The sequence below is a fragment of the Deltaproteobacteria bacterium genome (assembly GCA_020848905.1).
GTDB lineage: Bacteria > Myxococcota_A > Polyangia.
On record JADLHG010000043.1, the window covers coordinates 1 to 110,759 of the forward strand.

Sequence of the window (110,759 nt, forward strand, 5' to 3'; positions counted from 1 at the left end):
GAGCAGCTGACCCTTACGATTCCGCCCAAATAGCGAGGAGGTGCAGTGTGAAGCGTTCTTCAGTACGTAGGCGAGGGCTGCGCGCACCTCACTCGGTGTGCGCAGGATGTGCTGATGGTAGCGGTCCCGAAAGACCTGCCCCTTGCGGCCCGCCGTGCGGTTGAGCGCGTGCGCGAGGCGGATCGCCAGCGCGCGGAGGCCTCGCATGAGCACCTCCCGGTCCTTGGCCTCCGTCACGAGGTGCAGGTGGTTCTTCTGGATCGAGTAGTGCGCGAGGTTCAGGCCGAACCGCCCCGCCGACTTCACAAAGGCCTTCTCGATCGCCCGGAGCTGCTTCTTGCTCCGCAGGTTCGGCAGCCCCTCCACCACCTTCATCGTGACGTGCACCGGGAATCGGCTCGCGAGGAGCGGTCGCGCCCGATGCGGCAAGCCGCTCCCCGGCTGCTTCTTCCGCCCCGCACCCGTACGCTTCCCACCCCACCCCTTCGCCTCCCGCATAGGCAACGGAAGCTGCTGCACAGAACCCGCCGGCGAACGTGTGCCCGAAGACCGGTCACCTCCCGAGGAGGATTCGTGTTTGCGTGCCATCATGAATAAGGCCAATACTAGCAGAACGCTGGTTTGACGTCAAGAGATGTCCTTGCACGAACACACAAACACAACAAACAAACGCCCCCCTCCCCGCGGCACCGATCCACCTCCACCGCCCGCGTGTGCTCCCGGGCGCTCGCGCTCGCCGCGGCCTGGAGACGCGCCGCCGTGCGCCTCACCCTCTACGGAACGGCCAAGAGCACCCTCTGGGTGGCCGACTTCCTGGACTGAATCGGGTCACCTGGGCCACGATCGCTCGCGTCTAGCTTCGCTGCGCGGCTCCAACGACTGCGTGCCGCCCATTCGACGCGCAAGGAGGACGACCTTGAACCAGTATCCTCGAGCGCGCTCTCTAGTCCTCGCCGGCTGCTTGGCGTGGCTGTCGAGCTGCGACGATCCCCAGATTTTTCCCGTCGACGGAGGCCAGCCGGCGAAGTCGGACGCGACTGCTCGCGCCGACGGCGGCGCGCCAGCCCCGGGGGCGTGGGTCGCGACAGTGAACCCGACCGACTACCACGATTCGAGCGGAGTGGCGCTCGTGCGCGATCGGTCGGGGGACCTGTTCGTGGCCGGCACGTTCTACGGCGAGGCGCGCCTCGGTGACCGCCAGCTCAAGGCGGTCGGGGAGCAGGACATCTTTCTCGCGCGCTACGCCGCCGACGGGAAGCTCCGCTGGGTCAAGACCTGGGGGGGATCGGACCACGACACCGTGGTGTCAATGGTGCTCGGGACGGCCGGCGAGCTCTACCTCGGCGGCGCGATCTCGACGCAGGTGGACTTCGATGGGCAGCCTGCGCGCTCGCTCTCCGGCCAGAACGCGTTCGTGGCGCGGCTCGACGCGAGCGACGGCCGTGTGCGGTGGGTGCGCGTGGGGGCGAGCGCGGTGGACTCGAGCGTGACGCGGCTCGCGGTCGGTCTGCGGGGAGGTGTCTACGCGGCCGGGACCTCCGAGACCGAGCTTGGATTCGCCGAGGCGCCCCCGCGGCGGCGTCCTCGTCCCGCGCCCACGGCGTCATCCCGCGTCTTCGTCGTGCGGCTCGGTGCCGACGGCAAGCAGGAGAGTCTGCACCGTCCGGTAGAGAACACGCGCTGCGAGGGTTTCGTGGTGGACGGGGACGGAGCCTCCTATCTCGCCTGCGCCTTCATCGGCGAGGTCCGGATCGACGGCGCGGTGCTCAAGAGTCAGGGCGGCTCGAGCGCTACGATAGATGAGGGCGACGGGCTTCTGCTCAAGATGGCGGCCGACGGGCGCCTGCTCTGGCACCGCGTGCTCACCGGTCCCAGGGACGACCGCTTCACCGACCTCGCCCGCGACGTCTCGGGAGAGGTATGGGCCGTCGGTCGGTTCGTCGGCCCGGCGACCTTCGCGGGTCAGTCGCTCGCGGCGCAGGGAACGCGGGGCGACCTCCTGCTCGCGCGTCTCTCGAGCGACGGTGTGCTCGTCGGAGCGCGCACCGACGGCGCGCCGGAGGTGGACCCCTTGCCGCTCAAGGTCACGCCCGACGGTCGAGGCGGGGTGCTCGTGGCCGGTCGGTTCGGTGGCTCGAGCTGGCGCCTCGGGCCGGTGACGGCGAGAGGTGCGCCAGAGGGGGGCGCGCTCTTCGTCACGCGCTACGACGGCAAGGCCGAGCCGGTCTGGGTCACCACCGCCGTCGCGACGGATCGGGGTGTGGTCACCGCCCGAGACGTGCTCGGTAGCGCTGGCCAGGTCATGACCGTGACCGGCTCCTACCTCGGGGAGACGACCTTCGACGGCGTGAAGACCCCGGTGGGTCCCTCCCTGCCGCGCCAGGGCTTCGTCTGGCAGACGGTGGCGCCGTGAGCCGGCCCGCGGACGTGGGGCGCTGGTCGTGCTGGCCGCGCCTCGTCGCGGCGAGGCCGCCCAGGCGCTGAATCAGCGCGGGGTGATCGCGCAGGCCCCGTCGAAGATCGCGGCCACGCGAGTCCTACGCGCCTGGGCCTTCAGCGCTTGATAGACCCTGCAGGTCGATCTGGAGCCGCGGGGGAGCTGTCGATGGTCCGGCGGTCCGTGGCCAGCGCACCGTCAGCCTGGCCGCCGTCCTCGTGCGCCGGTTTCGCACTGCAGCTACCGAGCAGGAGCAGCGCGAGGCCCGTGGTGAGCCGTACCATTAGATGATGCAGTCATGCGACGAATGTAGCGGTAGATGACGCCGGCCGAGACGCGACCGCAGCTCCGTCGAGGCGGCGAGGTCCGTGCGTGCCGGACTCGCGGCATCATCCGACCCGGCGGGTGCCGTGCTGCCGCACGCCGTGAGGAGGGGGAGCGCGAGCACCCAGAAGCCCCGGGGTGCGACCCGAAGGACGTTCAGCGCGCTCAGTACCATGCGCGGACGTATAGCATGCCGTCCAGGCCGCTCGTGACCTTGGTGGTGCCGCCGCCTCCGCTCCGCCGCCAGCGCACCTCGCCCGTGAGTGAAAGGCCGGGGAGCGCAATCCAGTCGCCGCCCCAGCTCACGCGGTGGACCTGGTCCCCGGCCACGCGCAGATCGGGGTCCGAGAGATCGTACTTCACCCGCAGGTTGAGCCCGTTGAAGGGCAGGTAGTCGAGCTCCTGGTAGAGCGCGAGCTGCGCCGCGTGGCTGTCCGAGAGCTCGCGCTGGTGCGAGCCGAAGGCCAGCTCCCCGAGGTACGTGAGCGGCACGCGGTCCGAGAAGTACCAGGGGTTGAAGCCCCACTGCAGGCTCAGGCTCCGCGTGTCGCCGCCGTCGAGGGAGCTGCGCTCGCGCACCATGCCGCTCACGCCGAGCTGCCAGCCGAGGTCGCGCCAGCCCGCGCTCGCCGCCAGGCCCCAGCCCTTCACCCCGACGAAAGGCGGCATCCCCGTCTCGTCGACGGCGCTCGTCGGGACGTGCTCCTTCGGCCCCGGTCGAAAGACCGCCAGATGAAAGTAGGGGTAGTTCGGCGCGAAGCCGACCTCCACCCCCGTCACGCGGCTCTCCAGGATCCCGAGGTCGAGCTCGAAGTCGCGCCGGATGGGCGAGGTGTGGTCGTCGAGGTGCGTGCCGAAGGGGGGCAGAAAGCGCCCCACGCGCACGTAGCTCCGGAAGGGGAGCTCGTGCAGCATCAGGAAGACGTCCTTGACCATGAAGGGCACGTGCTCGGCGAAGGTCGCGGCGAAGCTCTTCGACTTGGCCAGCACGCCGGCCGTCACCGAGGCGGTCAGGTGCTCCACCGGGTGCAGCGCGAGGTGCGTGTCGAGCTGCATGGGAAAGACGTTCACCTTCTCTTCGACGAACCAGCTCGCGAGACGGAGGTCGAGGCCGAGGAGCAGCAGCGGATCCGCGCGGAGGCCGGCGTAGCGGTCCTGATCGAAGGCCATCTTCGAGCGCTTGCCGAGCGGCCGCCCCCACGCCAGGTCGGGGAGGCGGTTTCGCCGCACCTGCTCGCGGTTCAGGAACTTCAAGAGGTGCCGGTTCCAGTCCTTGTAGCCGCGGTGCGAGGCGTAGAGCATGGGCAAGGTGCTCTGGCCGAAGAAGCGGCCCGAGACGGTGCGCAGCCCGCCGCCGGTCGGATTCACGTGGCAGGTCATGCAGGAGAGGTTGCACTTGCGCTCGCGCAGGCGCGGGTTCTTCCAGGCGTTCGGAACCGTGTGGCAGTTGTCGCAGGTGCGGCCCTCGCGCGCTCCGTAGAGCGGCAGAGCCTCGGCGCGGGGGACGAGGTCGACCGCGCGCCTGGTGGGCCGATTCACCGCGAGGAGCAGCGCCGCCAGCGCGACCGGCACCGCCACGGCGAAGCGCGCCCCGACTCGCCGCCAACGCGCACGCGCGAGCCTCATGGGGGATACCCCACCTTGCTCCAGCGTACGAGCACCGCCTTCTCCCAGCTCGTGACCCGGCGCGCGGCCCCGGGGGGCATCTTGTCCTTCTTGAGGACGTTGGTCTCGATGCCGTGGTAGCCCGCCACGGTGCCCTCGTAGGTGGTGTAGTTCTGATCGCTCTCCTCGCCGCGCTTGCCGGGTCGGGTCGTCTCCGAGTGGCAGGGCACGCAGTAGTGGCTGACGATCGGCTGGATGTGCACCGCGTAGGTCGGGACGGCCGGGATACTCTCGGGGGCCACGTCCTCGAGCGCGAGGTCTCCGCAGCCGGTGGCGAGGAGCCCAGCGAGGAGAACCCGGACGCGAAGCCGATCGAAGGACATGCGTCCGAGAAGCCTATCGCGGAGGCCCGGCGGGCTCAAGGCGCGAGCGCCGCACTGTCACGGCTCAGCGGATGGCGAAGTGCTTACGCCAGAAGCGCGGGATGCGCATCGTCGGCAGGTAGTTCCAGGTGTGGCCGGTGAGGAGCGCGGAGCGATCGATGCGCGGGTCGAACCACGCGAGCTCCGTCGGGCGGCCCACCTGCCGGAGGATCTCCTCGGCGGCGCGCCACCCGGCGTAGACCGCGCTCTCCATCGACGCGGGGAAGTTCGTGCGTACCCAGTCCCCCGCCAGCAAGAGGTCCGCGATGGAGGTGCGCACGGGGAGGCGCAGCTTCTCGCTCCCCGGATGCGGGCAGTGGATGGCCATCGGGATGCGATGCACGACCGCGTGAAGCAGCTTGGCCTGCTTTACCTCGGGCAGGTACTCGCTCATCTCGCGGATCACCGACGCGATCACCTCGTCGTCGGTCATGGCCGGCAGCCGCCGCGTGTTGATGATGTTGGTCCCGATGAAGGAGGGACGGTCGCGCCACCCGCGGTAGATGTTCGAGAAGTCGTAGAAGTCGCAGTTGATGCTGCGCGGAGAGCGATAGCGGGCCCAGAAGGGACGCCGCGTGAGCTTGCGATCGAACCAGAGGTACGGGCTGATGTACGGGCAGGGCTCGAGCTGGCTCAGCGCCTCGAACTCGGGCAGCCGCGCGCGCCATTCGGCAGGCAGCAGCGCGTGGAGCGCCTGGGGCGGCACCGCGCCGACGGTGAGGCGCGCCTCGATCGCCCGTCCGTCGGCGAGGGTCACCCCCGTGACGCGGCCGGGGGTGCCGCGGAAGGCGCGCGCCGGGCAGGAGAGCCAGACCTCGCCCCCGTCGCGCTCGATGGCGGCCTTCGCCGCGGGAGCGAAGAGGTCACCGAGGCCTCCGTCGGAGAAGCCGATGCCGAGCGAGCGATGCCCGGTGAGGTGCTTGTGAAAGCGCAGGAGCGCCGCGGCGGAGCATTGCTCGAGGGGCACGTTCAAGATGGCGAGCGCGGTGAACTGCCAGAAGCGCTCGATGAAGGCCTCGGAGACGCCGAACTCGCGCAGCACGTCGATGGCCCGGCGGTCGTCGAAGGAGAGGATCTCGTCCTCGGTGGCTTGCAGCGCGAAGGCCGTGATGGGGATGGTGCTGAGCCGGTCCCAGGTGCTGAGCTCCCGGTCCACGTAGGCGCTCGGCATCTGGTGAAAGGGGGACGGCAGCGGCGCGGCGCGGATCGGCAGCTCCTTGGCGCCGTCGACGAGGAAGATGAACTCGCCGGCGGGCTGGAAGATCACCTTGTGGCTGGTCCCGAGGCGGTCGAGCAGCCGGAACATGTTCGGGTAGGGGTTCAGCAGGATGTGCGGGCCGATGTGGACCGGGTCGCCCGTGGTGGGCTCGGTCCAGCTCTGCGCGCGTCCGCCGAGCCGGCTGTCCTGCTCGATCACGGTCACCTTCAGGCCGCTGCCCCGCAGGCCCACCGCGCAGGTCAGGCCGGCCAGGCCGCCACCGACGATGAGCACGTCGGTCTTCACGGTCTTCGCCTGCTCGTCGGTCATCATGGCGCCTATATATAAGGAAAGCAGGCGCCTGGCCAGCGCGTCGCGTCATGAGGCGCCTTCGCCGGTTGAAGGGGTCAGGTCCGGTGTGTATGCTGCGCCGCGGTTCGGCCGGGCGCGTGGCCCGCGAGCCGCGCATCCGCGTGGAGGGAGGTCGATGAGCGTGACGAGCGTGACGAGCGCGCAGGGAGGTGCCGAGCAAGATCCGTGGCCCTTCTGCCACCAGATCCTCCCCGATGTGTCGCGCACCTTTGCGCTGACGATCCCCGTTTTGCCCCGTCGGCTCGCAGACAGCGTCTGCTGCGCCTATCTCATCTGCCGCATCGCGGACACGGTGGAGGACCGTCCGGACGTGACGGAGCCGCAGCGGCGGCACCTCTTCAAGCTGCTCGAGCGCCTGCTCGACGAGCCCGCGGACGCCCAGGCCCTCGCCGCGTTCGACGACGCCTGGCCCGACGATCCGGCGAGCCCGTACCAGACGCTGATGCGCGGCACGCGCACGGTGATGACGGCCTACGGCACGCTGCCCGCGTCGCATCGCGCGGCGGTGGCCGACTGCGCGCGCGAGATGATGCAGGGGATGGGGCAGATGATCCACCGCCCGGCCGTCGACGGGGTGGTCTACGTTTGCGCCGACCTGCCGGAGCTCGAGCGCTACTGTCACTTCGTCGCCGGGACGGTGGGGCTCATGCTCACGCGGCTCTTCGACGCGCACCTCGGGGCGGGCAACGGGTTTTCCGCCCCGGAGCGCGCCGAGGAGGGGAGACGCTTCGGCCTCGCGCTGCAGCTCACGAACATCCTCAAGGACCACGTGACGGACGTGGAGCGCGGGGTGAGCTTCCTCGCGCGCGAATGGCTGGCCGCGGGCGAGAAGGCGGGTCCGCTCTCTCCGGCCCACCTGGCGGAGCTCGTGCGCCATACGCTCGGGCACCTGGACACGGCGGAGGCCTACACCCTCGCCTTGCCGGCCTCCTCCGACGGGACGGGGATGCGGCTCTTCTGCCTCTGGGCCTTCTGGATGGCCGCGGCGACCTTGCGCGAGGTGGCGCGCGCCCGCGACGCCGTGCCGAAGATCGACCGTAACGAGGTGGCCGAGATCATCGAATACACGAAGGCCCACGTTCTCGACGACGCGGCGCTGCGTCGGCGTTACGACCGCTACCGTCAGGAGGCGCTCGCGGCCGCGGAGGCGGCGGGCGGAGCCGTCGGAGGCGTTTCCCTCGGGAGGTGATGATGAAAGTCGTGCTCGCGCGTCCCCGGGGGGTGTGCGCCGGCGTGGATCGCGCCGTGCGGATCGTGGAGCTGGCCCTCGAACGCTTCGGCCCGCCGGTCTACGTGCGCAAGGAGATCGTGCACAACCGCTTCATCGTCGAGGACCTGCGCAAGAAGGGCGCCGTCTTCGTCGAGGAGCTGGTCGAGGTGCCGCGCGGCGGGCTGGTGATCTTCTCGGCGCACGGCGTCTCCCCCGAGGTGCCGCGCCAGGCCCAGGAGATGGGGCTCCGCGCGATCGACGCCACCTGTCCGCTCGTGGCGAAGGTGCACCACGAGGTCTTGCGCTACGTGGGCAAGGACTACCACCTGGTGCTCATCGGGCATAAGGGGCACGACGAGGTGGTGGGGACGCTGGGGCACGCGCCCGAGGAGATCACGCTGGTCGAGAACGCGGCCGACGCCGAGCGCGTGGAGCTGCCGACCGACCGGCCGATGATGGTGCTGACGCAGACCACGCTCTCGATGGACGACGCGGCGGGCACCATGGCGGTCCTCAAGCGGCGCTTCCCGAACCTGGAGCTCCCGCCCTCGGACGACATCTGCTACGCGACGCAGAACCGGCAGAACGCGGTGAAGGAGGTCACCACCAAGGTGGACCTCGTGCTGGTCGTGGGCAGCCAGAACTCGTCGAACGCGAAGCGCCTGGTCGAGGTGGCGCAGGCGCGCGGCATCGCCGGGCAGCTCATCGACAGCGAGGCGGAGCTGCGGCCGGAGTGGCTCGCGGGGGTCTCGTCGGTGGGCGTCACGTCGGGGGCATCGACCCCCGAGGTGCTCGTGCAGCGGGTCATCGAGCGGCTGAAGGAGCTCGGCGCCACCGAGGTGGAGCTCTGCGACACGGTGGACGAGCACGTGGTCTTCACGCTGCCGGCGGAGCTCAGGGCCGCGCCGTCCCCGCTGGCGCCGACCGCCCCGTCGACGCCGACTCCACCGTCGGGGCTCTGAGGGGGGTGGTGGGCGCGATGCCGTTTGTCGAGGCCCCGGCCTCCACCGGACCGCTGGAGACTCTGGCCACCCGCCCCTGGGATTCGACCGCCTCGGCGACCGGCGGTATCGAGCGCAACCCTGTGACATCACGATCGGCGGCCGGACCTGCTAGCGTGGCCTGCAGCGTGCATATCCCTCATTGGACCATGATTACCCGTCGTCGTTTCGCCCGAGCCCTTGGGTCCTACGGGACCCGCGCGCTGGTCGTGTTGCTTTCGGGCCTGGCCGCCTGCGATGCGGGGCCCAGCCGGCGCCGAGGGGAAGCGGACGGCGCGGCGGTGGCCGAAGGCGATGGGGCTGCGAGCCAGGGCGGGCTCGACGGTGGCGTGGCGGGTGACGGGGGGTATCGCTTGCCCGTCGGAGACCTGGGCCGCGCGGCCGGCGACTCCCGCGCCAAGACCGACCAGGGTCCCGGCTGCACGCTCTCCCCCGCGGAGTACGAGGCCTCGCTCACGGCGGACTTCGCCTCGCGCGATCAACTGCCGCAGAGCCCCATCCCCAAGGCCGACTGGAACAAATACGAAGGCGGACCGTGGGCCGCGAAGTACCCCAAGCCCAAGATTCCCGCCTGCGTGGACCCCCTCCAGTGGCAGCGGGACCGCGCGGTGGCCGTGGCGAAGAAGTACGTCGGGAAAGTGCCGTACATGCACGCGCACATCCCGGCCTTCGGCGGGCTCGACTGCTCGAACTTCACCTCGTGGGTCTACAACTACGGGCTCGGCATCCAGTTCGATTCGGGGGTGGCGAACCAGGGGGAGACCGTGGGGCGCAAGCTCGGGGCCAAGGAGGCGCTGAAGGCCGGCGACCTGCTCTTCTTCTCCGCGACCGCCGGCGGCCCCTCCACGCACTCGGCGGTCTTCGTCGAGGGAGACAAGTTCATCCACTCGAATCCTACCCCGCAGAACGGCGTGCAGAACGGCACCCTGACCGACTGGTACAAGGACAAGTACACGCACGCGCGGCGGATCGTGGAGTAGCGCGAAGGTCCTTTCCGGCCAGGGGTGGCCGATCTGGTCGCCCCCCCTCCTCTCCGAAGGTCAGTCGGCTTTTCGTTCGCAGTCGGGTCCGTCGCAAGAGTATTTCCGGCGCGTTAGCTCATGGTCCGGAGCTTGCTCATCCGGCTTTCGGACCCGCTGGTCCGACAGTCGGAGATGACCATGACGATGCAACCTTCGCGCGGCCTGAGGCTCTGGGCCGCGCTGTTCCTCTTCGTCGCCGGTGGCGAAGGTTCGGCGGCGGCACGCCAGGGAGCCCGCGACCTCGGGCCGGCGGGGACCGAAACGCGGCCCCTCGAAGCGCAGACCTACTACCAGCTGAAGCGGCGGACCGTGGAGGAGGGCAAGCAGGGCGCGCTGAAGCGAGAGCGCCGGCGGCTCACGCCCCGCTTCGCCCACACCCCCTATCGGAAGCCCGAATGGGAGCAGCACCTCGTGCTGGACCGCAGCGGCGGGGCGGAGGGCTACCGCGTCGCAAAGGTCATCCCGACGGAGAATCTCACCGAGGAGCAGCAGGAGGTGCTGCGGCTGGTGAACCTCGCGCGTCGCAAGGGCTCCAAGGCCGACCAGCAGGCCGCTGATGGGATCCGCTTCCGCGAGCTCCCCTATCGGCTGGATCAGCGCTTCGAAGGAACCGACGTGCGTGCGGCGATCACCGCGGCGAAGGCCCTCGAGAAGCAGGGCGTACGTCTCACGCCGGCCGCCATTCAGACCGAGAACTCTTCGGCCTGGCTCTACCTCGTCACGCTTTCGAGGGCGTTCTCCCGCGTCGCGTTCTCCTACGCGAAGGACCCCGAAAAGCAGCTCCGCGGGGGCAGGCTGCACGAATACGCCGCCGCGACGCGCGCCGACGAGCGGGCCCTCGCCCCCTACGCGAAGAAGATCGCGTCGGCCTTCACGCCCCGGCAGTCTGTCGAGCTGCTCTATGCGCTCGTGGACAAGACCTACGATCCGTCGAGCTACTGGGAGCCGCTCACTGGCGACGTCACCGCCGTGGTGTCGACGCTCTTCAACGTGAACCAGCTCGCCGAGAGGCAGGCCCTGATCCTCGGCCACGTGCGGGGACGCCTGCGGACGGCGATCCGGACCATGGACGCCGCGCTCCTGCGCCAGGCGGCGCAGCCGCAGGCCGAGGGGATCGCCGCCGAGGTGACCCAGGCGCAGACCGCGCTCCTGCGGACCCTCTGGGTGGCGCGGAACACGGCCCGCGTGGCCGACGAAGTGCTGAGCAACCGGGGAGGGAACGGCGACGGGAAGTACTTCGAAGAGGCGTCCGACGCCTTCTACCAGCTCACCGAGAGGCTGCCGGGGTCTGTGCAAGCGCGCAGAGAGCGTCTCGACCGGCGGCAGGCCGGGCCGGGCGCGGCTGCCGGGGACCAGGTCGCAACCCCGACGGGTGCGCAGACGCTGGCCGCGGAGTACGCCCAGCTCCTCGCGCGGATCGCGCCGCGGCCGGCCGGCGACTGAGCCGTACGAATTCCAAACTAGCGGAGGCCATCCCGCGGTGCGGGCCCGGGCCTTGGAGGATCTCATGACCACCTATCGTTCGCGCGGCCTCGTGCTCTCGGCGGCGCTCCTCACCATCGCCACGCTGGGGCTCACCCCCGCCCTGGCCTTCAAGGGACACAAGCGGGTCACTTCCGACGGGCGTCGCCTGCGCGGCGACCTCGAGAAGCGCGCCGGAGACCGCGCGGTCGGTCGGGCCCTGATGCGCGAGCGCATCGCCGCGCGTCGAGGCAGCGTTGCACCCGAGGTCATCGCGCAGCTCGAGCCGAACCAGCTCTTCGACGCGACGGAGAAGCTGAAGGACGACGGGGCCGCGCGGGCCCGCCTCCAGCAGCGCCGTCGTCGTACCCCCGTGCTCGAGGGAGAGGCGTACGGCCAGGCAGAGTGGCAGAAGCATTTCGTGCTGGTCGAGAGCCTCGACGGGTATCGCGTGGCCAAGGCGATCCCGAAGACGGGCCTGAGCGCGGACCAGCAGGAGCTCGCCACGCTCGTGCAGCATGGGCGCAAGGGCCCCGACAACGTCCGCGCCGCGGCCGAGGGAGTGCGTTTCCGCCACCTGCCGTACCTCGTCGATCAGCGCTTCGTGGGGACCGAGGTGCGCGGGACGCTGAACGCGCTGAAGGCGCTCGAGGCGCAGGGCGTGCGGCTCACTCCGGAGGCAATCCAGACCGATCGCTCCCAGGCCTGGCTCTACCTGCACACCCTGGCTCAGGCCGTCTGGCCGATGGTCCATTCCACCGCGAAGGACCCCATGCGGCAGCTTCGCGGTGGGCACGCCTACGAGTACGTGCCCTTCACCAAAGCCGACGAGCGGGCGGTCGCGCCGTATCTGGCCAAGGTGGCGGAGGCCTTCGGTCCGCGGCAGACCACCGAGTACCTCTATCGCACCGTCGACGCGACGTACCGCTCCGGGAGCCACTGGGAGAGCGTGGACAACGACGTGGAGCGGGTGGTCACCAGCCTGCTCTGGGCCAACCGCGTGGGCGAGAAGCCGCAGGTCGTGATCGGAGCGATGCGCGAGCGGGTGGTCTCGGCGATCCAGGCGGTCGACGCGGCGCTCTCGCGCAAGGCGCGGCATCCGCGCCACGAAGGGATCGCGACCGAGGTGCAGCAGGCGATCACGAAGCTCGAGCGCACGCTCTGGGCGGCGCGCAACACCTTCCGCGTGGCAGACGAGCTCCTGACGCCGGGGGGCCGACAGGGCGACGGGAAGTACTTCCGTCGGCACAAGGAAGCGGTGCGGAGGCTCGAGGAGCTCTTGCCAGGAGCCGGTCGCGAGCGCGTGGCGCTCTTCGCCGCGAAGCCCGGCGAGGGCGGGACCCGCAACCAGGAGCAGCTCCGGGCGCTCCTGCCCGAGAAGACGCTCGTCGAGCAGGGCGCGAAGTTCCTGGAGGTCCTGTCGTCGCCAGCGGGTGGCCGGTAGACGAATATCGCGCGGAGCCGCAGCCGCAGCGGGCGGCCCGCCAGGTCTGAGGAGGACGGGATGCGTCGGAGAGCGAGCAGGTGGATTCGGGGCAGCATCGGACTCTCGTTCGGCGCGCTGCTGGCGAGCGTCGCGGGCGACGCAACGGCGGAGCAGAGGCCGGGTCACCCGGCGGCGGTGGGCGCGACCCCCGAGCTGCGCCGCGTCTTTCGCAACCCGTCGAGCGAGCAGATGCGAGGCCTGCTGACGCAGGTGCGCCGCGTGGCCGTGGTGGGGCTCTCCGACCGACCGGAACGGCCGAGCTTCCACGTGGCCGAGTACCTGCGCGCGCAGGGCTACGAGGTGATCCCCGTGAACCCGACGCTGCGCGAGTGGCAGGGGCTGCGCTGCTACGCCTCGCTGCGGGACGTTCCCGGGGCGATCGACCTCGTGAACGTCTTCCGCCGCAGCGCCGAGGTGGGGCCGATCGTGGAGGAGGCCATCGCCGTGGGGGCGCGCAGCTTGTGGATGCAGCTCGGCGTGGCCAATACCGAGGCGGCGCTCCGGGCGCAGGCCGCGGGGCTGACGGTGGTCGAGAACCGCTGCATCCTGGTCGAGCACCAGCGACACTTCGGGCCCCAATGATTGGTGCTTCCCCGCGGGCGAGGCTGGGCGCGCTGCTGCTCGGGGCGCTCGCGGCGTGCTCCCAGACGCCGAGCGTTCGCTCGACCGACGGTCCGGCCGGTGCGGGCGATCTCGCGAGCACCGAGCTCGGTTCGCGCCGCGACGGACCGGTTGCCGGGAGCGACGGGGCGGGAGGCGACGGGCCCCGCTCGGATGGGCCCCGGGGAGACAGCGCGACGAAAGACGGCGCGGGCCCGCGGGACGGGAGCGCGGGCAGCTCCAGCGCGGCGGCCCTGGCCAAGAAGCTCGGCCGACCGGCGCGGTTTCTCGTCGGCATGGGCAACGACCTGGACGCCGATCACAACAAGGACGGCGCCTACACCCTCGGCGTGACGCTCGACCTGCACTACTGCTACCTCACGGGGTTGAAGGGGCAGGGCGGGTGGCCCGACTGGAACGCGAACGGCGGCTTCGTGGACCTCATGGCCAGCACCGCCAGGGCCCACGGCGTGGTGCCCATGTTCTCGCTCTACGGCATGGCGGCCGCGGGGGAGGGGAACCTCTCCTCGCTCGCGAACGACGGCTACATGAAGGCCTACTGGGAGAGCGCGCGCCTGCTCTTCCAGCGGCTCGGCGCCTTCGGACAGCCGGCGGTCGTGCACTTCGAAGCGGACTTCTGGGGCTTCGCCCAGCAGAAGGCCCCGGGGGGCGATCCGACGAAGGTGGCGGCCAAGGTCGGGGCCTTCGCCTCGGAGTGCTCGGCGCTGCCGGCGACGCTCGTGGGCGTGGGCCGGTGTCTGGTGAAGCTCGCGCGCACCTACGCGCCGAAGACCGTCGTGGGCTTTCACGCCTCGCGCTGGGCCGGCACCGCGACGGCGATCGCGACCTTTCTGACGCAGGTGGGCGCGGGCGAAGCGGACCTGGTGGTGATCGAGACGCTGGACCGGGACGCGGGCTGCTTCGAGGCGCACGTGGACCCGAACTGCCAGCGCAACGACGGGCCCTGGTACTGGGACGCCACCAACAAGACGAGCCCCAACTTCGCCGAGCACCTGGCCTGGGCGAAGTCCATCTCGCAGGGGGTGGGCAAGCCGCTGCTCTGGTGGCAGATGCCCTTCGGCGTGCCGAGCGCGACCCCCGGCGGCAGCGCCGGGCGCTACCGGGACAACCGCGTGAAGTACCTGTTCGACCACGTGCCCGAGTTCGTGGCGGCGGGGGGCGTGGGGGCGACCTTCGGTGTGGGGGCGGGCAACCAGACCTACATCACCACCGACGGCGGCCAGTTCAAGGCGGCCGTGACCAAGTACTTCGCGGCCCCGACGCCCCTGCCGTAGCGGCGGCGCGAGGTCCGGAGCGGCTTGCGCGGCGCGCGGGGCCACAGTAAGCAAAGGCCATGCGCCACGTTCTGCCGCTTCTCGCGGTCTGCCTCGGGAGCTCGCTCACGACGTTCGGCTCGGGGTGCTCGTCACCGCCGGCGTCGTCGGTGGACGGCGCAGTCGCCGACGCCGCGTCCCCGATTTCGGACGGCCGCGTCGATGCGCCGCCTCCTTCGGCCGAGCTCGGGCCGCGCCTGGACGGAAGCGACCCGCTCGCGGCCTTCATCCAGCGGCTCACGCCCAGGCAGCGGGTGGGGCAGCTCCTCTTTGCCCGCTATGCCGCGAGCTGTGCGCAGATCGCCGAGCTTCAGCCGGGTGGCGTGGTCTACCACGGCAGCGACGTGACCACCGAGGGAGCGCTCCGTCAGGCCAACCTGGCGCTGCAGCGCTGCGCGCAGACGAACGGCCTGAGCGCGGCCGTCTTCGCCTCCACGAACCACGAAGGGGGGCGCGTGCATTACTTCGAGGCGCCGTCGCAGGTCACGCGCTTTCCCTCGGCCAAGCTGCAGTGCGATCGGGGGACGGATTACGTCTACCAGGTCTCGCGCGCGCAGGCGGAGGAGCTCCTCTATACGGGGATCGACGTGACGCTCGGGCCCGACGCCGACGTGCTCGTGGTGGGGAGCAACGTGATCGGGGACCGCGCCTACGCGTCCGATCCGAAGCGCGCCGCCGATTGCGTGACGGCGGCGTTGCGCGGCTACCACGAGGGGAAGGTCCTGACCACGCTCAAGCACTTCCCGGGGCACGGCGGAACGGCGTCGGACACGCACCTCGGCCTGGCCGTGGACCCGAGCAGCGTCGCGGCGCTCGAGCAGACGCACCTCGTGCCCTTCTGGCAGGGGCTCAGGCAGAGTCCCCAGGCGGCCTTCGTGATGGTGAGTCACGTGGTCTATCGAGCGATCGACCCGAGCTGGCCCGCGACGCTCTCGCCCGCGGTCGTCGCGCTGCTCCGGGGCCGGCAGGACCCGCGCTTCGCCGGGGTGACGGTCACCGACGATCTCAACATGCAGGCCATCACGCGCTACTGGCCGCTCGAGCAGGCCGCGGCGCTCTCGCTCCTCGCCGGGGCCGACATGCTGATGACGGGCACCGTCGTGGACGCGGTGAAGGCGCGCGACCTGCTCGTCAAGGCCTGGGACGGCGGGCTCGAGCTGAACGTGAAGGATCTGACGGGCGCGAGCCGCGTGGTCAAGGCCACGGCCCAGGAGGTGCAGACCCGCGTGAACGACGCGCTCGCGCGCATCCTGGCGGTGAAGCAGCGGGCGGGGCTCCTCGACCTGCCCGCGGCGATCCAGCGCCTCGAGCAGGCGCCCGTACCCGACTGGGCGGCGCACCGCAAGCTGGCGACGCAATAGATTTACCTTCGCGTCAGCGCGCCTCGCTGAGCGCGCGCACGAAGCGTTCCAGCTCTTCCTCCGTGTTGTAGTAGTGCACCGAGGCGCGCAGCAGGTCGGGCAGTCCCCGGGCCTGCATGTCGAGAAGCGTGGAGCTTCGTCGCGAGACCGAGACGTTGATCCCCTTCTGGCGCAAGCGTGCGCAGAGCGCGTCGGGGGACGACCCCGCGACGGTGAAGCTCACGAGGCCGCACGGCGCGCGCCCGAGGTCGTGCACGGCGACGTCGGGCAGCTCGGTCAGTCGTTCGCGGAGCGCCCGGCCGAGCACCGAGATCCGGGTCCAGATCGGCTCCGGGCCGAAGTCGAGGGCGTAGGCCAGCGCGGCTCCCAGCCCGAGTTTCGCACCCACGTTGCTCTCCCAGGTCTCGAAGCGCGTCGCGCCGGGGTTCACGTCGTAGCGCTCGGGGCTGACCCAGGTGGCGCCGTGGAGGTCGAGGAAGATCGGCTCGAGTCGCGCGCAGAGGGCGCGTTCGACGTAGAGCAGCCCCGTGCCCCGAGGGCCACGCAGGTACTTGCGCCCGGCTGCCACGAGGAGCTGGCACCCGAGCTCGCGCACGTCGAGGGGGAGCTGGCCCGCGGACTGGCACGCGTCGAGCAGCACGGTGGCGCCCACGCTTCGGGCGAGGCGTCCCACCTCGGCCGCCGGCTGCACCAGGCCCCCGTTCGTCGGGACGTGCGTGAGGGCCACGAGCTTGACCCGCTCGTCGAGCTGGCGCTCCAGGGCCGCGAGGTCGAGCTGGCCCGTCTCGTCGTCGGGGAGGACCTCGAGGGTCGCGCCGGTGCGCCGCGCGAGCTGCAGGAGGCCGATGTAGTTGCTCGCGTACTCGGAGCGCGCGGTGAGGATGCGATCCCCGGGGGCGAGCGGAAGGCTGTGCGCCGCGAGATCCCACGCGCGGGTGGCGCTGTCCAGCACCGCCACCTCGTCCGGCGCGCAGCCGAGGAGCCGCGCCGCGTGGTCGTAGACCTCCGCCAGCCGCGGGGCAGCCTCCGCCTCGGCCTCGTACCCGCCGACCTCGGCCTCGCGTCGAAGGTGGGCGCCGACCGCTTCGATCACGCACGACGGCATGAGCGAGGCACCGGCGTTGTTCAGGTGCAGGACGCGCTCGCAGCCGGGGGTCTCGGCTCGGGCGCGCCGTACGTCCAGCGGTGAGGGGCGCATCAGGTCAGCATACCGCAGGCGCTCCGCCGAGCGTGCCGAGCCGCGGCGCTTCGTCGGGGATCTCATCGTCGGGGGTTGGCCACCGCCCGCAGGCCCGCATAGAATACGCGGCACCGGGCCGGCGCCCGGGATGAGGGCGGCGAAGCCATGCAACACGACATCAGCCAGCGTTTCACGGCCGAGGAGACCTGCGCGCCGCTCGATCGGCAGCCCGAGGAGGCGGTGCTCGCGGAGCTCCGCGCGCTCGTGGCGGAGGTCCAGGGCCGGTCGCTCTTCCTCATCCATTACTACCAGCCCACCTGGATCAAGCGCCTCTTGCGCGAGGCCGGGGCGCAGCTCGTCGAGGCCGATTCGCAGGCGCTGGCGCGGGCGGGACGAGAGAGCGACCGGGAGCTGCTCGTCTGCATCACCGTGCCGTTCATGGCCGGGTCGTCGGCGATCCTCGCGCGGCCCGAGCAGCAGGTGGTGCTCGCCGACGTGGACGCGGGCTGCTCGCTCGAGGCCTCGGCCCCCGAGGACCTCGTGGTCGAGATGCTGGAGCGCACGGCCCTCCTCGCCCCGACGGTGCACGACGCGCGGACGCTGCAGCGGGGCCAGTTCATCCCCGTCTGCTACACCAACGTGAGCGCGCAGGTGAAGGCCGTGACGGGGGAGTTCGGTGGCATCATCTGCACCTCGTCGAACGCCACGAACGCGGTGCGCTGGGTGCTCGAGCGCGGAGGGTGTCCGGTCTTTCTGCCGGACCAGCATCTGGCGGCGAACGTGGCGGCGGAGCTCGGCCTCTCGCGGCTGGCCTTCTGGCGGCACACGGAGCGCGACGGCGGGCTGACCGACACCGAGCTCCGCGAGGCGGAGCTGGTGGTCTGGACCGGCGAGTGCAACGTGCACGTCAAGACCGAGGCCGAGGTGATCGAGGCCTTCGTGGCGCGCCACCCGCGAGGACATCTGCTACTCCATCCCGAGGTGCCGCACGCGCACGTTCGCGTGGCCCTCGCGCGAGCGGGGCGCGAGCACGTGGGAGTGGGGAGTACGCGCTTCATCCACCAGCGCCTGGCGCAGCTCGCCGAGGCGGAGCCGGGGGCGACGGTGGGGATCGCGACGGAGACGAACTTCGTCTCGGAGCTCCAGGAGGCCTACCGGGGCAAGCTCGAGGTGCAGAACCTGCTCCGCAACGTCTGCGCGTGCGTGCACATGCGCACGCGGCCCGAAGCGCTGCTCGGCGCGCTGCGGGCCATCACCTCGGGGGCGCTCGAGCGTTCGCGGCACCTGGTCCATCTGAGTTCCGACGTGCGGACGCTGGCCCTCGCCGCGCTCGAACGCTCTCTGATGCTCAAGGACGAGCCCTTCACCCTCAACTGGACGGCGTGAAATGAGACCAACGACGATCGTCGCGTGGGTGGGCCTCGGCCTGCTCGCCGCGGGGTGCGTACCCAAGCCCAAGCAGGACTACACCCTCGAGCAGATCCCGCAGATCCCGACGCTGAAGGAGCTGATGCACTTCCAAGCGCACACGGTCGATCCGTGGTTCGGCAAGCGCAAGCAGAAGAGCTTCAGCGCCGAGGAGCACGAGGCGCTCGTCGGCGTGGGCCAGAAGCTCGTGGCCACCGCCGCGCTCCTGCGGGACAAGTTCGCGCAGCAGAAGGCGCCGAGCTTCGCCACCTACGCCGGTCAGATGCACGGCGAGTCGGGCAAGCTCGTGACCGCCGCCCAGGCGAAGAACGCGAGCGGGGTCTCCGACGCTCTCGAGGGAGTGCGCAAGGCCTGCGCCGCCTGTCACACCGAGTACAAGTGAGTGGCGGCGGCCGCGCGCTCGTCGGGCTGAGCCTCGTCGGGCTCGCGTCCTTCGGGTGCGTGGCCGACGACGGCGTGCCCCCGACGCGCCTCGCGGTGCGCGATGGTTTTCTGCGCGACGCCGACGGGAGGGCCGTGATCCTGCGGGGGGTCAACCTCTCGGGCGAGCACAAGCGGACCTCTCGCTTCGCGTGGCACCGAGCCGAGGACTTCCGGCGGGTGCGAACGGACTGGGGGCTGAACGCGGTGCGCCTGCTCGTGGCGTGGGCGGCGGTGGAGCCCGAGCGTGGACGCATCGACCGCGACTACCTGGAGCGCCTGGCCGAGCGGGTGCGGTGGGCCGAGGAGGCCGGGCTCCTGGTCGTGCTCGATCTGCACCAGGACGTCTGGGGCGAGGGCTTCCCCGAGGGAAACGGCGCGCCGCGCTGGACCTGCCCCGAGGAGAACTACGCCCGGCACAAGGTGCCCGAGCTGTGGCTCCTGGCCTACGCCACGCCGGAGGTGACCGGCTGCTTCGACGGCTTCTGGCGGGACGGCGCGCTGCAGGAACGCTATGCGGAGGCCTGGGCCGCGGTCGCGCGGCGCTTGGCGGGCTCGCGCGCCGTGGTCGGCTTCGACGTGATGAACGAGCCGCACTGGGGGAGCCATCCGGTCTGGAGCTTCGAGGCCGCGCGGTTGCAGCCGTTCTACGAACGGGTCAGCGCGCGCGTGCAGGCCGAGGCCCCGCACTGGCTTCCTTTCCTGGAGCCCGCGGCGAGCCGCAACATGGGCCTCCCGACGGGGCTCCGGCCGATCGCGGGGCGACCCTTCGTGTACGCGCCGCACAGCTACGACGCGACGGCGGAGCAGGGGCTCGGTTTCTCCGAGGAGCGCAGGCAAGCCGTGGTCGATCACGTGGCGGCGCTGGCGGCGGACGCGCGGGCTCTCGGCGCACCGCTCTGGCTCGGCGAGTACGGGGGCGTCGCGGGTCATCCGGGGATCGCGGCCTACCTGGACGCGGAGTACGCGGCGGCCGGGGCCGTGGCGGCGGGGACGATGGTCTGGCACTACGGGAAGGACGCCGGGTACGGGCTGCTCGACGAGACGGGGCGTGAGAAACCGGAGCTCCTGGCGTCGCTCGTCCGGCCCTATCCGTCGCGCGTCGCAGGAAGACCGCGGCGCTACGGGTTCGAGCCGGGGGCGCGGCGCTTCGAGGTGGTCTTCGACCCGGACCCGGAGAGCGCGGCACCCACGGAGCTCGTCGTTCCGCCCCGCGTCTACCGGGCCGGGTATCGCGTGCTCTGCGACGGCTGCGTTCACGAGGTAGATGGGGACACGTTGCGCATCGGCCAGGCCCCGACCAGCCGACCGGCGCGCGTGGTGCTCGAGCCGCGGCAGTAGCGCCGGGCCCTGACCCCTCACCTCACGGGGCGAACCAGCGCGAGCGGAGCTGCAGCACGACGTTGATCGAGCTGCCGGCTATCGGGATGGCCGGGGTCTGGGTCGAGGTGACGGGATCTCCGACGGACGGGTCGGTGGAGGTGCCGATCGGCCCGCTCTCCTTCAGGAAGGCCCACAGATAGACGGGGTAGCCGGCGGGCACCTTGGAGAGGGTGAAGGGCACCGTCTGTCCGCCGCTCAGGTCGGCGTAGGGGAGCGAGCGGCCGGCGAGCAGCGAGAGCGTGTCGAAGGGGGGGAACGCGCGGCTGTAGACGCCGACGAAGAGCTCTCCCTTGCAGTCCTTGTCGGCAGCGCCCGAGCAGGTGAGCAGGCCGCTCGTCTTGAGCGAGAGGGTGCCGGTGATCTGGCCGAAGGGATTCGGCAGGGTCCCGACGTCGAAGGAGGGGATCTTGGCGTCCGCCGGCTGCAGTCCGAGGTCCACGGCCAGGAGCCGTTGATCTGGCGCGGTGGCCCCGCGGTCGGCACTCGAGGCGCCGCGATCTGCGATCGACGCCCCGCCCTCGCCGACGGAGGTCTTGCTGTCGCGCGCGCCGCCGCGGTCGGCTCGCGAGATGAGGCCGTCGGACCCGGGACCATCGGGCCGGGCGCCGTCGCCGTCGCCGGGCGTCCGCAGACCGTCCGTTCCGCCGGGAAGCGCGCCGTCGGTCAGCCCGAGGCTGCCGTCGGCCATCTGACCCGAGAAGCTCTCCGCGGCGAAGCCTCCCCGCACGCAGGCGGGGAGCGCGGCGCAGAGGAGGAGCGGCAGGGCGAGGGGGGCGCGCGCGCGGTGTGCAGAAAACCTGCACACTGTCCGGCCGGGGGGGAGAGCGCCGCGTCGCATCGTCGGTGAGGACCTCCCTTTCAGTCTATCACCGGTGCGCGCGCTGCTCGAATCGCGATCACGGCGGAGGTGGGTGCGTGTCGCAGCTCTGCCCCTCCGGGTCGCGCTTGCCGATCTCGTGGCGGTCGAGCTCCCGTCCGTCCTCGGCGAGGGCGCGCAAGACGAGGCGCGTGGGCTCGAGCTCGACCAGCACCAGATGAAAGCCCGTCGCCGCCGCGGGGCGTGCAGGGCTCGTCTTGCCGGGAAAGGGGACCGGGAAGGCGCCGCCGCCGGCGGAGGTCACGTAGACCGTTCCCCTCTCACCTGGGGCTACAGGGCAGGGGGACGGGCTCGCGCCGTTCGCGCAGCGGGAGGCGGCGAAGCGCTCGTACCAGTGGTTGTGCCCCGCGAGTACGAGGTCCACGCGGTGCTTGTTCAGGATGGGCACCAGCGCCGCGTTCTGGCCCGCCTCGTTCGGGGGATGGTTGATCGGCCAGATGCGGTGCGTGTAGATCGGTCGGTGCATGAAGACCACGCGCCAGCGGGCGGGGTTCCGCGCGAGAAAGCGGTCCAGCCAGCGGGCCTGCTCGGCGAACGGGCGCGCCCCGCCGCGGAAGGTCTCCGTCGAGAGCGCGACGATGACGGCGTTGCCGTAGCGGAAGCCGTAGTAGTCCTCGACGCCGTGACCGCCGAGGGCCCGTGCGGCGCGCGGCAGGAGCAGCAGGCGGTTGTAGTTCGCGCGTTCGCCTTCCCCGGGGCCGTCGTCGTGGTTCCCGAGCGCGTACATGATCGGCAGCCGCGCCGCCACGAGCTCGCTCGTGCGCACGTGGTGGGCCCATTGCACCGGCTTGCGGCCGTCGTGGACGATGTCTCCTCCGTGCAAGATCAGCGCAGCCCCCCGGGTGAGGGCCTGGGCGGCGAGGAGCGGCCAGCGCGCGCTCGCCCCGAAGCCCTTCTGCCAGCCCTCGGCGCGGGAGTCGGCCGCGTAGGCCAGCCGCACGTGGCCGCAGACGGGGTGCGGTGCGGGAGCGGTGCGGAAGCGGTACTCCGTCGAGAAGCCGCCCCGCGGTCCGCCCGCGCGATAGACGTAGGTCGCGCCCGGGGCGAGGCCCGTGAGGACTACCTCGCTCAGGGTCCCGAGAGGGCCGCCGAGCGGGCGCGTGACTCCGACCGTGCGCTGCCACGGGCGTGCCGCCGCGCCGTCGCCGCCGAGGCCTCGGGGCGGTACCGGCCGGTACTCGACCACCGCCTCCGGGGCGCCGTCGACGGTGTTCCAGGCCACTCCCATGGAGGTGTGGGCCGGTTCGACCACCGAGAGGCGCACTCCCTCGGGGCGGGCGCGAGCGACTCCGCTTCCGAGGAGAAAGACGCCGACTGCGGTAAGGGTGGCGCACACCATCCGACGCGTCATGGGCCGCGCATCTTGCCGCACGCGGATCCCCTCCCGCAAGGAGCGCGGGCGCCGCCCTTCCGACGGGCCGCCGACCGTCCGGCGTCGCGTCCTCGCTCTAGGCGTCCCCGCATTCTTGACCTGCATCAGCTTCGGCCCCTCCTCGGAGGCGTCCCGCTCGCGGAATGCGCCGCGATGTGTTAGATCCCCGCCATGCGATTCGAGCGTGAGGCGCGTCGCGGCGAGAGCAGTAGGCTCGCCGTAGGGCTCCGGCCCTGCGCGTCTGCGCCCGCCTCGCGCGTGCGTGCCGTATTGCCGATGGGAACCCAACAGGAGAAGAACCGATGCTGATCCTGATTTCGGATGCGTTCGATGCGTCGCTCCCCGGCCGATTGGCCAAGTTCGGGGAGGTCACCGAGGACAAGGCGCGCCTCGCCGAGGCGGAGGTCGTACTCGTGCGCAGCAAGACCAAGTGCACGCGCGAGTATATGGACTCGGCCCCCAAGCTGAAGCTGATCATTCGCGGCGGCGTGGGGCTCGATAACGTGGACGCCGAGGCCGCCAAGCAGAAGGGGATCCGCGTGGACAACACGCCGGAGGCCTCGACGGTGGCGGTGGCCGAGCTGGCCATGGCGCTGATGATCGCCGCGCCGAACCAGCTCACTACGGGGCACAGCGCGATGGTCGAGGGGAAGTGGCTGAAGAACGAGATCAAGCGCACCGAGCTCTACAAGAAGACCCTCGGCTTGATCGGCATCGGGCGCATCGGCTCGGCGGTAGCGCAGCGCGCGAAGGGCTTCGAGATGCGCGTGGTGGCCTACGACGCGTACGTCAAGAGCTCGCCGGCGGCGGAGCTCTGGCCGCTCGAGCGCGTGATCGCCGAGTCGGACTACCTCTCGCTGCACACGCCGCTCACGGCCGAGACGCGGCAGATGATCAACGCCGACACGCTCGGCAAGATGAAGAAGGGCGTGATCATCGTGAACACCGGCCGCGGCGAGTGCGTCGACGAGGCGGCGCTGGCGAAGGCCCTCGAGAGCGGGCACGTCGGCTGCTACGCCACGGACGTCTGGACCAGCGACCCGCCCCCGACCGATTGCCCGCTGCTCAAGGCGCCGCGCGTGATCATGATGCCGCACGTGGGGGGCAGCAGTAAGGAGAACCTCGGCCGCATCGGCGATCAGGTGGTCGAGAAGATCGGCGCGTACCTGAGCGAAAAGGAGAAGCGATCGTGACCAAGCGCGTGATGAACTTCAATCCGGGTCCAGCGGCCCTGCCCCTCTCGGTGCTCGAGGAGGTGAAGGCCGAATTCCTCGATTTCGCTGGCACGGGGATGTCGATCCTCGAGGCCAGCCACCGCGGCAAGGAGTACGAGGCGGTGCACAACGAGACGCAGGCGCTGCTCAAGGAGCTCCTGGGCCTCGGCGACGATACGCAGGTGCTCTTCATGGGCGGCGGCGCGACGACGCAGTTCGCGCTGGTGCCGATGAACTTCCTGGCCAAGGACAAGAGCGCGGACTACCTGGTAACGGGGGCCTGGTCGCAGAAGGCGGTGAAGGAGGCCAAGCACTTCGGCACGCCGAACATCGCCGCGAACACCGAGGAGAACAAGGTCTTCTTGCGCATCCCGCGCGCCGAGGAGTGCCGCTTCACCGACGGCGCGGCGTACGTGCACCTGACCTCGAACAACACGATCTTCGGCACGCAGTGGCAGTGGTGGCCCGAGACGCGGGCGCCGCTCGTCGCGGACATGTCCTCGGACATCCTCTCGCGGCCTTTCCCGGCGCAGCGCTTCGCGCTCATCTACGCCGGCGCGCAGAAGAACCTCGGGCCGGCCGGTGTGACGGTGATCGTGGTGAAGAAGGACTTCCTGGCGCAGGCGCGCGAGGACCTGCCCAGCCTGATGAGCTACAAGGCGGTGGCCAAGGAGAACTCGCTCCTCAACACGGCCCCCTGCTTCCCGATCTACGTGGTGGGCAAGACGCTCAAGTGGCTCAAGGGCAAGGGTGGGCTCGTGGCGATGGAGAAGGAGAACCAGGCCAAGGGGAGCCTGATCTACGGCGTGCTCGACGCGCACGCGGGCTTCTATCGCGCCCCCGTCGAGAAGGGGAGCCGCTCGCTGATGAACGTGGTCTTCCGGCTCCCGTCGGAGGAGCTCGAGGCCAAGTTCGTCTCCGAGGCCAAGGCCGCGGGGATGGTGGGCCTGAAGGGGCACCGCTCGGCGGGCGGGATCCGCGTCTCGACCTACAACGCCGTGCCGCTCGAGTGGGTCAAGGCGGTCTCGGACTTCATGGTCGAGTTCGCGCGGAAGAACGGATAGTCCCCGCCGCTCAGTAGACCCCGCCGGCCCGGCTCTCGGGGATCGTCTCGAGGAAGGGGGAGGTCGGCGGCTCGTTCGGGTCGGGCACCGCGGCGCGGATCTGGGCGCCGGGGGTGCCCGCGCCGAAATCCACCTGGATGCTGATCTCCTCGTACTCGTCGGTCTCGAAGTCCCCGCGCGGGATCTCGGGGGCGCTCGCCTCGCGTTCGGGTCGCGTCACCACGTCGTAGGGATCGAACGAGGGGTCGGCGAGCAGGCGACTCACGAGCGCCGAGAGCGGCCGGCGACCGGAGAGGGGCTGGGTGGCCCCCGCGGAGAGCTCGGCGCCCACCTGGCCGAGGTGCGGATAGCGGTCCTCGGGGGCGGGGCCGAGCAGGCGCGCCACCACCTTCACCAGCGGCGTGGGCCGGTCGCCGCCGAGCGAGCCCGTGGGGATGTCGCCTTCGCGCATCTTCTTCCAGGTGCCGCTCGTGTTGCCGCCGCGGAAGAGACGGCGACCCGTGAGGAGCTCCCAGAGCAAGATGCCGAGGCCGAACTGGTCGGCGCGCGCGTCGAGCGTCGTCGCGCCGCGGGCCTGCTCGGGGGACATGTAGCCCACCGTGCCGGCGATCTTCCCGCCGAGCGGGGGCGGGTCGTGCCCGTCGAGAAAGCGGGCGATGCCGAAGTCGATGAGCTTGGCCTGCCCGTCTCGCGTGAGCATCACGTTCTGGGGGCTCAGGTCCAGGTGCACGAGGGGGGTCGGGCACTCGCGATGCAGATAGTCGAGCACCGTGGCGAGCTGATAGGCGAGCGCGAGCACCGCCGACACGGTGAGCCGCACCTCGAGCTGCGCCAGCCGCCGCATGAGCGCCCGCAGCGTGCAGCCGTCGACGAGATCCAGGGTGAGGAAGGCGCTGCCGTCCACCACGCCCATCTCGTGGCACGCGCAGAGGCTGTCGTGCTCGAGGCGCGAGAGGAGCCCCGCCTCGCGCACCACGAGCTGCACGAAGGCGTCCTCGCCGATGAGCGCCGGGTTGACGCGCTTCAGCGCCACGGAGGGCGCGCGCGTGGCGCCGCGTCGGCCGACGCGGAAGACCTGCGAGAGGCGTCCGCCGCCGATGCGCTCCATCAGCCGGAACTTGCCGAAGTGGGCCGGCAGGTGCATTCGTCTACAAGTATACGACAGGCCCTGGCCCGTCCGAAAAGTTGCCCTGGTCAACGACAGACCACCGACGGTCGCGAGACCGTGGGCGGGTCCCTATCACGACCGCTCGCGAGGCGCTAGAGTGGCTGCGATGCCGTCCCGCTGGAAGAGCATCTCCTTCACCGCGCACTACACCGGACAGGTGTGGGTCCGGGCCGGAATCTCGGGCTCGGAGGCCTTCGACACCGCGCTCGGCCGGCTGCTTCGCGGCGCGAGCGTGCCGGTCTTCGCCCTGGGCCGCCGGCTCGGCTATCCGTCCCTCGAGGAGCTGATGCTCCAGCGGCACCGCATGATCGATGCGCTGGTCGAGGAGCTCGCACCGGCGCAGCTCGTGGAGCTCGCCGCGGGCCTCAGTCCGCGCGCCACCGCGCTGGCGGCGCGTCGAGGCATTCCGTGTCTGGAAGCCGACCTGCCCGACATGGTGGCGCTGAAGCGCGAGCTCCTCGGTGAGAGGCGTCCCGCGGGGCACCAGCTCGCGGCGCTCGACCTCTTGGCGAGCCGGGACTACGCCGCGGACCTCGGGACGGCGCTCGTGGCGCGCGCTCCCACGGTGGTCGTCACCGAGGGCCTCATCACCTACTTCTCGCTGGCGCAGCAGGAGGGCATCTTCGCCCGGGTGGCGGCGCTCCTCCGGCACTGTGGGGGAGGAACCTACCTGGCCGAGGCCTACCATCGAGAGCTCGAAGCGGGCCTCGGGGTGGCGGCGCGCGTGGTGCGCTGGGGGGTGCACACGCTCTCGCGTACCCCCGAGGCGACCCAGATCCCCAATTCAGCCACAGGGGTGGCCATGCTGCGGCGCGCGGGCTTCGACCGCGTGGCCCTGCATCGGCCTGCCGATTGGACCGCGCGGCTCGGGCTCCCCCCGCCGAGCGTGGAGGCGGGCCTCGTGGTCTACGCCGCCTCGGTGAGCTGAGGCACCGACCGGGGGAGCGCGTGGCAGCGCTCCGACCGCGGCGTGACTCAAGCGGGCCTCCACCCGGTCGATGATCCGAATGGGAGCCGGAGCATCATGTCGCAGCTCATCGAAAGCGGAGCCGCCGGGCCGGCGGAGGACGGAAGGGGGGCGGGGATGGGGCTCGCGCGCCGCCTGGGACGCTTCGCCGATGGGTTTGCGCCGCAGCGGGCCACGCCGACGCACGAGCTCGTGGTGCGCGTGCGCGTCATCGTGTTCTCCTGTTTCGGCATGGCGGCCGCGTCGCTCGCGCTGCTGCCGAAAGCGCTGCACATGCCCGAGCCCCATCACGCGACGGCATGGACCCTGGGCCTCGCGGGCCTCTTCGTGGGCGGGCTTCCCGTCCTCATGCGCTACCTCGGTTCCGCCCGGCTGGCGGCCACGCTGATGCTCGCCGCGCAGGTCGTGGCCATCGGCGCCATGACCTACCTCAACGGCGGGCTGGTCTCCGCGGCGCTGGCCTGGGCCTTGCCGGCCCCGCTCATGGCGGCTTTTCTCCTCGGCACGCGGGCCGGTGCGGTGGCCGCGACGGTGATGCTCGCCATGGTGAGCGCCTTCTTCGCGCTGCATCGCGTGGGCGTGACGTTTCCGCAGCCGAACTCCGTCTCGGAGCTCCAGTGGTGGCACTTCGCGGGCTTCTCGTCGGCGACGGCGTTCGTGCTGGCGGTGAGTCTCCTCTTTCTGCACGAGCGGCGGCGGGCGGAGGCGAAGCTCGAGGGCGAGGCGCGCTTCGCGGCCGAGAGCCCGAGTCCCGTGCTTCGCGTGGATCGCGAGGGCCTGATTCTCTACGCGAACCCCGCCGCCATTGAGCTTCTCCGGTGCTGGTCCCGGGGGGTCGGCGACCGCCTGCCCGAGGCGATGCTCAAGGAGGTCCGGCGCACCTGGGAGATGAGCCGCGTGCGCGTGGTGGAGTGCGCGTGCGACGGGCAGACCTACGAGGTGGCGATCCGCATTCTCGCCACCGAGGGCTACGCGAACCTCTACGGCACGAACGTGACCGTGCGCAAGGCCATGCAGGATCGCCTGGCCCTGTCGGACCGGCTGGCCTCGCTCGGGACGCTCGCCGCCGGCGTGGCGCACGAGGTGAACAACCCGCTGACCTACGTCGAGACCAACCTGTCCTTCGTGCGCGAGATGCTGGCCGGCGCCGCCCCGGAGCTGCCGATCGGAGACGCGACCGCGGCAGAGCTCGTGCAGGCGCTCGCCGAGGCGGGTCAGGGGGCCGAGCGCGTGCACCGCATCGCCCAGGACATGAAGCTCATGGCCCGCACCGACGACGTGGTTGAGGGGCAGGCCGACCTGCCCGCGCTCCTCGACAGCGCGTTGAACGTGGCCGGAAACGAGGTCAAGCACCGGGCGCGGGTCGTGAAGCGCTACGGCGAGACGCCGCCCGTGAAGGGGAGCCCGGCGCGGCTCGGCCAGGTGATGCTGCACCTCGTGCTCAACGCGGCGCAGGCCATCGAGGAGGGCGCCCCCGAGGACAACGAGATCACCCTCACGACGCGGGTGAGCGAGACCGGCCGCGTGGTGGTGGAGATCCAGGATACCGGGCGTGGGGTGCCCCCGGACGTGCTGAACCGCGTGTTCGACCCCTTCTTCACCACCAAGCCGCAGGGGCAGGGCCTCGGCCTCGGGCTCTCGGTCTGTCACGGCATCGTGACCCAGCTCGGGGGCGAGCTCTGGCTGGAGAGCGGTTCTGATCAGGGCACCCGGGCGGTGGTCATGCTCCCGGCGGCGTCGCCCGAGCCCGCCGAGCCCGCGACCGCCAGCGGGTCGCAAGCCGCCGCGTAGCTAGCTTCACCCACGTCAAACCCTGGAGTTTCCGCGCGTCGTCGGGCACACTCGGTCCCGTCGTCCAGTTACGTGGAAGTCGGAGCGGCACACGCGGTCGAGGGAGGAGATCTGTGAGCAAGACGGTTGCGCTTTACGAGTACGCGGAAAACGGCAGCATCGTGCGACAGCGTCAGCGGGGCGCGGGGGAGCGGCAGCCCTACGGCGCGCCGGCCTTCGCCGAGCAGAATCGCGTCACGCTGGACCTCACCTACCTGCTCGAGGCGCCGGGAGATCCGCACCCCGTCACGCGGGCGGAGCTCGACGCGATGGTGCCCGAGGTGCTGGCGGTGCACCGCGCCCTCACGGAGGGGCGCGGGAACTTCCGCGATGGTGACGTGCCGATGCTCGGGTGGCTCCATCTGCCGGAGCGGCTCAGCGCCGAGCACCTGGAGCACATCCAGAGCGTGGCGGCGGACCTCTCGTCGCGTATCGACGCCTACGTGTCGCTCGGCATCGGCGGGTCGTACCTCGGGGTCGAGGCCACCGTGCAGGCGCTCAGCCACACGCACTTCAACCGACTGAGCCGCGAGGAGCGGGGCAACGCGCCCGAGATTCACTTCCTCGGCCAGAACATGGACCCCGACCACTTCCGCGACACGCTGGATCTTCTTCGCGGCAAGCGCGTGGGCATCAACGTGATCTCCAAGTCGGGGACCACTACGGAGACCGCGCTGGCCTTCCGCGTCCTGCGGCGGCTGCTCGAGAACATCCACGGAGATCAGGCGCGGGACTTCATTCTCGTCACCACCGACGCGAAGAAGGGGGCCCTGCGCCTGCTGGCCGAGCAGAAGAAGTACGCGACCTTCGAGGTGCCCGACGACATCGGCGGTCGCTTCTCGATCCTGAGCGACGTGGGGCTGGTGGGCATCGCGCTCGCGGGCATCGACATCGGCGAGTTCGTGGCCGGCTTCGCCGTGATGAAGCAGCGTACCGACGTGGACGACTTCTGGGCCAACCCGGCGCTGGTTCACGCGGCCGCGCGCACCCTCTGCCACCGCAAGGGCAAGAAGGTGGAGGTGGTGGCGACGAACTCCACCGCGCTCTACCACGTGGCGCGCTTCATGGAGCAGCTCTTCCCCGAGAGCGAGGGGCACGACGGGCACGGGATGTGGGTCTCGCCGGCGCTCTACTCCGAGAAGCTGCACGCCAACGGTCAGATGGTGCAGCAGGGGGAGCGCAACATCCTCGAGACCTTCCTGCGCCTCGAGGAGCACAACTCGAGCGTGTCGATCCCGGTCGACCCGCAGGACCTCGACGGCTTCAACTTCCTGCCGGCGGCGGGGCACGACCTGGCGTACATCAACCAGCTCGTGGTCGACGGGCCGGCCTACGCGCACTACCTGGGCGGCACGCCGAACATGACGCTGAACGTTCCCCGGCGGAACGCCTACTGCCTGGGGCAGCTCTACTTCCTGCTCGAGCGCTCCGTCGCGGTGAGCGGCGCGCTGCTCGGCCACAACCCGTTCGTGCAGCCGGGGGTGGTGGCCTACAAGAACGCCATCTTCGCGCTGGCCGGCAAGCCGGGCCACGAGATGGAGGGGCAGGCCATTCGCGACGCGCTGGCCGCGAAGCCGCGCCTCGTCGTCGGGTAGCCGGCCCCTCGGGGCCGGGCGCGACGTTAGATCAGCTCCCGCCGAAGAGCAGGGCCGCCCCTGCGGGGTCGAACTCCGCCCGGGGGAGCATTTCGCCGTTCTGGAGCACGCTGCGGAAGACCTCCTCGCAGACGGCCTTGGTCGTGAGAGGCTGCCCGTCCTTGGCCACGATGCAGTTCGCGTAGCAGTCGCTGAAGGCGAGCCGCGTGAAGCGGCCCAGCACCACGGCGCCGTCGGTGAGGTCGAGCAGCAGGTAGCCCGTGGCCTGGATCGCGCTCCGATAGGCGCAGCTACCGAAGTCCAGGTTCGAGGCGTACGCCCCCTCGAAGAGCGCGAGCGCGCGCTTGCCGTCGGGGGAGAGCTCGAGGTCCTCCACGGTCAGGCTCTTCGGCACGGAGACCCAGTTGAGCAGTCCGTCGGGCGAGGTCGGGGTGGAGAGGCCGATGGTGATGCCGGGCGGAACGAAGGTCTTGCGCAGCGCGCGGAGCTCGTTCGCGCCGGGGAAGCCCGGGTGCGACAGGTCCACCACGACGGCTTGCCCGCGCAGCACCCGGTCGGCCTCGTCGGGGGCGCGGCCCATCGCCACCAGGCTGCTGTCGGTGATCGCCAGGTCGTACGGGGAGGGGACGGGGAGGACGGGCTCGAGCGCGCGGTCGCCGGTCACGCGCGAGATGGCTCCCTTGCACGGGCTCGCCACGAGGAGCGCGCCGTCGCGCGGATCCACGGCCACGTCGGCCAGGGCCTCGTCGAAGGAGAGCGCGGGAGGGATGGCGCCGTAGGGGCGCTCCGCGAGCTGGACGCGGACGAGGCGACTCGAGGCGGGGCTGGCGCAGCCCTTCCTCGGGTCGGTGCCGTCGAGGAGCACGTGGAGGGACCGGCCGTCGGGGGCGAAGGCCAGGCGCCGCGGAAGTCCCTCGCCCACGCCGACGGGGACGACCTCCACGGGGCTCTGACTCAGATCGACGAGGCTCAGGCTGCCGGCGGTGCCGTTCTGGTGGGCGACGGCCACGAAGCGACTGTCGGGGCTCACCGCTGCGGCGAGGCCCGGCAGGGGGAGCGTCGCCGCGGCCGGACCCGGGCTATGCGTCCCCGTCGGGATGAGGTGCAGCGTCCTGCCGGCCACGGCGGCGAGGAGTTTGCCGTTCGCCGTGCCGGCGATGCGCCCGACGCCGGGGAGAGGGAGCGTGCTGAGTTCGGTCGCGCCGCGCGCGAGCGCCGCGGTGTCCACCGCGCGGAGCTGGTCGCCGCCCGCCACGTAGGCCACGGGCTTGCGGAAGGCCAGCTTGTAGCTCGACTCGCCGGAGGCGGTGACGAGGACGTCGCGCTGCAGCCCGAGGCCGATCATCTGCCCGGTGGCGGCCTCGGCGGCGAGTCGTAGCTCGAAGGGCTCTCCGACGGGGACGTTGCCGACGGGGACCTCGGGGCCGGTGGCCAGCGCGGCGGTCTGGGTCGTGGTTCGGCCTCCGTGGGTCACGCGCAGCGCGAACCGGGAGAGGCGCGGGTCGAGCATGGGATTCAAGCTGGGCGTGCTCGAGAGCTCGAGCGAGATGAGCAGACGTCCCTCGCCGGCGCAGGCCGCGAGCGTCGGGAGGGCGAGGAGCAGGTGCCGGAAGGTTCGCACCATGGGTAGATCCTTGACCGCAACATAGCACGCGCGGAGGCGGTATAATCCTGGGCGCCCGTCCTCGCAGCGACGGGCTTTTCGAGGTTCTTCCGCTTGATGCGCGTCGCCTGGCCACTCTTTGTCCTCGCGCTTCTCCCCGGCCTCGCCGCCTGTCCCGGCGAGGGGGGCCAGCAGGAGACGGGCACGCAGTGCTTCGACGGCAAGGACAACGACGGCGACCAGAAGATCGACTGCGACGACGCGGACTGCGCGGCGCTCGCCTTCTGCAGTACCGGGCGCGACGGCGGGCCGAGCTGGCAGGATGGCGGACGGCAGGACCTCGGAGGAGCGGACAGCCGCGGCGACCGCGGGACCCGGCTCGACGGACGCGCACCCGACGTGGGGAAGCCCGACGGAGCTCTGCGGGACCAGGGCAGCACCTCGAGCTACGGGCAGCGCTGCACCTTCACCGGCAAGGTGGCGCCGTGCCCCGACGGCAAGACGCAGTGCATCCCCGCGCCCAAGGGGGGCGCGTACTGCAGCTATCCCTGCTCCGGCATCGGGGCGGTGTGCACCCAGCCGGGTCCGGCCGGCAGCTTCTCCGTCTGCATGCTCGAGATCTCGGGCAAGCCGTACTGCGCCTTCTACTGCCGGCTCCCCGACCGCACGCCGACGTGCCCCGACGACCTGCGGTGCTACACCGTGAGCTCGCTCGAGGCGCAGTGCTGGCCGTAAATGGACTGAGCGCATGAACGAGCAGCAGCCCGAGTCTGTCGCGAGCGCGGCGCCGTCGGCCACGGCGTGGCGGTCGCGGAACGTGGTCACCCTCGGCACGGCGAGCCTCTGCACCGACGTCGCCTCCGAGATGGTGATGCCGCTCCTGCCGACCTTCCTGCAGCGCGAGCTCGGCGGGGGACCCGCGGTGCTCGGGCGCATCGAGGGGACAGCGGACGCGGTGTCGAGCGTGCTCAAGCTCTTTGCCGGGCGCTGGGCGGACCGCCTCGGGCGCAACGTTCCGCTGATCGTGGCGGGGTATCTCATCGCGTCGGCGGCGCGGCCGCTGGTGGCGCTGGCGCGCGTGCCGTGGCACGTGCTGGCGGTACGCGTCGTGGACCGCGTCGGCAAGGGGATCCGCACGAGTCCCCGGGACGCCTTGATCGCGGCGTCGGTGCCCGCCGCCCAGCGGGGGCGCGCGTTCGGCTTCCACCGGGCCATGGATCATACGGGAGCGGTGATCGGGCCGCTCGTGGCGGCGGTGCTGCTCTCGCTCTGGTCGGCCGACCTGCGGAGGATCTTCGGCTGGGCTGCGCTTCCCGGGGGGCTAGCCGTGCTGGTGCTCCTCTTCGGCGCGCGAGAGGCGCCGGCGCCAAAGGCGAGCGGCGGGTCTGCGGGAACGGCGGACGAGCCTCTCGACGACCCTCCGGACGGGCTCGCGCTGGTGCGCCTGCTCGTGCCCATCGGGCTCTTTGGCCTCGGCAAGGCGAGCGACGTCTTCCTGCTGGTGAAGGCCAGCGCGACGCGGGCGCCGCTCCTCGAGCTGCCTTTGCTGTGGATGGTCTTTCACCTGGTGAAGGCGACGGTCTCGGTGCCGGGGGGGCAGCTCGCCGATCGGATCGGCGCGCGGGGGACCATCGTGCTCGGCTGGCTCGTGCACGCAACCGTGTTCGTGGCCTTCGCCTTCGCCGAGGCGCAGTGGATGATCTGGACCCTCTTCGTGGTGTACGGCGTGCACCACGGGCTCACCGAGGGGGCGGAGAAGGCGCTCGTGGCGAGCCTCGCCCGCACGCGGCGGGGCACGGCCTTCGGCTGGTATCACCTGACGGTGGGGTTGATCGCGCTGCCCGCGAGCGCGCTCTTCGGCCAGCTCTGGGACGGCTTCGGGCCGCGGGTGGCCTTCCTCGCGAGCGCGGGTCTGGCTGCGGCGGCCGTTCTCGCGCTCGTCACGCTGGTGCGGGTCCGGCGTCCTTGAGCCAGCTCGCGTGTTCCCGCGCGATGGTCACCACCGCATCGGCCCAGGCGTCGTGCGCGTTCAGCGACGAAACCAGCGTGAGCTCCTCGCCGCCGGCGGCGCGGAAAGTCTCGGCGCCGCGTAGGCCGAGCTCCTCGAGCGTCTCGAGGCAGTCGGCGACGAAGGCAGGGCTCAGCACGGCCAGGCGCCTCACCCCTTCCTTCGCGAGCGCGGTCAAGACCTCCTCGGTGTAGGGGCGGATCCAGACCTCGCGCCCGAGGCGGGACTGAAAGCTCACCACGCGCTGCTCGGGAGAAAGACCCAGTCGCTCGCCGAGGCGGGCCGCGGTGGCGAAGCACTGCGCGCGGTAGCAGCTCGCGTTTGCGGGGCCGAGCTCGGCGCAGCAGCGCGCGTCCTTCAGGCAGTGCGTGCCCGCGGGGTCGGCCTTGCGCAGGTGCCGTTCGGGCAGCCCGTGGAAGCTGAAGAGCACGCGTTCGGGTCGGGCGGCGTCGAGGACCGGGCGAGCCACGCCGGCGAAGGCCGAGATAAACGCGTCGTGGTCGTGGAAGGCCGGCACGACCTGTAGCGAGGGGATGGTCCACAGGCGGCCGAGGGCCTCGAAGACGGCCTGCAGCGAGGAGCCGGTGGTGGCCGAGGCGTGCTGCGGGTAGAGCGGAAAGACGACGATGCGGTCGATGCCGGACGCGGTGAGGCGCTCGAGGGCCGCCGGGATGGAGGGCTGCCCGTAGCGCATGGCGAGCTCCACCTGCACCGCCTCGCCGAGCCGCGCCTGCACCTTCGCGGCGAGATCCTGGCCGTGCACGAGGAGCGGCGAGCCACGTTCGGTCCAGATCGCGCGGTAGGCGTGGGCGGAGAGCTTCGGTCGGCGCGGCAGAATGAAGAGGTTCAGGATGAGCCAGCGCTTCCACGCGGGCAGGTCGAAGACGCGCGGGTCGGAGAGGAACTCCTTGAGATAGGCGCGGACGGCCGCGGGGTCGGGACGTTCCGGCGTGCCGAGGTTGACGAGCAGAAGGCCGACGCGAGGCATGGGGGGAGCGCTCCGGGTCAGGGGGCGGGTTTCGAAGGGGGCGGCGCGGTGTCCGACGGCGGGCCGGGCTCCAGGCGGTGGCCCGTGATGAGGCGCGCGCCGCGCTTGTAGGTCAGATAGGACCAGATCCAGGTGAAGAGCACGACCGCGCGATTGCGAAAGTCGACGAGAAAGAGGATGTGCACGAAGAGCCAGGTCAGCCAGGCCAGGAAGCCGCGCAGCTTGAGGCGCCCGACCTGCGCGACGGCGGCGCTGCGGCCGATGGTGGCCATGCTCCCCTTGTCCACGTAGCGGAAGTGCGGGCGCGGCTGCCCCTCGAGCGCGGCCAGGAGCGCGCGGGCCACGAAGCGGCCCTGCTGCAGCGCGACGGGAGCGAGACCCGGCAGCGGTGCGCCGTCCTGATGCAGGAAGGCGGCCATGTCGCCGATGGCGAAGACCTCCGGGTGTCCGGGGAGCGAGCAGTCGGGCTCCACGACCACGCGCTGGGCGCGGTCGAGCGGGACGCCGAGCTGGGCCACGAGCGGCGTCCCCGAGACGCCGGCGGCCCAGAGCACGGTGGCCGCGGGGAGGTGCTCGAGGTCGAGGTAGACGCCCGTCGCGTCGACCTCGCGGACGAGCGCGCCGGTGCGCACCTTCACGCCCAGGCGGTCGAGCTGCTCCACCGCGGCGTCCGCCAGTTCCTCGTCGAAGCTGGGCAGGATGCGCGGCCCGCCCTCGAGGAGGAGCACCTGCGCGGTCGTCGGGTCGACGCGGCGGAAGTCGCGGGCCAGCACGAAGCGGGCGAGCTCGCCGAGGGCGCCGGCGAGCTCCACCCCCGTCGGGCCGCCGCCGATCACGATGAAGGTCATGAGCTGGGCGCGGCGCGCGGGCTCCGGCTCGCGCTCGGCGGCCTCGAAGGCCAGGAGCACGCGGCGGCGGATCTCGACCGCGTCGTCGAGGTCCTTCAGCCCGAGGGCGAAGCGGCTCCACTCCGCGTGACCGAAGTAGTTGGTCTGCGCCCCGGTGGCGAGCACCAGATAGTCGTAGGGCAGGCTCCCCTGGGTCAGCCGCACGCGGCGCGCAAAGAGGTCCACGCCGCGCACCTCGTCGAGCAGCACGCGCGCGTTCTCCTGGCGCCGGAGCACGGAACGAATGGGGTAGCTGATATCGGCCGGCGAGATGCCCGCCATGGCCACCTGGTAGAGCAGCGGCTGGAAGAGGTGGTGGTTCGTGCGGTCGATGACCGTCACCTCCACGGGACGCCCCGCGAGCTCGCGCGCGGCGGTCAGCCCACCGAAGCCGCCGCCCACGATGACGACGCGGGGGAGTCGAGCGAGCGTCGGGCCGTGCGGGGGAGCGTGTGTCATGGAGCTGGCGCGACTGTAGCGCCGGAGCAGGCGCGAGTCGATCATGCGGCGTGGCCCGGTCATGCGGCGTGGCGCCGGGGAAGGGCATGGACCCCGACGGAAACCCGTGCCAGAGTCAGGTTACCCCCGAGCCGTAGCGCGCGCGGCGGGACCGAGCGATGCACGAGCACCACGGCCACGATCACGGTCACCATCACGAACCCGACGAGGAGCGGCACGATCCGAGCTGCCCGTCGGAGCAGCGGTGTGGGCACCTGCACGAGTCGGCGGGCGAGCCGCTCTTCGGCTGCGAGGGGCTGATCGTCGGGTTCGGGAGCACGGCGCTCCTGCCGGCGGTGGAGCTGACGCTGCGACACGGGGAGCTCTGCGCGGTGATCGGTCCGAACGGCTCGGGGAAGACCACGCTCGTGCGCACCCTGCTCGGGCTCCAGCCGCCGCTCCGCGGGCGACTGCGCACCTACTGCGAGGGGCGCTGCGACATGGCGTACATCCCGCAGCGCTCGGAGCTCGACCCCATCGTGCCGCTCCGTGCGCGCGACGTGGTGGCGATGGGCGTCGAGCGGGGGCAGAGCTTTCTGCGTCCGTGGCTGCCGCGGCAGGACCGGCTGCGCATCGACCACGCCATCGCGGAGATGGAGGTCGGTCACCTCGAGCGGCGGCTCTTTCGCGAGCTGAGCGAGGGGCAGAAGCAGCGGGTGCTGATGGCGCGGCTCATGGCCAGCCACCCCGAGCTGGCCCTTCTGGACGAGCCGACCGCCGCGATGGACCCGGTCGCGCAGCGGGCCACCTTCGAGCTCATCGACAAGCTGCGCCGCCAGCACGGCATGGCGGTGCTGATGGTCACGCACCACCTCGAGCCAGTGCGCGAACGGGCCGATCAGGTGCTCTTTCTCGACGGCGACCGGCAGGTCGTGCTCGTGGGGCCGCCGGCGGAGGTCTTCGCCCATCCGGCCTTCGAAGCCCGCTACGGCCAGGTCGGAGCGCCGGTGGCGTAGAAGACCAGCGTGCCCCCTCTCGACAGCGCACCGACCTGGGACAAGTTCATTGCGGGCCTGCCGGTCCTGCTCGACCCGATCCTGTGCGCGGCGGCGGCGGGGCTCGTCCTCGGGCTGATCGGCGTGTACGTCGTCCTGCGGCGCATGGTCTTCGTCTCGGCGGCGATCACGCACGCGGCGGGCCTCGGCGTGGCGCTCTCCTTCTACGTGCAGATCCATCTCGGGTTGGGAGCGCTCGCGCACCCGGTGGTGGGGGCCTTCGTCTGCGGGATCCTGGCCACGCTCCTGCTCCTGCGCGACCCGGCGCGGCTCCGGCTCACGCGCGAGAGCCTGCTCGGCCTGGTGTTCATCGGGGCCGCGGGGGCGACGCTGCTCGTGGGCTCGCGCATCTCGCAGGAGAGCCACGACATCAACGCGATCCTCTTCGGCTCGGCGGTGCTGGTGAGCGCGGCGGACCTCTACACCACGCTCGTCGTGGGGGGGATCGTGCTCGCGGGACACCTGTGGCTGCGGCGCGCCTTCGTCTACGTGAGCTTCGACAAGGAGAGCGCGCGGGTGCACCAGCTCCCGGTGCGCACGCTCGAGACGGCGCTGCTCGTCAGCGTGGGGCTGATGGTCTCGGTGACCACGCGGGCGCTCGGCGCGATGCCGGTCTTCGCCTTCAACGTGCTGCCGGCGATGGGGGCCCTCGCGCTCTGCCGGCGGGTCGAGACGGCCTTCGTGGCGGCGGGCCTCTTTGGCCTGCTCTCGGGGGCGGCGGGCTACGTGGCGTCGTACTTCTTCCGCCTCCCCGTCGGGGCGAGCCAGACGGTGACGGCGGCGCTGCTCGCGCTCCTGGCGATGGGGGTCAGGTTCGTGCGCCGGTAGCGTCGGGCCGCCTGGTGAGCCGCGCGAAGAGCGCGTCGATCTCCCGCCGGAGGCTCGTGGGGAAACCCGTGCTACGCGGCTCGGCCAGCGCGCAGGTGCCTTTCACCGCATTCACGAGCAGGAGCGCGTTCGAGTCGCCGGGGATCACCCCTTCGCGGGCCGACAGGTGGTCGCGGAGCGCCGCCTCTGCGGTGGAGAGGACGCGGGGACGCCCTCGGGAGGCGACGAGGAGGGTCGCACCGTCGAAGTGGAGCACCGCGGCGGTGCACGACTCGTAGAGCTCGCGCCCGTCGGCGGATGTGAGGAGGGTGGCCACCCCCGGCTGGCGGACGGCCTCGTACGGCCCCGGCTGGGCAGGCTTCGGAAAGGCGACGCTGCGATCCGCGACGGGGGAGGGCAGGCTTCGCGTGGGGATGCCGTCGTAGAGGCGCGAGGCCGGGCGCTCCTCCACGCGCAGGCCCGCCTCCCCGTCGGTGAAGACGGCCCAGTTGCCGGGCGCGGCAGTCGCGGCGAAGCGATCGAAGGCCGCACGCGCCTCGTGGTCCTCGTGGTCCTCGTCGTCCCCGGCGAGGCCGAGGCGCGCCAGGTGGTAGTCGAGGAGGACGACGCCGGCGTCGGTGAGTCTCAGGACCGTGTAGGGCAACGGAGCGCTCCTAGCTTGACGTGGAGCTCGTCGAGCTCCGCGCGGGGATCGGAATCGTAGACGATGCCGCCGCCCACACCGTAGATCCAGCCGGCGGGGGTCTTCTCGGCGGTGCGGATGAGCAGGCTGAAGGTCGAGCGGTCGTCGGTGACGAGGCCGAGCGCGCCGCAGTACGCGCCGCGGGGAGTGCTCTCGAGCGCGCGGATGAGGCGCAGGGCGGCGGTCTTGGGGGCGCCGCTCACCGAGCCGCCGGGGTGGAGCGCCGAGAGGACCTCGAGCGGGGTCATCCCGTCAGCCAGCGTGCCCACCACGTCGCTCACGGTCTGGAGCGCATACGGGAGCTCGAGGACGCGGCGCGCGTGCTCGACACGCACCGAGCGGGGTTGGCAGATGGGGACCAGGTCGTTGCGCAGGAGGTCGGTGATCATCGCGAGCTCGGCGCGGTCCTTCTCGCTCGCCTCGAGGGCGGCGGCGGCCTCGGGCGGCGCGGTGCCTTTCATCGGCTGGGTGTGCACGTACGAGCCGCGGGTCTCGAAGAAGAGCTCGGGCGAGGCCGAGACGAGCTCGCGTCCGTCGGGGAGCCGGACCCACGCCGCGAAGCGAGGCACGGCTCGCGCGCAGAGGAGAGCGAAGAGGGCGGAGCCGGAGAGGCGTGGGAGCTCGGCGCGGGCAGTGAGGCAGACCTGATAGACGTCGCCCGCCGCGATGGCCTCGCGCAGGCGCTCGACCTTCGCGGGGTAGTCGTCGGCGAGGAGGCGGAGCGGGAGCTCGGCCCCGGGCGGCTCGAGGGAGGGGCGAAGGGGCGTAACGGCCTCGGGGGCGAAGAGCTCCGCGGCGCTGCCCCGCTCTTCGAACGGCACGAAGACGAGGCGAGGCCGGTCCGTCGGAGCGGTGGTGGTGGGCGTGAGGTCGCGAAGGAGCACGAAGGGCTCGCCGCCGAAGCCCGGGCCGAGAAGCGCGAAGGAGGGCAGGGCCTCGAGCTCGACGAGTCTCACGCAACGGCCTCGAAGAACGCGGCCAGGAGCGCGCGCCCGTCCTGGCTGCCGAAGGAGTCGGGGTGAAACTGGAGCCCGGCCATCGGGAGCGTGGCGTGCTCGATGGCCATGGGCAGCCCGTCCTCGGTGGTGGCGACCACGCGCAGGGGGGGCGCGACGCGCGCGAGGGCCAGGGAGTGATAGCGCATCATGAGGCGCGGGCCGACGAAGCCCGGAAAGAGGCGCGAGGGGGAAAAGAGCACCGGGCTCTGCTTGCCGTGCACGGGGGGCACGCGGACGAGCTCGGCGCCGAAAGCCAGGCCCAGCGCCTGATGCCCGAGGCAGATGCCGAGGAGCGGAAGGTGCGCGCGTGCGGCGGCGTGGACGAGCTCCACGATCCCCGCGCGCACGGGGTCGGTGGGGCCCGGGCCGACGATCACGAGCTGGGCCCTTGCGAGGGCCTGCGGATCACCTGCCGCCTCGCGCCCCGAGCGAAGCTCCACCGCCGACCGCTCGACGGGCAGGGCGTCGACGACGTTCCAGGTGAAGGAATCGTCGTTTTCGAGGAAGAGCACGCGCACGACCGGATACAAGCACAGACGGTGGTGCGGTGCAAGTGCGGGCGAGCAAGTGCGGGCGAGCAAGTGCGGGCGAGCAAGTGCGGGCGAGCCAGCGGCGCTCCGGCCTTCGACCCAGCCGCGGGCGCGCGCGACGTGCTAGGCTTCGCGGACCATCGTCGAGGCCTTCGATGATCCTCTCCGACTATCGGTTCTCTCCCGCGGTGCGGCGCACGGTCAGGGCGCTCGTGCCGGTGATCTGTCCCCCCGAGGTGGAGGAGCTCGGGCTCGTGGACGCCGTCGTGGCGCAGGCCGAGCTCTTCGTGCGCTCGCTCGCCCCGGAGGCGCGGTACGGGCTCGTGGCCGGTTATCGCTCCTTCGAGCTCCTCGCGGCGACGCGGCCGGCGCAGCTCGGGCGTACCTTCTCGGCGCTGCCGAAGGGCGCGGCGCGGGCGTACTTCGACGCGTGGTGGAATAGCCCGCTCGGACCCGCACGCTCTCTGGCCATGGGGATGAAGAGCCCCATCGCCATCGGTTACTACGAGCTCCCCGAGGTGCAGGCGCGCATGGGGTACGCCGCCCAGGGCTGGATGGATCGGGTCAGGCAGGAGCGACGCGACCGTTTCGGCGAGGTCATCGCACGGCACGAGGCGGAGCTCGTCGCACCGAATCCGCTCGTTTCGGGGAGGGAGCGCCGATGACGACGGGGGCCATCTACACGCGGGCCGACTGGCCCTCCGTCCCGGGCGCCACGGGGCGGCGGCGCACGTTGCGGGGCACCGAGGTCGAGCTCTCGGCCGACGTGGTCATCGTGGGCTCGGGGGCGGGCGGGGCGGTGATGGCGGCCGAGCTCGCCGAGGCGGGCTACGAGGTGCTGGTGCTCGAGGAGGGCGGCCACCACCGCACGGAAGAGTTCAACGCGCAGGCCGCGGCGATGGTGCGCATGCTCTATCGCGATGGAGGGCTCGGGCTCGCCGTCGGGAACCCGCCCGTCTTCTTCAGCGAGGGGCGCTGTGTGGGCGGCTCCACCACGGTGAACGGCGGCATGTCCTGGCGCACGCCGGAGGCGATCCTCGCCCGCTGGTCGGCGGAGCACGGCCTGCCCTGCATCAGCCCCGAGGCGATGGAGCCGTACTTCGCGCGCGTCGAGACATACATCTCGGCCGTGCGGCAGGCCCACGAGACGTTGAGCCGCGACAACGTGCTGCTCAAGGAGGGGGCCGACCAGAAGGGCTGGCGCCTGATCGAGAACATCCGCAACCAGCTCCACTGCGCCGGCAGCAACAACTGCGCGTTCGGCTGCCCGACGGCGGCGAAGCGCTCCACGCTCGTCTCGTATCTGCCACGCGCGCTGGCCTTCGGGGCGCGGGTCTACGCCGACTGCCGGGTGGAGAAGGTGCTCTTTCGCGGCCAGACCGCCATCGGCGTGCAGGGCCGCGTCGTGGCGCCGAACGGCGAGCTCGACACGCGCTTCACCGTGCGGGCCCGCGAGGTGATCGTGGCCGGCGGGGCGGTCCAGACGCCGGTCCTGCTCCTGCGCTCCGGCGTGCGCGTCCCGTCGGGAAAGCTCGGCCACAACCTGACGCTGCACCCGAACGCCAAGCAGGAGGCGATCTTCGACGACCCGGTGGACGGCTGGAAGGGCGCGCATCAGGTCTTCCAGGTGCGCGAGTTCCAGCACGAAGGGATGATCATGGCCGCGGTGAACTTGCCGCCGAGTCTGCTGGCCATGACGCTTCCTTATTATGGGCGCGAACTGGGCGAGGCCATGGCCGCGTACAACCACATGGTCACGGCGGGCGTGCTGGTCGAGGACACCACCTCGGGGCGCGTGGTGGCGGGGCCCGGCGGGCGGGCGATCGTATTCTACGCCCTGAACGACCACGACGCGCAGACCGTGGTGCGAGGCAGCGCGCTCCTTGCTGAGCTCTTCTTTGCGGCGGGCGCGCGGCGCGTGCTCCTGCCCTTTCACGGTGTCCCCGCCCTGACGAGCGCCGACGAGGCGCGGCGCCTGCCCATGCAGAACATCCCGAAGGGGGCGATGGAGCTGGCCTCGGTACACGTGATGGGCACGGCGGCGATGGGGGCCGACGAGCGTCGGCACGTCTGCACCCCTTGGGGGCAGGTGCGCGGCTATCAGCGGCTGCACGTGGCGGACGCGAGCCTCTTTCCCTCGCCGCTCGGCGTGAATCCGATGGAGACCATCATGGGCCTCGTGACGCGCAACGCAGCGCGGCTCCTCGACGAAGGCCTGGGCCGCGGCGCGTGACCCCTGGGCTGGCCGCTCCGGCCACGCGGTGGCCGAGGAGGTCTCTGGCTCAGCTGGTCATGGGCATGAGCGTTGGAGCCCCGACGGTCGATGACGGAACTATCGAAGAATCCACGCGGCCGGGACGAAGCCTTGCGGCACGGACGTTGCTTACTATCGTGACCATCAAACAACTCGGGAAGTGGGTGGCACGCAAAGGGACGTGGGCACCGGCAGGCGGCTAGGGCTGCCGCGGGAGCTCGGCGACGAGCCGGGCCTCGCGGGGCCGCCGTGGAAGTAACTGCCGGTGATCCTTGGACGTCGCCGTAGCGCTGCGCGGCACGAGGCTTGCTCTCATGGGCCTCCGTGCGGTCGGCGCCACGACGTCCAAATCAACCCCGGTGCGGTGCGGCCGCGGAAAATCAACCCCGGTGCGGGGGGCGGTGGTGCGTCGCGTGGGTCCTGGCGCTTGCGCTGGCTGCGCCGGGGATCGCGGCGGCCCGACATCGCGACCCGCGCGGGGGTGCAGCCGCCGAAGGCGCGGCCACGGGTGAGAAGCGCTCGCGTCCGCCGGCGCACCGCATCTTCGGGCAAGGACGAGCGCCGGACCCGCAGCATCCGCAGAGGCGGCAGGTCTCGCCCGAAGCGCTCCTCCGCGCCACGGTGCGTCTGCTCGGCGGTGACGACCTCGCGACACTCCCCCGCCACGTCCGCATCGCCCTGTCCAAGGCGGCTGGGCGCAGTCCGGCGGCGTTGCGACAGCCAAAGGTGCAGCTCGGACTTCTGGGAATCCTCGAGGAACGCCTCGATGGCGTCGTCTACGAGCGCATCGTGGGGCAGCAGGTGGCCGCGGCGAAACGCGCGGCGCAGCGGCTCGACGGTAAGTCCAGGTCCTCGTACGCGCGGGACGACCTCCACGACATGATGCGCGGCTGGGGCTTCATGCTCCTGCCCGAGAACGACCCGACCTTCTACGAGCCCCGTTATCTCGCCAGTTTGCTCCGCGAGAGCGGCCAGACCGGCGGGCAGTTCGTTCATCGCACCCCCTCCTCCGCGGGCGAGCGGTTTCGGACGGCGTGGGCCCGCCTCGCCCCGGCCAACACGTCCCCCATCGCCTTCACCACTACCGGCTCCGACGCCAACAACCTGCTCTACGACATCGCGCGAAGTGTGAAGGGACCCTCGGCCGAGATCCTCGCCCTGGACGGGGTGTACGGAGGGGCCCGCGGCAAGGCGGCCGAGCTCGGCTTCATGCACAACAACCACCAGTATGCCGACCTCCGGATCGTGAGCCCGCATTCGTACTACTTCAAGCCCACCGACGCGGCGGAGATCCAGCGTCTCGAGGTGCTGGAGGAGAAGGCCCTCGCTCAGATCGCCGACAGGGTCAACCAGGGAAAGAAACCGATCGGGGGCCTGCTCCTCGAGCCGATCGTGGGTGCCCGCGGCGTGCTCTTCTATCGCCCCGAGTTCCTGAAGAAGCTCCGCGAGCTCTGCGACCAGCTCCGCATCCCGATCTTCGCCGACGAGATCCTCACCGGAGGAGGGCGTACGGGCCGCTTCTTCGCGTACCAGCACTACGACGGCTTCGAGCCCGACTTCATCACCTTCGGCAAGGGGCTGCAGATCGCGGGCGTCGCGAGGGTCTCGCGGCACGGCCAGGGCTACTACGCCAACTGGAGCGGTACGACTACCGACGGCTCGCAGGAGGCGTTGCTCAAGGGGGCGCAGGTGCTGAACCGCATCGCCGACGGCAACCTGATGGAGAACGCTCGCGTGATGGGTGACTACCTTCTGACGAAGCTCCGCGAGCGGCTTCCCGCTCCGCCCGGAGTGATGCCCGCCGTGAATCCGTACGCGAACGGCGACGGCCCCGTGCGAGGAATGGGTCTGCTGCTGCTGTGCCCGAGGTCCGGAGTCCTCCCGGTGGATGGTGCGATGGGACGCCTGATGCCCTACCTCACCATCACCAGGGCCGAGATCGACCGACTGGCGCGCGAGGCGGGGTCAGGGCGCCGCTGAGCCTCCCGCCCGCGCTCAGGGTCCCGGCTGTCCCATCGTACGGTCTCCCGGCTTCGTCTCGGGTGTCGGGAGCAGGGCGCGGAAGACGAGGCCGACCGACGCCACGGCGGGCTTTCCATCCGTGGGCTTCGGCCAGACCCAGGTGAGAGCCCGCGCCTTGATGCAGTCGTCGATGGCGCGCGCGCCGAGGGTGCTGGAGACGATCACGCTCTTCGCCGATTTCCCCTCGGCGTCGACCGTCACCTGGAGGGTGACCTTGCCGTTCGACCAGCTCGCGCGCCGGACCATCTCCCGTTCGTAGCAGTACCGGAGCTCTGCGCCGCGCCGGCGCACGATCCGGAGAACAACCGGCGCGGGCAGCTCGCCGCGCACGACGGGCTCTTCGACGCTGAGCTGCGCGCTGCGCGTCCGGCGCAAGGCGCCGATCCCGCGGCCGGAACCGTAGCCGCTCCCGTAGCCGCCCCCGCTTCCCCGTCCAAGGGTGCCGATGCGGCCGAGACCGATCGTCCCTTCGCCGGTGCCGCCGCCACCCCGCCCCGTACCGCGGAGGCCGAGTCCTCCGGCGCTCTGCGGGGCTCGCAGCACCGCCGCGCGCCGCGTGAACCGCGCGCTACCGCTCCAGGCGGCGCTGGCCGGAGCGAAGCTCCAGCCGCGGGCCTCGCGCGCGAGACAGCTCGCCGCCGAGGCCGAGAGCTCTCGCGGGCCGGAGAGGCTGACCTGCGCCACCTTGCCGTCCGCGGCGATCGCGAGTCGCAGGCTGAACTCCACGTCCGCGTTGCTGACGCCGCTCTCGGCCACGAGCAGGCACGCCTCGAGGAGCCGCCGCTTGAGCCGGGCCACGCTCCGCAGCGCGTCGGTCCGTCCGGCGAGGGTGGCCGAGGCGCTCTCGACTACAAGCTCGCGCGAGTCGCCCTTCGCCGCGCCAGCGCTCGGCGGACCGGCGAGACAGGCGAGGCAGGCGAGCAGGCCGCAGGCGGCGAACCACCTTCCGGCGAGCGTCTTCGGGAGCCGTCGCATGGCGCGAACCTCGTCGATGATGGGGTAGTAGCTGGGGGCGGACTCGAACCGCCGACCTAGGGATTATGAGACCCTCGCTCTAACCACCTGAGCTACCCAGCCACGCTACGGCCCCCTTTTTAATCCATCTGGTGCGGGAGTCAACACCCCGCGTAGCATGGGGCGGGCGAGGTTTCGGTGAGCGACGAGCGCGTTGTCCTCGGTATCAACTGTGCGTACCACGAAAGCGCCGCAGCGCTGCTCCGCGGCGGCGAGCTGGTCTTCGCCGTCGAGGAGGAGCGGCTGAGCCGCGTGAAGCACGCCAAGCCGGCGCGGGTGGACAACGCCGACGCGCTGCCCTTCGCGGCGATCGGCGAGTGTCTACGCGCCGGGGGTGTCTCGCTCGGGGAGGTGGACGCCGTCGGGTTTTCCCTAGAGCCGGGTCGGCGCGTGGCCCTCGTAGGGCGGGACCCCTATCCCCTGGCCGATCCGCGGGGCTTCGGCAGCGCCGAGGGAGAGGCGCTCTTCGACGCCGGGGTTCGGCGCTCGGCCGAGCTGCTCGCGGAACACGCGGGCGTTCCGGGCTTCGGCTCGCGCGTACGGTTCCTGCCGCACCACCTGTGCCACGCGGCGAGCGCCTATCTCGGCGGGCCGTTTTCGCGGGCCGCGGTGCTCGTCCTCGACGGGATCGGCGAGGAGGCGACGGGCTGGCTCGGGCTGGGCGAGGAGGGTGCGCTGACCCGTCTCGAGGAGCTCCCGTACCCGCACTCCATCGGGCTCCTCTGGGAACAGCTCGCGCTCTACCTCGGCCTCGGGGCCTACGACGCGGGCAAGGCCATGGGGCTCGCGGCGTGCGGCGACGCGACGCGACCGGCGGCGGCGCTCGACCGGCTCTTTCGCGTGGTGGACCCGGACGGGCGGGACGAGACGGGCCCACCCTACGTCGTCGACGCCGAGCTCGCGCGCCTGCGCGGAGATCTCTCCGGCTTCGAGGCGCTCTTTGGGCCCCGCGCCGCGCCGAACGGTGGGTCGCCCGACGAGCAGCCGCACCTCTGCGACCTGGCGGCCGCCATCCAGCGCCGCACCGAGGAGGCGCTTCTGGCCTGCGCGCGACGCCTCGCGAGGCGCACGCACGCGAGCGCGCTCTGCTACGCGGGGGGCGTGGCGCTCAACTGCGTGGCCAACGCGCGCCTCGAGCGCGAGGGGCCGTTCGAGGCGATCTACGTGCCAGGCCCGGCGCACGACGCCGGGACCGCCCTCGGCGCGGCGCTCCTGCTCGGGGGCGCGCGTCCGCGGCCGGAACCCCTCTCTCCGCTCGTAGGCCCGGACTACGACGACGCGCGGCTCGAGCGGGCGCTCCGCGGCTCGACGTTCCTCGTGGAGCCCCTCGCCGACCCTTCCGCGCGGGCCGCCGAGCTCGTGGCGGCCGGAGAGATCGTGGGGTGGTTTCACGGGCGCCTCGAGCTCGGACCCCGGGCCCTCGGCAGCCGTTCGCTCCTCGCCGATCCGCGGCGCCTCGACATGCGCGAGCGCCTGAACCGTCAGGTCAAGCACCGCGAGCTTTTTCGCCCCTTCGCCGCCTCGTGCCTCGAGGAGGCGCTCGACGCGTGGTTCGAGGTCCCCGTGCGCGAGGGCCCGGGCGCCGAGGCCTCGCGGGAGCTGATGCTGCTCGCCTACCCTGTCCGCGCGGAGCGTCGCGCGCAGATCCCGGCCGTGGTGCACCGCGACGGCACCTGTCGCATCCAGACGGTCGATGCGTTGCGCCAACCGGCCTACCACGCGCTGCTGGCGCGCTTCTTCGCCCTGACCGGCGTGCCCCTGGTGCTGAACACCTCGTTCAACGACAGCGAGCCGATCGTCTGCAGCCCCGAGGACGCGCTCGCGACCTTCGGGCGCACGGAGATCGACGCCCTCGTGATCGGAGACCGCCTCGTGCGGCGGCGCCCCTGAAATGCGGCGCCTCGGTGTGCCCGCGGACGAGCTGCTCTTCTCGCCGGCCGTGGATCGCTACGGCGCGCGCCTGGCCCTGGTCTTCGGCAACCAGGCGCCGGACGGCCTCTGCCCCTATTTCCGCGCGGGCGGCTGTCTGCACTGCGACATCGGCGCCGGGGAGGGACGGGCCTTCACGCTCGAGGAGAACCGCGCCCGGCTGCGCTGGTTTCACGGGCACTACGCGACGCTCCTGCCCGAGCTCGCGCACCTCGTGGTCTACGACTCGGGGTCGGTCCTGAACCCGCGCGAGCTGCCCGCCGAGTTCCTGGACGAGCTCTTCGTCTGGGCGCGAACGCTTCCCGCGTTGCGCGCGCTCTCGCTCGACTCGCGGGAGGCCTTCGTGCGCGGCGACCGGCTCGTGGCGCTCGCGGAGCGGGCAGGAGACGCGATCGCGGTGCGTCCGATCCTGGGGCTCGAGACGAGTGACGACCACCGGCGCGACGGACTCCTGCGCAAGCGTATGCCCCGGCGCGCGGTGCTCCGGGCCTTCGACGAGGTGGCTCGCGCGGCCGAGCGCGTGGGCGGCGGGCGCGTCGGCCTGGACGTGAACCTGGTCGTGGCCGGTCCCGGAACGGACGCGGCCTCGGCGGCCGAGGATGCGGCGGCCACCGCGCGCTTTGCCTTCGCCGAGGGGGGCGCGCGCGGGCTCTCTGTGGACCTGAACCTCCACCCCTACTATCCGAGCGGGCGCGGCCGGGCGGCCTTTCCCGACCATCCCCGGTGCGCGCTCCCCACCCTCGTCGAGGCGCTCGAGGCCATCCTGCGCGAGCGGGCGGAGCGGATGCCCGCGGCGGGCCTCTTCATCGGCTGGGAGGACGAGGGGCACGACACCGAGGGTTCGCAGCGGGCCCTCGATGGTATGCGGCTCGCCGCGATGATCGATCGCTTCAACGCCGCGCCCAGCGCGGAGCTTCTGCAGAGCCTGCGCGAGCCCTCTCGGTAGCGCTCGCGATGCGTCCCGACCCGCGGGTGGCTGCGACAACTTGCCCGATGCGGCACTTTGCCTAGTGCCGCGCACGCGCGGACCTTGATACAGGCAAGCGAGACGATGACGGGCGGGCGCGTCGCGCACGCCTAGAAGACTCCTCCAGTGAGTTGACCGCGGGCGCGAGCCGCCGCCCGAACAGGAGACGTGCGTCATGAGAGGAAGAGCGACCTGCAAATGGCTCGTGCTCGGGTACGCCTGGGCCGGATTGGCGTGCTCGCCGAGCGGAGGGGGAAGCGCCGACGCGGGGGCTACGGCCGACGTGGCTCTCGCGCGGGACGCGGCGATCCCCGATGGACGGAGCCCCCTCGAGGCCGGGAGCGTCGACCGCGGGACAGGTGACGCGACGCGAGCCGACGCGGGGCCGCCGCCCCCCTTCGTGCCGGGCGAGCTCGGTACCTCGGCTGCCGTTCTCGACCTCGACGGCGACGGACACCTCGACCTCGTGGTGGGGGCGCCCTCCTCGAGCGAGGGAGCCCGCGCGGGCGCGGTCCTCATCTATCGCGGCTCGGCGAGCGGTTTCGGGTCGACTCCGGCGGCGAAGCTCCTCGGAGAGACGGAGGGTGACAGCTTCGGGGCCCGCGTGGCGGCGGTCGGGGACGTGGACGGGGATGGAAAGCCGGAGCTCGCCGTTTCGGCGCTCCACGCGACGGGGAGGATGCCCCTCTCCGGCGCGGTCTACGTCTACCGAGGGGGCCAGCTTCCACCCACGCGCCTGGCGAAGCTGTCGGGCGAGGTCGCGCTCGACCGGTTCGGCTCGTCGGTCGCCGGCGGAGATCTGGACGGGGACGGCAGGAGCGAGCTCGTCGTCGCGGCGCCGCTGGCGCGTGGTTACCAGCTCTACAGCGGTGCGGTGTACCTCTACCGGAGCGGCAAGGCTCTCACCGACGCCGCCGACGTGAAGCTCGGGGGGAGCGCCCAGCAGGGGGCCATCGGGGCCGCGGCGCTCGCCGTCGGGGACCTCACGGCCGACGGCCTCTCGGAGCTCCTCGTCGGGACAGGCCACTCGGTGCTGGTCTTCCTCGGGCGAAAAGATCTGCAGCAGCACCTCGCGAGCACCCCCGAAGCCGATAGCGAAATTCACGGCCGGCCGCTCACGGCCACGGGACACACCGGCTCGGGCTTCGGCAACGCGCTGGCGGTGGCCGGGGACCTGGACGGCGACGGCGTGGGGGATCTCGTCGTGGCCAATCCCTCGCGCACGGTGCCCGACCTCTTCACCAACCGAGGATGTGTCTACCTGTTCAGGGGCGCGAAGAAGCTGCCCACCGACATCCTGGAGAGCGACCCGGCGACGCGCCTGGTCAAGCTCGTGGGCGAGGCCGATGCGAGCCAGTTCGGCGCGAGCGTGGCGCTGGTGCCGGACGTGAACGGCGGCGGTGCGCCGGACCTCGTGGTCGGGGCGCGCTGGGCCGCGGGGGGCCAGGGCGGAACCTCGCCCGTGGCCGGCAAGGGCTACCTCTTCCACACCGAGGAGCTGCTCGGAAAGGGGGGCGGCGAGGTCGGGGCCAGCTCCGCGGTCCGGACCCTCGTGGCCGACACGCCGAGCGGCGAGCTGGGCGGGACGGTGGCGGCAGGGCCGGCGGGGAGCGTGGTGCTCGGCGCGCCCCGGCTCGAGCAGGAAAAAGGAGGAGCGTTCGTTTTCACCCTCAAGAGCGGCCAGGCGCAGCGCCTGCAGACCCCCTGACCCGGCGGGACCCGCGGAAGGAAGCGAACAATGCGAAAAAGAACTCTAATACTAATCAGCGCGTGCGCCGGCAGCCTCGCGCTGACCGTCGGTCTCTCGCGCGGGGAGGAGCCCGCACCCTTCACCCCCGCCGGGCAGAAGTGGGCCGCGCTCCCGACGGGGCACGCCCCGGGCAAGGACAACGGTAAGGTCACCGGGGACCCGAAGAACGCGCTCCACTTCCCCGGGGCGGACTGCGGCATCTGCCACCTGGAGGGGCGGAGCGCGGGGAAGTTCGTCTTCACCGTCGGGGGGACGCTCTACAAGGACAAGGCCGGACGAGAGCCTCTGGCCGGCGCCGAGGTCGTGCTGCGGGACGTGACCGGCAAGGTGATCAGCATGACCAGCAACGCGGCGGGGAACTTCTTCACCTACGAACCCGTCGCCGCCGACCCGCGGCTCGGGGGCGACCCGAAGAGCCCCGCCAACTGGCGCTACAAGGCCTGGGTTCACCAGGGCGGCCACGTGGTGCGGACCATGGTCACCCTCGCGCCCGTGGGGGGGATGGGGGCGCCGCGGATGTCCTGCAACATGCACCACGCGCCGACGGGCACGCGTGGACCCGTGGCTCCCGTGAGCTACGGGTCGCTGGCCAGCTTCCCGAAGACGGGGGTGAGCTTCCGCCAGCACGTCTTGCCCGTGCTGAAGAACCGGTGCAAGGCCTGCCACGTACCGGGTTCGACCAAGCCGAACGTGGCCTACGGCACTGAGAACTTCGACTTCAGCGCGGGTCTGGACCTGTCCGGCTACCAGAAGGACGCCCTCTCGGCGAAGGGGCTCGCCGACGTGGTGAACACCGTGACGCCCGACGCGAGCCTGCTCCTCGCCAAGCCCATGACGGGCGGCAAGCACGGCGGCGGGCAGCACTGGAAGGTTGGGGATCCGGACCACGCGGTGCTCCGGCAGTGGATCGCGGAAGGGGCGAAGGAGAACTGACGCGCCGGCGCGACGTCACAGCCGCCCGCGCGTGCGGTAGAGTGCGGTGCGGGAGTCCCTCGTGCCGCGCGTTATCCTGCACTGCGACCTCGACGCCTTCTACGCCTCCGTCGAGCAACGGGATCGCCCCGAGCTGCGCGGCCGCCCCGTGATCGTCGGCGGGTCGGTCCGCCGGGGCGTGGTCTGCGCCGCGTCCTACGAGGCGCGCCCCTTCGGCGTGCGCTCGGCGATCCCGATGGCCCGGGCGGTGAGGCTCTGCCCCGAGGCGGTGGTGCTCGCGCCGCGCATGTCCCACTACGCGGCCGTGTCGCGGCAATTCTTCGGCATCCTGGGGCGCTACTCGCCGCTCGTGGAGGGCCTTTCGCTCGACGAGGCGTTCCTGGACGTGACGGGGGCGGAGCGGTTGCTCGGCGAGGGGCCGGCCATCGCGCGGGGGATCAAGCAGGCGGTACGCGACGAGCTCGCCCTCGTCGTCTCCGTGGGTGTGGCGCCGACGAAGTTTCTGGCCAAGATCGCGAGCGACCTCTCCAAGCCCGACGGCCTGCTCGTGGTGGCCGAGGAGGAGGTGGCGACGTTCCTCGGACCGCTGCCGATCTCGCGGCTCTGGGGGGTGGGGCCGCGCACCGAGGAGGCGCTGTCGGCGCTGGCGCTGCGGACGATCGGGGAGCTCGCGCGTCTCGACGAGCGGACCCTGGCGCGCGCGATCGGCGAGGCGCGCGCGGTGCATCTGCTGCGGCTGGCGCGGGGGCTCGACGACCGCGACGTGGTCCCCGACCGCGAGGCGGTCTCGGTGGGCCACGAGGACACCTTCGACGAGGACTGCTTCGACCGGGAGCGACTCCGCGCGCACCTGCTGGATCAGGCCGACCGGGCCGCAGCGCGCCTACGGGCCCTCGGGCTCCGGACGCGCGTGGTCACGCTGAAGATCAAGTACGCCGACCACCGGCGGCTGAGTCGCCGCGCCTCGCTGAAGGAGGCGACGGACGACGGCAGCACGGTGGGCCGGGTGGCGTGCGCGCTCCTCGCGCGGGTTCCGGAGCTGGAGCGAAGAGGCGTGCGCCTGACGGGGGTGAGTCTGTCGGGCTTCGTGACCGAGCCGGGGGCGGTGCAGCTCGGCTTGCTCGACGGGGAGGGTGCGGCGCAGCAGGTCGCCGACCGCGTGGGACTCGGCGCGGTGCTGGATCAGATCGCCGCGCGCTTCGGGCCCGACGCACTCCGCCGGGCCGTGCACTTGCCTGCTAGCGGTGCGCCGGAGGCTGCGGAGGATTGTGCGGCTGACCGCCGATCGGGCCCGGGATCGGGGCGGGCGCCGGGGGCTGGGCCGGCTCGGGGCGCACGTACTTCCAGGCGTTGACCTGCTGCAGGACCAGGCCGCCCGCGAAGCCGCCCTCGAGGAAGGAGGCGATCCCCTGGAAGGGACCGATCTGCTTCCGGCTGTGCGCCAGCTGCACCATGCGCTTGGTCGCGCGGAAGTCGGCCGTGATGGTGCGGCCCTGGTCGGTCGGGCGCAGCCCGCCGTGGCTCCACAGGTCGCCGAGCCGGATGCTGCGGGTGGTGAAGGCCTTGGTCGGGTTGTACTGCCGGTTCAGGCTGGCCGCGATCATGCTCTTCATCGACTTCGCCGTCTGGCGGTCGGCGCGGTACGGCATGGGGATGTCGGCGCGCACCGGCGCCGCGGCGAAGAGCACGCCGCCGAGCACGGCCAGAGACAACGAACGAGCAAACGCTTTCATGGTGTCCTCCCGGAGGTAGATAGAGCCGCACCACGCCAACCAGCGGCGCCGCGCATCTGCGCTCTCCCGCCCGCGTCGTGCACGCAGGGGCGAAGGGCAACTGCCGTGCCCGGGCCCCGCATCCTCAACTCCTCGTGACCATGGAGAGCCGTGCGGAGCGAGCCGGCCCGGGGCCTTCGGGATCCGAAGCGGCGCCGCGGACGCCATCCGAGCTCCGGTGTTCAGCGCGCGACCAGGTCCAGGGATGGGTACTTCGCGGTCCGTCCGTTGCGGTCCGCACCTCTTCACGGTCGGGCCGGAGGCGCGGCGGACGGCCAAGTGTAATCCAAATTACTCTATGACGGCGAACATGCTGCAATGAGTCACAGCCCTCAGATTCACACTAACACGATGTAATGTTGTGCAAAAAAAAGACCCGTTGTCATTCCTCTTACGTTGTGCGACCTAGTGTGCAGGTGGAGTCGCGCGTAGGATCGCGGCTCACGTTGGCGAGGGTTTCTCTACACGTAGTGGAGGGTTGCATGCGGCGCGGGCATCTGCGAAGCGCGAGCGGAGTTCTGGCGGTGGTCCTGGCCTTCGGGCTCGGGGCCTGTGGGAACGACGAGAACACGGGCGGCGCCGTCGGGACGTGGCGGGCGGGGCTCACGGGGCTCGAGAAGGCCGACGTGATCCTGCAAGCCATCGCGGGCCGCGGCGTGACGGCGGCGAACGCGCATCGGGCCTTCCCGCGCAAGCTCGTGCAGCTGCGCTCGGGCCGGGTGAACGGGAAGCAGGAGGCCCTGATCGACGTGCTGATCCAGGCCGACCCGAGCGCGGTGAGCAAGCTGCAGGCGCTCGGCGTGACGGTACGCACGGTGACCAACGACGGGATCATCACCGCGACGACCCCGCTCTCGCGCGTGCAGGCCATCGCCGCACTCTCCGAGGTGACGCGCATCGAAGCCTCGCGCGCGATGAAGGCGATGAACGACAAGTCGAACGACCTCTTCGCCACGCCCGCGGGGACGCAGGCGGGGATGAACAACCCGCGGTCGTATCGTGGGGCGGGCGTGGTGGTCGGCGTCATCGACACCGGCATCGACTGGACGCACAAGGACTTCATCAAGGACGCGACGGAGTGCGTGGGTTGCACTCCCGAGACGCGGGTGGCCTACTACTGGGACCAGTCGGATACGGCAGACGGCAACCCGCCGACGGGGTTCACCTACGGCCACGAGTACACGCGCGCAGTGATCAACGACGCGCTCCAGAACTACGACAATAGCTGGAGCGAGCTGACGAACGAATTTGGTGCGACCGCCCCCGGCTACCCGATTCGGGCTGCCGCGCGCGACGAGGACGGGCACGGCTCGCACGTGGCGGGCTCCGCGGCCGGTGATGGCAGCGGCAGCGGCAAGATGGGCGGGGCGCCCGACGCGGAGCTCGTGATCGTGAAGTTCGACTTCGACGGAGGGCGGAACTCCGACGCGTCGATCATCGACGGCGTGAACTACATCTTCCAGCGGGCCGCCGCGCTCGGCAAACCGGCGGTGATCAATATGAGCCTCGGCTCGGACTACGGCGTGCGCGACGGCACGAGCCTCGAGGAGCGGGGCATCGACGCGCTCACGGGCCCGGGCAAGGTGGTGGCCGTGGCGGCCGGCAATCCGGGCGCGAACAACTGGTCGACGAAGCTCACCTGGGGCTATGCGCTTCACGGCAGCGGCGCGATGAACGCGGACAACATCACCTTCCGCTTCCCGAGCTACGCGCCGTCGGCGAGCGACTACGGCTTCTTCGATATCTGGTACAAGAGCGGCAACAAGTGCCGCGTGCGCGTCACCGCGCCTAACGGCAGCGTCTATCCGCCGAGCACCGCGGGCGCCTACCGCAACACCTGGGTCACCGGCAGCGCGTACAGCGGGTTCAACACGACCCAGGGCGCGATCCTCGTCGGGAACGGCGGCGACCAGCTCGGTTCGGGCACCACGACCCCCGACCACGAGGTGTACGTGGAGATCTCGGACTACTACGGTACGAAGCCCGCGGCGGGGACGTGGACCATCCGGCTCGAGCCCGCAACCAGCACCAGCACCTGCGCCGGCACCTATCACGCCTGGTACGGCGCGAGCGACAGCGTGACCGCCGGCTGGAAGGCCGAGCCCCGGACCGAGATCAACAAGACACCGCGCTTCGGCGGTCGCGAGTCCGACAACAAGATGACCATCGGCACGCCGGCCTCGGCGAACAAGGTCATCGCCGTGGCGGCCTACCAGACGCGGCAGAGCTGGACCTACGCCTACGGCGCGCAGTGCACGGCGGTCTCCTCGACGGAGCAGGCCTACAGCGCGGGTGAGCTCGGCTACTACGAGGTCTTCGAGCTCGGCGAGCTGGCCTACTTCTCGGGACGCGGTCCGCGGCGCGATGGCGTGCTGAAGCCGGAGATCGCGGCGCCGGGCGTAGGCATCGCTTCCACCTACTCGCACTTCGTGCGGCAGCACCAGTGGCCGAACAAGTGCGTCGCCATGTCCGCCGGCGGGCCGTACCACTTCGGCTCCAACCGGGTGCTCCCCGGGCTCGAGGCGAACATCCTGCAGGGGACCAGCATGGCCACGCCGAACGCGACGGGGGCCATCGCGGTGCTCCTCGATCAGAAGCGCGACCTCACCGACGCTTGCCTGCGGAAGCTCTTCCTCGCGAGCGCGCGTCACGACGACGCCACCGATACGGTCCGCAACTCGCCGAACAGCGCCTTCACCGACACCGACGGCGTCGTCGGTACCACTAAGCCCGTGAACAACGACTGGGGCTACGGCAAGCTGGACATCGGGTCCACCTCGGCGGCGATGACGACGAACGGCTACGCCACCTGCACGGGAGCCTGCACGACGAACGCGGACTGCGCGGTGGGTAAGGTCTGCTCGCCGTCGGCCGATCCCTGCGGCTGCTCGACCTGCGTCACGCCCGTCTGCCAGGCCAAGGGGACGAGCTGCACCGCGGGTAGCCAGTGCTGCTCCGGCTCGTGCGGCGGCAAGTCGGGCTCGAAGACCTGCAAGTAGCTCCTTTCTCCTCCCCCCTCCTCTGCACCAAGCGACGTTCTCCTGCGGCAGTGGCTCCGGCCCTCGCCGGGTGATATCGTATTGCCCCTTAGCTAAGCTATCTGTCGACGGAGGAAGCCTATGACGAGGGTTGGCTTGCGTCGCGCGCCGCGCGGCGCGCTGGTGGTGATGGTGCTGGCCGTGGGGCTCGTCGGCGCGTGCTCGAGCACCCCGAGCGCCACGTCGGACGGAAGCGTGGCCCGCGACGGGATGACCGCCGACGCGAACGCGACGATGGATCGCGGGGGCGGCACCGACGGCGCGCCCGGTCGGGACGGGGTGACCCCGAAACCGGACGGGGCGGGCGACCGGGGCGCTGCCGACCGGGGTGCTGGCGACCGGGGCGCGGCGGACCAGGGTCCCCGTAACGACGCCGGTTGCCTGGGCGCGGCCCCTCCCGGCCTCTGCAGCAAGGGGGTTTGCGCGCTCCAGCCCCCGCGGTGCGTCGGGGGCAACTGGACCTGCAGCGGCCCGGGCTACGAGGCGGTGGAAAAGAGCTGCGACGGCTTCGACAACGACTGCGACGGGCTCGTGGACGAAGGGGTGTGCGCGAGCTGCACCGTGCAGACCACGGCCATCGCGCCCCACCTGCAGGCCATCTGGGACATCGACTTCGACCCGAGCTGCAACGCCTACCTGACGTCCATGATCAGCGGCACGGACTACACGATGCTCGTGCCCGGGCAGCTCGGCCAGGCGGTGAGCAAGTTCCTCGGCAACGCGAACCAGAACATGGGCTTCGCGCTGGTCGATCCCGACCCGGCCAAGCGGCGCGTGGTGGTGACCTACGCCTGCTGCCCGACGTGCAGCTGCCAGGCGAAAAACGGCCTCACGCTGCTTCACACCTGCAAGCCCACCGACCCAGGTTGCGGCTGCGCGGGGCAGACGAACTGCCCGGGCTTCATGAACGAGCCCTTCCTGAAGGCCGGCCTTGCCGACACCTCGGTGCACTTCAACGGCTTCGGGGTCAGCACGCCGAACGGCCTGGCCGTGGGCCCCGGCAATACCTACTTCGTGGGCAACTTCAAACCCGACACCTGTTCGGCGGCGGCCACCTGCGACGCGTGCGACCCGGCCCATCCGGGCGTGTTCTGCGCGCCGTCCCGCGCCAACTGCTGCGACGCGAGCCCCTTCGGCCGCCTGGCGCAGTTCACGCTCCCCGAGGGCGGCAAGGAGCCCACCTGGCGGGTGGTGAAGATCATCCAGGGCGAGCAGATACTCGGCCTCGCGGCGGGTCGCGACGGGTCGGTGATGGTCGGGACCTACGTGAGCGCCACCGAGGGTCGGCTCTATCGCTACAACCCCGTGGCGGACACGCTGACGCTGGTGCGTTCGTACAAGGGGACGGTCTTCAGCATCACGCAGGACCGGAGCTCGGGAGACTGGTACCTGGAGGTGCGGGCGACCCCCAAGCTCGTGCGGCTGGCCGAGGACGGCTCGCCGCTCGTGCTGCCGTCCGGCGTACCCGCCGACCCGGCCAGCGAGGGGATCCTGCAGGTGGGTCCCGACCGCAAGCTCTACCGCCTGATCGGGATCGCCGACGGGCCGTCGAACCTCGCCTCCTTCGCTCTGCCGTAGTAGGTCGGGAAGCCCATCCGCTGCACGCCGCGCACCACCGGAATTTCTGTATCCCACATCACGCCGAACCGTGACAGAGCCGGCGGCAGCGGCTAGGATGAACCCGGAGTCGGAGACCGCATGTCCATCGCAACTCGCCAAATTCTCTCCGCGTTCGTCCTCGCGTCGGCCAGTCTGCTGCCCCGCGCCGCGAGCGCGGCCCCCGAGGTCGGCAAGCCCTTGCCCGATTTCGCGCTCCGCGATCGGGAGGGCGCGCTGGTCAGCGTTTCGCACCTGGCCTACCCGGGCCCGGCGGATCCGCGTCGGCCCAAGCACGTCGTGCTGCTGGACTTCTTTCGTACCGACTGCAAACCGTGCGTCGCGTCATTGCCGAAGCTCGTCGAGCTGCATAAGAAGTATGGGCAGCGGGGGCTCAAGGTGATCATGGTGGCGCTGCACGAGGACGACGACGGCGCCGAGAAGCTCGCCGAGTTCCTGCAGCGCAACCCCGTCCCCTTCACCGTGCTCGAGGACCCGTACGGCGTGGCCGCGGGCAAGTACGTCAAGGGGCCGAAGGGCGTGACGTTGCCGGCGCTCTTTCTCGGGGATCGGGAGGGCGTGCTCCGCGGACGATGGGGCTTCGTGGACGGGACCGAGCAGCGCAAGCTCGGCGGAGCGATCGAGGGGTATCTCAAGTCGAAGTAGCGGTTCCGGGCGAAGGTAGCGGTCGGCAGGGACATCCATGACCACGCGAGGACGTGCGAGAACGGAGGGGGTACGAGCTCGCGAGGGGGCCACGCTGCTCCTGCTCGCGGGCCTCGCCCTCGTCGGGTGCTCGAACTTCAAGCAGTTCAAGGCCTACGTTCCGACGGCGATGCCGCAGCCCGGCGCTGCGCGCTTCACGGTGAAGCTGAACGTCTGGAACGCCCCCGACGAGTTCACGATCTATCCGCGGCGGCTGCACCCCGACAGGTATCGCCGGGAGATCCGGGACTACGTGAAGGAGAGCCTCTCGGCCGAGCTGCGCCAGGTGGGCTTCCGGCTCACGGAGACCGTGGCGCCGGGGGTCGTGATCGTGGACGCGCACGTCAATCAGTTCGACCTCGGCTACGAGAAAGCCTGGTGGACCACGGCCGTGGCCTTCGTGGGGTACAGCAAGGTGAAGGTGGGCGCGGTGGCCGACGTCACGATCGAGGCCGTGATGCCGAAGCGCGGGGACAGGTACCGGCGCCGCTTCATGGCGCGCAGCGAGTATCAGGCGCGCCTGCTCTGGCTCGGCTTCTTCCTGCCGATCCTGCCGCTCCCCATCTCGGGCTTCTACGACGAGGCGGAGCAGGTGGCGATCGTCTCGAACGACTGCTTTCGTCGGGTCGCGCTCTCTCTCGAGGAGCTGGTGCGCAACTATGGCAGCTGATCGCGAAGCCTCGAGGCGGAAGGTGCTCGTCGCGCGCGTGACGGTCGCGGTGGTGGGACTCGTCGTGACGCTCGGCTGCGTGACCCGCCGGATGGGACACCTGCACAAGGATCTCGAGCTCAGCGCGCAGTGGGACCGCATCGGACCGGCGCCCACGCCCATGGTGGCGGGCTGGCCGGGGGCCGGGCCGGGGGCGGGGATCGCCGGCGTCGGTCAAGGCGGGTGGGGCGTGAGGACGCCGGGGCCTGCGGTGCTCGTGCGTCGACCGGCGAGCGAACGTCCGATCGTGGCGGTCTTCGATGTGGAGGATCGCGGGGCAGGGCTGGCCGACGAGACGCGCGTGCGCTTTGGCGACTACATCGCCACGCAGCTCGCCGCGACGGGGCGCTATCAGGTGGTCCCGCGGGATCAGCTCAAGCAGCGACTGCGTGACCAGAAGAAGGACTCCTACAAGGCCTGCTACGAGCAGTCGTGCCAGATCGAGATCGGGCGCGAGATCGCCGCGCAGAAGTCGCTCTCGTCGCAGGTCATGCGGCTCGGCTCTCGCTGCACGGTCACCTCGGTGATCTACGACCTCAAGCGGTCGGTGAGCGAAGGCGGCGCCACGAGCGAGGGGGGTTGCACCGAGGACGACATCGTCTCCTCGCTGCGCACGGTGGTGGCGAAGCTGTCCCCGACCGCGAAGTAGACGCTCTCGCCGCGACCCATCCCGTCGGGCTTCGTCGCGCGGCTCAGCGCGGGCCGGGGAGCGGGACGGCGTCGCTCGCCTCTAGGCCCTCCCAGCGGTCGTGCGTGTAGACCGCGAGCTCGTCTCCGCGGGCGAAGCCGCAGAGGCTGATGCCGAGCCGCCGGGCGGTGGTCACGGCGGCCTCCGAGGGTGCGCTGACGGCGACGACCAGCCCGAGGCGTGCGCGCGCGGCCTTCACCACCATCTCGAGGCTCGCCCGGCCGCTCAGGATCACGCCGAGCTCGGCGAGCGGCAGGGCCTCGGCGAGCGCTCGCCCGATCACCTTGTCGAGCGCGCTGTGGCGGCCCAGGTCCTCGCCCACCACGAGCAGCTCTCCGCGCGCGTCGAAGAGGCCCGCGGCGTGGCTGCCTCCCGTGAGCCGGAAGAGGGTCTGTCGCTTTCGCAGTCGCGCCGGCAGGGCGAAGAGCCGGTCGAGCGCGATCGCGGGGGCGCGCGGCGAGGACTCCAGCTCGGCGAGGAGCGCGTCCAGGTCGGCCCGGCCGCAGAGGCCGCACGCGGAGCTCACGACCAGGTTGCGGCGGACGACCCGCGTGGGCGGCGCCGCGAGCTCGACCGTGACGGTGTTTCCTCCGTCGCAGCCGGGCGAGATGCGTCGCACGTCGGCGAGGGAGCGCACGATCCCCTCGGCGAAGAGGAACCCGAGCGCGAGTTCGCGGTCCTCGCCCGGGGTGCGCATCACCGTGTAGCTCTCGCCCCCGGCCACCTGGATGAGCAGCGGCGCCTCGGCGAGGACCTGCCGGCGTTCGCGCGTGACGGGGGCCCCCGGCCGGTAGTGGAGGATGCCCACCTCGAGCGAGCGGCGCCCCACCGGAGCCGCGGCCTCGTGGCCGTCGCGCGCTGGGGCGTGCGCTGCGAGGGGAGCGTGGACGTCGCCGCGGCTATCGCGCGCCATGTCCGGCTCCACCGGGTTTCGCGGCCGGAAGCGGGTCCGCGACGTAGTACGACCCCGGAAAGCGCGAGGCGTCCTCGGGGGCGCCGTGCACGGGGTGCACCTCGACCGCGCACACCTTGTACTCGGCGGTGCCGGTGATCGAATCGCCGTCGTCCACCGTGAGCAGGTTCGCGCGGGCCTCGGCGAAGTGGAGCGGCATCCACACGCAGCCGCGGCGCACCTGGCGCGAGAGGAGGGCCCGCACCTCCACGCGTCCGCGACGGGAGCGCACCTCGACCAGGGCTCCGGCCGCGATGCCGCGAGAGGCCGCGTCCGCGGGGTGTAGCTCCACGAAGGCCTCGGGCTGCTTCACGCGGAGCCCTACCGCGCGGCGGGTCTGCGTGGCGGCGTTGTAGTGGTAGAGCGTGCGCCCGGTGGAGAGGACGAGCGGGTACTGGTGGTCGGCCGGCTCCGCGGAGGGCCGGTATTCGACCGCCATGAACTGGCCCTTGCCGCGGGCGATGCCCCCCTCGTGCAGGAAGCGGGTCCCCGGGTGCTCGGGGGTGGGGCAGGGCCACTGCAGGCCCCCTTCGCGGTCGAGGCGCGCGTGGCTGATGCCGGCGAAGCGCGTCGCGCTCGCGGCCAGCTCGGCGTAGACCGCTTCGGCGCTGGCGTAGCTCCATGCCGCCCCGAGGTGGTTCGCGAGGGCTACGAGGATCTGCCAGTCCTCGCGCGCCTGGCCGGGTGGCTCCACGGCCTTGCGCACGCGCTGCACGCGCCGCTCGGTGTTGGTGAAGACGCCGTCCTTCTCGGCGAAGCAGGTGGCGGGCAGGATCACGTCGGCGAAGCGGGCCGTCTCGTTGAGGAAGATGTCCTGCAGCACGAGGAACTCGACCCGGTTCAGCCCCTCCTCGAGGCGCGAGACGTTGGGCTCCGACAGCACGAGGTCCTCGCCCATCACGAACAGTCCGCGAATTTTCCCGCCGACCTCCTTCATCATCTCGTTCAGGTTCAAGCCGCGCGTCGTGGGGAGCGCGCAGCCCCAGGCGGCCTCGAACGCGGCGCGCGTGGAGGGGTCGTCCGCGCGCTGGTAGCCGGGGTAGAAGACGGGCGTGGCGCCGGCGTCGTTCGCGCCCTGCACGTTGTTCTGGCCGCGCAGCGGATTCATCCCGGCGGAGGGCCTGCCCAGGTGGCCGGTCATCAGCACCAGGTTCGCCAGCGCGTAGACGTTGTCGGTGCCGTGCGTGTGCTCGGTGATGCCGAGCGTGTAGTAGATGCCGGCGCGGGCCGTGGTGGCGTACTCGCGGGCGGTCTGGCGAATGGCCTCGGCCGGCACGCCGGTGACCGTCTCGGCCTCCTCCGGCGTGTAGCGCGCGACGGCCTCGCGCACGGCGGCGAAGCCCTCCGTCTGCTCGGCGATGAAGCGCGCGTCGGTCAGGCCTTCGGTCACGATCACGTGGGCCAGGGCGTTCAGCAGCCAGACGTCGGTGCCCGGGCGGAGCTGCAGGTGGCGCGTGGCGACGGTCGTGAGCCAGACGGCCCGGGGGTCCGCGACGACGAGCGTGGCCCCGCGTCGAACCGCGCGCTTCATCTCCATCGCGATGATGGGATGCGCCTCGGTGGTGTTGCTGCCGATCACGAACAGGAAGTCGGCGTCTCGAATCTCACCGATGGAGTTCGTCATCGCGCCGGCGCCGAACGTGGTGACCAGACCGGCCACCGTGGGGGCGTGTCAGGTGGCCGCGCATTGGTGGATGTTGTTCGTGCCCAGCACGGCTCGTGCGAGCTTCTGCGCGAGGTAGTTCTCCTCGCCCGTGCAGCGCGACGACGAGACGATCCCGAGGCTGTCGGCGCCGTGGCGGGCCTTCACGCCGAGAAGTCCGTCGGCCGCGCGCCGGAGCGCCTCGTCCCAGCTCGCCTCGCGGAGCGTGCCGTCCTCCGCGCGCACGAGCGGGGTCGTGAGACGATCGGGATGGTCGATGAAGTCGTAGGCGAAGCGCCCCTTCACGCACAGGTTGCCGTCGTTGGTCGTGGTGCCGGGGGGCGGAGAGAGGACGCGGAGGACCTTGCCCCGGCCGTCGTGGCCGCCGCGGTCCACCTCGAGGTCGAGCTGGCAGCCGACCCCGCAGTAGTTGCAGGTGGTGCGCACCTGCTCGAGCTTTCCGACCGGCGGGCCGTAGGCGAGCGGGAGCTTCTCGGCCATGGCTCCCGTCGGACAGACGTCGATGCAGCCGCCGCAGAGCTCGCAGCTCGAGTCGAGGAGCGAGACATTGTCGGCGGTGGCGATGGTGGTGTGCGAGCCGCGGCCGGCGAGGGTGATCGCGCTGACGCCTTCGACCTCCTCGCAGTAGCGCGTGCAGCGGGCGCAGAGGATGCAGAGCTCGGGGCGAAAGCGGATGTAGGGGTTGCGATCCCCGTCGCGGCCCGCGCGCTGGGGTGCGAGCCGCGGCCAGTCGGTCGGTGCGGCCGTCGCGGCGGCCCAGGTGTGGACTTCGCTCGGCGAAAGGACGCGGTCGGTCTCGCCGGCCGCGGGGTGATCGGCGAGGTAGAGCGCGAAGAGGGCCCGGCGGTGACGCAGCACCCGCTCGCTGGCGGTCTGCACCTCGAGGCCCGAGCTGGCCGGGGTGGCGCACGACGGGGCGAGGCGCCGCTGGCCGGCGACCTCTACCAGGCAGCTCCGGCAGGCGCCGGCCGGGGCGAGGCGCGGGTCGTGGCAGAGCGTGGGGATCTCGCGTCCCGCGCGCCGGGCCACCTCGAGCAGCGTCTCTCCCGGGGCGAAGGCGACGCGTTCACCGTCGAGCAGCAGGGTCTTGGTCGGGTCGTCGGGGTGGCTCATGGCGTGGCGAGCTCCTCGGGAAAGTGCGCCAGGATCGAAGTCAGGGGCAAGGCGGCCGTCTGGCCGAGGCCGCAGATCGAGGCCTCGCCCATCTCCCAGGCCACCTCGCCGAGCTGCGCGAGCGCGTCGCGGGCACGCGGCGGATCGTTCGTTCGCGCCTCGAGGAAGCGGTCCACCGCCTCGCGCAGGAAGCGGGTGCCGATGCGGCACGGGGCGCACTGCCCGCAGCTCTCCTCCTCGAAGAAGGCGAGCTGCTGGCGGGCGGCCCAGACGAGGTCGACGGTGTCGTTCAGGACCACGACCCCCGCCGAGCCGAGCATCGACCCCGCCTGCGCGAGCGCTGCGAAGTCGAGCGGCCGCGTGCGTTCGTGTGCGGGAAGGAAGCCGGAGCTCGCTCCACCCGGCGAGAAGGCGCGCAGCTCGCCGACGTAGCCGCCGGCCGCGGCCACGAGCTCGTCGAGGCAGACGCCGAGCGGCAGCTCGTAGACGCCCGGATACGCGACGTGCCCGGAGACGCAGTAGAGCTTCGTGCCGGCCCCCGTGCGACCGAGGGCGGAGAACCACGCGGGCCCGCGCTCGAGGATCGCCGGCACGCAGGCGATCGTTTCCACGTTGTGCACGAGAGTCGGCTTGCCGAAGAGCCCGCGCTCCGTCGGATACGGGGGCTTGAGGCGCGGCATCCCCCGCTTCCCCTCGAGCGCCTCGAGGAGGGCCGTCTCCTCGCCGCAGATGTACGCCCCGTGCCCCGCGTGAAGCTCGAAGGTCAGCCCCGGGTAGCAGGCGCGCCGCTCGGCCTCGGCGACCGCGGCGGCGAGCGCCTGCCACGGGGCCCGAAACTCGCCGCGCAGGTAACAATAGATGGACCGCGCGCCGACGGCGGACGCCGCGATGGCCAGCCCCTCGACGACGAGGTCCGGACGACGCACGAGGAGCTCGCGGTCCTTGAAGGTCCCGGGCTCGCCCTCGTCCGCGTTGAGCACCACATAGCGCACCGGCTCGGGCTGGCTCGCCACGGCCCGCCACTTCGTGCCGGCGGGAAAGCCCGCGCCGCCACGACCCTGGAGCCCCGAGGCGGCGATCGCGTCGAACACGCGCTCCGGGCCCAGCGCGAGGGCCTGGGCGAAGGCCGCGCCCAAAGGGCGTGGGGCCTGGTGCAGTCCGAACACGGTGGGCGAGGGGTCGGCGTGGCGGGCCGGCGGTGTCGGTTCGGCGGAGCGCAGCGCCTCGAGGGCGGCTCCGGCCGCGGCGAGGCCCTCGGCCTCGAGCCCGACGAGCGGGGTGCGGTCGCGGAGCGCGGCCACGGGGGCGTCGCAGGCGGCCAGACACGAACACCCTGCCGCCGGCAGTCCCTGGGCCTTCGCCTGCGCGAGGAGCTCCGCCGCGCCCCGTAGCTGACAGGAGAGCCCCTGGCAGATCCGCAGCCGGACCTCCGGCTCGGCGAGCAGGTGGAAGAACGTGGCCACGCCGTGGACCTGCGCCTCGGGGACGCCGGTTTCGCGGCCCACCTCGCGGGCCACGCCCGGTCGATCTCCCCCGGCGTCGCGAATCGCCTCGGGCACGCTCGCCCGTCCTCTGCGCCGCTCGTCCATGCAGGGCTCCGGTTCACGCCGTACGGTGAATTTCGGCGTTCGAAGTGTAGCAGAGGTGGGAGGGGGCGGCCCCGGGCCCTCAGGGCTTCCCGCTGTCCCCATCGGGGACCATCGTGTCGGCCAGGCACTCGGGGCAGTACGCGGCGCGGGACCTGTGCCCGCAGACCCGGCAGCGGCGGAGCGGCTCCGTCTCGGCCGCTGCGCTCGCCTCGCCGTCCTCGCCGCCGTCTCCGTGCCGCTGGCGACAGGCGCCGTCGCAGGCCCGCCGGCGCGTGGCCTCCGCTTCACGGTGCTCGACCGAGTCCACGAACTTGCGGAGCGTCCAGAGGAGAGACATGTAGCTGATCGTGAGGGGTCGCGCGAAGCGGGTCAAGGCGGGAGTGCGCTGTGTCAGGAGGTACGCCGGAGAGAGCCTGGCGGTGCCAACCTCGACCGCCTGGTCCTCGAAGCTCACAGTGCGAGGGGCGGCTCCCAGCACTCGCTCTCGTAGTTCTTCCGGAAGTACTTGCCGGGCAGGAGCTCCACCTCGAGGGGGCCCGAGCCGCTCTGGCCCGTGTACTTGCCGTCGAGCTTCTTGCCCGTCGGGGCCTCGAGCGCTGCAGGGAGCGTGAGCTTCACGGCCACTCCGGGGTCGAGGGAGGCGGCGAGCACGAACCGCGACTCCAGAGTTTCACCCTCCTTCGTCTGTGGCACGGGCGCACCGAGAGGCATCCAGCTTCCGCCGCTTCGGCGACTCGCTTGCAGAGTGACCGTCGACGCGAGGACGACTTCAGAGTACTTGACGCTCACGGCATCGATGCTCGAGCCGACGCCCGCCTGCACTGTGCCAAAGCAGATCCTGCGGACCCGCGGCAGAGAACCGACGTGAAACAGCGTGACCTCTCGCGACGGCGCGATGACCCCGTCCTTACGCACGGTGAGGACGTAGTCCTGATCCACGGTGAAGCTGGGGTCCGCGCTGAACTCCACTTCCACTCGCCCACTCCGTGCCGCGCGGACCTTCCACGAGCCCGGGACGAGACCCTTGCTGTTCCTGGCGGCAACGGTGGTTACCGAGGAGAAACGCGCGAAGGCGTCCGCGTCAGTAATGCCGCCGGAGGGCCAGAGATGAACGAGAAGCTTCTCATCCGGCGCGTGATTGCTGGACAGATGCGCGACCCAGAGGTCGGCGGTGACGTAGGGTCCAGGCCTGCCGTCGCCGGACACGGGCGAGCCCTCGGAGAGAGCCTGTCGCACGTCGGTGTTGGAGGAGCCGGCGTCCGCGCCAGGGTTTCCGTTCGCCTTGCAGGCGGAGGCAAGGACGCCGACCAGGAGAGCGAGACTGATCTTCGACATGGTTGGCCTCCTTCACACGGGCAGGTTAACCCGTCGAGCGGTAGATCTCGCGGAGCGGCGTGCGGCGGATCGCGCCGGCTCGGGAAGCGGGTCATAGACTGAGCGGAAGACCCAAGGAGAGGCCGTGCGCGTTCCCCACCGGGATGGCCGCGGTCCCTTAGGAGGCTGGCCAGCCTCCTTACCTGTGGACCAGTTCGTCGACCACGACGAGCGCCTCGAGGGCCGAGGGGAGCTGGACGTGATTCCGCTTCAGGACCTTGAGCGTCTCGAAGGCGGCCAGGCCATGCTCCTCGAAGCCCCTCATCGTCCACGTCTTCTGCTGAAAGATCTGGCGCGCGTTCGCGTCGCTGCGCAGGAGGGCCTGGAAGGCCTCCGTCTTGGCGAGGCCGCGCAGCCACGTCGGGGTCTCCTTGCGTTCGGTATAGGCGAGCGCGAAGCGATCCTGGGGGGCACCCCGCGCGGGAGCGCCGTGATCTCTCGTGAGCACGAAGGCCCCGAGCCGAACGAGCCAGTCGGGCGACTCGCCGGCCGCCGCCTCGGGGAGCCGCGCCAGAAAGGCCTGCTTGGCCCCGGCCGCCTGGTCCGCGAGGGCGAGCCAGGTCGTTGCGTTCAGCTTCTGCCTGACGAAGTCGAGCGCGTCTCGTTGCTCGGGAAGCGCGCCCACGTACCCCGCGAGCTCCGCGCCGAGCCACTGCCTGTCCCGGTGGGCCGAGTTCTTCACGAGGAAATCCACCGCCCGACGGGTTGCCGACTGTTCCACCTCCTTCGCCGTGGGAGGCGTCTCGAGGGAGAGCCAGGCCGTGATCGGCAGGTGAGACCAGAACGCCCAGCGCGCAACCCGCTTCGCCGTCACACGGTGCGGCGGCACCATCGTGCCCGTCGGGAAATCCAGCGTGAGGCGGACCGTGCCTCCGACGAGCTGGAGCGTCCCCTCCTGCGCGTAGCCCGGCTGCGTGGCGTGCTTGCCGCGATAGACGTCGAGGACCGCGTCACGCGCCAGAGCCTCGGCCACCACGGGATTCTTCCGCGCGACGCGCCGGAGCGTCTGCATGACGACGCGGTCGCCGGGCTGCACGATGAACCCGTCCTTCCCTGCCGAGGCCGCACCAGCCAGCGTGCACAGGGCGACACACCCAACCATCCATGACGCTGCAGCGCGCATCGTCGGTGCTCCATCCAAGGGGTTTTTGGGGCCACACTTGCAGATTGCGTGCCGAGCAGGCACGTCCTACGCGCGCGGCAAGTCGGCGAAGGTACGAGCGGCGTGCCTCGAGCCGCGGCGTCTTGGACTCGTCACCGGCTTCTGGCGCTGGCTGCTATTGCCAGTCGCGCGGAGGTGCGAGCGCTACCGGGCGGCCTTCGCGGAGCGCTCCTGGCTCAGCCGTTGCTGCAGCACCAGGTCTCCGACCACCAGGCCGTTCGCGACGATCTGATGCGGGCGCTGTGCCTGGCCCTGGCGCGGCGTCTCGCCGGCGAGGGCGAAGTTGAAGACGAGCCCCTCGTAGCGCTCGTGCGTCAGGAGCGAGATGGCCGCGTACCCACCGTGGGCGGCGAGGAGGCGGTCGCGGAGGGTCAGCTCGGAGGCGCGCTTCAGGCCGGCGGCGGTGAACATCGGGTGGGCGCGGGTCACCGTCAGGCGGTGGCCCTCGGCGGTCTGGATGGCGATGACCGACTCCAGCTCGGGGCCCGCCTCGACGCGCACGGCGCGGCGCCGCGGACCGTCGAAGGTCGCGAGCTCCATTCCCGGGGTGGCGTACTCCACGGGCAGAACCTTGCCGTCGCCGAGGTCGATGCGCGTGCCGGCCACGAAGCAGCCGTCGGTGCGGACTTTGACCTTCGGCTGGCACTCCACGTTCACGGTGCGCGCGGCGAGCGCCAGGCTGAGCGGCGTGCCGGCCAGGCCATGGTTCTTCGGGTTGAAGTTCTTCAGCGTCTGCTTCATGACCTGCTCCGGCTGCGTGGCGTCGGAGGCGGCGCGGTCGGAGGGCTGGAGGTCGAGCGTCGAACCGTTCACCTGGGCCTTGAAGGAGCGGAAGGCCGCGACGCGCGTCTTGGCGGCGAGCGCGGCGATGGCGTCGGGCAGGTCCCCGAGGGGGCTCACCGTCTCGTCGGCGCACGAGCCGTCCTGCGTCGTGTCCACGCAGAGGAACAGGTTCACGTAGAACTGGCTGCGTCCGGCGAGCGCGGCCGGCACGCGGACCGCGAGCGGCTGGTCGAAGATCTTGACCGCGCCGGGCTCCGCGCCGTGGGCCTTCTGCAGCAGCTCGGCCACGTTCACCGACCTGGAGGCGAGCAGGTGCCCTTCGTCCGTCTCGAGGGTCAGGACCACCGGGGTCTTGTCGCCCCCCTGCGTGACCAGCACGTGCAGCACGTCCAGCTCGCCGAGGTGGCAGGTGCTGACGCGAGCGATCGCGGCCGGCAGGTTGACCTGGAGGTCGGCCACTTCGGTGGTGTCCATGCTCGGCCCGCCGTTGATCGCGGCGCCGGAGCCGAGCACGCTCGTCGAGCGCAGGAGCTGACGGTACGTGAAGGCCTCCACCGTGCCCGGTTCCCCCTCGCCGTCGCCGATAGAACCCACGCAGCCCGCGCCTCCGAGGGCGGTAAGGGCGACGGGGAGCAGAGCGCCAAGGAGCAAGTTGCGGGGGGTGCGGTTTCTCATCTGCGGCGTGTGTCCTCTGTTGCAACCGATTGGTTGCAGCCGCCGTGCCGCGCGTCGCGAAGCGTGATCTCCAGCGGTTGAAGCAGCGCGCCGAGGAGGATGAGGCCTGGGCTTTCCGCGAGTCGCGTTTCGATTCACGCGATCTCGCGAGGTTGGCCGCTCGTCGACGAGGGCCTGCCGTTCCCGTCGCGTGGTCGACTGACTCCAGCACCGAGCAGGCGGCACTAGCGCAGGTCCGCGCCTTGGCCCCTACATGAGAGGCGAAGTGGGGAGGGCGTTTCGTGCGGTCTGCCGCGCGACAAGCCCCGCTACCGCAGCCCCCGCCAGAAGGCGTCGGCGATGGCGCGGTAGAGCTCGATGCCGGTGGCGAGGCCGGGGTTGAGCGTATGCGTGCGGGGCTCGCCGCGGAGCCGCTCGAACACCACGTCGCGGCCCTCGAAGGTGAGCACGCAGCGCCCGGTGGCCGGATCGTAGGTGCCGCTGGCGCTCGAGCGATACTTCCCTTTCAGCGCGATGGCCACGGTTCCGTCGGCGACGGGGGCCAGCGCGGCGGAGCGCAGCCACGCATCGTGACGATGCTCCGCGATGCGCACGACGCCGTTCTTGTTCCGGCGCTCGCTGTAGGTCTTCGCGGCGCGTGCGCCCCATTCGCGCGCGTCCTGCTTCGGTCGGGAGTAGTAGTCGAAGACCATGTGGCGCAGCGTCGCGCCGCGGCCGTCCTTGTGGGGCACGCGCACGAGCACGCCCGCTTGGCCGTTCAGCTGCCGGCCCTCGACGACGAAAGGCACGCCGCCCGCGGTCGTCCCCTCGCGCTTGAAGGGGGGGTTGTAGCAGAGGGAGGAATGGTCCTCGGCCACGCGACGAGCGGTCTTGTAACGCCCGGAGGCCTCGGCGCGCCCGGAGGCCACGAGGCAAGAGGCGAGAAGCAGCGCACCGCCGAGGCGGCACGCGAGAGCGCACGACAGACGAAGCGGGCTGGAGCAGCGGCTCGACATGGGGTCCTCACGACCAGAATGCAGTTGTGGGACGCGGAGACAGCAAGCCGTGTGCCAGCCCCGGATGAACGCGGGGCGAGCGCAACTTGTCGAAAGAAGGCGCGCCGAGGGCCTGGCCGACGGCGAGGCCAAGTCCCGTGGCCGGCTCCCGCACGCGCTCGTGGCCGCTCGCGGGGCCCCGTCGCGATCGCACGACGGACGCCGCTTCGCTACTGCACGACGTACCCGTAGCCCGCATTCTCGCCGGCGCGCCAGACGCGGTTCGAGCCGGCCGAGGCGGTCCAGTGCGTACCGTACGCGCGGTCGAGGAGCGGGAGCTGCCAGAGGTCGTTGCCCTGGCAGAGGAAGGCCCCTTTGAGCCGTTCCTGCAGCGCATAGGCCGCGCGGTAGATGGCGCGGTTGTCCACTTCCCAGATGGAGAGGCCGGCGCGCTCGAGCACCCGCGCTCCCATCATCGTGCCGGCGAGAAAGCCCCACGGGTAGTTCGTGGCCCCCGGTGTGCCGGTGGTGAAGCTACCGCCGCGCCGCATATCGTCGGGGATGATGCCGTCCAGGTTCACTCCCTGCTTCGTGGCGCCCTTCGGGTTGATGGTGCGCGGGTCGCTCGCGCTGGCCTGCCAGGAGAGCTCGCCGAAGTCGAGGCCGGGGTTCGGACCCGCGACGCTCTTCGCCCAGTAGTCGCGCACGGCCTTCAGGTTCGTCGTGTCGCCGAGGTAGCGGTAGATCGCGGTGACGGAGCCGAAGCCCATCGCGCCCCAGTTGTTCGGGCGCTTCTCGAACATCTTGCGCAGCGTGATGCCGAGCTGCGAGCACTTGGCCTCGTCGACCACGCGCCGGAGCCAGGCCTCGAAGGTCGCGGTGCGATACCCGACGAGATCAGCGGCCATCGCGTAGGCTCCTGCCTCGCGCCCCCAGGCCAGGGTGCGCCCCCCCGCCTCGGTGCCGATCACCTTCTGGCAGGCCGCGACCACCTTGTCGCGGTACTTCGTCTCGCCGGTCCGCGCGTAGACGATCGCCGCGGCGAGCACGCGCACGTTCGTCGGGTCGTCCTGGTTGGAGACGTTGGGGCTCGAGGTGTCCCCGTTCGCGTCGGCGAGGAGCTCGGTCCAGGCCGCGCCGCTCGTGGGCTTGCTCTTCAGCTCGGCCGCCGAGGTCCAGATGCCGAGCACCGGCCCAGTCGGGGGCGGCGCGGGAGGCAGGCCGCCCGCATCGGTGCGTGGGGTCGAGCTGCTTCCGTCGGCCGGCGGAGGCGCCACGCCCGCGTCGAGCCCTCCGTTCTGAGGCTTCGCGTCAGCGATAGGTGCGCCCCCGTCGGCTGGCGGCAGGCTCACTCCCCCGTCGCTGCCGGGACCCGGGTCGCTCGGTGCGCTGGTCAGCACCACCAGCCGGGGCGGCGCGGAGCCTTCGCGGCTACTGAAGTACGCGCTGTTCGAGCTCTGGCTCGCGAGCGCGAAGCTGTAGACGCCATCGCCGGTGACGGCCGAGGTCACGTCGAACTCGATCCAGCTGCCTGTCTCGGCGGCGCCGGGAGCGTCGAGCCGCGCGAGCGGAGAGGGCGCGTTGCTCCAGCTGAGCGTTTCCTCGGACCAGTCGTTGCCCGTGGTGAAGACCGTGCCCGCGTCGGGGCTGCCATCCGCCACGTACAGGAGGAGGCTCGCCGAGGTGACCGGCTGCGTGAGGCCCTTCACCTCGAAGCGCAGATAGCTGCGGTAGGTGTTCGTGCCGCGACGCACGCGCAGGGTGGGGCTCGCGCCGTAGTTGCGCGTGGGGGCGTCCGACCGGATCTTGGCGTCCGCGAGCGGGAGGAAGCTCCGGGCTGACGGAAGCGTGCTGAACGGGTGGTGCGTGGGCGCGACGGGAATCGCGACCTCGTCGGGCTCGCCGTCGGAGGCCGTGGGCTCGCCGTTGGCGTCGCGCGGAGCCTCCGAGCAGCCGCTGCCGGCGCCCAGGGCGAGAGCGAAGGCGAAGGAGACGGCCGCGAGAGAGGCCGGGTAGTGGCGAGAGCATCGAGTGCGCATGGGCGGTTCCTCCAGAGTCACGCCCTCGCGAAGCACCCTTCGTGCCAGCTGCGACGCGATGCGCGCGCCGGCCGCGCCACCGCCGCGCTTCGCTACATTCCTCTCGCGGTCGCGCCGGCTTGAGCCGCATGGGCCGCTGCCGTGGGCCCGCGTCCCCGACGACCGCTGGCCAAGCACGGGTAGCGTCACCGCTACGCTCGGGCGTAACCCCGGTGCGACGGATCTCCTCCTCCGGATCGCGATCCCGACGCCTCGTTTCTCTCGCGCGGCGTTCTCTCGTTGCTCCGGATCCCGCGCGCCCTGTAGGGTGGCGGTTCCGCGAAAGAGCGATGCACGGATGTCCCGCTGGTTTCAGAACCTGAACCCCGAACAGCGTCGTGCCGTGGAGCTCATCCACGGACCCCTGCTCGTGCTGGCCGGCGCGGGGAGCGGCAAGACGCGCGTCATCACGCACCGCATCGCCTACATGCTCGAGCAGGGGGTGGCCCCCGACGAGCTCCTCGCCGTGACCTTCACCAACAAGGCCGCCGAGGAGATGGCGCACCGGCTGAGCAAGATGATCGGCCCGCGCGCGAACAAGGTCACGCTCTGCACCTTCCACGCACTCGGCCTGTCGATGCTCAAGGCCGAGGCCAAGCGCGGTCCGCGGGCGCGTCGCTTCGCCATCTTCGACACCGGGGATCAGCTCGCCACGCTCAAGGAGGCCACGCGGCGCCTGCACCTCGAGCGTGCGTTCGACCTGGGCTCGGTCCTGGCGCGCATCAGCTCCTACAAGAACGCCTTCGTGCTGCCCGGCGCCGTGGCGGAGAGCGAGGACCCCTACGACCAGGCGGCCTCGCTGCTCTACCCGATCTACGAGGAGCTGCTCGAGTCGTACGCCGCGGTGGACTTCGACGATCTCGTCTGCCGCCCGGTGCGCCTGATGGAGGAGGACGAGGCTTGCCGCGCGCGCTGGGCCGAGCGCTATCGGTACGTGCTCGTGGACGAGTACCAGGACTCGAACGCGGCGCAGCTGCGCATGTTGCGGGCCCTGGCGGGGGAGCACCGGAACCTCTGCGTGGTGGGAGACGACGACCAGTCGATCTACGGGTGGCGCGGCGCGCAGGTGGAGAACATTCTCCACTTCGAACGGCACTTCCCGGGGGCGAAGTCGGTCTTCCTGCTGCGCAACTACCGCTCCGTGCCGTCGGTGCTGGACCTCGCGAATCGCGTCATCGCGCAGAACCCCGACCGGCGCGAGAAGGAGCTCAAGCCCACGCGGCAGGACGCGGGCAAGGTCCGCCTGGTGGTCTGCCCCGACGGTGACGCGGAGGTCGCGTGGGTCGGACGGCACGCGCGCAAGATGATCGACCTCGGGCGCTATCGCCCGGGGCAGATGGCGGTGCTCTTCCGGTCGAACATCCTCGCGCGCACCCTCGAGGCCGAGCTGCGCGCGCAGGGGATCCCCTATCGCGTCCTCGGCGGACAGGCCTTCTTCGAGGCGAAGGAGATCAAGGACCTCATCGCCTACCTGCGCGTCTGCCACAACCCGGCCGACGAGCTCGCGCTCCGGCGCGTGATCAACTTTCCGACGCGCGGCATCGGCACGCGGACGCTCGCCAAGCTGAGCGAGTGGGCCGAGCAGCAGGGGACGAGCTTCTTCCAGGCGCTGAAGCACGCGGAGGAAGTGCTCGGCGCGGGGGATCGCGCGGCCGAGGCGGTGGCGGACTTCCTTTCGCTCGTCGAGCGCAGCAGCGCGCGGTTCAAGCGCGGCGAGAGCCTGGCCGAGGGGGTGCGGGCGCTGGTCGGCGAGCTCCAGCTCGAGGCGGAGATCCGCACTGCGGGCACGAGCGACAAGGGGATCGAACGCCGCCTCGCGCACCTCGCGGCCTTCGTGGCGGGGGTCGAGAGCTATTGCAAGCGCGTGGAGAAGCCCTCGCTCGGGGACTACCTGAACCGTGTGGCGCTCGCCGGCTCGGGGGACGACCCGCAGGGGGGCCCGGGAGATCGCCTGACCCTCTCCACGCTGCACGGGTCGAAGGGGCTCGAGTTTCCGCTGGTCATGCTCGTCGGCCTGGAGGAGGGGCTCCTGCCGCACGACCGCACGCTGAATCCGCATCAGAACGATCACGACACGGGGGACATCGCCGAGGAGCGACGGCTCTGCTACGTGGGGATCACGCGCGCGATGAACGAGCTCGTGCTCACGCGCTGCCGCGAGCGGCTCCTGCGCGGCAAGCTCCAGCCGCGCGCGCAGTCGCGCTTCCTCGACGGCATTCCGACGGACCTCTTCGACCTCGAGGACCTGGCCAGCGAGCCGCCGCTCGAGGTGGTGAAGGGGATGATGGCCGAGATCTGGGCCAAGCTCGGCGCGGCGCCGCCTACCTGAAACGGGCTCAGCGCCCCGGAGCCTCGGGCAAGAGCGTCCCGTCGCGGTAGAGGCGCAGGAAGCGACGGTAGTCCTTGGCCGTGCGGTCGGCGTCGACGACGGCGTCGCGGGCGAGGGCTTCCACGAAGGCCTGGGGCGCGGGGAGCGCCTCGAGGAGCTGGGCCGCCACGGAGCGCTCGCGGTGTGGTCGGAGCGTCTGCGAGCGCGCGTGACTCGCGGCGAGCGCGGCCCCACAAGCACGGGCCACCTCGGGCACCTCGGACTTGCGGAGCGTCGTCCAGTCGAGGTCGCACTCGTGCGGACCCACCTCGGTGACGAGGTAACCGGCCCCCGCGTAGGTCGTCGCGCCGTCGAAGCGCTCCCCCCCGTCGAGAACTCGGCGCCGCGCGCTCAGCACGCGTTCCCCGTGGTGGGCGAAGGCTTCGCCCTGCGGCTCGGCGACGAGCGCCACCGCCGAACGTCGCTCCTCCTTCAGCTCGAGGACGATCGGGGCGCCGCGCCGCCCCGCCCGCGGCGCGAGCGCGAGGAGGTAGCGTCCGAGGCCCAGGCTCCCGACCCCGGAGGTGAGCTTTTGCGCCACGTCCACGAGCTCGTAGCGACCGAGCTCGGTCGCGGCGGCGGGAGGGAGCGTGCGGAGGTACGCGCGGAGCGGGGCGGCCAGGGCGGCCTTCAGCTCGGGGCGCGGAGTGACCTTCTCGCTCGCGCGAAACTGCCCGGTGGCGCCGTCGAGAAAGCGCGCCGCCACGTTCGCCGGCGTGCGCGCCGAGGCGTCGGCGAAGAAGCGGCGGAGGACCGCGGGGAGCGGCTGCTCGAGGGAGGGGAGGGGCGCGGCGGCCCGTACCGGATAGGCCTCGAGGGTGGCGAGGTAGCCGGCGAGGAAGGCCTGCACGGCGGCGGCGCGGACCTTCTTGCCGAACCCCAGCTCGCGACCGGCGAGCTCGAAGCCGAGCGCGCCGTGGCGCAGATCCCAGGCGAAGGGGGCGAAGGCCGCCTCGTCGTGGTCGTTGGGGGCGAAGACGAGCTGGCCGGTGCGTAGCCGCACCGGGCCGAAGTTCATCGGGTGCACGTCGCCGTTCAGCACGAGGCGTGGCAGCGCGACGTCGCGGTCGGCGAAGGCGCGCTGCACGTCGGCGTTGAAGCCCCGGAAGTAGGTGTAGGCCGACTCGGCCATGCGTTCCAGCTTGGCCCGCGCGCGCGCCGGGTCGCGGGCGATGAGTTCGGCGTTGTCGGCACGCAGGCGCTGTCGGAGCTCGGCGAGCTTTTGCGCTTCGCGGGCGGAGGCCGGTGCGGTGAAGGACATGGCGACCAGGATCAGGCCCAGAGAATGCGCGGCGCGGAACATGCGAGCCGTCGGATGTGCAAGGCCGGTGCCATGTTCGACGCTAGAGGCCCCGTGCGTGGCCCCTGGCCCCACGCGGAGTTGGCTGCCGGAAGGACCGGGCGCGCTGGATAGCGGCGTTCGACGATCGGGGCCGGGCCTCTCGGTTTCGAAGCGGTGCTTCACGGAGCGAGCCGGGCCCTGACCTACCAGCCGACCTCGGCGAGAAAAGCGAGCAGCTCCTCGGCCACCAGCTCCGGGGCTTCCAGCGTGCAGAGATGCCCCGTGCGCGGCAGGAGGTGCACGCGCGCCCCGGGGAGGCTGCGGCCGATGCGCGTGGCCCGCGAGATGGGCGTGGTGAGGTCCTCGTCGCCGACGAGCACGAGGCTCGGACAGCGGAGCTCGCGGAGCCGGTCCCGGATCGAACCGCGCTCCATCACCGCGCGCACCGCGTGGTAGAGGCCCGTGCGTTCGTGTTCGCGCGTCTGCTGGGCCTGGAGCGCGGCGATTTCGGGGCGCTCGCGCAGCGCGGTGCGGCCGAACATGAGGCGCCGGATCGGAAGCTCGAAGAGCGAGGTGCTCCCCACGACGCGGAAGATCTCGGCCATGGCGCGGTACTTGAGCCGCTCGCGCGGGCGCTCGGCATCGGCCGAAGTAGACAGCAGCAGCAAGGCGGCCACGCGTTCTGGCGCCCTGAGCGCGAGGCGCATGGCCGTCATGCCGCCCATCGAGAGCCCCGCCACGGCCGCGCGCTCGAGCCCCTCGGCGTCGAGGATCGCCAGGCAGTCGTCGGCCAGATCCTCGAGCGAGAAGGGGGAAGGAGCGGTCGAGCCGCGGTGGCCGCGCAGGTCCACGTTGATCACGCGATAGCGCGAGGCCAGCGCCGGCAGGAGCGGCGCCCACAGCCGCCCGTCGGTGAGCAGGCCGTGCGTGAGGAGCAGCGGGGGACCCTCGCCGAGCAGGTCGTAGCGCACGCGCGCGCCGCCGCGTTCGATGGTGGCCATGGCGTATCCCTTTCTCCGCAGCAGGCGGCGGACCTCGGACGCCGGGCACAGTACGCCAGGCTGCGCCGTCGGAGAAGCGCCTCGCGCAACTTGCCCGTTGCAGGTGTGCGGGGCAATGCATACAGTCCGCCGCCTGGAGAGCTAACCATGGGTTTCATCGATCTCTTTCGCCCGAAGTGGAAGCACAGCGACGCCACGGTGCGCGCGCAGGCCGTGCGGCAGCTCGAGACCGAGCAGTCGGACACGCTGGCCAACGTGCTGCGCAGCGACCCCGACCCGGCCGTGCGCCGCATCGCGCTCAAGAAGGTGCAGGACGCGAGCCTCCTCGAGGTCGTGGCGCGCGAGGACCCCGAGCGGGAGCTGCGCGAGGAGGCTGCGGCGCGGCTCGGCACCATGATCGTCGCCGTCGCGACCAGCGAGGCCCCCGTCGACGAATGCCTGGCGGCGCTCGGCCGTGCGGTAGATCAGGCGGCCCTGGCGGAGGTGGCGAAGAACGCGCGGCACGAGGTGGTGCGGGCCGCTGCGCTCGACCGGCTCACCGACGGGCGCCTGCTCGCCGAGGTGGCACGGCAGGCGCGCGAGCCGGGGGTGCGCATGGCGGCGCTCCGGCGCGTTCAGGACCCGGCCGTGCTGCGCTCCATCGTGCTGGCCGAGGAGAACAAGGAGACGGCCCTCGCGGCGCTCCAGCGGATCGAGGACCCCGCCCTCCTCGAGGAGGTGGTCAAGAAGACGAAGCTGAAGGCGGTGCGACGTCGAGCGCAGCAGCAGCTCGCGACGCTCAAGCCCGAGACGCCGGGGGCGGCGAAGCCCCGGGTCGATCCGCAGACGCAGCACCGGCAGCTACAGATCGTGCGCAAGGTCGAGGCGCTGGTCCGTTCGGCCGAGTCGCCGCGGGCCGCCGAGGAGCTGGTCGCCGCCGAGGCGGCGTGGGACGAGCTCGACGGGGAGCTGGACCTGGACCTGGCGCGGCGTTTTCTCGACGGGTGCAAGGCCTTCGCCCTGCGCAAGGCCGAGGCCCAGGCGCAGGCCGCCGAGCGCGCCAAGCGGGTGCAGGCGCTCCAGAGCACGCTCCAGGCCCGCCAGGCGCTGCTCGACGAGGCCGAGAAGCTCTCCGGCGAGGAGGCCGCGGCGCAGGTCGAGGAGCTGCGAGCGAGGTGGGCGGCGCTGCCGGCCGGCGGCGAGGCGGAGCTCTCGCAGCGGTTCCAGCGGGCCTGCGAGGCGGCGGTCCAGCGGGTGGAGCGCGCGGAGCGTGCGGAGCGGCCGGAGCGGGCCGAGCGGGCCGAGCGGGCGCCGGCGCCCCCGCCGAAGCAGGTCAACCTCGCGGAGCTCTGCGAGCAGGCCGAGGCGCTCCTCGACGAACCGCGCCTGCAGGTGGCGCGGCGCAAGCTCGAGGGGCTGCGCAGGAGCTTCCGCTCGCCGGGGGGTGCGGCCGAGGGGGACGAGGCGCTCGTGGCGCGCTTCGAGCAGGTCGTGGCGCGGCTCGACGAGCGCGAGGCCGACGATCGGCGTCAGGCCGAGGAGGAGCGCCTCGAGAACCACCGTCGCCTCGAGGAGCTCTGTCGGCGGCTCGAGAAGTTCGTGACGAGCGGCGACCTGCGCGCGGTGGAGCGCGGGATGCGCGACGCGCAGCAGGGCGAGCGGAACATGGGCCCGATGCCGAACCGCGACGACGAGCAGGGCTTTCGCCAGCGGCTCGCCGAGCTCAGGCAGAAGCTCTATGGCCGCTTGCAGGAGCTGAAGCAGGCCGACGAATGGAAGCGCTGGTCCAACTTGCCGCGGCTCGAGGCGCTGGCGCAGGGGGCCGAGGACCTGCTCAAGGTGGAGGACGTGGCGCTGGTGGCGGAGGGGCTGCGCGAGCTGCAGAACGCGTGGAAGGCGGCGGGCGCGCCGCCCAAGGAGAAGGGGGAGGCCCTCTGGCAGCGCTTCAAGGCGGCTACCGATCAGCTCAACGAGCGGGCCAAGGTCTACTTCGCCGAGCAGAAGGAGCAGCGCGCGGGCAACGTCCAGAAGAAGGAGGAGCTCTGCGCGAAGGCCGAGGAGCTGGCGAAGTCCGAGGACTGGAACGCGACCGCCGAGGCGCTCAAGCAGCTGCAGGCCGAGTGGAAGGCGGTGGGGCCCGTGCCGCGGGCGCAGTCGGATGCGCTCTGGACGCGCTTCCGCGCCGCGTGCGACGCCTTCTTCGAGAAGCGCAAGGCGCAGCTCGAGGAGCAGGACCAGGGGCGGCTCGACAACCTGAAGCAGAAGGAGGCGCTCTGCGAGAAGGCGGAGGCGCTGGCCGACTCGACCGAGTGGGGGCCGACGTCGCAGGCGCTCAAGGGCCTCCAGGCCCAGTGGAAGAAGATCGGCGCGGTGCCGCGCTCGCAGGCCGAGCCGATCTGGCGGCGCTTCCGCGGCGCGTGCGATCGCTTCTTCGACCGGCGCAAGGCGCAGCTCGAGGAGCAGGCCGCGGGCAAGCGCGGCGAGCGCGAGGCGCTCTGCGGCCGGCTCGAGGCGCTCGGGCAGCCGGCGGAGGGGGCGGAGCTCGAGGCGGCGGCTCTGCTGGCGCAGGCGCTCGAGGTCTACGCGGCGTGGAAGAAGCTCGGCGACGACGGCGAGACGGCGGCGCTCGAGCGGCGCTTCGGGCAGGCGCTGAGCGCGCTGCTCGAGGCGCACCTGGAGGTCTTCAAGGGGAGCGAGCTGGATCCGCAGGCCAGCCTGCCGCGGCGCGAGAAGATCTGTCAGCGCCTCGAGGAGCTGGTGAGCGCGCAGGTCTCGTCCGGCCCGGAGGCGTCGGGCGCGGCGTCGGTGGAGCAGATGGCCGACAAGCTGCGCGAGGCGCTCGCGGCCAACGCCATGCGTTCCAGCCTCGAGGTCGCGAACCGCGAGGCGACGGCCGAGGAGCTCGAGCGGCTCAAGAACACCTGGGTGAAGCTCGGTCCGATCGTGGGCCCCGAGGCGCGTTCACTCGCCGACCGCTTCGAGCGGGCCTGCGCGCAGCTCAACCAGCCGTCGTAGAGCTCTCCGCCGCCGGCAGCCCCGGCGCGTCCCCCCGCCGTCTCAGTCTGACCCCGTAGGCCACGAGCAAGACCGCGAAGCCCAGGATCCCGACGGCGAAGTACTGCCCCGGGGTCAGGCCGCCGTAGCGCACGTCCGCCGTGCGCAGGTAGTCGAAGAGGAACCGGACCGGCGCGTAGAGCGCGAGGATCAGCGCCGGGTGGAAGCCGTGGAAGGGGCGCACGTGGCGCAGGCCGTAGAGCAGCGCGGTGAGCACGAGCGTGAAGAGGAGCTCGTAGAGGCCGAGGTCGTGGCGGGGGACGGCGCCGCACGCCACGCCGAGGACGAAGCGGGTGGGCAGCCCCGGGTGGTCGTGCACGGCGGTGCAGCCCATGCGACCGAAGACCCAGCCGGGGACGAGGCCGAAGATGATCGCGTCCGCGTACTTCAAGAGCGAGACGCGGTGCCGGATGACGAAGAAGTAGTACGCCCCGAGGATCCCGCCGAGAAAGCCGCCGAAGGAGGAGAGCCCGCTCCAGACGGCGAGCAGCACGAGCGGGTTCTCGCGGATGCGGTGCGGGAAGTAGAAGATCACCGACACGAGATGCGCCACGACGAAGCCGGTGGCCGCGGTCCAGTACATACCGTCGGCGCAGAGCTCCGCGTCGAGTCCCGTCAGGCGCGCGCGGCGCTTGCCGAGGTGGTAGCCCACCACGACGCCGATCAGCACCAGGATGCCGAAGGGCTCGATGGGGAGCAGGCCGAAGAGCGGCTTGAAGTGCAGGTGGTCGCGGAGGCAGGGGAGCATGATCGAACGATAGGTTACGCGCGGCGGCGGGCGCCGAAAAGTCTCGAGTGGTGCGAGCTCAGTAGATACCCGGCAGCGCCGTGGGCGTGGCCCGCGCGATCTGCCGCAGGACCTCTTCGGGGAGCACACGCTCGAGCACGGCCTTGGGCACCGCCACGCTATCCACCGCCTCGTCGAAGTAGTCGCGCGACATGATCAGGTGACCGCCGCGCGGCATCTCGGGTCCCCAGCTGTTGTCGACCTTGAACCACTGGCGGCCCCGGCGGTCGTTGCCGAAGCCCGAGAGCGTCATGGCGTGGTTCGAGGTCGCGAGGCCCGCGTCGAAGCGCGCGCCCTTCTGCAGGGCGAAGAAGGGGACGAGGTGCTGCAGGGCCCGGTAGTCGAAGGCGTGCGGGTCCATCAGCCCGAGCGCGCCCTCGGGAGCGTCCTCCTGGGGGCCGACCATGAAGGGATTGGACTCGGCGAAGGCGGTGGTGAACCAGACGGCGAAGCCCTGGCGCAGGGTCTCTTCGACGGCTCGGCGCATGTAGCGCGTCTCGACGTTGGTCAGGGTGAAGTCGGGCTCGCCGATGCTTCCTTTCACCTTGTAGCGGCGGTTCCATTCCGCGCCGCGCAAGGGGAGGCTCGAGAGGAGCACCCACTCCGTCGGGCTCGCGGGCCTGACGACCTCCTCGTAGTAGCGCGCCGGGGTGTACTCGCGCCCCTCGTGGCGGAAGGTGGCGGGAGGGGCGCCGAGCATGCCGTTCAGGAGCTGCACGAGCAGCTCGCGGTGGCGACGGTAGACGACTTCCTTGTTCTCGGCGCCGCGTGCCTCGTCGAAGGCCAGCTGCGCGGTGGTCATGAGCGCCTTGAAGTCCGCGATGAAGCCGTCCGAGTTGCGGGCGTCCCAGGTGGTGGGCATGGCGCGCTCGGGCGCGGCCCCGTGTCGCTCCATCAGAACCCGCGCCGTGTCGAAGTAGCCTCCGTCGCTGAAGTCCTCGAGCTCGACGTCGAGCGGCTCGCGACTCGCGCTGATCTTCTTCAGGGCGGCCTCTCCGCGCGAGAGCCAGGCGTGGTAGTTGAGGTAGGTCTCGCTGAGGTCGGCTTGGCGCAGGTCCTGCTTCACCATGCCGCTCTCCTTCACCGCGTGGAAGGAGAAGAGCCAGCAGAGGCCGGCGGCCTCCTGGTCGCGCACGTGCTCCGGCCCCGTGCGCTCGCGCGGGATCTCCACCTCGAACTGCGGGTCGATGCCCTGCCACTGGGCGTACTTCAGGCAGAGCGCGAGCTGCTTCTTGCCGAACTTGTGCAAGAGGCGGAGCTGGTTCGTGCGGCTCAGGCGGGGGAAGCGCTCGGCGAGCTCGTGGGTGGCGAGGTGGGCCACGTCGCCGCGCAGGAGGTTCGTGAGCCAGCGGTCCTCGGCGCCACGCTCCGTGGCGGCGCGCGTGGCCCTCGGTCTGACGCGCAGACCGCGCCCGAGGGCCGGTGTCGCCGCGCCGAAGGCGCAGAGGAAGAGCAGCGCGAGCCGAAGCCGCGGCAGCGAGGTCACCATCATCCGCTCGCCTCCTTCATCGGGGACGCGGGTCGAGCGCGAACCCGTCGCAACGCATACAAAGGTCCGAGCTAAGGAGAGCAACGTGCGTGCCGCGAGGCCCGTGCTCGGGCGCTCCGGCTAGTCGCGCGAGATCCGGAAGCTCTCTGGTCGTCGCCGCGTCGCGCGTCGCCACGGCCCGCGCCGGAAACCGTCGAGAGGCCCCACGAGATGGCCGAGATCCGACGAGCGCATGGCCGGCGAGAATCGGTCGAAATCGCTGCGATGGGGTACTAATATGGCGCGGCAGAAGCGAGGGACCTCATGGCCACGACCAGCGATCTGAAGAAGGGGATGCTCATCGAGCTCGACGGCGATCCGTACGTGGTCGTCGACACCACCACGCAGACGCCGTCGGCGCGCGGGGCGGCGACGCTGATCAAGGCCAAGCTCCGCAACGTGCGTACGAAGCAGCTCCTGGCGCAGACCTTCAAGGCGGGAGAGCGCGTGAAGGCGCCGGACTTCGAGGTGCGGCCCTGCCAGTACCTCTACGACGAGCGCGGCGAGGTCTACTACTTCATGGACACGGAGACCTTCGACCAGCATCCGGTCGCGCGGGAGGTGATCGAGCGGGAGCTCAACTTCCTGCGGCCGAACGACACGGTGCGCGCCCAGTTCTTCGAGGGAGAGTGCCTCGGCATCGAGGTGCCGGCGACCGTGGTGCTGGAGGTCACCGCGTGCGACCCCGGGTTCAAGGGGGACACGGCCACCCACGCCACCAAGTCGGCCACCCTCGAGACGGGTCTCGTGGTGGAGGTGCCCCTGTTCGTGGAGGTGGGGGACCGGCTGGTGGTGGACACCCGCGAGTCCCGCTACGTTCGACGCGCCGCGTGAGGCGCGCTCCGCCGATCCGCTGAGATCCAGAGACCCCACCGAGTGCAATCGAAGTGGCCAGGGACCTCTCCGGCCCTCGCGGACGCCTCGGTCAGCTGCAAAGCCTCAACCCGGCGTAACTGCAGCGGCGTCGGGCCGGTTGGGCCGTGGCAAGGATATTGCTCATGATCCGCGGTGGCCGACGAACCGGCCGAGCCAGGATCTTGCGCATGAATGCTCCACACCAGAAGTCGCGTCACGCGGGGGTCGGGGTGGTGCTCTTGGCGGTGCTCATCGGGCTGGCGCTCGTCGGAGCCGCCGCCGGGCTGGGCGCGTTCGTGATCTATCCGCTCGTCTACTCGAGCCTCACGCCCGTGCTGAAATACGCGCTATACGTTATTTGCGCGCTTTTTGCGGCCGAGCTGGTGCGCCGCGGCGGCCGCTGGATTCACCATCAGGCGGAGCGTCGGGCCGCTCTGCTCCGGGCGAGCCTGGAGCAGAATAGCGTGGCGTCGCTCTTCTAGCGACGTCGCGGCGGCGGCGCGTTCCCGCCCTGCGAGCGCGTCATGAAGATCGTCACCTGGAACGTGAATTCGGTGCGGCTCCGCCTCGAGCGGCTGCTCGCGCTGCTCGTGCGGCACGCGCCGGACGTGGTCTGCCTGCAGGAGCTGAAGGCCCAGGAGGCCGACTTCCCGCGGGGCCCCATCGAGGCGGCGGGGTTCCAGGCGGCGGTCTTCGGCCAGAAGACCTACAACGGCGTGGCGATCCTGGCGCGCCAGGCGATCGAGGAGGTCGAGCGCGGTTTTCCGGGGGACCCGCTCCCGGAGCAGGCGCGGGCCATCTCCGCCACGATCGGCGGGCTGCGCGTGGTGAACCTCTACGTGGTTAACGGGGAGAGCGTGGGGAGCGAGAAGTACGCGCTCAAGCTCCGGTGGCTCGCGGCGCTCGAGGCCTGGCTCCGCGGTCGGCCGCGTGCCGCGGACCCGCTGCTCCTCGTGGGCGATTTCAACATCGCGCCCGACGACCGGGACGTCTACGATCCGGAGCTCTGGCGGGGCCGCGTGCTCTGCTCGGAGGCCGAGCGGGCGGGGCTTCGGGCCCTGGAGGGGCTGGGGTTCGTGGATCTCCTCCGGGCCCGGACGGCCGAGCCGGGGATCTACACCTGGTGGGACTATCGCGGCGGCGCGTTCGGGCGCGGTCTGGGGCTGCGCATCGACCTCGCTCTCGGGACGGCGCCGGTCGCGGCGCGCTGCACGGAGGTGGTGGTGGACCGGGACGAACGCAAGGAGTCGAGCGGGCCGGGCAAGCCGAGCGATCACGCGCCGCTGGTGGTGACGCTCGGGGCCTCGGGCCCGGAGGCGGGCTCGTGAGCGGGCCGCGCCTCACCCTCGTGTTCGAGGCGGCGGAGGGGATCGTGGACCGCCCGATCTCGGTCGATGGGCCGGAGCTGCGCGTGGGGCGCGCGGCGGAGTGCGAGCTGTCGCTGGCGGATTCGGGGGCCTCGCGCTTTCACGCCGTGTTGCGTCACGCGAGCGGGCATCTTTTCGTCGAGGACCTGGGCAGCGCGAACGGAACCTGGGTGAACGGGGTCATGGCGGGATCCGGGGCGCAGGCCCTGCGGGCGGGGGACGTGCTGCGCATCGGCGCGAGCTTGCTCGTGGTGACGGGGGAGGGGCCGGTGAAGGGCCCGGAGCAGATCCCGCGGTTGGCGCGGAGGCTCCTCGACGAGCTGGTCCCCGACGAGCCGCCGCCGAGGCTCAGCAGCGCCGCGCTCGAGCAGCTCCTCCTCTGCGGCTGGCTCGGAAACGAGGCCGCGCTGGCCCGCGTGATCCTCGCGGCCGTGGCCTGCTGCCGGGGTCGCGGTGGCCTCGAGCTCCAGCCCGAGGACCTCCCCCCCCTCGACGCCGACGACGCCTGACCTCCCACCCAGGTTGATTTCGCACCCAGGTTGATTTCGCACCCAGGTTGATTTCGCGGGCCCCGGCCGGGAAGCAATGGTCGGTCCAATTCTCGTCCGGTCGGAGGTCTGACGGGACACGCGCGGCGCGTCAATCGCCGTAGACCATTGACATCACAATAGACTTTATCGGCCAAAAAAACGGGAAACGGACCGTCCGAGTCTCGTATGTTCCTGCGCACATCTTGCGACTTTGATACCAGCCGTGGTTGGAGGTAGTCCCCGCGGCGACGTTGACGGAACCCCTTGAGGAGGCGACGCATGTTTACGAAAAGGTGGTCGGCGATCCGCTACGTGGCGCTGGCCGTCGGGCTCACCCTTGGCGCGGGCTGCGGCGAGAGTGGCGGCGACGAGCGTCCGGACCCGGAGATGATCGGCGGTAAGGCCGACGTCCCGAGCTGGATGACCGAGGTGAAGGTGGACTGGGGCTGCGGGGACGTGGTCCAGGGCGAGTTCCAGGGGCGCAAGAGCTCCTTCCTCTACAAGTGGGAGGCTAAGGAAGGTCAGACCGTGACCTTCTCCTTCCGCGGGGCCTACGACGCGCGACGCGGTGCGGCAGTGGCGCTCTACCGGGCCGACACCGGGGACCGCGTGGCCGTGCAGCGCAACGGCGGCCGCAACGAGGCGCAGCTCACGTACGGTCCGGCCAAGGCCGGCACCTACAACGTGGCGGTCTACGCCCTGGCCTGGATCGCCGACGGGGCCTACTCCCTGCGCGCGACCTGCCAGCGCTCGGACCTGAACGCCCTCGTGCGCGGGCAGCGCAGCTTCACGAGCTACGAGCTCGAGTGGGGCCTGAACCGCATGGCCCCCGGGATGGAGGGCAAGGGGGGCGGCGGCGGTCCCGAGGCGGCGATGGCTGCCCCGCAGGGCCGCTCGGGCGAGGTCGAGGAAGCAGACGTCTACAAGCTGGACGGCAACCGCCTCTTCTACCTCAACACCTACCGCGGCTTCATGATCTTCGACGCCACGGACGCGAAGAAGCCCCAGGCCCTCGGCCGGCTGCCGGTCTACGGCTATCCGGTGGAGATGTTCGTGCAGAACAACGTGGCCTACGCGCTGCTCCGCGACGTGCTCTACCTGACGCAGCAGAAGGGGCAGCTCCGCTACCAGCGCCGCAACGTCTCGCAGCTCGTGGCCATCGACGTGAGCGACCTGCGCAACCCGAAGCTCCTGCAGGCCGTGGACATCGTGGGCGAGCTCCGCGAGGGCGTCTCGCGCAAGATCGGCGACACGATCTACGTCGTCTCGAACGTGCCGAGCTGGTACGCCTACGGCTGGTGGTACGAGCAGTCGCAAGAGAGCAAGGAGCAGGGCTTCGTCTACTCCTTCAACGTGGCGAACCCGCGCCAGGTGAAGCTCGTGGACAAGCTCCAGCTCTTCTCGGGCGGGGGCTACTCGAACTACGGCGAGCAGGGGGGCGAGAGCCGGTACCTCTCGAACGTGACGCTCTCGGCCACCTCGAACGCCCTCATGGTCGTCGAGAACTGGCAGAAGTACGGCTACGTGCCCGGCGCCGAGTATAGCTGCGGCACCTCCACGAGCCTGCAGCAGGCGGTGGTCTCGGTGGTGGACATCAGCGACCCGGCCGGCAAGATCAAGCTCTACACGAAGTTCGAGTCCTACGGCGAGGTCGGCGATCAGTTCAAGCAGACCTACGTCTTCAACCCGACCACCAAGAAGGCCACCTACCTCGGCATCTTCGCGCGTCGCGAGTGGAGCTCGAAGGACTGCCAGGGGACGAGCCGCATCGAGAACAACCTCGAGTCGTGGGACGTGACGAACGGCGCGGCGCCGAAGCGTCTCGCGCGCCTCTCCTTCGGCAAGCCCGACGAGGCGGTGCGTGGCAGCGCCTTCGACGCCGAGCGCGGCGTGGCCTTCGCCATCACCGCGCGTCAGGTGGACCCGCTCTACGCCATCAGCTTCGCCGACCCGGCCAAGCTGAAGGTCGTGAGCGCGGTGGACGGCCTCTCCGGCGACATGAACGTCTTTCGCTTCATCGCAGACAAGCGCTTCCTCATCGGCATCGGCCGCGACAACAGCGAGGCCTGCACCGGCTTCGGCCCGCAGGGGACGGGGACGCAGCTCGGCGTCTCGATCATCGACGTGCAGGATCTGGCCAAGGTGCGGCTCGTGCAGCGCAAGTGCGTGATGGTCAAGGACGCGACGTGGGTCAGCTCCGCGATCAACTGGAACCTCGACCAGGCGCACAAGATGATCGGCATGCACTCCGACGGGCTGGCCAACGTGATCACGGTGCCCGTCTCCTACAGCCGCAAGGTCGCCGGCGGCGACTGGGACTACTACCGCTGGGAGACGGCGGTGGGCCTCATGTCGTGGGACCTCTCCAAGTACGACCCGAAGAAGAGCGAGCTCGAGCAGAACGTGCTCGTGAACCACGGCACCGTGGTGCACCCGAACGGCGAGGTGAACCGCACGATCGTCTTCACCCACAAGGCGGCGACGGCGCGGCGGAAGCTCCTCAACCTCTCGGACACGCACCTCGCGCTGACGGACATCAACGACCTGAATAGCCCCGTCACCGACGCGGTGATCGAGGTCGCCCCCTACTACGCCGAGCTCTACCGCTTCGGCAACTACATGGTCACGCAGGTGCGCCCCGGCGTCGGTGGCTGGGACGACAGCGGCCTCTCCGAGTTCCGCGTGCTGCCGGTCGGCGCGAAGCTTGACACCGTCAAGCCGGCGGCGACCTTCACGGTGAGCCGCGTGCAGCGCACGATGCAGTTCAAGGACGCGCTCGTGATCTTCCGCCGCAAGCCGGCGGTGGAGGACCCGGCGGGCAAGCGGCCCTACTACGGTACCGAGACGCTCGAGGCGGTGGTCTACCAGCTCTCGAACCCGCTCAAGCCGGTGAAGATGGGCTCGGTCGAGCTCCCCTTCTCGTACCTGCCCTACGAGCGCTTCCGCTGCGGCATGCCGCCCTTCTGGTTCGGCTACGAGGCGAACGCGACGCTGGCGCTCGACCGCGGTTTCGTGATGCTCAACACGCAGTACGACTACAACACGCAGGCGTGGGCCCGCACCCTGATGCTCCTCGACCTGTCGAGCTACGCGGCGCCCAAGGTGGTGAGCCGCAGCCTCGGCGGCGACGAGAAGACCCAGTACCTCGGGCTCGTGCGGTGGGCGAGCAACAAGAACTACTTCTACCTGACCTACAAGAGCCAGGTGGACGAGAAGCCCTACCAGGGCGGCACGCAGGACGGGATGGTGCTGCGCGGCTACAAGTACGTCGCCCAGACCTGGCTCACCTCGACGAACGGCCTCACGCCGGACGCCAAGATCAACCTGCCGGGTCAGCTGATGCAGGCCTTCAGCGGGCCGAACAACACGCTCCTCCTGACCAACGACCGCGCGCTCGAGGAGCTCAAGGACGGAAGCCTCCGCGACGTGCCGCGGCTCAACCTGCTCTCGCGCCTCGACGCCTACACGGCGGAGTACCTCGACGGGCGGAGCTTCCCGGGCAAGTACCTGCAGGACGTGGTGCTCGACGGGAAGCGGCTCTTCGTCAACGCGTCGGAGGGCTGGTACCAGCCGGTCGTGCTCGAGGGCAAGACCGCGACGCCGATCCAAGCCGCGGGGCAGCAGCTCGCGATCTTCGACTTCTCGCGCGAGCGCTTCGACGAGCGCTTCTCGGGGAGCCTCGGGATCGACAGCATGGAGATCATGGGCATCTACCAGAACAACCTCTTCCTGAACCTGCCGGGCTCGGGAGTGCTGGTGGTGGACGTGACCTCCTCGACGCGGCCCGTGGGACGCCAGTTCCTCCGCACGCTGGGCTACGCGACGCAGGCCGAGTTCGTCGGCAACACGGCGTTCGTGGCCTCGGGGAACTACGGCATCTACGAGCTGAACCTGACCGGCCCCACCCTCATCGCCGCGCAGTAGGCGTTCTCGCCCAAGGGTAGGCCGGGTCCGGTAACTACGGGCTCGGCCGCCCCTTCCGCCCCTTCCTGGACACCTCCCGACGCTGACCCCGAAGGTGCGCCTCCGTAGGGAGACGCCCACGCTTCACGCCGTATGACCAGGCGACCCTGCAAGAGCGAGGACCTCATGGCGTACCGAGGCGATCGACATGCACTGGAGGCGCTGGTAGCCGAGCTCGACCGCGAGTGGCTCGGGCTCGTCGGCCGACGCGAGGGACTCGAGAGACAGCTCCGGCTCGAACGACGCGTGCTCGCGGCCGGAGAGGCGCGGCTCGCCGAGGCGGGTCCTGGCGCGGGTCCGCGCGGCGCCCGACGCGATCGCATCGGGCTCGGTACCCTGACCCTCGTCGCCGTGGGCCTGGCGCTCCTTCCGCTCCACGTCAAGTGGCACCGCTTCGTGCGGCTCGACGCGACGGTGATTCCGGCGATCTTGCTGCTCGGCGTGCCGGGACTGCTCGCCGCGATTTCGGGTTGGCCCTATCGCCGCGAGAGCGCGTGGTGCCGCTTCAGCACGGCCGCGGGACTCCTGCTCGCGTTCCTTCCGCTGGCGAGCCTGCTCTGGGCGGGGCTCGGCCGCGGGGGGTGGCGATGATCGGGCTCGACGACAACGCGCTGATGCAACGCTCCGAGGTGCTCCGTGAGCGAGTGGTCGTGACGCGGGCCCGCGTGCGCTTGCTCACCGAGGAACTCGAGGCGGTGGTGGCGGAGCGGGAAAAGGTCTACGACTTGCTCGGCGTCGACCTCGACGGCCGCCCGCTCGCCGCGGGGCCCCTTATCGCGGCGCTCCTCGGCGTGCTCAGCGCGTTCGCCGGCGCGCTCTTCGTCTACATCGCCTGGATCAGTTCGGGTGGGGTGAAGCTCTTCGGCTTCGAATACACGGCGCTGTCGGTGCCGCTCTGCGGCTTCGCGGCCCTGAGTCTGCGCTTCTCGCGCGGCAAAGGGGCAGGGGGCGCCGCGCGTCGCCTGCTGCGACGCGTGACGCGCATCGTACTCGTGGCGAGCACCGTGGCTCTGCTCGGGCTCGTGGCGGCCTGGCTCGCGCGACCGTTTGGTTCGTTCTACCCGACGTAGCCTACGAGGAGCCCAGTCGGAGGGGCGAGGGTAGCGTCGATTCCCTCACTGGGCTCCCCGCGCCCCGCGCCCCGCAGCGCTCCCATGATATTCTCGAAGGTACGACTATCGTGGGCCGCCACAATGAGCAGATGATTCCGCGGCGGGCCACGACCGACTTAACCAGGAGGTGCGCATGAAGAGGACATGGCTGGTGTTCGGGTTGGCGGGCCTCGTCGGGTGCAGCTCGACGACGGCGCTTCCGGACGGCGGTGGGATCACCGACGGGTCGGGGACGGTAGGCGACGGCGGGCCGGTGGGCGACGGGGGCGGGCCCGGCGGCGACGGCTTCGTGGGCGACGGATTCATGTACCCCGACATCGGGCCGATTCCGGACGGCTTTCTCACCGACGGAGGGATGCCGGTGGGCGACACGGGGCCAGCTGGAGACGGGCCGCGCCGCGACGGAGGTGTTCGACGGGACGGCGCGATCCGGCGCGACGGCGGCCGCGACGGCGCTCCGCGACGCGACGGCGGGACGGCGCGCACCTGCGAGCGTATTCGAACGGACTATGCCTACGCCCTGGCGCTGGCGCAGGCCTGCTCTCCGATGGCACCCGGCAAGCAGTGCACGGTGGACATCGAACGGTGGGTCGGCTGCGGGTGCATGACCACGGTGAATCCCGCGCACGCGGCGGCGGTGGCCAAGCTGAACAGCCTGAAGGTCGAGTGGGCGACGCTCAAGTGCAAGCTGCAGTGCCCGATGCTTCCCTGCGTAGCCCCCCGGCACCAGTGCAGCCAGGCGGGCCGCTGTAGCTGAGCTGAGCGGTTAGGAGGCCCGGCCCCTACGGCCGCCCCTTGGCGCTGCCGCTCCCTTGCCGGCCGAAGCGGTTCTGCCAGGCGGTGCGGACCCGCTGCGGGACCAGGCTGCCGAGGAAGGTGCCGAACTGCCGCAGCGGGCTCGGCTTGGCCTGCAGCGCGGGCGCGGTCGAGGTGTGCAGCGCGTTCTGCGGGCCCAGGTGGTTCGCCGACTGGAGCTGCTGCGGCGGCGACGTGCGCGGCTGCCGCGACTCCGGCTTCTCGAGGCGCGTGACGAGACTCGCGAGCGCGGAGCCGGCCGGCGTATTCGCCTGCTCGTGGTGCAGGCGCTGCGCGTCCTGCCGCATCGAGCCGATCTCCTGGAAGAGCGTCCGGTCGATACGTCGCGCGCGGTAGCCGTAGTAGACGTCCTTGCCGTTCACCACGTGGACGTGCATGAGGCCCTTCACGGCGGGCTTGCCGTTCGGCCGACTCACCAGGAAGACCGTCTTGCCGATCCGGACCAGCGTCTGCGTCCCGGCGTGGGTGACGTCGGCGCGCCACCGCCCCTGTCCGATCGGTCCCTGGAACTCGTGCGTCCCGGCGTGGAGGCCCGAGGCCTGCAGCACCCCGTTCTCGAGGGGCGTCATCGGAGCGGGCTTGACCGGCGCCGCGGCCGGAGGCGCGACGCTGCCGCCGCCACGCGCGATCTTGCCCGTGTAGAAGTGCTCGCCCTTCGCATCCTGCTTCACGGTCAGGACGTACTGGCCGGAGGAGGCAAAGAGGCTGTGCCGGATCACCGTAGGTTGCTTGGGAGACCGGGTCTCGACGGCGACGTTGAACATGCCGCCGTTCTCGGTCGCGCGCAGGGCGATGTGCGAGGCGCCGGCGCGCACGACGGGCATCGCGGCCACGACCAGGTTGCGTCCCGCGACGGCGATGGCGCTCGCGCCGCGCCCGGTCATCGCGGGGAGCGGCTGCTTGACCCACTCCTGATTCTTCGCCCCGCGCTGGCGAACCTCGCGCAGCGTCCCGTCGGGCGCGTAGCTGTACTTGGTGCGTCCCTCGTTCGTCACGTGGATGACGTCGATCCCACTCGCGCCGTCCTTGCCCTGCGGGTAAAGCAACAGGGTGAGCGTCTGCCCCGCTCCCGCCTTGCCCATCAGGTAGCGCACGGCTGCCTCGGCGGCGCGATCGTTGCGGCCGAAGGGCTGGGCCGGCCCCGCGCCGGCGCCGGGAGCCTGGTCGGCGGCGCGCGCTCCGGCGGCGCCGAGAAGGAGCGCCGTGGCCAGCGTCAGACAGAGGGAGATGCGTCGGGTCGACCTCATGTTCGTGCTCCTCGCCGGTTCACGCGGATGCATGAGAGCAAGCCACGTGCCGCGGGCCGACCCGCTCGCCGCGCGGGCAAGCTCCTGGATCGACGCACGCGCTGCAACCTGCGAGTGGCAATCCTTTCCGGCCTCGCGTGGCCGCCAGGGTCAGTTGACCCCTGCGGAGGGGGTCCCCTCCTGCTGCGGTGTCAGTCGGCGGGGGTGCGGCGCGGAGCGCTCCGGGGCTCGCCCGGCGGATGGCTCAGCACGTCGCGAAGCACGCGGCCGTCGAGCTGAAAGGCGTCCTCGCCTCCCGGCCAGCGCGCGGGCCAGGTGAGGCCGAGCAGGTGCCCCACCGTGGGGGCCAGGTCCACCACGCCACATCGGGGGAGCGTGCGCCGCTGCCGCTTGATCCCCGCCCCGGCGCCGATGAAGACGCTCAGGAGCCGCGGCTCGCGCGGGAGGAAGCCGTGGTAGCCGATGCGCCAGGCCTTGTGCGGGCGCACGAGCTGCCCGCGGGGATGCCCCTCGCCGAAGATGCAGTGGGGCCGCAGCAGCACGAGGAGGTCGGGGGCGCCGGGGTGCGCGCCCGGGGGCGCAGCTTCGGCGCTCTCGTCGGCCGGAGGGACTGGAAGGCCCAGGCGGCGATACTCGGCCGGTGCGTAGAGCCCGTGAACGCAGCCGCGGGTGGTGGAACCGCGCAAGAGCCGCACGAGCTTCGGCAGCTTGTCGCGTCCGCTGCCGCGCGCGTAGACGTAGCCCGTGTGCCCGTTGAAGAGCACGCCCACGCCGCCCTTCGGGAGACCCGACGGCGGAATGCGGCCGGGGCCAAAGCCCTCGTCGACGAGGAATTGCTTCAGATCGAAGGCGTGCGAGATCTCGACGAAGCCGTGGTCGGCCACCACGAAGACGGCCGTCTTCTTCCAGACCCCGGCGCGCCGATAGGCCCGGAGGATGTGGCCGATCATGCCGTCGATGAGCTCGAGGCCCCAGCGCTCGACCCACGCGGGGGTGCCGTACTGATGGAGCCAGGTGTCGGGGCTGAGCAGGTGCGTGAAGAGGAGCCGCGGCACCTTGGGCGCGACGCCGCGTCCGCCGCCGGTGCGGCGCGGGGCGACGAGCTCCACCGTCAGGTCGCGCACGAAGAGATCGGTCTCCACCCCCTCGCTCTTCGCGATGCGGCCGAGCAGCGTCGGGAGGTAGTCCTTGGGAAGATCCTTCTTGCGCCCGTCGCGGGCGTACATGCGCTCCACCACGGCGCGCAGGGCCGGTGACATGAGCTCGTAGGTCAGGCGTGCGCTCTCCATCGTCTCGGGAAGGTTATAGGGGATGAGCTTCGAGCCCTGCGTGGCCGGCCAGTTGAGGGCGGCGGTGGCGAGGCCCTTTGCGGCCGCGAGCTCGAAGAGGCTCGGAGTGCGCGCGCGTCGCCATTCGTCGGCGGGGGCAGCGAGGTACGGATAGACGAGCTTCGCCCCGCGCTCGAGCCAGCGGTTGCCGAGGATGCCGTGATGGCGAGGGTGCTGGCCCGTCACCATGCTCACGTGCGCGGACCACGTCATGCTCGGGAAGACGCTCTCCGCGGGGCGGGCGAAGCCGGCGCGCGCGAGGGCCGAGAGGTGCGGCGCGCTGGACCGCTCTCGGCGGAAGACGTTCCACGAGACCCCGTCGAGCGCGATGACGAGCACGTGCTCGGGACGGACTCCGTCGGAGGCGACGCTGTTCTCGGGGGCCGCGGGGGCGCGCACCGTGTAGGGCGCGCGATCTGCGACGAGGGGCTCGGCCTGCGCCGCAGCGGAGAGGGCCGAGAGGGCGAGGCTGGCGAGGAGAGCTGGCGTTCGCGCGCCGCGCCGTCGGGGCATGGGCTCGAGCATAGCCTCGGGGGAAGGCGAGGGCCCAGTTCGTGGGCCGCTGGGCCGCCGGGGGGTCGGAGGGCGGGGTGGCCGGGGGTCCCGGGTGGCGAGCCCGGAAGGCCGTTGGAGGCAGGCCGGCTAGCCGCCGGGGAGGGCTCACGCGAGCACCTCCGCGGTGGAGCCGGGCGCACTTGCGCGTGGCCGAGGGGGGCCGACATCTGGCACCGGGCGTGCAGCAGTGGTCCCCCGGGTGGCCGCCCGGGTTCGTCCCGAGCCAGGGTTCGGCACGTCCCAGGTGTCTCGAAGGAGCAGGCGACGGATGGCTGGGTCGCGTATCCGTCACCAGGCCCGCGCGTCGCTCGCCACGACGCTCTTGTTCGCCCGGGCACTCGCCCTGGCGCTCGCATTTCTCGTCGGCAGCGGCGTCGCGTCGGGGGCCCGGCGCTACCCGAAGGAGCGCGCCGAAGGGCTCAGCCCGGCGCTGAAGGAACGCATCTATCGCGTGGGCGCGGCGCATCCGACGCTCGGGGACGCGGCGCTCGCGGAGGTGCTGCGCGCCAAGCCGGGTCTGACGCAGGCAGTGCCGTGGAGCGCGGCCGAGGTGCGGCGACTCCGCACGGTCGGCGCGCTCCCGACCTTGCCCGAGAGAGACGGTCTCCTCGCGACGCTGGCCGCCCGATTCCTGCGCGCTCTGCCCGACGCGGCCGCCTTCGCCCAGGGGCTCGTGACCCTCGCGGCCCGCCACCCCGGGGTCACGCTCGAACGCCTGACCTATCTCGCGCGCTACCATCCGGCCCTCGCCCGGGAGCTCTTGCGGCAGCGCCAGCGCGCCCCGCGGCCCGTTCCGACCGTACCGCCTCTCGACTTCGCCACGGCGCACGCGCTGCCCCTCTCGACGCCGGTCCTGCTCAAGATCCTCTCCCGCCCCGGTTCCCCGCTCGTCGCGCGGCTCCTCGAGCGCCTGCGCCGCATCGACGCCACGGTGGGCACCGGGCAGGGCTTCCTCGCCCCCCGCGAGCACCTCGCGCGCTCGGGCGACGCGCTGGCGCAGGCCGTGATGGCCGAGGTCTACGCGCGCACCGGGAGACCCCGCACCCTGCGCATCGTCGAGGAGATCGCGCCGCACCTGCCGGCCGCCATCGTGGCCGCGCAGGCCAAGCGCGTGCGGCTCGGTCCCGCGGCCAGGACTCTGCGCGTGGAGGTGGCCGCCGAGGCGCTCGCGGCCCTCGGCCGGGACTACGAGGAGAAGGTGCTCGACGGGATCCAGTCGCCGGAGAACTTCCGCGAGGCCTGGGCCATCGCCGCCGACGACTGGGCCGCGCTCAAGCGCGCGCTCCCCGGGCTCTTCGTCCCGCTCGAGGCGCTGCCGCTCGACGACCGCCGCCTCGACGCCGTCTCGCGGGCCTACGGCGAGCTCTCCGCCGGGCGGCTGAGCACCAAGGCCTTCTATCTGCGCACGGGGGTCTCGACCGAGCTGCTCGCGCTGCTGCAGGCCGCCGACCCGGGGCGGTTCCCGCGCCCCCAGGGAGCACCGGCCTATCAGCCGACGGCGCGCGGGCACGACCGCCGCGTGGCCGAGACGCTGCTCGATCGCCTGCGCGGCAAGCGAGGCCCCGCCGACGAACGCGTGGCGCCCCGGGACCCGCTCTACACCGTCGAGCGTGCGCGGCGGCTCGGCGAGCGCGCCTTCGCCATCTTCGAGCGCGAGCTCTTCGTGGACGTGACGGACATCGTGCGGGAGCTGAACGCGGATGCGGCCTTCGTGGCCCGCGAGGGACGCCTCACGACCCCACGCTACCAGCTCCTGCGAGCGCTCGACGCGGAGGCCTTCCCCCCGCTCGCGCGCGGCCCCGAGAACCAGCGGCTCGTCGACGAGCGCCTGGGCAAGGATCTGGCTGTCCTGCGCGCGGGGGGGACTCTCGCTTCGCCCGAGGAGCTGGTGACGGCGCTCCAGCGCAAGTACCCCCGGCTGAAGGCCCAGCGCCTCGAGCGGCTCCGGCGCGAGCACGCCGGCCTCTTTCGGCCGCCGCCGGTGCGCCGCACGCGCGAGGAGCGGCGGGCCGACGCCGGTCGCGTGGCCGAGCTGATGCGCGCGACGGGCCTCTCGCTGAAGGAGGCCTCCGACGCGCTCGTCCAGCGCGAGGCCCGGTTTCACGCCGACTACGTCTACGCGCTGCGCACCGAGTTCAAGGCCGAGCCCTTCTTCGCGGGGATGCAGGGATCGACGCGCGTGCGCCAGCGGGCCGGACTCGCCGTGAACGAGGTGGCGCGCCTGCTGCTCGAGCTCTCCCCGCCGGGGACGAGCGACGCGGAGCTCCTCGCGGCGGTGAACCGGTACCTCGTGGCGCGCGGGCTACCGCCCTATACCGAGGCCGTCGCGGCGGGCGCGCTCAAGGAGCTCTACGGCCGCACGGGGGGCGTGCGAAAGCACAACGCCCGTCGCGTGGCGGCGCTCGTGGCGGAGTACGCGGCCACGGCGGAGAGGGACACCTCCGAGGCCGAGATCATGCGGCGCGTGACGAGGGACTATCCGCACCTGAAGCCGATCGAGCTCGGCCGCTACCGGAGCCTCTGGGCCGCCCACCCCGAGGACTACCCGGAGCTCGACCCTTTCTTCGACGTGCGTCCGGACGGCGGCGCCAGCGTGCGGCTACACGGCCTCCGCGCGGCGCGCCCCCGACGGTATCGCGGCGGCTGGGACGTGGAGCGGGCGCTCTTCGAGCCCTCGCGGCGGGACCCGGTCCTGGCCCGCGAGCTCGCCGAGCTCTCGCAGTTCGCGCGCATCCCCGTGCGGCTCCCGCTCCTCGACGAGCTCGTCGGCGAGCTGAACGGACGCACGCCGCTCCGCAAGCACAACCTGCTGATGGTCTCGCACCTCCTCGGCACGACGCCGGCGCTGATGGACGCGCTCCGCGCTGCCGGGCTCTCCGTCGAGCGCTCGATCGTCGTCGGCACGCCGTACGGCAGCAATCGCGCCGTGCGCCGCGTTCTCGAGCACGACGGCTTCGACGTGCGCGTCCCGGCGCTCGTGGCGGGAAAGTACGAGGAGACGGTGGCCCAGGCCCTGCGCGAGATGGTCGAGCGCTACCGGCGCGATCCGCGCCGAAAGCCGATCCTCGTCATGGACGACGGGGGCCTCGTGACCAAGCTCCTGCACGAGACGCCCGAGTACGCCGACGTGCTGCACGCCTTCCACATCGTCGAGCAGACGACGCGCGGGATCACGCTCGCGGAGGCGAAGCCCTTGCGCGTGCCGGTGGTCGCCGTGGCGCGCGCGCTCTGCAAGGCGATCGAGGCCCCCTTCATCGGGCGCACGGTGGCGAACAAGGTGCTCCAGGCCCTCTCGCGCCAAGGGCTCGACCTCGAGGGGAAGACGGTGGTCGTGATGGGCTACGGCTGGGTGGGACGCGCCGTCGCGCACGCCCTCCGCGCGCTCGATCGCCGCATTCGCGTCGTGGTCGTGGAGAGCAACGAGACGAAGGCCCGCTCGGCGGGCCGCCGCTATCTGGTGCAGGAGAAGGCCGAGGCGCTGGCGCTCGCCGACGTCGTGATCGGCGCGACCGGCAGCGAGTCGCTCTCGCTCGAGGACCTCGGGCGGCTGAAGGACGGCGTGGCCATCGCGTCGGCCTCGTCCAAGCGCATCGAGTTCGCCATGGGCCAGCTCGAGGAGCGGGCGACCTCGCGCACGCTGCTCGCGAACGACAATCCGCTCGTGACGCTCCCCACGGCGCGTTACGTCTACGGCGGCAAGCGCATCCTGGCCCTCGGCGATGGCTGGCCGGTGAACTTCGACGGGGACGTGGAGGACGTGCCCGCCGAGCAGATCCAGATCACGCGGGCGGCGATGTTTGCCGGCGCCATCCAGGCCGCCTCGCTCTCCACGCGCTTCGCGAAGAACCAGGGGATCGTCGCGCTCGACGAGGCGATGGACCGCCACCTCTGCCAGCTCTTCAAGCAGCACCGCAAGGCGCAGCTCCTGCCGCACCGCTTCGACCCCGCGCTGTGGCTCGAGACGGTGCGCGATCTCTTCGGGTACCTACGGCCGGCGGACCCGCGGTAGACGAGGTCGCTAGAGACGCGACCCAGCGCCGCCCTAGCTCGGGCACTTCGTGGCTTTCGTCTCGCAGCCGCGAGCGCGGTCGCAGTCGAGGTAGCCCGGCTTGCAGGAGCAGCGCCGGGTGACCGTATCGAGGTTTGCGTTCGCGCCGCAGAGGATCTCCGCCTCGTTGGCCGCGTCGGCCGGGTTGCAGAAGCCGTTGCAGTGAAGCTGGGCGGGTTCGCAGCTCAGCTTCCAGCTCTCCCCCTCGAGGCACGCGCTGTACTTCGACGCGTTATAGCCTCTGCCGTCGCAGTGCGAGCCCGGCTGGTTCCTGACCGGTGCCGCCGCGCCCACGAGGCAGGGGGGCAGATACCCATCGAGCCCATGGTAGTAGGCGCAGAGCGCGGACGCCTTGGCGAAGCACTTTGCGGTCGCCGTCTCTCTCTCGCCGCCGGCGCTGTCGCCGGCTGATGGCTCGGTTACGGCCCCTGGCTCGCCGGGATCCCCCACGACCCCCTCGCCGCAGGCACCTGTGGAGCAAGCCAGCAGGGCCAGGGCGACGAAACGCCCGACGGTGGAAGAGGTGGCGGTGCGACGGGAAGGGTGAATCATGCGTGTCGTTCCTCCTGCACACGGAAGTCTGCAGTGGTCGTGCCAGTGACGGCTCGCCTGGATATCAGCTCCTTGGCGCGTCGGCGGTGACGCGCGTCCCCAGGTAGCTGGGTTTTCGTGGGGCAAGGAGCGGTCGAGGTGGGGTTTGTCGTCCTGAGGGAGCTGAGCCGCGATAGCCTCGCTCTCGCGCAACTTACGATCGCGCGCCACTACTTGGGGCAGACGGCGCCCTGGTGCTCGCAGCCGTTCGACCACCTCCCATCGCAGTTCAGGTAGCCCGAACCGCAGGTGCAGGTCTTCGTGTCCGTGCCGTAGCCGGTATGCGGTCCGCACGGACTCGAGAAGCAGGCGCCGGCATCCGGCCGTGCGTTGTTCGTTCCGGTGTCGGTCCCCGCGTCGCGGGCGACGTGATCGCAGCCCTTGAGGTACGCGACGGCCTCGAAGCACGCGACCATCGGGGAGGCCGGGGCACCCGCCGGAACGGCCGCCGAGAAGTTGCGACAGACGCGGTACGGGTCGCACGACCATTTCATCGCGCCGAGAGCAGCACCGGCCGTGCACGCCGTGAAGAGCGATCGGTGCTTGCCGTACATGGCCATGCACCCGAGCTCGGTCATTGCCCGGCACTTGAGCGACTCTGTCTGCCGCACACCGCCGTCACCGTCGTCGAGGCCCGTCGGCTCGCCGACGAGCCCTTCGCCGCAGCCCGAGGTCCCACGCGCGAGCAGCGCGAGCAGCGCGAAGCCCGCCAGGCCACCCAGGGGTCCCGTGAAACGACTGCGGCTCGTCATAAGGAATGCTCCTGGTTTCGTTGCTGCGCACCAGTGTGTGCAGTGGCCGTGCCAGGGGGTGGATCTAGGGAAAACAACGACATCTAGGCGGGATAAGGTCGGCCGACCCCACCGGGGCGGCCGGTTTCCCGGCCGGGGGAGGTCGCCTCGCGGCGGGGCGCGCCGCGCTACTCGGCCAGCGAGAGCTCGGCCACGTCGGTCGTGAGGTCGGCGAGCGGAGAGACCTTGAGGGTGTCCCCCGAGATGGAGAAGACCACGTCGTCCATCACGATGCTGCGCTTCACCTGGCTGGAGGCGTGGGTCCACCAGTTGGAGCAGGTGGCGCTGCCGGTGGGGTGGGCCACCTTGCCGCGCAGCTTGAAACCCGCGACGGTCGTCACGTCGTAGACCATCAGGCCGCTGAAGGTCATCTGCGTGCCGTAGCCGCCGCTCGTGCTGCCCCCCTCACAGATCGTCATGGGCAGGGCGAGCAGGTTCTTCGGGGCGAAGTAGGTGAAGGCCAGGTGGTTCGTCAGCGCCTCGGAGCTCGAGCCGCGCGTGCCGATGATCTCCTTGTGCGCGAGCGTGGGTTTGCCCGGGTCGGCCACGTCGAAGATCTGCAGGAGCACGCCCGTGAACCAGGCGAAGCTCCCCTTGTCCGCCGCGTCGTAGCCGATGGTCAGGAGGTGGTTCTTGTCCATCCGGTGCATGTAGGTCGAGAAGCCCGGGATCTTGAGCTCGCCGGAGACCTTCGGCGCGGAGGGATTGGCGAGGTCCAGCACGAAGAGCGGGTCGGTCTTCTTGAAGGTCACGATGTAGCCCTTCTCCTCGTCGAAGCGCACCGAGCGGATGTCCTCGCCCGGGGCGATGCGGTCCACCTGGCCGGTCACGTCGAGGTTCCCGTCGCGCTGCCGGAGCACGCTCACGGTGTTGTGCACGTCGGGGCTCGGCAGGTGTCCCGTGGTGGTCGCGATGCGCAGGTGTTGCTCGTGCTCGTCCATGGCGAACTGGTTCAGCACGCGCCCCTTGACCAGGCCGCTCGCCGCGTAGAGCGCGGCGGGGGGCTCGTTCTTGAGCAGGAACTTGTGCACCTCGCTCAGCTCCGAGGCGCTCTCGAGCTCGGCGTACCACCTCTGGCTGCGCGCGCGGTCCCGTGGGACGGCCATGAAGAGCGCGCTCCCCGAGGCGTAGATCGCCCCCGGGCGGGCGACGATGGTCGCGCTCTGCGCCGCGGTCTCGCTCGCGATGTCGAGCGAGATCACGCTCGTGAAGGTGCTGCCGTCGTTGAGCTCGGAGCGATAGAAACCGGGGCAGCCCTCGACGAGGCTCCGCTTCGCGCCGGCCGTGCTCTCCGAGCCGGAGAAGGTGGTGTCGGTCATCGTGGGGAGCCAGTTCTCGAGGCGCGCCGTGCGGATCTGCTCGGCGTTCTTCGCGCGCAGCTCCTCGAAGGCCTGGCGGATCACGACCTCGGTCTCGGTGCAGGTGTTGATCCCTTGCGGGGAGCTGCTCAGCGACGGGAACGCGGGACCGGGCGAGCTGACGACGGTGTGGATCGCGCGGCCCACGCGGCGCGCGGCCACGAGCGAGCCGGAGAGCTGGAGCTCGCGCACCTTCACGGGGCGGTCGCGCCGGGCGATGTTGAAGACCGTGAGCTGCGTGGGCGTGCCGTCACCGGTGAAGGTGCAGTCGTAGCCGTAGGTGCACTCGCGGTTCGAGCCGTAGTTCGGCCGTGTCTTGCCGCTGGTGCGGCTCTCGGGGAGGGTCGAGAGCGAGCTATAGACGAGCAGGCGGTCACCGGCCACGAAGAGCTTCTTGCCGCGGCCCGCGAGAGGCACGCGCGCCAGCTCACGCACGGACTCGGGGGGCCAGGACTGGATGATGCGCAGGCTGCGCTCGGTCACGAGGTAGAGGTGCTTGCCGTCGGTCTTGACGAAGTCGGCCTCGTCCACGCCGGCCACCTGATTGTTCGTCTCGGAGTAGGCGTCCGGGCCCTTGCTGCTCGCGCTGCCGTCGGAGCGCGCGCTATCCACCGCGGAGGGAGCGCCGTTGAGTCCGGCGCTCGGTCCGGCGCTCGGTCCGCCCTGGGCCACTCCCTGGGCATAGTCCTCGTCCCAGGGGCCGGTCCAGCGGCAGCGGCCGAGGCGCTCGAGCGCCGCCTTGAGCTGCTCGTCGAGCGTGCGGTTCATGGTGGCGAGCGCGCTCTGCCGGATGGCGGACTCCACGTCCGCGCAGCTCGCGAGCGGCTGCAGGTGAGACTCCACGGCCAGATCGCTGCGGTTACAGCCCACGAGCAGCACCCCAAGCACCCATAGCTTCGTTCGTCTCACGCGACACCTCCCAGGAGAGTGCGCTCCATGAAAGCAGAAGCTGGGCCAAGCTGCGCGCAGCGTGACTCCCGTGAGATCTTCGATTCTTGGCGAGGCGCGCGGGACTCGCCCCGACAACTTCGCAGCCAGATGGCGCAAGCTGTGCCGGGGAAATCTGAGGGGCGGAGGGGCTGCGACGCGACGCGGCGCGGGCCGCACCACGATCGATCTATGACCTGCGAACCGCTACCTGCGGACCTCGGTGCAGGCGATGGCGCACACGGTTCGCTGGGCCGAGAAGCAGTCGGCCGCGGTTCGGACGGCGGCCATGCAGTCGCGGAGGTCGGCGCCGTCCCACGAGTCGGCGTTCGCCCCGCACGCGGTGACCTGGGCGCAGTCGAGCGGGGCCGTGGTCGCGCAGCGGCTCTGCAGGGTCGAGGTGAGCATGGCGCACCCCACGGCGTGGGCGGTCGCCTCGCGCAGGGCCGTGGGCTTGGCGGGATCGGCCTTCTTGGCCGCGCAGCCGAGCAGCACGAAGTAGACCGTCGCCGCGACGATCGGGGTCGCGACGAGAGCCAGGACGAGCGTGGGGGTGCGAGTCAGATAGCGCAGAGCACGGTGCACGCGAGCATCTCCGGGCGAGTCACAGGGTCTTTGCGGCCGCAAGCTGGGTGGCGATCTTCTCCATGCCGTCCATCAGGCCGTCTTCGGAGCAGTTGGTCCGCACGTTGGCGGCCTTTTCCGCCGTCTCGCTCTTCAGATCGTAGAGCGTGGCGCTGATCGCACAGGACGCGCCGACCTTCAGGAGCTTGGTCGCGAGGGACTTTTGCGCGGAGAGGGCCCGGCCGAGCTCGATCTTGCACGACTCGTCGTAGCAGACCTTGTAGCCCTCGCGCTTCTCCTGCGAGAGGCGCGTCTTGAGCTGGTTGCGCGGGATGACGCGGAAGTTCCCCGACTCGGTGACCTTGGCCGCCAGGTACTCGGTGAGCTGGTTCAGGGTCTTGGCGTCCAGCCGGCCCGTGGCGTCCTCGGTATCGAAGACCGCGACGATGGTGGGCTTGGCGCGTGGCGCTCCGATGGGCGCGGGGGTCGGGGCGGGGGCGCTGGGCTTGGGGCAGCCGCGGTCCTCGGGGAGGCCGCGCTCGAGGGGACACTGGTCGAAGCTGTCCACCACGCCGTCCCCATCCCGGTCGGCCACCGCGGGCGCCGGGGCGACGCTGCTCACGAGGACCGGCATTGCGGCGCCCGGGATGAGCACGCGCGTCTCGCGTTTCACCGGCACCGAGCCTCCGCAGCCGAGGAGCACGAGGTACACCGTGCCTCCCACGACGGGGAGGGCGGCGAGGAGCAGCAGAAGGGTCGTGAGTCGGCTCGAGGATGGCAAGGCCGGGCGCACCAGATACCTCCGAAGGGTCAGCTGCGACTCTACGCCGGAACGGCGGATCACGCCAGAGTCTGCGCGGGTCGGAGGGGGGCGCACGGGGCGTCTCAGGCCCGGCTGGCGGCGTTTCGGCGCCAGAGCTCGAGCCCGGACACGACGGCTACGACGAACACGAGGGCCTGCCAGGGATTCAGGCCGAGCGGACCCGAGACGGGGTCGTCGCGCAGAAACTCGAGGGGGAATCGGCCGGCGCTCTCGACGAGTAGGGTCGCGCAGGCCACCGAGCCGTCGCGGAGCCCGAGGCGCTCGCGGCGGCGGTAGAGCCACTCGGTGGCGACGAGGGCGAGGAGCGCGTTCAGCCCGAGGAGCGCGGGCAGGTTCCAGAGGTGGCCGCGCGCGGCATGGCCCACGAGGGCCGCTGGAATGGTGGCCAGGCGCGGGGCGCTCGCCGGGGCGGGCCGTCCGAGGCAACAGCCGTTCAGCAGGCACCCGAGGCGTCCGATGCCGAGCGAGAGGGGATAGGTGAAGGCGGCGGCGTCGAGGAGCGGCGCGACGCGCGTCCCGAGCACGCGGGGGACGAAGAGCGCGCTGAAGGCGAGGCAGCCGGCGACGCTCCCGAGGACGGTCATGCCGCCGCTCGCGGCTTCGCCCATCATGGCGTTCACGAGCGTGGCCAGGGCGCGCCCCGAGAGGCCCCCGACGGGGAGCGCGAGCAGGACCCAGGCGAAGACGCCGCGTCGCGAGTAGCCGAGGCGGCCCGCGCGCCAGAGCAGCAGCGCCCAGCAGAGGAGCACCCCGCCCGCGACGACGAGCCCCCAGGTGCGAAGGCTCAGGCTACCGAGCGCGATCGTCGGTACCACCGAACGGCTCTCGCAGGTCGCGCAGGTCGCGCAGGTCGCGCGCCGAGGGTGACCGGCCGGGCTCCTCGCGGGGGAGCTGCGCGCTCAGCCGCTCGTGGAAGTGGCGCAGGTGCTTGTAGACCACGAGGTGAAAGAGCGCGCTCTCCAGCTGCGCGGGGGCGTGGCGCAGCGTCTCGAGCACGACGCGCAGAAAGAGGCGACGCCGGCGGGCGTCCCGCGTGAGGAGGTAGTGCTTGAGGATCCGGCCGAGGATGGCCCGCCGCTCGGGGCCGAGCTTCGCGCCGGCCGTCGTGCCGGCCGTCGTGGCGACCTTGGCGCCGCGCTTCGGCTGCGTCGGGCGCCGCGACCGCCGGAGGGCCGTGAGGAGCCGGTCCCCGTAGGCCTCCTCGTCGTAGAGCGCGCGAAGCATCTTCAGGTAGCCGCTGCGGAGCTCCTCGTCGGTCAGGCCACGCGGCACGATGTTCGTGGTCACGGCCGCGGCGAGGCGTCCGCGGACCCCGGCCATCTCGACCTCGCGCAGCCGGCCCGCGGCCTCCATCCGTCGATAGAGCGGCGTGCCGGGGATCGCCTGGAGGAGACCGCTCATCACCACCGGCACCCCGGCCTCCGCCAGGAAGCGGAGGTGCTCGTCGAAGATCCCCGCATCGTCGTGGTCGAAGCCCACGATCATGCCGGCCCAGACGGCGATGTTGCGCTCCTGCAACCGGCGGATATTTTCCTGCACCTCGGTGGCGAGGTTCTGCCGCTTGCCGGCCTCCTTCAGGCTCGCTGGCCGAGGGGATTCGAGCCCCACGAAGACCCGGCGGATGTTGGCCGCGTAGAGCAACTCGAGGAGCGCCTCGTCCTTCGCCGCGTCGATCGTGATCTGGCAGGAAAAGTCGATGGCGTAACCGATGGAGCGCGCGAAGCGGGCCAGCTCCTCGAGGAGCGCCTTCGCGCGCCGCCGGTCGCCGACGAAGTTGTCGTCCACGAAGAAGATCGAATCGGCGCCGAGGGCGTGGAGGGCCCGCACCTCGGCCAGGACCTGGGGGATGGACTTCGTCCGCGGGCGGCGGCCGAGTCGGGTCGGGATCTCGCAGAACTCGCAGGTCATGGGGCAGCCGCGCGAGGTCTCGATGGTGGCGGTGGAGTAGGCGCGGCGGTCGAGCAGCTCGAAGCGCGGGAGCGGCGAGTCCGCGAGGTCCACGAACTCCTCCTGGCGGTAGACCGCGCCGGCGGTCCCGGCCTCGAGCTCGCGCAGAAAGCGCGGCCAGGTGAGCTCCGCCTCGCCCAGGAAGACGACGTCGGCGTGGCGCGCGCACTCCTCGAGCGTGGATTCCTCGACGAGCGGGCCCCCGAGGGCGACGGTGCGGCCCCGCGCCCGGAAGGCGTCGGCGAGCTCGAAGACCCGCTCGCGCTGCATCCAGTAGCCGGTGAGGCCGACCAGCGCCGCGTCGGCGTCCAGGTCCACGAGCCCCACGTTCTCGTCGAGCAGCCGGACCGCGTGGCCTGGCGGGGTGAGCGCGGCCAGCGTGGGCAGAGAGAGCGGCGGATGGGCGTAGCGGCTTCCGTCCAGGTCCCGGCAGTGCTCGAAGTCCCAGAGCGACGGGGGGAAGGCCGGATTGACGAGCAGGATCTTCATGCGCTGGCCCGCTCGGCGACCTCCGCCGCAGCCGTATAGAACTCGCGCAGGTGCTTGTAGATCACGAGGTGGAAGAGTACCTCATCCAGCCCCTGTCCTCCGGCCCGAAGCGTGGATGCGAGCACGTGCGCGACCATCCGACGCTCGGCGGCGTCCGAGCGGCGCAGGTAGTGGGCAAAGAGGCGCGCGAAGGCCTTGAGGTTCCCCCAGGTCAGGACGCTCCAGGGGGAGGGGAGCTCGCGGCTCCCGCGCCCCCGCGCGACGAGGAGGCGCTCGCCATAGGCCGCGGGGTCGTAGACCCGCCGCACGAAGGCGGCGAACCCCCGGAGTAGCGCGCGCTCGTCGAGGCCCCGGTGGACGAGGTTGGTCCGCCCCTGCGCCGCGAGGCTCCCTAGGGCCCCCGAGCCCACCACCTCGGGGAGCGCGAGCAGCCGGCCCTCGGCCTCGGCGCGCGCGTGGAGCGGCGCCCCGGGCATGGCCTGCAGCAGCCCGATCAGCGTGGGGGTGATGCCCGTCTCCTCGATCAAGCGGTACTGCGCGTCGAAGCTCGAGGGGTCGTCTCCGTCGAGGCCCAGCATGATCCCGGCCCAGACGGTGATGCTGTAGGACTGGATGCGGCGCAGCGCGTCGGGGAGCTCCAGCTCCAGGTTGTGGGTCTTGCGCAGGGCGGAGAGCTGCGCGCGGTCCGAGGTCTCCACTCCGATGAAGAAGCGGCGAAAGGAGGCGGCGTGAAAGAGAGCGAGCAGCTCGTCGTCGGCGGCCACGTTGAGCGTGACCTGCGTGTAGAAATACATCGGCGCCCCAAGGGTGGGGAGCAGGCGCGCCAGGGCCTCGAGGAGTCGCTTCGCGTAGCGCCGGTTGCCGATGAAGTTGTCGTCGACGAAGAAGATCGAGTCGCAACCGAGGCGGCTCAGGCGGCGCACCTCTTCGAGCACCGTCTCGACGGGCTTCGAACGGGGCTGGCGGCCGTACTTCTCGGGCACGTCGCAGTACTCGCAGGCGTAGGGACAGCCGCGGGTGGCCTGGACGCAGCCTGAGGAGTAGCGGTCGATCTTGAGCAGCTCGAAGCGCGGGATGGGGGCGCGCGACAGGTCCGCCCAGCCGTCGGCGCGGTAGGTGCGCTCGACGCGTCCCGCGCGGAGATCGGCGCAGAAGCGTGGCCAGGTCTCCTCGGCCTCGCCGACGAAGACCGTATCCGCGTGCCGCGCGCAGTCGTCGAAGAGGTCCTGGGCGATCGGCCCGCCGATGGCCACGAGAACCCCGCGGCGGCGAAAGGCGTCCGCCAGCTCGAAGAGGCGCTCGCGCTGGCAGTAGATCCCGGTGAGCCCGACGACCTCTGCGTCCACGGCCTCCGGACGGAGTTCCTCGACGTTCTCGTCCAGGATCGCGACCTCGAGCTCCGGCGGGGTGAGGGCGGCTACGGTGGCGAGCGGAAGCGGGAGGTGCGAGAAGCGTTTCTCGATGAGCGGCATCGAGAAGGCGAAGTTCATCGCGGCGGGTGGGATCCGCGGCGCGACGAGACAGACGCGCGTCATCGGGGCCTCTCGCGGCCGGGTGGTCGCGCGATCTTCCAGGTCTGATGGATGCGGGGGCTGCGTGCGAAGTCGGGCGGAAGCGTGGCGCGCGAGAGGTCCTCGAGCGCGAGGTCGGAGAGGGCTTCCTGGTCGAGCTTGAAGCGCTGGTGATTCGTGGAGAAGAGCAGCACGCCGTCGGGCTCGAGCAGGCGCAGGGTGGAGCGGATGAGCGCCACGTGGTCGCGTGCCACGTCGAGAGTCCCCTCCATGCGCTTGGAGGTGGAGAAGGTGGGCGGGTCGAGGAAGATGAGCCCGTAGCGGTCGCGCGCGCGCTCGATCCAGCGCAGGCAGTCGGCCTGGACCAGCTCGTGGCTGGCCCCCCGCAGTCCCGCGAGCGCGAAGTTCCGCTCGGCCCAGTCGAGGTAGGTGCGGGAGAGATCTACCGAGGTCGTGTGGCGCGCCCCTCCATTAGCGGCATAGACCGTCGCGGTACCGGTATAGGAGAACAGATTGAGGAAGGTGCGACCGGCGGCGAGCGTGCCGATGAGCTCGCGGGTCTGGCGGTGGTCGAGAAATAGCCCCGTATCCAGATAGTCCGTGAAGTTGACGAAGAAGGTGTGCCCCCCCTCGTGGACCTGGAAGAGCTGCCCCTTGTCGGCCAGCCGCTCGTACTGCGCGTGCCCCTTCTGGCGCTGGCGGACCTTCAGGAAGACCTGGGTGGGGGGGACCTCGAAGAGCTCCGGAACGAGCGTGAGCGCGAGGCGCAGGCGAGCTCGGGCGTGCTCGGGGTCTATGCTCTTCGGGGCGGCGTATTCCTGCACCACGACCCACTTCTCGTAGCGGTCTATGGCGAGCGCGAAGTCGGGTAGGTCGGCGTCGTAGACGCGATAGCAGGTCACGCCCGCGCGACGGGCCCAGCGACCGAAGTGGCGCAGGTCCTTCGTCACGCGGTTGGCGAAAGCCTCGCCGGCGCTGCCGGAGGCGAGTCGCTCGCGCTGCGAGGGGAGCGGCGCGGCCGTGGCCGGGGCGCTCTTCTCGGTCCCGGAGTCCGCCTTTCGCGCCGGGGCGCGCAGCGGGTAGCGCAGCCAGCGGCACTCGATCGGGCCGTTGAAGACGCGCTCCTTGCGGGTCGGGCGCAGGCCGAGGGCCTTCACCAGCTCCGGCTCGCCGACGAGCAGCTGCGCGGTCCAGTCGCCGAAGCGCCGCTTGAGCACGTCGCCGAGCTGCGCGTAGAGGGCGGGGAGAGCCTGCGCCTGGCCGATCCGCACGCCGTAGGGGGGATTCGCGACGAGCAACCCGGGGGGGAGGCCCTCGGGAGGGGTGCACTCCTCGAGAGTTCGCGCCTCGAAGGTCACGAAGTCGCTGACGCCGGCGCGGCGGGCGCAGGTGCGGGCCACGTTCACCGCGGCGTGGTCCGCGTCGTAGCCGACGAAGTGCGAGGTCGGCCGCGTCCGGTCGCGCTTACGCTCCTCGGCCTCGGCGAGCACGCGCCTCCAGAGGCTCGCGTCGTGCCCGCGCCACGCGGTGAAGCCGAACTTCTCGCGCAGCAGCCCCGGGGCGAGGCCGGCGGCGAGGAGCGCCCCCTCGACGAGGAAGGTCCCCGAGCCGCACATCGGGTCGAGGAGCGTGGCTCCCTGCGCGGCGAGTTCGGGCCACCCCGCGAGGAGCAAGAGCCCCGCCGCGAGGTTCTCCTTGAGGGGGGCCTCGGTGAGCGTCGGCCGGTAACCGCGCCGGTGGAGGCTCTCGCCGGCCAGGTCGAGGCTCAGCGTGACGTGATCCCGCTCGAGGTAGGCGTGCACGCGCACGTCCGGGTTCTTGCGGTCCACGCTGGGACGCGAGCCGGTGGCCGCGCGCAGGCGGTCCACCACGGCGTCCTTGACCTTGAGCGCGGCGAAGCTCGCGTTCGTCAGCCGCGCCCCGACGAGGGTGACCTCCACGGCGAAGGTCTGTTCGGGGCCCAGGTGCTCGGTCCACGCGATCTGCGCGGCGCCGGCGTAGAGCCCTTCGCCCGTCTCGTCGGTGGCGCGGAAGCGCGCGATGGGGAGCAGGACCTTCGCCGCCGAGCGGGTCCAGAGGCAGGCGCGGTAGGCCGTCTCCAGCGTGCCCTGGAAGTGCACGCCGCCGGGGACGACCTTGCAGTCATCGGCCCCGAGGCCGGCGAGCTCCCCGACGAGCGCCGTCTCGAGGCCGCGCGGAACAGTGGCGAACAGGTCGTGCGTGGTGAGCACCAAGAGAACCGATCGGGAGCTCGTGCTCCGCTGCGTGCGCCGCGTCGTGCTGCGCTGCGGCAATATGGCGAAGTTCGGCCGGGGTCACAAGCGGAGATGCGGAGGGCGGCGGAGCCTGACGGGATGGATCGCGGCCAAGGCGCCGAGGTTAGGAGGCTGGCCAGAATTACCTGTGCATCCTCGCAGCCGATCCATCCCGGCTGGCTGCGTTGCTCGTCGGTTACATACCGACGAGTATGCGCCCTCCTCGCGCCTGGGCAGTCGGGCGCCTCGACCGCGATCCCTGCACAACTAGTTCTGGCCAGCCTCCTTAGCGCCAGACGCAGGTGCTGCCCGAGATCCGCTGGTCCTTGGCGCAGCAGTAGAGCCAATTGGTCCCCGCGAACTGCGGGCAGTAGGTGGCCCCCGTGATCGGGTTCCCCGAGCAGTCCAGGCCCGGGCCCCCGAGGAGCTCGTCGCAGGTCCGCCCCGTGGGCGAGCTGACGGTCAGCGCCGTGCAACGCGCCCCGGGGTCGATCTCGCGCCCGAGCGGGTTGCAGAAGCAGCGGTTCGGGTTGGTGTTGCCGCAGCAGTCCCCCTCGCCGCAGTAATAGGGGCCCGAACAGGTGTGCGTCACGTTGCCGTAGAGGTTCGTGGCGCAGGGAGGGTAGGCGAAGGTTTGTGGTTCGGTATAGGGCTTGACGGGGGGCTGGCCGCACGCGTCGCCCACGATCGGTTGCTTGTTCGGGCAACAGTACCAATCGGTGTTCCCTTGCGGCGAATTGCAGTATAGGCCGCCCGCGACGTAGGTGGTGCTGCACGCGAGGCCCGGGCCGCCGAGCGTGGCGTCGCAATCGGGGAGTGAACCGCCCCGGGTTCTCCGGAGACCCGGTTGGGTGAGTCACGCGGCCTTCTCGGAGGTGCTGTGACTCAGATAGTAGGCCTTCTCATACTCCGCTGGGGATGTCCATCCGATCGGCTCGAGGAGCCGCGTGTTGTTGAACCAATAGACCCATTCCAGGGTGGCGAACTCCACGTCCTCGATGGTGCGCCAGGGGCCGCGGCGACGGATGACCTCGGTCTTGTACAGGCCGTTGATCGTCTCGGCGAGAGCGTTGTCGAAGGCGTCACCGACGCTGCCGACCGAGCAGGCGATGCCGGCCTCGGCTAGCCGGTCGGTGTAGCGGATCGAGACGTATTGCACGCCCCTGTCGCTGTGATGCACGCACTCGCCCCGATGAGGTCGTGCATGCAGTGCCTGCTCGAGGGCGTCGAGCGCCAGGTCTGTTCGCAGCGAGCTCGACACCCTCCAGCCGACGATGAGGCGAGAGAAGACATCGACGACGAAGGCGACGTAAACGAAGCCGGCCCAGGTGGCGACGTAGGTCAGGTCGGCGACCCAGAGCTGGTTCGGGCGGCTCGCACGGAACTCCCGCCGAACGAGGTCCAGCGGCTGAGCGGCAGCGCCACCGGCCACCGTCGTCCTGGTGAACGCCCGGCCCCGCACTGCCCCGCGCAGGCCCATCGCGCGCATCAGCCGCTCGACGGTACAGCGAGCCACCGAGGTGCCCTCCTGCACGAGCTGTCGCCAGACCTTCTCGGCGCCGTAGACGCCGCCGTAGCTCTCGTCCCAGACCCGC

Annotated in this window: 88 protein-coding genes and 1 tRNA gene; 45 read left to right on the forward strand and 44 right to left on the reverse strand. The window is 71.3% G+C overall.

The window, feature by feature from the left end; translation table 11 throughout:
• The coding region (locus tag IT371_19460) for a hypothetical protein (GenBank protein ID MCC6749852.1) at positions 1 to 498 on the reverse strand (498 nt) is incomplete at its 3' end.
• A 418-nt stretch (positions 499 to 916) separates the two neighbouring features.
• On the opposite strand from IT371_19460, the gene IT371_19465 reads away from it, so the two are divergent.
• On the forward strand, positions 917 to 2,413 hold the full coding sequence (locus tag IT371_19465) for a hypothetical protein (GenBank protein ID MCC6749853.1): 1,497 nt from the start codon (positions 917 to 919) through the stop codon (positions 2,411 to 2,413).
• Between the two features lie 513 nt (positions 2,414 to 2,926).
• Here the strand turns inward: IT371_19465 and IT371_19470 are convergent.
• From IT371_19470 to IT371_19480, 3 genes are all read right to left on the reverse strand, one after another.
• Positions 2,927 to 4,387, reverse strand: coding sequence for a hypothetical protein (locus IT371_19470; GenBank protein MCC6749854.1), 1,461 nt, complete (start codon positions 4,385 to 4,387; stop codon positions 2,927 to 2,929).
• Complete coding sequence (locus IT371_19475; protein MCC6749855.1) at positions 4,384 to 4,749, reverse strand: hypothetical protein; 366 nt, start codon at positions 4,747 to 4,749, stop codon at positions 4,384 to 4,386. The genes IT371_19470 and IT371_19475 overlap by 4 nt, the downstream gene beginning before the upstream one ends.
• A 64-nt stretch (positions 4,750 to 4,813) precedes the next feature.
• Positions 4,814 to 6,319, reverse strand: coding sequence for an FAD-dependent oxidoreductase (locus IT371_19480; GenBank protein MCC6749856.1), 1,506 nt, complete (start codon positions 6,317 to 6,319; stop codon positions 4,814 to 4,816).
• Positions 6,320 to 6,473: 154 nt separating this feature from the next.
• Here IT371_19480 and IT371_19485 point away from each other — a divergent pair, with 154 nt between their 5' ends.
• The 8 genes from IT371_19485 (at position 6,474) to IT371_19520 (ending at position 15,833) form a co-directional block, all read left to right on the forward strand.
• Entirely contained in the window at positions 6,474 to 7,547 is a 1,074-nt protein-coding gene (locus IT371_19485; GenBank protein MCC6749857.1) for a squalene/phytoene synthase family protein, read from the forward strand.
• Positions 7,547 to 8,530 (forward strand): 4-hydroxy-3-methylbut-2-enyl diphosphate reductase, encoded by a 984-nt coding sequence (locus IT371_19490; protein ID MCC6749858.1) that lies wholly within the window; start codon positions 7,547 to 7,549, stop codon positions 8,528 to 8,530. The genes IT371_19485 and IT371_19490 overlap by 1 nt, the downstream gene beginning before the upstream one ends.
• A gap of 188 nt (positions 8,531 to 8,718) precedes the next feature.
• A complete protein-coding gene (locus IT371_19495; GenBank protein ID MCC6749859.1) occupies positions 8,719 to 9,549 on the forward strand; it encodes a C40 family peptidase in 831 nt (276 codons plus the stop codon).
• A gap of 180 nt (positions 9,550 to 9,729) precedes the next feature.
• Positions 9,730 to 11,034, forward strand: coding sequence for a hypothetical protein (locus IT371_19500; protein ID MCC6749860.1), 1,305 nt, complete (start codon positions 9,730 to 9,732; stop codon positions 11,032 to 11,034).
• 64 nt (positions 11,035 to 11,098) lie between these two features.
• On the forward strand, positions 11,099 to 12,496 hold the full coding sequence (locus IT371_19505; GenBank protein MCC6749861.1) for a hypothetical protein: 1,398 nt from the start codon (positions 11,099 to 11,101) through the stop codon (positions 12,494 to 12,496).
• Positions 12,497 to 12,727: 231 nt separating this feature from the next.
• A complete protein-coding gene (locus tag IT371_19510; protein ID MCC6749862.1) occupies positions 12,728 to 13,120 on the forward strand; it encodes a CoA-binding protein in 393 nt (130 codons plus the stop codon).
• Entirely contained in the window at positions 13,117 to 14,433 is a 1,317-nt protein-coding gene (locus IT371_19515; protein ID MCC6749863.1) for a hypothetical protein, read from the forward strand. The genes IT371_19510 and IT371_19515 overlap by 4 nt, the downstream gene beginning before the upstream one ends.
• Positions 14,434 to 14,492: 59 nt before the next feature.
• Positions 14,493 to 15,833, forward strand: a complete 1,341-nt coding sequence (locus tag IT371_19520) for a glycoside hydrolase family 3 protein (protein MCC6749864.1) — start codon at positions 14,493 to 14,495, stop codon at positions 15,831 to 15,833.
• 13 nt (positions 15,834 to 15,846) lie between these two features.
• Here IT371_19520 and IT371_19525 read toward each other — a convergent pair whose 3' ends face one another.
• Complete coding sequence (locus IT371_19525; GenBank protein ID MCC6749865.1) at positions 15,847 to 17,031, reverse strand: aminotransferase class V-fold PLP-dependent enzyme; 1,185 nt, start codon at positions 17,029 to 17,031, stop codon at positions 15,847 to 15,849.
• A 147-nt stretch (positions 17,032 to 17,178) separates the two neighbouring features.
• On the opposite strand from IT371_19525, the gene nadA reads away from it, so the two are divergent.
• Genes nadA through IT371_19540 form a run of 3 tightly spaced genes read left to right on the forward strand, consistent with a single transcriptional unit; the run spans position 17,179 to position 20,202 of the window.
• Positions 17,179 to 18,399, forward strand: coding sequence for a quinolinate synthase NadA (nadA, locus tag IT371_19530; GenBank protein ID MCC6749866.1), 1,221 nt, complete (start codon positions 17,179 to 17,181; stop codon positions 18,397 to 18,399).
• A gap of 1 nt (position 18,400) precedes the next feature.
• Complete coding sequence (locus IT371_19535) at positions 18,401 to 18,823, forward strand: cytochrome c (GenBank protein MCC6749867.1); 423 nt, start codon at positions 18,401 to 18,403, stop codon at positions 18,821 to 18,823.
• Positions 18,820 to 20,202: a cellulase family glycosylhydrolase gene (locus IT371_19540; protein ID MCC6749868.1), complete on the forward strand. Its 1,383-nt coding sequence runs from the start codon at positions 18,820 to 18,822 to the stop codon at positions 20,200 to 20,202. The genes IT371_19535 and IT371_19540 overlap by 4 nt, the downstream gene beginning before the upstream one ends.
• Before the next feature lie 22 nt (positions 20,203 to 20,224).
• On the opposite strand, the gene IT371_19545 is transcribed toward IT371_19540, so the two are convergent.
• Positions 20,225 to 21,082: a hypothetical protein gene (locus tag IT371_19545; GenBank protein MCC6749869.1), complete on the reverse strand. Its 858-nt coding sequence runs from the start codon at positions 21,080 to 21,082 to the stop codon at positions 20,225 to 20,227.
• Positions 21,083 to 21,140: 58 nt separating this feature from the next.
• On the reverse strand, positions 21,141 to 22,472 hold the full coding sequence (locus tag IT371_19550; protein ID MCC6749870.1) for a metallophosphoesterase family protein: 1,332 nt from the start codon (positions 22,470 to 22,472) through the stop codon (positions 21,141 to 21,143).
• 323 nt (positions 22,473 to 22,795) lie between these two features.
• Between IT371_19550 and IT371_19555 the strand changes: the two genes are divergently transcribed.
• Both IT371_19555 and serC read left to right on the forward strand, forming a co-directional pair.
• Positions 22,796 to 23,686: a hydroxyacid dehydrogenase gene (locus tag IT371_19555; protein MCC6749871.1), complete on the forward strand. Its 891-nt coding sequence runs from the start codon at positions 22,796 to 22,798 to the stop codon at positions 23,684 to 23,686.
• Positions 23,687 to 23,697: 11 nt separating this feature from the next.
• On the forward strand, positions 23,698 to 24,771 hold the full coding sequence (serC, locus tag IT371_19560) for a 3-phosphoserine/phosphohydroxythreonine transaminase (protein MCC6749872.1): 1,074 nt from the start codon (positions 23,698 to 23,700) through the stop codon (positions 24,769 to 24,771).
• 10 nt (positions 24,772 to 24,781) lie between these two features.
• On the opposite strand, the gene IT371_19565 is transcribed toward serC, so the two are convergent.
• Positions 24,782 to 25,915 carry a serine/threonine protein kinase gene (locus IT371_19565; GenBank protein MCC6749873.1) on the reverse strand — a complete coding sequence of 378 codons (1,134 nt, stop codon included), beginning with the start codon at positions 25,913 to 25,915 and terminating at the stop codon, positions 24,782 to 24,784.
• Between the two features lie 130 nt (positions 25,916 to 26,045).
• Here IT371_19565 and IT371_19570 point away from each other — a divergent pair, with 130 nt between their 5' ends.
• The 3 genes from IT371_19570 to IT371_19580 all read left to right on the forward strand — a co-directional run bounded on the left by IT371_19570 (position 26,046) and on the right by IT371_19580 (position 30,331).
• A complete protein-coding gene (locus IT371_19570; GenBank protein ID MCC6749874.1) occupies positions 26,046 to 26,867 on the forward strand; it encodes a class I SAM-dependent methyltransferase in 822 nt (273 codons plus the stop codon).
• 96 nt (positions 26,868 to 26,963) lie between these two features.
• Positions 26,964 to 28,697, forward strand: a complete 1,734-nt coding sequence (locus tag IT371_19575) for a hypothetical protein (protein MCC6749875.1) — start codon at positions 26,964 to 26,966, stop codon at positions 28,695 to 28,697.
• Positions 28,698 to 28,810: 113 nt separating this feature from the next.
• Positions 28,811 to 30,331 carry a glucose-6-phosphate isomerase gene (locus tag IT371_19580; GenBank protein MCC6749876.1) on the forward strand — a complete coding sequence of 507 codons (1,521 nt, stop codon included), beginning with the start codon at positions 28,811 to 28,813 and terminating at the stop codon, positions 30,329 to 30,331.
• A 31-nt stretch (positions 30,332 to 30,362) separates the two neighbouring features.
• Here the strand turns inward: IT371_19580 and IT371_19585 are convergent, their stop codons facing one another.
• On the reverse strand, positions 30,363 to 31,955 hold the full coding sequence (locus IT371_19585) for a hypothetical protein (protein ID MCC6749877.1): 1,593 nt from the start codon (positions 31,953 to 31,955) through the stop codon (positions 30,363 to 30,365).
• 93 nt (positions 31,956 to 32,048) lie between these two features.
• On the opposite strand from IT371_19585, the gene IT371_19590 reads away from it, so the two are divergent.
• Entirely contained in the window at positions 32,049 to 32,669 is a 621-nt protein-coding gene (locus IT371_19590; GenBank protein ID MCC6749878.1) for a hypothetical protein, read from the forward strand.
• A 13-nt stretch (positions 32,670 to 32,682) separates the two neighbouring features.
• Positions 32,683 to 33,903, forward strand: a complete 1,221-nt coding sequence (locus tag IT371_19595; protein MCC6749879.1) for an MFS transporter — start codon at positions 32,683 to 32,685, stop codon at positions 33,901 to 33,903.
• Here the strand turns inward: IT371_19595 and hemH are convergent.
• On the reverse strand, positions 33,875 to 34,930 hold the full coding sequence (hemH, locus tag IT371_19600; GenBank protein ID MCC6749880.1) for a ferrochelatase: 1,056 nt from the start codon (positions 34,928 to 34,930) through the stop codon (positions 33,875 to 33,877). The genes IT371_19595 and hemH overlap by 29 nt on opposite strands.
• Positions 34,931 to 34,947: 17 nt before the next feature.
• On the reverse strand, positions 34,948 to 36,276 hold the full coding sequence (locus IT371_19605) for an NAD(P)/FAD-dependent oxidoreductase (GenBank protein ID MCC6749881.1): 1,329 nt from the start codon (positions 36,274 to 36,276) through the stop codon (positions 34,948 to 34,950).
• A gap of 158 nt (positions 36,277 to 36,434) precedes the next feature.
• Between IT371_19605 and IT371_19610 the strand changes: the two genes are divergently transcribed.
• Both IT371_19610 and IT371_19615 read left to right on the forward strand, forming a co-directional pair.
• Positions 36,435 to 37,271 (forward strand): metal ABC transporter ATP-binding protein, encoded by an 837-nt coding sequence (locus tag IT371_19610; protein ID MCC6749882.1) that lies wholly within the window; start codon positions 36,435 to 36,437, stop codon positions 37,269 to 37,271.
• 9 nt (positions 37,272 to 37,280) lie between these two features.
• Positions 37,281 to 38,138, forward strand: coding sequence for a metal ABC transporter permease (locus tag IT371_19615; protein MCC6749883.1), 858 nt, complete (start codon positions 37,281 to 37,283; stop codon positions 38,136 to 38,138).
• Here the strand turns inward: IT371_19615 and IT371_19620 are convergent.
• The 3 genes from IT371_19620 to IT371_19630 are packed head-to-tail and all read right to left on the reverse strand — an operon-like array spanning position 38,119 to position 40,336.
• A complete protein-coding gene (locus tag IT371_19620) occupies positions 38,119 to 38,781 on the reverse strand; it encodes a hypothetical protein (protein MCC6749884.1) in 663 nt (220 codons plus the stop codon). The genes IT371_19615 and IT371_19620 overlap by 20 nt on opposite strands.
• Positions 38,763 to 39,776 (reverse strand): chorismate-binding protein, encoded by a 1,014-nt coding sequence (locus IT371_19625; protein MCC6749885.1) that lies wholly within the window; start codon positions 39,774 to 39,776, stop codon positions 38,763 to 38,765. The genes IT371_19620 and IT371_19625 overlap by 19 nt, the downstream gene beginning before the upstream one ends.
• Positions 39,773 to 40,336: an aminodeoxychorismate/anthranilate synthase component II gene (locus IT371_19630; GenBank protein ID MCC6749886.1), complete on the reverse strand. Its 564-nt coding sequence runs from the start codon at positions 40,334 to 40,336 to the stop codon at positions 39,773 to 39,775. Before IT371_19630 ends, IT371_19625 begins: the two co-directional genes overlap by 4 nt.
• 167 nt (positions 40,337 to 40,503) lie before the next feature.
• Here IT371_19630 and IT371_19635 point away from each other — a divergent pair, with 167 nt between their 5' ends.
• From IT371_19635 to IT371_19645, 3 genes are all read left to right on the forward strand, one after another.
• Positions 40,504 to 41,013: a hypothetical protein gene (locus IT371_19635; GenBank protein ID MCC6749887.1), complete on the forward strand. Its 510-nt coding sequence runs from the start codon at positions 40,504 to 40,506 to the stop codon at positions 41,011 to 41,013.
• Entirely contained in the window at positions 41,010 to 42,581 is a 1,572-nt protein-coding gene (locus tag IT371_19640; GenBank protein MCC6749888.1) for a GMC family oxidoreductase, read from the forward strand. The genes IT371_19635 and IT371_19640 overlap by 4 nt, the downstream gene beginning before the upstream one ends.
• 732 nt (positions 42,582 to 43,313) lie before the next feature.
• Positions 43,314 to 44,582, forward strand: coding sequence for an aminotransferase class III-fold pyridoxal phosphate-dependent enzyme (locus IT371_19645; protein MCC6749889.1), 1,269 nt, complete (start codon positions 43,314 to 43,316; stop codon positions 44,580 to 44,582).
• 15 nt (positions 44,583 to 44,597) lie between these two features.
• Here the strand turns inward: IT371_19645 and IT371_19650 are convergent, their stop codons facing one another.
• Together IT371_19650 and IT371_19655 are read right to left on the reverse strand one after the other, a co-directional pair.
• Positions 44,598 to 45,599 (reverse strand): AgmX/PglI C-terminal domain-containing protein, encoded by a 1,002-nt coding sequence (locus tag IT371_19650; GenBank protein ID MCC6749890.1) that lies wholly within the window; start codon positions 45,597 to 45,599, stop codon positions 44,598 to 44,600.
• 28 nt (positions 45,600 to 45,627) lie between these two features.
• Positions 45,628 to 45,701: transfer RNA gene (locus IT371_19655), tRNA-Met, on the reverse strand.
• Between the two features lie 75 nt (positions 45,702 to 45,776).
• On the opposite strand from IT371_19655, the gene IT371_19660 reads away from it, so the two are divergent.
• From IT371_19660 to dinB, 5 genes are all read left to right on the forward strand, one after another.
• Positions 45,777 to 47,528: a carbamoyltransferase gene (locus IT371_19660; GenBank protein MCC6749891.1), complete on the forward strand. Its 1,752-nt coding sequence runs from the start codon at positions 45,777 to 45,779 to the stop codon at positions 47,526 to 47,528.
• 1 nt (position 47,529) lies between these two features.
• Entirely contained in the window at positions 47,530 to 48,513 is a 984-nt protein-coding gene (locus IT371_19665; protein ID MCC6749892.1) for a hypothetical protein, read from the forward strand.
• Positions 48,514 to 48,709: 196 nt separating this feature from the next.
• Entirely contained in the window at positions 48,710 to 50,242 is a 1,533-nt protein-coding gene (locus tag IT371_19670) for a VCBS repeat-containing protein (protein ID MCC6749893.1), read from the forward strand.
• A 30-nt stretch (positions 50,243 to 50,272) separates the two neighbouring features.
• Positions 50,273 to 51,217: a hypothetical protein gene (locus IT371_19675; protein MCC6749894.1), complete on the forward strand. Its 945-nt coding sequence runs from the start codon at positions 50,273 to 50,275 to the stop codon at positions 51,215 to 51,217.
• Positions 51,218 to 51,278: 61 nt separating this feature from the next.
• The gene (dinB, locus tag IT371_19680; GenBank protein ID MCC6749895.1) at positions 51,279 to 52,571 is read left to right on the forward strand and encodes a DNA polymerase IV; all 1,293 of its coding nucleotides are present in this window, start codon (positions 51,279 to 51,281) and stop codon (positions 52,569 to 52,571) included.
• Here the strand turns inward: dinB and IT371_19685 are convergent.
• Positions 52,456 to 52,950 carry a hypothetical protein gene (locus tag IT371_19685; protein MCC6749896.1) on the reverse strand — a complete coding sequence of 165 codons (495 nt, stop codon included), beginning with the start codon at positions 52,948 to 52,950 and terminating at the stop codon, positions 52,456 to 52,458. The two genes, dinB and IT371_19685, sit on opposite strands and share 116 nt — an antisense overlap.
• Positions 52,951 to 53,471: 521 nt before the next feature.
• On the opposite strand from IT371_19685, the gene IT371_19690 reads away from it, so the two are divergent.
• The 5 genes from IT371_19690 to IT371_19710 all read left to right on the forward strand — a co-directional run bounded on the left by IT371_19690 (position 53,472) and on the right by IT371_19710 (position 59,686).
• Positions 53,472 to 55,988, forward strand: coding sequence for a S8 family serine peptidase (locus IT371_19690; GenBank protein MCC6749897.1), 2,517 nt, complete (start codon positions 53,472 to 53,474; stop codon positions 55,986 to 55,988).
• Positions 55,989 to 56,123: 135 nt separating this feature from the next.
• The gene (locus IT371_19695) at positions 56,124 to 57,605 is read left to right on the forward strand and encodes a hypothetical protein (GenBank protein MCC6749898.1); all 1,482 of its coding nucleotides are present in this window, start codon (positions 56,124 to 56,126) and stop codon (positions 57,603 to 57,605) included.
• 120 nt (positions 57,606 to 57,725) lie between these two features.
• The gene (locus IT371_19700) at positions 57,726 to 58,289 is read left to right on the forward strand and encodes a TlpA family protein disulfide reductase (GenBank protein MCC6749899.1); all 564 of its coding nucleotides are present in this window, start codon (positions 57,726 to 57,728) and stop codon (positions 58,287 to 58,289) included.
• A 37-nt stretch (positions 58,290 to 58,326) separates the two neighbouring features.
• Positions 58,327 to 58,998: a hypothetical protein gene (locus tag IT371_19705; GenBank protein MCC6749900.1), complete on the forward strand. Its 672-nt coding sequence runs from the start codon at positions 58,327 to 58,329 to the stop codon at positions 58,996 to 58,998.
• The gene (locus tag IT371_19710; GenBank protein MCC6749901.1) at positions 58,988 to 59,686 is read left to right on the forward strand and encodes a hypothetical protein; all 699 of its coding nucleotides are present in this window, start codon (positions 58,988 to 58,990) and stop codon (positions 59,684 to 59,686) included. The genes IT371_19705 and IT371_19710 overlap by 11 nt, the downstream gene beginning before the upstream one ends.
• 43 nt (positions 59,687 to 59,729) lie before the next feature.
• Here the strand turns inward: IT371_19710 and fdhD are convergent, their stop codons facing one another.
• The 10 genes from fdhD to IT371_19760 form a co-directional block, all read right to left on the reverse strand.
• A complete protein-coding gene (gene fdhD / locus IT371_19715; protein ID MCC6749902.1) occupies positions 59,730 to 60,638 on the reverse strand; it encodes a formate dehydrogenase accessory sulfurtransferase FdhD in 909 nt (302 codons plus the stop codon).
• Entirely contained in the window at positions 60,625 to 62,301 is a 1,677-nt protein-coding gene (locus IT371_19720) for a molybdopterin-dependent oxidoreductase (protein ID MCC6749903.1), read from the reverse strand. The genes fdhD and IT371_19720 overlap by 14 nt, the downstream gene beginning before the upstream one ends.
• 48 nt (positions 62,302 to 62,349) lie before the next feature.
• Positions 62,350 to 63,453 carry a (2Fe-2S)-binding protein gene (locus IT371_19725; protein ID MCC6749904.1) on the reverse strand — a complete coding sequence of 368 codons (1,104 nt, stop codon included), beginning with the start codon at positions 63,451 to 63,453 and terminating at the stop codon, positions 62,350 to 62,352.
• Positions 63,450 to 65,042 (reverse strand): SLBB domain-containing protein, encoded by a 1,593-nt coding sequence (locus IT371_19730; protein ID MCC6749905.1) that lies wholly within the window; start codon positions 65,040 to 65,042, stop codon positions 63,450 to 63,452. The genes IT371_19725 and IT371_19730 overlap by 4 nt, the downstream gene beginning before the upstream one ends.
• Before the next feature lie 79 nt (positions 65,043 to 65,121).
• A complete protein-coding gene (locus IT371_19735) occupies positions 65,122 to 65,379 on the reverse strand; it encodes a hypothetical protein (GenBank protein ID MCC6749906.1) in 258 nt (85 codons plus the stop codon).
• Positions 65,380 to 65,492: 113 nt separating this feature from the next.
• Positions 65,493 to 66,377 carry a hypothetical protein gene (locus IT371_19740; GenBank protein MCC6749907.1) on the reverse strand — a complete coding sequence of 295 codons (885 nt, stop codon included), beginning with the start codon at positions 66,375 to 66,377 and terminating at the stop codon, positions 65,493 to 65,495.
• A gap of 178 nt (positions 66,378 to 66,555) precedes the next feature.
• Entirely contained in the window at positions 66,556 to 67,539 is a 984-nt protein-coding gene (locus tag IT371_19745) for a hypothetical protein (GenBank protein ID MCC6749908.1), read from the reverse strand.
• Between the two features lie 183 nt (positions 67,540 to 67,722).
• Positions 67,723 to 69,036 (reverse strand): hypothetical protein, encoded by a 1,314-nt coding sequence (locus IT371_19750; GenBank protein ID MCC6749909.1) that lies wholly within the window; start codon positions 69,034 to 69,036, stop codon positions 67,723 to 67,725.
• 308 nt (positions 69,037 to 69,344) lie between these two features.
• On the reverse strand, positions 69,345 to 70,031 hold the full coding sequence (locus tag IT371_19755) for a hypothetical protein (protein MCC6749910.1): 687 nt from the start codon (positions 70,029 to 70,031) through the stop codon (positions 69,345 to 69,347).
• A 209-nt stretch (positions 70,032 to 70,240) separates the two neighbouring features.
• Entirely contained in the window at positions 70,241 to 72,049 is a 1,809-nt protein-coding gene (locus IT371_19760) for a DNRLRE domain-containing protein (GenBank protein MCC6749911.1), read from the reverse strand.
• Positions 72,050 to 72,386: 337 nt separating this feature from the next.
• Between IT371_19760 and IT371_19765 the strand changes: the two genes are divergently transcribed.
• The gene (locus tag IT371_19765; GenBank protein MCC6749912.1) at positions 72,387 to 74,417 is read left to right on the forward strand and encodes a UvrD-helicase domain-containing protein; all 2,031 of its coding nucleotides are present in this window, start codon (positions 72,387 to 72,389) and stop codon (positions 74,415 to 74,417) included.
• A 7-nt stretch (positions 74,418 to 74,424) separates the two neighbouring features.
• Here the strand turns inward: IT371_19765 and IT371_19770 are convergent, their stop codons facing one another.
• Together IT371_19770 and IT371_19775 are read right to left on the reverse strand one after the other, a co-directional pair.
• Positions 74,425 to 75,759 carry a DUF2252 family protein gene (locus IT371_19770; GenBank protein ID MCC6749913.1) on the reverse strand — a complete coding sequence of 445 codons (1,335 nt, stop codon included), beginning with the start codon at positions 75,757 to 75,759 and terminating at the stop codon, positions 74,425 to 74,427.
• Positions 75,760 to 75,941: 182 nt separating this feature from the next.
• Complete coding sequence (locus IT371_19775; GenBank protein MCC6749914.1) at positions 75,942 to 76,739, reverse strand: alpha/beta fold hydrolase; 798 nt, start codon at positions 76,737 to 76,739, stop codon at positions 75,942 to 75,944.
• A 147-nt stretch (positions 76,740 to 76,886) separates the two neighbouring features.
• Here IT371_19775 and IT371_19780 point away from each other — a divergent pair, with 147 nt between their 5' ends.
• Entirely contained in the window at positions 76,887 to 79,733 is a 2,847-nt protein-coding gene (locus IT371_19780; GenBank protein MCC6749915.1) for a DUF349 domain-containing protein, read from the forward strand.
• On the opposite strand, the gene IT371_19785 is transcribed toward IT371_19780, so the two are convergent.
• The gene (locus IT371_19785; GenBank protein MCC6749916.1) at positions 79,717 to 80,520 is read right to left on the reverse strand and encodes a prolipoprotein diacylglyceryl transferase; all 804 of its coding nucleotides are present in this window, start codon (positions 80,518 to 80,520) and stop codon (positions 79,717 to 79,719) included. The two genes, IT371_19780 and IT371_19785, sit on opposite strands and share 17 nt — an antisense overlap.
• 58 nt (positions 80,521 to 80,578) lie before the next feature.
• A complete protein-coding gene (locus tag IT371_19790; GenBank protein MCC6749917.1) occupies positions 80,579 to 82,051 on the reverse strand; it encodes a hypothetical protein in 1,473 nt (490 codons plus the stop codon).
• 300 nt (positions 82,052 to 82,351) lie between these two features.
• Between IT371_19790 and efp the strand changes: the two genes are divergently transcribed.
• The 8 genes from efp (at position 82,352) to IT371_19830 (ending at position 90,671) form a co-directional block, all read left to right on the forward strand.
• Positions 82,352 to 82,921: an elongation factor P gene (efp, locus tag IT371_19795; GenBank protein ID MCC6749918.1), complete on the forward strand. Its 570-nt coding sequence runs from the start codon at positions 82,352 to 82,354 to the stop codon at positions 82,919 to 82,921.
• A gap of 209 nt (positions 82,922 to 83,130) precedes the next feature.
• On the forward strand, positions 83,131 to 83,424 hold the full coding sequence (locus IT371_19800; GenBank protein MCC6749919.1) for a hypothetical protein: 294 nt from the start codon (positions 83,131 to 83,133) through the stop codon (positions 83,422 to 83,424).
• 42 nt (positions 83,425 to 83,466) lie between these two features.
• Complete coding sequence (gene xth / locus IT371_19805) at positions 83,467 to 84,270, forward strand: exodeoxyribonuclease III (GenBank protein MCC6749920.1); 804 nt, start codon at positions 83,467 to 83,469, stop codon at positions 84,268 to 84,270.
• A complete protein-coding gene (locus IT371_19810; protein MCC6749921.1) occupies positions 84,267 to 84,818 on the forward strand; it encodes an FHA domain-containing protein in 552 nt (183 codons plus the stop codon). Before xth ends, IT371_19810 begins: the two co-directional genes overlap by 4 nt.
• A gap of 300 nt (positions 84,819 to 85,118) precedes the next feature.
• Positions 85,119 to 88,763 carry a beta-propeller domain-containing protein gene (locus IT371_19815; GenBank protein ID MCC6749922.1) on the forward strand — a complete coding sequence of 1,215 codons (3,645 nt, stop codon included), beginning with the start codon at positions 85,119 to 85,121 and terminating at the stop codon, positions 88,761 to 88,763.
• A gap of 132 nt (positions 88,764 to 88,895) precedes the next feature.
• Positions 88,896 to 89,393: a hypothetical protein gene (locus IT371_19820; protein MCC6749923.1), complete on the forward strand. Its 498-nt coding sequence runs from the start codon at positions 88,896 to 88,898 to the stop codon at positions 89,391 to 89,393.
• Positions 89,390 to 89,872: a hypothetical protein gene (locus IT371_19825; protein ID MCC6749924.1), complete on the forward strand. Its 483-nt coding sequence runs from the start codon at positions 89,390 to 89,392 to the stop codon at positions 89,870 to 89,872. The genes IT371_19820 and IT371_19825 overlap by 4 nt, the downstream gene beginning before the upstream one ends.
• Before the next feature lie 175 nt (positions 89,873 to 90,047).
• Positions 90,048 to 90,671, forward strand: coding sequence for a hypothetical protein (locus tag IT371_19830; GenBank protein MCC6749925.1), 624 nt, complete (start codon positions 90,048 to 90,050; stop codon positions 90,669 to 90,671).
• 25 nt (positions 90,672 to 90,696) lie between these two features.
• On the opposite strand, the gene IT371_19835 is transcribed toward IT371_19830, so the two are convergent.
• Both IT371_19835 and IT371_19840 read right to left on the reverse strand, forming a co-directional pair.
• On the reverse strand, positions 90,697 to 91,977 hold the full coding sequence (locus IT371_19835; GenBank protein MCC6749926.1) for a hypothetical protein: 1,281 nt from the start codon (positions 91,975 to 91,977) through the stop codon (positions 90,697 to 90,699).
• Between the two features lie 191 nt (positions 91,978 to 92,168).
• Positions 92,169 to 93,818 (reverse strand): alkaline phosphatase family protein, encoded by a 1,650-nt coding sequence (locus tag IT371_19840; GenBank protein ID MCC6749927.1) that lies wholly within the window; start codon positions 93,816 to 93,818, stop codon positions 92,169 to 92,171.
• Positions 93,819 to 94,128: 310 nt separating this feature from the next.
• Between IT371_19840 and IT371_19845 the strand changes: the two genes are divergently transcribed.
• Positions 94,129 to 97,869 (forward strand): hypothetical protein, encoded by a 3,741-nt coding sequence (locus tag IT371_19845; GenBank protein MCC6749928.1) that lies wholly within the window; start codon positions 94,129 to 94,131, stop codon positions 97,867 to 97,869.
• Between the two features lie 33 nt (positions 97,870 to 97,902).
• On the opposite strand, the gene IT371_19850 is transcribed toward IT371_19845, so the two are convergent.
• From IT371_19850 to IT371_19900, 11 genes are all read right to left on the reverse strand, one after another.
• Entirely contained in the window at positions 97,903 to 98,460 is a 558-nt protein-coding gene (locus tag IT371_19850; protein ID MCC6749929.1) for a hypothetical protein, read from the reverse strand.
• 209 nt (positions 98,461 to 98,669) lie between these two features.
• Complete coding sequence (locus IT371_19855) at positions 98,670 to 99,251, reverse strand: hypothetical protein (GenBank protein ID MCC6749930.1); 582 nt, start codon at positions 99,249 to 99,251, stop codon at positions 98,670 to 98,672.
• 167 nt (positions 99,252 to 99,418) lie between these two features.
• A complete protein-coding gene (locus IT371_19860; protein ID MCC6749931.1) occupies positions 99,419 to 101,557 on the reverse strand; it encodes a beta-propeller domain-containing protein in 2,139 nt (712 codons plus the stop codon).
• Positions 101,558 to 101,782: 225 nt separating this feature from the next.
• Positions 101,783 to 102,160: a hypothetical protein gene (locus IT371_19865; protein MCC6749932.1), complete on the reverse strand. Its 378-nt coding sequence runs from the start codon at positions 102,158 to 102,160 to the stop codon at positions 101,783 to 101,785.
• Between the two features lie 19 nt (positions 102,161 to 102,179).
• Positions 102,180 to 102,932, reverse strand: coding sequence for a hypothetical protein (locus IT371_19870; protein ID MCC6749933.1), 753 nt, complete (start codon positions 102,930 to 102,932; stop codon positions 102,180 to 102,182).
• 92 nt (positions 102,933 to 103,024) lie between these two features.
• Positions 103,025 to 103,777: a prolipoprotein diacylglyceryl transferase gene (locus IT371_19875; protein MCC6749934.1), complete on the reverse strand. Its 753-nt coding sequence runs from the start codon at positions 103,775 to 103,777 to the stop codon at positions 103,025 to 103,027.
• Positions 103,752 to 105,398, reverse strand: coding sequence for a radical SAM protein (locus IT371_19880; GenBank protein MCC6749935.1), 1,647 nt, complete (start codon positions 105,396 to 105,398; stop codon positions 103,752 to 103,754). Before IT371_19880 ends, IT371_19875 begins: the two co-directional genes overlap by 26 nt.
• Complete coding sequence (locus IT371_19885) at positions 105,395 to 106,933, reverse strand: radical SAM protein (protein ID MCC6749936.1); 1,539 nt, start codon at positions 106,931 to 106,933, stop codon at positions 105,395 to 105,397. Before IT371_19885 ends, IT371_19880 begins: the two co-directional genes overlap by 4 nt.
• Positions 106,930 to 109,140 carry a bifunctional 23S rRNA (guanine(2069)-N(7))-methyltransferase RlmK/23S rRNA (guanine(2445)-N(2))-methyltransferase RlmL gene (gene rlmKL, locus IT371_19890; GenBank protein MCC6749937.1) on the reverse strand — a complete coding sequence of 737 codons (2,211 nt, stop codon included), beginning with the start codon at positions 109,138 to 109,140 and terminating at the stop codon, positions 106,930 to 106,932. Before rlmKL ends, IT371_19885 begins: the two co-directional genes overlap by 4 nt.
• 310 nt (positions 109,141 to 109,450) lie before the next feature.
• Positions 109,451 to 109,849, reverse strand: a complete 399-nt coding sequence (locus IT371_19895) for a hypothetical protein (GenBank protein MCC6749938.1) — start codon at positions 109,847 to 109,849, stop codon at positions 109,451 to 109,453.
• A 171-nt stretch (positions 109,850 to 110,020) separates the two neighbouring features.
• A partial coding sequence (locus tag IT371_19900; GenBank protein MCC6749939.1) for an IS3 family transposase occupies positions 110,021 to 110,759 on the reverse strand: 739 nt, incomplete at its 5' end.

What these genes read in the sequence shown, in the direction of transcription:
- IT371_19665 (MCC6749892.1), top strand. Translation starts at nt 47,530, where the DNA reads ATGCGGCGCCTCGGTGTGCCCGCGGACGAGCTGCTCTTCTCGCCGGCC.
- IT371_19720 (MCC6749903.1), bottom strand. Translation starts at nt 62,301, where the DNA reads ATGACGAACTCCATCGGTGAGATTCGAGACGCCGACTTCCTGTTCGTG.
- IT371_19480 (MCC6749856.1), bottom strand. Translation starts at nt 6,319, where the DNA reads ATGATGACCGACGAGCAGGCGAAGACCGTGAAGACCGACGTGCTCATC.
- IT371_19705 (MCC6749900.1), top strand. Translation starts at nt 58,327, where the DNA reads ATGACCACGCGAGGACGTGCGAGAACGGAGGGGGTACGAGCTCGCGAG.
- nadA (MCC6749866.1), top strand. Translation starts at nt 17,179, where the DNA reads ATGCAACACGACATCAGCCAGCGTTTCACGGCCGAGGAGACCTGCGCG.
- IT371_19555 (MCC6749871.1), top strand. Translation starts at nt 22,796, where the DNA reads ATGCTGATCCTGATTTCGGATGCGTTCGATGCGTCGCTCCCCGGCCGA.
- IT371_19650 (MCC6749890.1), bottom strand. Translation starts at nt 45,599, where the DNA reads ATGCGACGGCTCCCGAAGACGCTCGCCGGAAGGTGGTTCGCCGCCTGC.
- IT371_19690 (MCC6749897.1), top strand. Translation starts at nt 53,472, where the DNA reads ATGCGGCGCGGGCATCTGCGAAGCGCGAGCGGAGTTCTGGCGGTGGTC.
- efp (MCC6749918.1), top strand. Translation starts at nt 82,352, where the DNA reads ATGGCCACGACCAGCGATCTGAAGAAGGGGATGCTCATCGAGCTCGAC.
- IT371_19500 (MCC6749860.1), top strand. Translation starts at nt 9,730, where the DNA reads ATGACGATGCAACCTTCGCGCGGCCTGAGGCTCTGGGCCGCGCTGTTC.
- IT371_19780 (MCC6749915.1), top strand. Translation starts at nt 76,887, where the DNA reads ATGGGTTTCATCGATCTCTTTCGCCCGAAGTGGAAGCACAGCGACGCC.
- IT371_19490 (MCC6749858.1), top strand. Translation starts at nt 7,547, where the DNA reads ATGATGAAAGTCGTGCTCGCGCGTCCCCGGGGGGTGTGCGCCGGCGTG.
- IT371_19885 (MCC6749936.1), bottom strand. Translation starts at nt 106,933, where the DNA reads ATGACGCGCGTCTGTCTCGTCGCGCCGCGGATCCCACCCGCCGCGATG.
- IT371_19770 (MCC6749913.1), bottom strand. Translation starts at nt 75,759, where the DNA reads ATGTTCCGCGCCGCGCATTCTCTGGGCCTGATCCTGGTCGCCATGTCC.
- IT371_19595 (MCC6749879.1), top strand. Translation starts at nt 32,683, where the DNA reads ATGAACGAGCAGCAGCCCGAGTCTGTCGCGAGCGCGGCGCCGTCGGCC.
- IT371_19610 (MCC6749882.1), top strand. Translation starts at nt 36,435, where the DNA reads ATGCACGAGCACCACGGCCACGATCACGGTCACCATCACGAACCCGAC.
- IT371_19820 (MCC6749923.1), top strand. Translation starts at nt 88,896, where the DNA reads ATGACCAGGCGACCCTGCAAGAGCGAGGACCTCATGGCGTACCGAGGC.
- IT371_19565 (MCC6749873.1), bottom strand. Translation starts at nt 25,915, where the DNA reads ATGCACCTGCCGGCCCACTTCGGCAAGTTCCGGCTGATGGAGCGCATC.
- IT371_19740 (MCC6749907.1), bottom strand. Translation starts at nt 66,377, where the DNA reads ATGTCGAAGATCAGTCTCGCTCTCCTGGTCGGCGTCCTTGCCTCCGCC.
- xth (MCC6749920.1), top strand. Translation starts at nt 83,467, where the DNA reads ATGAAGATCGTCACCTGGAACGTGAATTCGGTGCGGCTCCGCCTCGAG.
- IT371_19850 (MCC6749929.1), bottom strand. Translation starts at nt 98,460, where the DNA reads ATGATTCACCCTTCCCGTCGCACCGCCACCTCTTCCACCGTCGGGCGT.
- IT371_19730 (MCC6749905.1), bottom strand. Translation starts at nt 65,042, where the DNA reads ATGGACGAGCGGCGCAGAGGACGGGCGAGCGTGCCCGAGGCGATTCGC.
- IT371_19585 (MCC6749877.1), bottom strand. Translation starts at nt 31,955, where the DNA reads ATGGTGCGAACCTTCCGGCACCTGCTCCTCGCCCTCCCGACGCTCGCG.
- IT371_19475 (MCC6749855.1), bottom strand. Translation starts at nt 4,749, where the DNA reads ATGTCCTTCGATCGGCTTCGCGTCCGGGTTCTCCTCGCTGGGCTCCTC.
- IT371_19775 (MCC6749914.1), bottom strand. Translation starts at nt 76,739, where the DNA reads ATGGCCACCATCGAACGCGGCGGCGCGCGCGTGCGCTACGACCTGCTC.
- IT371_19790 (MCC6749917.1), bottom strand. Translation starts at nt 82,051, where the DNA reads ATGATGGTGACCTCGCTGCCGCGGCTTCGGCTCGCGCTGCTCTTCCTC.
- IT371_19685 (MCC6749896.1), bottom strand. Translation starts at nt 52,950, where the DNA reads ATGAAAGCGTTTGCTCGTTCGTTGTCTCTGGCCGTGCTCGGCGGCGTG.
- IT371_19835 (MCC6749926.1), bottom strand. Translation starts at nt 91,977, where the DNA reads ATGAGGTCGACCCGACGCATCTCCCTCTGTCTGACGCTGGCCACGGCG.
- IT371_19800 (MCC6749919.1), top strand. Translation starts at nt 83,131, where the DNA reads ATGAATGCTCCACACCAGAAGTCGCGTCACGCGGGGGTCGGGGTGGTG.
- IT371_19515 (MCC6749863.1), top strand. Translation starts at nt 13,117, where the DNA reads ATGATTGGTGCTTCCCCGCGGGCGAGGCTGGGCGCGCTGCTGCTCGGG.
- IT371_19815 (MCC6749922.1), top strand. Translation starts at nt 85,119, where the DNA reads ATGTTTACGAAAAGGTGGTCGGCGATCCGCTACGTGGCGCTGGCCGTC.
- IT371_19825 (MCC6749924.1), top strand. Translation starts at nt 89,390, where the DNA reads ATGATCGGGCTCGACGACAACGCGCTGATGCAACGCTCCGAGGTGCTC.
- IT371_19550 (MCC6749870.1), bottom strand. Translation starts at nt 22,472, where the DNA reads ATGACGCGTCGGATGGTGTGCGCCACCCTTACCGCAGTCGGCGTCTTT.
- IT371_19830 (MCC6749925.1), top strand. Translation starts at nt 90,048, where the DNA reads ATGAAGAGGACATGGCTGGTGTTCGGGTTGGCGGGCCTCGTCGGGTGC.
- IT371_19570 (MCC6749874.1), top strand. Translation starts at nt 26,046, where the DNA reads ATGCCGTCCCGCTGGAAGAGCATCTCCTTCACCGCGCACTACACCGGA.
- IT371_19675 (MCC6749894.1), top strand. Translation starts at nt 50,273, where the DNA reads ATGCGAAAAAGAACTCTAATACTAATCAGCGCGTGCGCCGGCAGCCTC.
- IT371_19845 (MCC6749928.1), top strand. Translation starts at nt 94,129, where the DNA reads ATGGCTGGGTCGCGTATCCGTCACCAGGCCCGCGCGTCGCTCGCCACG.
- IT371_19485 (MCC6749857.1), top strand. Translation starts at nt 6,474, where the DNA reads ATGAGCGTGACGAGCGTGACGAGCGCGCAGGGAGGTGCCGAGCAAGAT.
- IT371_19725 (MCC6749904.1), bottom strand. Translation starts at nt 63,453, where the DNA reads ATGAGCCACCCCGACGACCCGACCAAGACCCTGCTGCTCGACGGTGAA.
- IT371_19525 (MCC6749865.1), bottom strand. Translation starts at nt 17,031, where the DNA reads ATGCGCCCCTCACCGCTGGACGTACGGCGCGCCCGAGCCGAGACCCCC.
- IT371_19510 (MCC6749862.1), top strand. Translation starts at nt 12,728, where the DNA reads ATGCGAGGCCTGCTGACGCAGGTGCGCCGCGTGGCCGTGGTGGGGCTC.
- IT371_19605 (MCC6749881.1), bottom strand. Translation starts at nt 36,276, where the DNA reads ATGACACACGCTCCCCCGCACGGCCCGACGCTCGCTCGACTCCCCCGC.
- IT371_19635 (MCC6749887.1), top strand. Translation starts at nt 40,504, where the DNA reads ATGATCCTCTCCGACTATCGGTTCTCTCCCGCGGTGCGGCGCACGGTC.
- IT371_19505 (MCC6749861.1), top strand. Translation starts at nt 11,099, where the DNA reads ATGACCACCTATCGTTCGCGCGGCCTCGTGCTCTCGGCGGCGCTCCTC.
- IT371_19880 (MCC6749935.1), bottom strand. Translation starts at nt 105,398, where the DNA reads ATGAAGATCCTGCTCGTCAATCCGGCCTTCCCCCCGTCGCTCTGGGAC.
- IT371_19700 (MCC6749899.1), top strand. Translation starts at nt 57,726, where the DNA reads ATGTCCATCGCAACTCGCCAAATTCTCTCCGCGTTCGTCCTCGCGTCG.
- IT371_19470 (MCC6749854.1), bottom strand. Translation starts at nt 4,387, where the DNA reads ATGAGGCTCGCGCGTGCGCGTTGGCGGCGAGTCGGGGCGCGCTTCGCC.
- IT371_19670 (MCC6749893.1), top strand. Translation starts at nt 48,710, where the DNA reads ATGAGAGGAAGAGCGACCTGCAAATGGCTCGTGCTCGGGTACGCCTGG.
- IT371_19785 (MCC6749916.1), bottom strand. Translation starts at nt 80,520, where the DNA reads ATGCTCCCCTGCCTCCGCGACCACCTGCACTTCAAGCCGCTCTTCGGC.
- IT371_19840 (MCC6749927.1), bottom strand. Translation starts at nt 93,818, where the DNA reads ATGCCCCGACGGCGCGGCGCGCGAACGCCAGCTCTCCTCGCCAGCCTC.
- IT371_19755 (MCC6749910.1), bottom strand. Translation starts at nt 70,031, where the DNA reads ATGTCGAGCCGCTGCTCCAGCCCGCTTCGTCTGTCGTGCGCTCTCGCG.
- IT371_19575 (MCC6749875.1), top strand. Translation starts at nt 26,964, where the DNA reads ATGTCGCAGCTCATCGAAAGCGGAGCCGCCGGGCCGGCGGAGGACGGA.
- IT371_19495 (MCC6749859.1), top strand. Translation starts at nt 8,719, where the DNA reads ATGATTACCCGTCGTCGTTTCGCCCGAGCCCTTGGGTCCTACGGGACC.
- IT371_19535 (MCC6749867.1), top strand. Translation starts at nt 18,401, where the DNA reads ATGAGACCAACGACGATCGTCGCGTGGGTGGGCCTCGGCCTGCTCGCC.
- IT371_19735 (MCC6749906.1), bottom strand. Translation starts at nt 65,379, where the DNA reads ATGTCTCTCCTCTGGACGCTCCGCAAGTTCGTGGACTCGGTCGAGCAC.
- IT371_19520 (MCC6749864.1), top strand. Translation starts at nt 14,493, where the DNA reads ATGCGCCACGTTCTGCCGCTTCTCGCGGTCTGCCTCGGGAGCTCGCTC.
- serC (MCC6749872.1), top strand. Translation starts at nt 23,698, where the DNA reads ATGAACTTCAATCCGGGTCCAGCGGCCCTGCCCCTCTCGGTGCTCGAG.
- IT371_19745 (MCC6749908.1), bottom strand. Translation starts at nt 67,539, where the DNA reads ATGCGCGCTGCAGCGTCATGGATGGTTGGGTGTGTCGCCCTGTGCACG.
- IT371_19760 (MCC6749911.1), bottom strand. Translation starts at nt 72,049, where the DNA reads ATGCGCACTCGATGCTCTCGCCACTACCCGGCCTCTCTCGCGGCCGTC.
- IT371_19855 (MCC6749930.1), bottom strand. Translation starts at nt 99,251, where the DNA reads ATGACGAGCCGCAGTCGTTTCACGGGACCCCTGGGTGGCCTGGCGGGC.
- IT371_19545 (MCC6749869.1), bottom strand. Translation starts at nt 21,082, where the DNA reads ATGCGACGCGGCGCTCTCCCCCCCGGCCGGACAGTGTGCAGGTTTTCT.
- fdhD (MCC6749902.1), bottom strand. Translation starts at nt 60,638, where the DNA reads ATGGCGCGCGATAGCCGCGGCGACGTCCACGCTCCCCTCGCAGCGCAC.
- hemH (MCC6749880.1), bottom strand. Translation starts at nt 34,930, where the DNA reads ATGCCTCGCGTCGGCCTTCTGCTCGTCAACCTCGGCACGCCGGAACGT.
- IT371_19640 (MCC6749888.1), top strand. Translation starts at nt 41,010, where the DNA reads ATGACGACGGGGGCCATCTACACGCGGGCCGACTGGCCCTCCGTCCCG.
- IT371_19710 (MCC6749901.1), top strand. Translation starts at nt 58,988, where the DNA reads ATGGCAGCTGATCGCGAAGCCTCGAGGCGGAAGGTGCTCGTCGCGCGC.
- IT371_19765 (MCC6749912.1), top strand. Translation starts at nt 72,387, where the DNA reads ATGTCCCGCTGGTTTCAGAACCTGAACCCCGAACAGCGTCGTGCCGTG.
- IT371_19750 (MCC6749909.1), bottom strand. Translation starts at nt 69,036, where the DNA reads ATGAGAAACCGCACCCCCCGCAACTTGCTCCTTGGCGCTCTGCTCCCC.